The sequence below is a fragment of the Pseudoalteromonas sp. Ld19 genome (genome assembly GCF_045064135.1).
Taxonomy (GTDB): Bacteria; Pseudomonadota; Gammaproteobacteria; order Enterobacterales; family Alteromonadaceae; genus Pseudoalteromonas; species Pseudoalteromonas aliena.
In genome coordinates this window covers 1-115,343 of sequence record NZ_JBISHA010000019.1, presented here as the reverse complement: position 1 = coordinate 115,343, position 115,343 = coordinate 1, and the positions used below count along the sequence as shown (strand labels likewise).

The window sequence follows — 115,343 nt, the reverse complement described above, 5'->3', positions numbered from 1 at the left end:
AAGAGCGCGATAAATTTACAAAGCAAATTTGTTACAATCAACCGGCTGGGCATTTAGAGCTAAACGAAACTCTTGCACAAGCCGCGAGCAGAGAATTACTTGAAGAAACTGGATTAACGTTGTTGCCCCTAGGTTTATTAGGTATTTACAACTTATATGCTGATAACGGCACTCACTATTTACGATTTTGTTTTATATTTGAAATGTGCGATACCCTTAAAATACCTAAACCTATCGACCCAGATATTATCTCTGCTGATTGGCATACCCTAGAACAAATTAAGACACTCCCCCTTAGAAGCCCATTAGTTTTAAAATGCATAGAGGATAGCTTACACAAACAGCCTCTTAACCTAGATACTATCTATAATTAATTAGGCCGTGCTGATTTTTTGAGGTTGAATTTCAGACAAGGCAGCGCCTATGCTGTGTGGTTATTCCCCATAAATAGGCGATAACGCAGCATAAATGCCAGACATGCGCTGCCCGAAGGGTTCTGCCTAAGGGCCACTTACTCTTTGTTGCTCGGCTTTGACTTATTCTTACAGGGTTGTAAGCCATTAGAGTAACGCAAGAGCAGTTACCGAGCCCACTAGGATATAACCTCGCGCCGCGATTAAATCCCCCCTAGGTTGAACAATTTTCAATCCACAAAAATCAACACGCCCTAAAGTTAAAGAAGCATATTTAACCTGAACTCTGGTTAAGATATTTACTAATATATTGAATCATAATGATATTTAAATTTATTTTTCTCTAGCCAGAGATTTTCAGTGAAAACAAGGCGAATTTACGCGTCAATAGCTAGCCTATTGCAAATAAATTCAACGTAGTTAGCGCTGAAAATAGCTGCTCGAGATAGATTTATTATCCAGAGTTCAGGTTATTTACAAATTTTCAGAGCTAAGTGCAATACAATTTCGTCCCTGTCTTTTTGCATAATAAAGAGCACTGTCGGTTGCTTTTAAAAAGACAAGTTTGTCATCGTTCGTATCCGCTGTGTTAACTCCCATGCTGATTGACAAAAGTCCTGTAAAACTATCTTGGTGTGGTATTGCTAGCTCTTCTATTGCTTTTTGAATCTGCTCAGCAATGAAAAGTGCACCCTTCGTATCCGTTTGCGGCAATAACACAACAAATTCTTCACCACCATACCGCGCTACAAAGTCTTCAGGGCGACTCACCGTCGCTGCAATTTTTTGCGCGACATCACGCAAACAAATATCGCCAGTTACATGCCCGTATCGGTCATTAAATTGTTTAAAATGATCAACATCAATAAAGATCATAGATAGTTTATCGGCACTGCTTTTTAATCGCTCAAACTCATACGCAAACTGCTCATCAAAACGGCGCCTATTTGCTATCTTTGTCAACGAATCAAGAAAAGCCATATCACGTAATATATCTTGTGCTTTTAGACGTTCAGTGGCATCGTAAAATACCGCAATAAATTCATCACCATTATCAATACCCGACACTTCCATTACTAACTCGCTACCATTACTGCAACGAACACGATAGTCATTTGCAGGAATATCATTGTTATTTTCCTTCGCAAACTGCAAAGAATTTTTCCATAATGCTTTGGCTGATTTTCTATACTCGGGATCTGGAAAGGCTTTTTCCCACCAAACAGCTAAATTAGGCACTTCATCTAATGTGTAACCAAAGATATCAACAAAGCGCTGATTTACTTTTAATAGATCACCAGTTCGGTCACACACATTACAAATTGGCATTGGCAGCACCGTAAATAACTTAGCGTAATGGCTTAGCTCATGTTTGCGCATCGGATGCTGTGTACTTGATGATACAAAACACGCAGGGATATCAGTTATGTTTGATGCAAGTTTAGTGTCCATTTCTAGCGTGAAGTACCATTCAAGCCACCAACGCTCTACACATTCAAGTACTGATTTTTTTGAGTGTTCAGTGCAAGAAATTGAGCGTTTGATTAAGCTAAACACCTCATTTATAGGGTTTGGTTCTTGATAAAAAGAAGGACTTTTAAACTTAATAAGTTCGTAAAAAAGACGATAAGCCGATTGCTTAAATTGACTTGAGGGGTTATTTAGTAACTCACTAATAGACTGATTAGATTGGCAAGTGTAATATTCAACTAACGATTTAATTTTATTTATTTGTTCAACGTAGTTCATATATTCATTCCATTGATTATATTGCCCAGCACCCTAAATCGATATAACAAGGTTATATCCTCGTGCGGGCGCAGTTTATATTTACTGCCGAATATTTGAAAGAAAATAATACTAAATCACTGAAAAAATATAACAAAATTCACTCATACTCATAACATAGTTAGCAATATAAAAACCTAATTAAAACAAAAGGATTGTTTTTTATACTTTCTAAGTTTCTTTTTCTATTTGTTATATAAATAAAATAGTGACTAATTCCTTCCTTTGCCCCTTTACTCTCTTTAAGGACAAACAAAATACATGCTATAATCGCGGCCTTTCCAAGTTAACAGCAATCTGTATAAGCGAAATTATTCATGAGCGAAAATAGTCACATTAAAGTCATTGTTGGCATGTCCGGCGGTGTTGATTCTTCTGTATCTGCATATTTATTACAACAACAGGGCTACCAAGTAGAAGGCCTGTTTATGAAGAACTGGGAAGAAGACGACAATGATGAATACTGTGCTGCCGCTGATGATTTAAAAGATGCACAAGCCGTATGCGATAAATTAGGCATTGAGCTTCACACTGTTAACTTTGCAGCAGAATACTGGGACAACGTATTTGAGTACTTTTTAGCAGAGTACAAAGCCGGTCGTACACCTAACCCAGATATAATGTGTAATAAAGAAATTAAATTTAAAGCCTTTTTAGAATTTGCGGCTCAAGCTCTTGGCGCTGACTACATTGCAACCGGTCACTATGTTCGCCGTGAGCTTCGCGATGACAAATACGTCATGTGTCGCGGACTTGATAACAATAAAGATCAAAGCTACTTCTTATATACCCTAAGCCATGAACATATTGGCCAAACGTTATTCCCGGTAGGCGATATAGAAAAGCCAGAAGTACGCCGCATAGCAGAAGAACAAGACCTAATCACTCACGATAAAAAAGACAGTACAGGTATCTGCTTTATTGGTGAGCGTAAATTTAAAGACTTTTTACAAAAGTTCTTACCAGCACAACCTGGCGTTATCGAAGACACTGACGGTAACAACGTAGGCGAGCACGAAGGCTTAATGTACCACACACTTGGACAACGCAAAGGCTTGTTAATTGGTGGTATGAAAGAAGGCTCTGGTGAACCTTGGTATGTAGTTGATAAAGATCTTGAGCGAAATGTACTTATTGTGGGCCAAGGTAAAGATCACCCTCGCCTGTACAGCAACGGCCTTAACGCAAACCAATTACATTGGGTCGACCGCGTTGGTCCTAAAGGTACTACTCGTTGTACTGTTAAAACACGTTACCGCCAAGAAGATTTAAGCTGTACACTACTTGTCGGCGAAGACGGCATGGCACGCGTATTATTCGACGAGCCACAAAAAGCAGTGACTCCAGGTCAATCTGCCGTATTTTATGCAGAAGATGTGTGTTTAGGTGGTGGTATTATTGACTCGGTGATTAAGTAATGAATGAACACCAAGTCATGGCCCTTGCCGCCATGTGCCAAGTAGCTAAACAAGTTCAAAAAATTGCCCAGTACGGCAGCAATAACGAACACGATTTAGAAATATTACTAGCCAGTATTATTCAAACATCACCTGCATCGCCAGAAGATGTTTATCAAGGTACTGACAACTTACGTGATGGCTATAAAACATTAATGGCACAGCTAACAGCGGGTGCTCAAAAAGATGTTGAAATAGTCAAATACGTGGGTGGTTTAATGCAGCTTGAGCGAGCACTCAGTGCTAACGAAAAAAACTTAAACGAATTAGGTAAACGCATTGATGATATTCATCGTCGTTTAGACCACTTTGCTATTACCGACGAGAGCGTTGTTGCCGGTTTAGCAGATATATACTCGTCGGTGCTGAGCCCCCTTGGGCACCGAATACAGGTTTATGGTAAACCCGAGTTATTAAAACAGCAACTCACTCAAAATAAAATCCGTGCATTATTATTAGCCGGCATTAGAAGTGCAGTATTATGGCGACAAATGGGCGGTAAACGCCGTCACTTTTTCTTTGCAAAGAGAAAAATACTCGCTATTGCTAAAACAAAAATTTAACTATCGTTCAAACTAAAATTTAGGAGTTATTATGGAGCTTTCAGCGTTAACGGCTATCTCTCCAGTGGATGGTCGCTACGGCAGCAAAACCACTGAACTGCGCAGTATTTTCAGCGAATTTGGCTTAATCAAATACCGCGTAACCGTTGAAGTGCGTTGGTTGCAAGCGTTAGCTGCGGCAAGCGATATTAAAGAAGTACCTGCATTTAGCGAACAAGCTAATGCACTACTAAACGCCATTGTAGATAACTTCAGTGAAGCTGATGCACAGCGCGTTAAAGACATTGAACGTACTACAAATCACGATGTTAAAGCGGTTGAATACCTACTAAAAGAAAAAGTAGCCGATAACAGTGAACTTCATGCAATCAACGAATTTATTCACTTTGCTTGTACCTCAGAAGATATTAATAACCTATCTCATGGTTTAATGCTTAGCGAAGCGCGCACCAATGTTTTACTTCCCTATTGCGATGAACTTTTAAGCGCAATTAAAGAAAAAGCGATTGAGTACAAAGCAATCCCAATGATGACGCGAACGCACGGGCAACCGGCTACACCGTCAACTATGGGTAAAGAGTTTGCAAACGTATACATGCGTTTAAAACGCCAACGTGACCAAATTGCACAAGTGGAAATGCTCGGTAAAGTTAATGGCGCTGTAGGTAACTACAACGCTCACCTTAGCGCATACCCAGACTACGACTGGCATACACACGCTGATAAATTTGTATCAAGTTTAGGTTTAACACTAAACCCATTTACGACACAAATTGAACCGCACGATTATATTGCAGAGTTGTTTGATGCAATCGCTCGTTTTAACACTATATTGCTCGATTTTGATCGTGATATGTGGGGTTACATTGCCCTTAATCACTTTAAGCAAAAAACAATTGCTGGCGAAATTGGCTCATCAACAATGCCGCATAAAGTTAATCCGATTGATTTTGAAAACTCAGAAGGTAACTTAGGATTAGCAAACGCTATTTTTGCTCATCTTGCACAAAAATTACCAGTTTCTCGCTGGCAGCGCGACCTTACCGATTCGACAGTATTACGTAACTTAGGTGTAGGTATGGGTTATGCGCTTATCGCATATCAGTCAACACTTAAGGGTGTAAGCAAGCTTGAAGTAAACGAGCAACGTTTAGCCGACGAGCTTGATCAAAACTGGGAATTACTCGCTGAGCCGATTCAAACAGTTATGCGTAAATACGGCATTGAAAAGCCGTACGAAAAACTTAAAGATTTAACACGTGGCAAACGTGTAAACAAAGAAATAATGGCTGACTTCATCGATGGTTTAGACCTTCCAGAGCACGCTAAAGTAGAAATGAAAAAACTAACACCGGCTAACTATATTGGTCGTGCTGTTGAGTTTATTGATGATTTAGTTTAAAAACTAAACTGCTCTTTTAAAAAGCGAAAGGATCATCCTTTCGCTTTTTTTGTTTTAACCCATTGCACTAACTAGTAGGCATAATGTATGTATCAATTAAAAATAAATAATTTGTCTGAGCAAGAATTTTTAAGCCACTTTTGGCAAAAAAAACCGCTTTTAATCAAGCAAGGTTTTGCTAATTTTCAAGATCCGCTTGATGCTAATGAACTTGCCGGCCTAGCAATGGAAGAAAGCATAGAATCACGTATTATCACCAATCATAAAAATGACTGGCAAACACACCAAGGTCCATTTGAAGACTTTGAGCAGTTAACAGACGATCACTCTACTTTGCTCGTGCAAGCAGTTGATCACTGGCATAGCAATGCTGCACAACTGCTCGAACCATTTAGGTTTATTCCCAACTGGCGCATCGATGATTTAATGATCAGCTATTCAACGCCTAATGGTGGTGTGGGCCCACATTTAGATCAGTACGATGTATTTATTATTCAAGGCGAAGGCAAACGGCATTGGCGCGTAGGTTTACCCGATCCGACACTTAAGCAGTTTGCTCAAAACAAAAAATTACTGCAAGTAGAAGCATTTGAAGCGGTCATTGACTGCATTTTAGAGCCTGGCGACATTTTATATATTCCACCAGGGTGCCCTCACGAAGGTTACGCTGTAGAAAACGCACTAAATTATTCAGTTGGTTTTAGAGCCCCAAATCAACAAGATTTATTGTCGAGCTTTGCCGATCATATTATTGATACTGAAAGCGGCCAAAAACGCTATACCGATCACAATCTAACACTGAGAAAATCAAAAGGTGAACTCACAAACCTTGAGGTTGATAAAGTTAAAACGCTCATGGCTTCACTGCTAGAAAACGATGAGTTATTTAAACAATGGTTGGGCTCAACACTTAGCCAACCTAAACATGAAATGGATTTAGCGCCGATAGAGCCACCATTTACATCAGAGCAAATAAGTCATGATTTAAGTGATGAAGAAGCTGTGTTTGAGCGCTTAGGCGGCACGCGTGCTATTTATCAGCAACTCGATACCGAACTATTATTAAGTGTGAACGGTGAAAGTTATGCTATGCCATTAACTGACTTAGCGGCGGTAAAACTACTTACCGATAATACTGAGTTTGAAGCGACAGCATTAAATTTAACAAACCCAAGCCTAGTTTTTACGCAAACCTTTACTACACTGGTTAATGAAGGAATTTGGTTTAATATCGAACAGGGTTAATTGCTCTAATAGGAGTTTGCTATGGGCTATCAAGTTAACGAAGCAGATTGGCACAGTCAAAAAGACTTGTTACAACACATTCGAGAACGGGTCTTTGTGTACGAGTTACATATACCTAAACATATTGAGTTTGATAGCCTAGATAAATTTGCATACCATGTACTCGTTACCGACGACGGACATTTCCCAGTTGCCACAGGTAGATTATGTAGTGATGGATTGATCAGCCGGATTGCTGTACTTCCAAAGCACCGTAACCGCAAAGTATATAAATCGCTTCTCAATTTTATTGTTGAATTAGCGTCAAACCAGGGGATAGAAGAGGTAAGCATTAATTGTATTTTAAATGAGGTAGAGCGTTTTAAGCGAAATGGCTTTATTCAGCAAGGAAATGTTTTTATGGAGGCGGGAATTCCTAGGCAACGTATGCAGTGCCCTGTTTCAGCATTCAATACCACCCCTTTCACTCTTGTACATTAATTAAAATAAAAAGGGTACTAACTAATTACTACCCCACATTATTACTTAAACCAAACTGTAGCTACTTTGCTTCATTAGCCCACAGCGGTTCATTATCGTACATTTCGTACAAGCCATGTGCTCTATTTATAAGTAAGTTAGCAAAATCTACCTGTGTTTTATCACGCGCGCCTGTACTCATAATTTGATCCGCTTTTAATTGCCACTGCAAAGAAAAATAACGCATTGCATCGCGAGCATCTGTAGCTGCACTTGCTTCTACATGATCTGTAGGTAACCGCCCTGTTACTACCCAATATGTTTTACCGTTCTGGGCTTTAAATTTCCACATTGCACAAAGAGGTGCTAAAAATCGGCTGTCTACATCAACTACTGATTTTGGCATAATACCCTTTTCGGCTAAATGCTTTTGCGCGCTTTGAAAACACTCGCGTTGCCATGCAATACGTTGTTGTTCTGCTAAAGCTTGCTCTTGTGCTGTTAACGGTTTTTTTTCTTGTTTTTCCATTTTTAATAACCTTTTACTTCTTTTTCTTACACTGTAAGGGCTTAGTAAATAAGGTGCAAGTATAAAAGGGCCGTTTGCACATTGAACCTCTCTGTTTGCTGTGTTTTTAGCCAAACTATTATTTTATATTGTGATCAAACGAACCTACATCACCAGGAAAAACCACTGGCGACTCAATCCCTTGTTTATTTACAGACGCGACTCCAAAGTAATAATTATCAATCACTACGTTTTTAAGTGTGTACTTTGAAACCTTGCCAACATATTTACTAAACTGCCATTGCGGCTCGCTGGTATAGCGCCAATAAATTTTATAGCCGGCAATATTTTCATCACTGGTTTCTTGCCAAGAAAATGACGTATTCGCTGTCACGGCTCCCTTTATTTCAACCTCTTTTGGCGGTGCAGGTGCCCATGCCATTGAGGCCATAGCAACGGCATTGAGTGATGTTAACTTTGCGGTGTAATCAAAATCAACGCCTTTAATTGTATCGCCATACTCAATACCATCTTCAGTTCGCAAATCTTGATGCTGACGGTCGTAGTGTTCGTTAGTTTCCATAATACGCACCGCCGCAAACCCTGCATCGTTAAATGGACGATGATGCCCACCACGGCCAAATCTATCTAATCGATAAACGAGTATCGTGTTTAAATTTGGGATGTATTTATCGGCAATAGTATCTATGTAGCGCGCTAAATTACGACTCGCAGAATCAACTTCCCCCCCCGTAAAGCGCCGAGTATTAGCCTGCGCTTTGGTTTCTACAACGCGGGTACCTTCAGAAAATATTCGTGCGGTTGTGTTATCAATTACCCCATTAATACCGGTAATATTGCCAATCATATCGTTGTTTAAAACGCCATGAACTTGCCAGTTATGCTTTTGTGCATAAGCCGTTAATATTTTACCGCCAAACAAACCTTGCTCTTCGCCCGAAAGAGCTGCGTAAACTACCGAACCATTAAATTTGTACTTACTTAAAACACGAGCCGCTTCTATAACGCCCGCTACACCAGAAGCGTTATCGTTAGCACCAGGCGAGTCACTGGTAAAATCCATAACGTTACTAACACGTGAATCTATGTCTCCCGACATCATCACCATACGGTTTGGCTCGCTAATACCGCGTTGAATAGCGACTATGTTTACAACTTCAACAGGATTCGGAATGCGTTTTTCACCCGAAATAGTATCTTTTACTTCAATAACTTCAAGACAACCGCCACATTGTGCTGATATTTTTTTAAATTCTTTTTTTATCCAACGCCTAGCCGCACCAATCCCTCGGGTATCAGATTTAGTATCTGAAAGTGTATGGCGAGTACCAAAATCCACCAGCGTTTGAATATCATGACCAATGCGACTAGCAGATACGTTGTTTGCTATATCATGAAGCTTTTGTTGATCCTCAAATTTAAGCTCTGACGCATTTACCATCAGACTAAAAGAACATACAACAGCGAACGTGCTGTGCTGCAAAATTTTACTCGTAATTTTAATACCTGTGCTAAGCATAAATATGACTCCGAATTATTTGAGCATACACCATTACTCAAGCACGTTTGTACTTCAATACATTTGAGATAAATGTGAACATAGCTACGCTAAGGTGCAGGATTGAGAGTGTCTTAATGTATTTAGTACACTAAAAAACGATAAAGTGGTGCTGATGTAGTTACTGAGGATATGATCAAGGTAACCTGAACTTAGGATAATAAATCTGGCTAGAGAAAATAAATTTAAATATCACCATGATTCAATACGTTAGTAAATCTCTTAACCAGAGCTCAGGTTAAGTAAAAATTAAGTGAAAATCTCACCCTATTCATGGCACACTACTGAGCGAGTTTAATCTACTACATACTGTTATGCGCCAATTAAAAACCGATACCACATCAAGTAATCTAACCTATCATGTCGAAAATGAATTTGGCTTAACTTGCGTTTATCAAAATAATGAACATCTATGGCTCACGCTTAACAACAACCCACAGTCTGACGTAATTATTCAAGGTGTTATGAATAAAGTGAGCCCTGAAAAAGTATGTGTGGCTATATATCAAAGCATGCTGTTATTTTTATTAATACCGATTAATAACCTGCGTATTCTAAATTTAGGGCTAGGCACCGCTGGGTTAGAACGTACACTCAAACATATTGAGTCTAATACTCCTTACTTAAGTCCCGTTAATCTGTTTGAAAGTGTAGAAATAAACCCAGCAATAGTGAGCATTGCAAAGCAGTTTTTTCAATTACCCAAGGATCACACTGTTCATTTACAATGTGCTGAGCAGTTTATAAGTCTATGCAATCAAAAATACGACATTATCTATATTGATATTTTTAGTGGAGAGTACCACCAAACGTTTATTCAAAATCATTCATTTTGGCAATCAATTAATCGCTGTATAGATGAAAGTGGCCAAGCAGTGATTAATTTAAACCCTCAAACAGGCCAAGATTTAAAAAATATTTTAGTTTTACTACGTCAGTATTTTAAGTGCATTGCACTCATTGAATTTAATGAATACAACAATATTGTACTGATACTTAGCCACAAGTCGTTGAAGTATATTAGTATTGAAGCCATACAAACATCAAAAGTAATGCAAGCCATTGCCCCAAAACTACATAACGCAATAAATACTATATACCATATAGAAATAGAGTAACGACTAGCGACCAGGTTCAAATGTATCGTAACAAGGTAAGCTCGTTTCTAGTTGCTCCCAATTTGCCTTAGAAGTTACAAAGTTATGAGATAAAGGCTTTTCAGTAATCGCTGAATCTATTAGACCCAAACGAATTCTATATCGACTTTTGTCATCTGCATTAGCACTATAAATTGGTGAACCGCAACATTTACAAAAATAACGCGTGCGCCCTGCTTTAAAAGAATATTCGCTTAGTAAATTACTGCCTGTTGCAATGGTAAATTCGTTCGCATTTATAAAGCCATTAGTCGCAAAAGCAGTACCGCTGTTTTTTCTGCAAAGTGAGCAGTGACAATGGATAATACTCGTAATAGGGCCCGTTAGCTCTACTGTAATTTCACCACATAGACATGAACCTGTGTACATATCACCTCCTTATAATTAAGCCAATTTAAAGTAATGAATCTATCTCAGCAGCTATTTTAAATGCTAACCACGTTACTGTCTATTTCTGGGAAATAAACACGCGTTAACATTCGCCTATTTTGATCTACTATCAAATTTAATATCTTTTCGATACTCAAATAGAGTATTTACGTGCTTGCTTATATTAAGCCTTTACAAGGCTGCATTTTAAAATACTTAAATGCTATGATACCCATCATTATTTGCCATTTAAGTTTTTAAAATGTATCGATTATTTGAAAAAATGACCAAAGCATTTCCTGAGGATCAACCAACTCAGCCGCCTTCTACTTTGTTTGCTTTTTGTCGTCACTACACCAAAGGAATGGAACTATCGTTGGTGCTGATGTCAATAAGCGCCGCCATGCTCGCTATCCTAGAGGTGTCTTTATTTAGCTACATGGGGCAATTAGTTGATTGGTTAACGGCCTACACACCCGAGACTTTGTTTGTCGAACAAAAGTCAGAACTTATTAAAATGGCTGTAATGCTATTAGTTGTGCTGCCTGTCGTTGTATTTTTTCATTCCGCTATTTTGCATCAAGCCTTGTTAGGTAATTACCCTATGTCGATACGCTGGTTAGCGCATCGTTATTTACTGCGTCAAAGTGTGAGTTTTTATCAAAATGAATTTGCTGGACGAATAGCTACTAAAGTACTGCAAACCTCTTTAGCCGTTCGCGAAACAGTGACTAAACTACTCGATGTACTAATGTACATCGTGGTTTACTTTGGCTCAATGGTATTTTTAGTTGCCGAAGCTGATTGGCGCTTAATGATCCCTTTACTGGTTTGGCTGGCTTTATACATTTGTGTGCAGCTATATTTTGTTCCGCGCCTTAAAAAAATTGCCAGCTCACAAGCCGATGCTCGCTCAGAAATGACAGGGCGTATTGTTGATAGCTACACCAATATTTCTACGATCAAATTGTTTTCGTATACCCAGCGAGAAGAGCAATACGCAAAACAAAGCATGGATGTATTTTTACAGCCGGTGTACAAGCAAATGCGCTTGGTGACCAGCTTAAACTTCGTTATTCAAACCCTAAATTACCTATTAGTATTCTCAGTTGCTGCTGTATCACTTTATTTATGGTCGCTTAGCGCAATTACCGCAGGTGCAATTGCGGTTGCAGTAAGTCTAGCGCTTCGATTAAACGGCATGGCGCAATGGATCATGTGGGAAATAAGCAGTCTGTTTGAAAACATTGGCACCGTAGCCGACGGTATGAAAACACTCTCAAACCCTATCGAAGTGGCCGACAAACCAAACGCCAATACACTGAACGTAAGCCAAGGGGCAATTGAGTTTAATAACGTACACTTTAATTACGGTAAAGCCGCAAACGAGACTACTCGCAGCCCCGTTATGAACGGGCTAAATTTAACGATTAAACCTGGCGAAAAAATTGGATTGGTGGGTCGCTCTGGCGCAGGTAAATCAACGCTTGTTAACTTATTATTGCGTTTTTATGATACCGACTCTGGTAGCATAAGAATTGATGGTCAAAATATCACAGACGTAAGCCAAGAAAGTCTTCGCCGTTATATCGCCATGGTCACGCAAGACACTTCCCTGCTGCACCGTTCAGTAAAAGATAACATTTTGTATGGACGTCCCGATGCAACGCAAGCTGAGATGATAAACGCTACCAAGCAAGCTAAAGCACTCGAGTTTATAAACGACTTGGTTGATAGTAAAGGTAATAAAGGGTTTGATGCACAAGTAGGCGAACGCGGTGTCACCCTATCGGGCGGCCAACGTCAACGTATTGCTATTGCCCGCGTATTACTTAAAAACGCACCTATACTCATACTTGATGAGGCCACCAGCGCACTCGACTCAGAAGTAGAAGCGGCAATTCAAGCAAGCCTTGATGACTTAATGACAGGTAAAACAGTAATCGCTATAGCACACAGACTTTCTACCATCGCACAAATGGATAGATTAATTGTACTTGATGACGGCGGCGTAGTTGAACAAGGTACTCATGAAGAACTCATTGCTAAAGGTGGCATTTACGCAGCCCTTTGGACACACCAAACAGGCGGGTTTATAGGTATAGATTAATTATACCAATTTTATTAAAAACATGATCATTCTAGCGTATTAAATAACTCACTCACTACGTTAAAAATTATTTATATAGAACAACTATGTATCATAATTTTAGCCTTGTTATTGCGCTATTTTCTTATCGCTATAATAGCTCACTAATTTAATGCGATTGGTATTAATCTGTGAGTTACTGAATTTAACTGTAACAAAACAAGCGAAGGTGCCTTTTAAGGTCTTCGCTTGTTTTGTTGTTAATATTTTAAAAACGAAACAAAAATATCTCCTAATTATTCATTTATCAAAGTGTTAATAAAGTGGTTAATTGTACCTTTTTAAACATAAAACACGGACATTTTCTTGATTAATTTTAGTCGATTATATACCATCCCTGCCTTATAATAATTTATGGATAGTGAGCCTCTTTATGGAAAAAATACTTCCTCTACTTTTCCTTTGCGCGTCTTCACAGTGTTTTGCTGACACCGTTTATATCGGTGTAGATTACGTTTTACCTGAAATCACGATTGCCAGCGAAGATGCAAAACCCAAAGCAACCGCACTACGTTTAGGTGTTAGTAACAACAACATGGCTTTTGAAGCCCAATATTTAGCTGCTAATGACACTGATAATATTTATAGTATTGAGTTTGATATAGAGAAAAGCGCCGCGCTATTTTTTGTTATGCAATCAGATGTTGTAAATGGTTTTGGCTTAGATGTTTCTTTGGGGTATGCAATAACAGATATTGTAACTGCGGGTCCTGAAATGACAATTAGTGACAACTTTCAATATAAAGGTTTTGCGTGGGGACTGGCGGTACATCAAGATATTCCTTACATAGACAACACCCAAATCAGATTGGGTTATCAATCTTTGTACAACAAAGATGATATTAAAATTACAGCTATCTCTCTTGGTTTTACATACCAATTTTAGTCATTAATTTATTATACAAAGGTATTTTTCCAAAATGGCAAAAATAAACACTTTCCCGAAATTATCCGTTGTTGCAATTTTATTAACAAGCATTATTGGTTGTGGTGCAGATGACAAATCCGACGACCTTGTCAAAGCTGTTACCCTCGAAAAGCTTCGCAGTGAAGGAACTATTATAGAATCAGTCACTATTGAAAATGCTCAAACACGCTTAAGGGTGGGCGATAAACATCAACTTAGCGCAACAGGTATTGATAGCAAAGGTAAAAAAAGAGATGTCACTAAAGAATTAACTTGGAGCTCAAGCGATAGCGACATTGCAACCGTGAGTGATAGTGGTTTAGTGACTGCAATAGCTGATCAGGGTCTAGTTAAAATTACAGGCACTACTATTAATGATATTTCTAGTAATGGAGAGATATCGATAAGCAATGCTGCAGTTGCTAGTATCAAATTAAAGCAAGCATCCTCACAAACCGGTAATATAAACACCTGTATTGATGCAAAAATTAATGGGGATGTTAGCTACACGGATGGATATATTTCATTAAATACTATTAAAGATATGAGTTTTTCCGTTGATAATAGTACTACTGCAACCATTGACTCAGATGGAACTTTATTTACCTCAGCACCTAGTATTGAAAAAACGCTGATCACCGCAAGTATAGGCACAGTTACAGCTCAATTAAACGTCACTTCAGATCCAAAAAATCTAGAAAGCATAAATCTTTTAGTTGATGATGTTGCAACAAATACGATCACATTAAATGTGGGCGATCGCATGCAACTTAAAGCACAAGCTAATCTCAGTAATACAGATTCAACGTTTAATATAGATAATAGTATTTCTTGGTCACAGCTAAATACAGACGACTATGTAGGAATAACAACAGATAAGAATAACAAAGGTGTTATTTTTGCTTTAAAGCCAGGTTCAACCAAGCTTATTGGTCAATGTGGTGGGAAGCAAAAAATAGCAACGTTAGAAGTTAAGGGAGATGCAACTCTTAACACAATCCAAATTAATGATGGCGAAAGCACACTAACATTAGAGCCATTAAAAACAATCGACCTCGTATTAACAGCAAATTATACCACTACACCAGCAAGCCTAAATGTTACCGAATTTGCTGATTGGAACCTTAATGGTAGTAGTATAGTGGAAGGTAAGTTAATTAATGCCGGAACAAAAGAGGCTTTATATAGGCTAACGAGTAAATCAAGTACTAATAATACTGCTGTTATCTCAGTAACCTACGATGGAATAATTAGTAATGCAACTATTAACATAGAGTGAAAAAGTTTAAACATTATTATTTCTCAATCCGATGGTAAATATCTTAACCAGATTTAGGCCAAAATAGTAAACTAGCTAAAACCGTTTAAAATAAAAAAGCGAAGATGCTACATAGCTTCTTCGCTTTTTTAACGTTATAACAAATATAATTTATAGGCTCTATTTGTATAACCTAGGCAACTAATCTTAATCCTATCATTACTAACATAACCACATTTGCAATCACACCAATTAAAAAGAAGTAACTACGCGGGCTTGGGTTTTTCTCTGTTGCAATTGCGTAGTACAATACCATGTGAATTATACGCGCTATTAAATACACCCAAACACACATTGCAAAAAGTGGGCTTTGATAATTAATCACAAATGCAAATAATACGGTGCCTATAAATAGCGCACTGTTTTCGAGCGTATTATGAAATGTGCGGTGCGCTCTAAATATAAAGCTGTCGTGCGATAGATCGCCCTTTATTTTACCAGGGACAGCATGGGGCTCTTTAGCTTTACTAAATGTAGCCACCGCCCATTGCACTACGAGCATAATTAAGTAAAGGTAAAATGCCAAATAGGCAGAAAGCGTAACTTCAGTCATTCTCAAATTCCTTGTTTTAATATTACTAGAGCCTGTTAACCTTTGTGGATTAAATTTGTTCTGTATAGGGACGATTTAGTCGCGGCACGAGGTTTGTAACCTAGCGGGCTAGGTAACTGCTCACGCCCCTTCCCTACATCCATGTAGGCAACAAAGAGTTAATCGCCTCTAGGACGAACCCAAAGGCAGCGCATTTGGCACTTATGCGTCGTTATCGCCTATTTATGGGGAATACCACACAACATAGACTCTGCCTTGCCTAAAAACCAAACGCATGCTGCAAATTCAACCTCAAAAGATAAACAGGCATTAATGTTTAGCACATTTGATACCAAAAATAACTATATGATATTAAAGTAAATAAATTATTACATTATAAAAAATATGTAATACATACTCTGTTTTTATAAAGTTTACTCAGTGTTTTAAGCTTTAAGGCTCCGAGCAATTCAATACATTGCAGTGCTAGCTACATGTTTTAGATTACTTTTTATCAACCCTTTTTAACTAGTTAGGAATAAAAAACCAATACCAATACTAATTACGTATTTTAAAATATTTACTTGAGTATTTATTCTAATCGGTGTTTTATATAGGTACTGATAACTGAACGGTAGAATACATATGACATATAGAATAACAAAATACCTAGCTGCTTTGGCTTTATTAAATGTTGTATCAGCGCCCGCTTTTTCAGCGCAAGCTAATATAAATAAAATTGAAGACTTGTCTAAGTTAGCAAAATACAAAGACGTAACAACAATTAAGCGTAATTTTGCCAAAGATGTAGCACTTAACTACAACTTACTAAATTCGGATCTTAAACAAACGCTAAATCAATATAACCTTACGCTAAATGCCGACCAGCTTTCGTCTTTGGGTATGCAAAAGCAGCAGAATATTGGTGAAGCAAACAGTGCCTTACAACAACTAAAAGGCTTACCACAGAATACGGGCAGTTTATTACAAGTTCGTTTAGCAAGTGATGCTATGCTTGCTGATTGGCAACAAGGCCAAAGTCCTTTATTCGCGTTTGCACCACAAGGTGACGATAAACTGTGGACTGAAATTGAAGCGTTTGACCAATTTGGTCAGATTCATTATCTCGCTGTTGATGAACTACCAAACCAGCCTGTATTTGTGGTGGAATTAGATCAGCAAAAAGTACAAAGTGCAGGTATTGCTGTTATGCGCAGTATTCTATCTCCTGAGAAGTTAAATGATGGTGCATTTGGGCAAATAAACCAATTAAATAACGAAAAGCCAATGCAAACCAGTGTATTGAAAAAAATACATTTAGCCGATGATAAAGAACCATGGATCTCAGGCAAAGCTGAGGTGTATGCCATTGTTACAGGTATCGATCCATCTAGAGATAAGCCGATATTAGATATAGTGGATTTACCTTATCTTGATCATGACGAAACGACATACAACCCTAATCAAGTTGTAATTCATTGGCAACGTTACCGTTGGCAAGCAGTCGATATGCTTTTAATGGAGCAAGATGACAACACTAATTATAAAACGCTAGCATCAAAATTATTAGAAATCACAGAGCAAGTTATGTCCAACATTCCTGACTTGCAAGCACAGGGTTTTGCCATCATCCCTAAACTGACAAATGAGCTATTAAAAGCAATGCCAGACGAGTGGTTTACCAATAATGATGACTATGTTGACGTTTTTTATACTCTTTTTGAGAACAAAGACTATCAAGAATATAAAGGGGCAAGTAGCAATGCAACCATCACATTGTCACCTTTAGTAATTAATCCTAGACAGAACTAACCTGAATTTTGGATATTAAATTTATCTTAAGCCGCTATTTTCAGCGCTAACTAAAAAAGCCACTAATTGTATAAGTTAGTGGCTTTTTTATGCCTCACACATTCATTTATCCGATACACCGCCCACATCGCTAAACATTAATTTATACCAATCTGCTTATATATGGGGCCTATTTAACGTTAAGAAAATTACGCTAGAACTAGGCAAAATTTTTTGTATCTAGTTGTTCTAAATAAAAAATTTTTAACGATGCTATAGTGCAATTTAATTCGTTAAATTGATCAAAGATTTATGCAGTTTGGTATTAATACCAATTGCATTAAATTAACCTAAACTCTGGTTAAGAGATTTACTAATGCATTGAATCATGGTGATATTTAAATTTATTTTCTCTAGCCAGAGATTTTCAGTGGAAACAAGGCGAATTTACGCGTCAATAGCGGGTCTATTGCAAGTAAATTCAACGCAGTTGGCGAGTTATTTAATACGCTAGAATGATTATGTTTTAATAAAATTGGTATAATCACTAACCTTGCGCTACTGAGTTACGAAAACGTGTTAATGCAAATATAAAAAATACACTGCCAATTGCAAGTAAAGCTAAAAAGTAAGACCAAACTACATCCCACCCCGCCCCTCTGTATAAAATGGCTTGAGCAAATTTTACAAAATGAGTCGTCGGTGCAAGTAGCATAATGTTTTGTACTATATCTGGCATGCTTTCACGGGGCGTAACACCGCCCGATAACATTTGTAATGGCAGTAAAATCAATATCATCAATAAGCCTAATTGCGGCATGGTACGCGCCTGCGTTCCCAATAATATACCCAATGACGTGGTCGCAAATAAGTGAATGGCGGCGCCCAATAAAAACAACGCTGCTGAGCCATGAATAGGCACTTGTAAAAAACCTTCAATTACGATGAAGAGTGAAAAAGTGGTTAGTAATAAAATAACTAAACCATTGGCCCAAATTTTAGCTATGACAATTTCAAAAGGCGTTAATGGCATCACTAATAAATGCTCAAGCGTACCGTGCTCACGCTCGCGGATCACCGCAGCACCCGTTAAAATAATCGAAATCATGGTGATCACGTTCATTAATTCCATCACACTGCCAAACCATACACTGGTCATATTGGGATTAAACATTATGTGCGCCGATTGTTTAATAGGTAGCGTGTATACCGCGCGATAGCCTTGCACAAATTCATTAATTTCAGCACTGATAATTGTTTTAATATAATTATCGCCAATAAACGCTTGCGACATACGGGTGGCGTCTATATTTACTTGCAGTGTAGGCTGTTTACCATCGAGTACATCGCGCTCAAAGTGCGGCGGGATATTTAATACAAAGGTATAGCTGCCGCTATCAAGCGAAGGGTCAACTTCACTTAATGCAATCACATCAGGCGTTTTAAAGTAAGGCCCGTAAAAGGCATTAATAATACGTTTAGATAATTGCGATTGGTCGTCATCAACAACCGCAATAGGCGCATTATTTAACTCTATTGACGTTGCCGAAGACACCACATAAATCAATCCCGTAAAAGCAAAAAATACAAACAACAGCAACACTTTATCGCGCCATAAGCTACGCAGCTCTTTGATGCCTAAATGAAGAATATTACTATGGCGTTGCATGACTATTTATCCTGCTTTGGAAGTAAAAATACACTGGCTAACGTCAGTACGGGTATAAAAGCAAGTAAAGGCAAAAGTTGCGCTGATAAATCGGAAAAATTAAGTGCTTTATTAAATACACCACGACATGCTTCTAAAAAATACGTGGTTGGGAACAGTTTGCCTATTATTGCGGCCAAACCTTCTAACGATGAAACGGGGTCAATCAACCCACAAAAGTTAACCGCAATCATCAATACAACTACTGTGGATGCGGCTAACGCCGATATTTGCGTTTTAGTGAAAGCCGAAATTAATAACCCTACGCCCGTCGTTGCTGTTACATATAATAATGCAGCCACACTGAGCGCCCAAAAACTGCCTTTTAACGCAACACCAAACACAGTCACAGCAAGGGCAATTAAACCAAAAAAACTCACCATACTAACTAAAATATAAGGCAGTTGTTTGCCAATAATAAACTCAAGCCGCGTAACCGGAGTAACATACAAATTAGTGATTGAACCTAACTCTTTTTCACGTACCACACCCAGCGCCATTAATATTGCAGGTATAAACACTAACAAAAGCGGGATAACAGCAGGCACCATTGCCTCAATGCTTTTAAAATCTTGATTGTAGCGATAGCGTGATTCAATATTAGCCGGAAGCAAATTAGGCACAACTCCATACGTACGCAGTGATAGATCAGTTAAATAGTTGTAGTAAGTACCGCTCATATAACCATTAATAGTTTCAGCCCTAAACGGCATAGAGCCATCAATCCACACTACAATTTCGGGTTTACGCCCACGCTTTAATTGCTGACCAAAATTGGGCGGTATTTCAATCGCCACACTTAGCTCACCACTGCGCATCCGCTTATCCATCTGTGAAGGGCTTTTAATATCGGTTTTTTGTATAAAGTAGCGCGATCCGGTAATGTTTCGAACGTAATCGCGACTCTCCGGGGTTTGATCTTGATCCATCACTGCAAAGCTCAAATCTTCAACATCAAAGGTGATCCCATACCCTAAAATAAACATTAAAATAATTGAGCCTAACAACGCAAAGGTTAAACGAATAGGATCGCGCCATAACTCCAAAGTTTCACGATAGGCATAGCCAAATAAGCGTAAAAAGCTAAAAGCGGTATTCGCTTTTTGTTTACCAATTGGCGCAGTTTTAGGTTCACTTTCAGGTAACAGCTCTGGCTCTTCAGCCATCGTTGTTGGCAAAGCAGAGCTCGCTTGAGACTCAAGCACCGCCTCTTCTAAATAAGCAATAAAGGCATCTTCGAGCGTATCTGCACTGCGCGCTTTACAAAGTGCAGCGGGTGTATCACTGGCAAGTATTTTTCCTGCATGCATCAACGAAATTCTATCGCAGCGTGCAGCTTCGTCCATAAAGTGGGTCGAAATAAAAATAGTTACTCCCTGCTCCCGCGATAACTCTATAAGTAGTTCCCAAAAATCGTCACGCGCTATGGGGTCTACGCCCGAGGTAGGTTCATCAAGTATTAGCATTTCAGGATTGTGCACTACCGCAACCGCAAGCGATAAACGCTGGCGAATTCCTAAAGGTAAACCGGCAGGAAAATCATCACGATATTTTTTAAGGTTGAAGCGTATAATTAATTCATTAACGCGCGGTGCTATTTGCTCTGCTGGCAAATGAAATAAACGGGCATGCAACACCATATTTTGCTCAACACTCAGCTCATTATAAAGTGAAAATGCTTGTGACATAAAACCAACGCGCTTGCGGGTTTCTATATTTTTAGCATCAACAACTTGACCAAATAACTTCGCTTCGCCACTGGTGGCCGGTTGCAGGCCTGTTAGCATTTTCATGGTTGTGGTTTTACCACAACCATTTGACCCCAAAAAGCCAAAAATTTCGCCTCGTTCGATACGTAAATTTACATTATTAACCGCCGTAAAATCGCCATAAGTTTTAGTAAGGCCTGTTGCTTGGATAGCAGCTTCAGCTGTTTCTAGATTTTGCTGATGAGGAGGAACAACAAGTACATGATGATCATGACGCTTTTCTGCAGGTAATAATGATATAAACGCTTCATCAAGGGATTTTTGCCCCGTTTGTATCTTTATAGCCTCTGGACTACCCGTGCCTATAACTTTTCCATCGTCCATGGCTATCAGCCAATCAAAATCATCAGCCTCTTCCATGTAAGCGGTCGCAACAAGTACACTCATACCACTGTGCTGAGCGCGAATGCGGTTAATTAATTGCCAAAATTGACGGCGAGACAGCGGATCAACTCCCGTTGTTGGCTCATCCAAAATCAATAGTTCTGGATCATGAATTAACGCACAGCATAAACCGAGTTTTTGTTTCATTCCGCCTGAGAGTTTTTCTGCAGGGCGATCGGCAAATTCGGTGAGTCCGGTGCTTTTTAATAAGTTTTTAATTCGATGCTGACGCTCTTTTTTATCTTGACCAAAAAGGCGACCAAAAAAATTAATATTTTCAAAAACAGAGAGTGTTGGGTATAAATTTTTGCCTAAACCCTGTGGCATGTAGGCTATACGTGGTGAAACCGAAGTTCGAAAGCCATTATCACGCATGTCACCGTCCAGCACCCCCACATCACCTTCTTGAATCGCGCGAGCGCCCGAAATAAGTGCAAGTAAGCTCGATTTACCCACCCCATCGGGGCCGATAAAGCCCACCATATTGCCTGCTGGTAATTCAATATTAATGTTATCCAGTGCTAAGTTATCGCCATAGCGATGCGTAACCTGTGTCAGCTTTACCACACTCAACGATTTTTTGGTTTTAGCATTAGCCATTATTCAGGTACTCTCACCTGTAATTGCATAGGCCAATTTTTTTCCGGTGCTAATAAAACATAAGCAAGGCCGGGCACCCCTGTTTTAACTTGTTTGATATGGTCGTTTATTAATTTTGCATCAAGTTTCACTTTTACTCTAAACATCAGTTTGTCACGTTCGTTACGTGTTTCTACCGATTTAGGTGTGAACTGGGCTTGCGCTGATACAAAAGTAACCTTAGCGGGTAGCGTATATTGTGCAATAGCATCTATTACAATGCGTGCCTCCGAGCCTATTGTTACTCTGCCTGCTTGCGCTGTTGGCAAATAAATACTCATGTATACATCGGTTAAATCAAGCAGCGAAAAAACCTTGCCACCGCTGCCAAGCACTTCTCCTGGCTCTGCTAATCTATATAATATTCGGCCACTAATAGGCGCTTTAAGGGTGCTATCGGCAATATTACTTTGTAATCGCTCAATACGCGCTTGCGCTGCTTCAATTTCGGCGCTCGACTGCACCACTTTTACATTCGCCGCTTTTAAAGCCGCTTGCGCTGTTGCAGCGCTTGTTCGTTGTTGATCAACCACTTCTTTTGAGATGTGACCTTGCTTTAGCAGTGTGACTGAGCGATGTAATTCAGTTTCTGCAAAGTTAAGTTCGCTTTTGTGCTGCTCTACAATTGCCAAAGCGTACTTACGCGACTCAGTAGCAACACGTAACCCCGCATTAGCTTCACGTAATTGCGCATTTAAATCATCAGTGTCAATAACGGCCAAAGTTTGACCGGCTTCAACCATGTCACCTTCTTGTGCTAAAACCTCAATCAAGCGACCCGGCAATTTTGTTGCAATATCATATTCGGTCGCTTCAATGCGGCCATTCCCGTAGGCTACGCTCTCTGGCAATTGTTCAGATAGCAGTGCAGATTGCTGAGTTTGCCAAGCATACCAACCACCCCCACCCAATATGATCATAACAGCGATTGTACTGAGTGATTTGAGTGTCGATTTAACTGTCATGCGGTAAAACTCCATGTATATAAAAGTAGGTAAATGTAGCCAGTATTGCCCTATTCCATAAGATTAAGCTGATACTGCACTATCTTTGGTGTTAACTATCACTGTCTGGGTTAATTGTAATTTAGGGGTGACTCGACTTTGTTGTTTCACGATAGTAGATCATTTTAATGAATTTTAAATGTCGAGTTCACAACTTATAATCTATCACTATCACCACATCTAAAAGTGATGTAGATCAATAAATATCCACTGGATAATAAAGGATGGCACTGTTAAATTTTTACAGTTAAAACATGTACAAATTTTAGGCGGTTTAAAATAGTAATGCGAGTACACGATCAGCATTAACTTTAGCGATTATTTCTTTTCGAAGGTATATTTCCTGCTAGAAACCTCAACATTTGGCGGCTGCTTGTGAGTGTTAAAATAATCATAACCCTCTTTAAGGTTAAGCCAAAAAGAATACCATTGATTTGCTCTATACTTTGATAAAACCTCATCATCAAGCTTAAACGGAAATGAATGAACCCTAAAAAAAGGCTGCCCCGATTTTAGCGCTGCAGCAGCTAATGCGTAAATTTCATTTATATACTCATCAGTCATTGCATAACAGCCAATGGAAACACAGTTGCCATGCACCATCAGTGCACTGCCAGTTCGGTTGTGTGCCCGGTCATACTTATTTGGAAAGCCCAAATTAAACGATAAGTGATAACTGCTCCAAGGGTTGAGCCGGCCAGCATTAACATAATAAAACCCTTCCGGGCTTTGATTGTCGCCTTCTTTTAATTTAGGGCCAAGATCACCTGAAAAAGTACAAACTTCATAGTTTTTGAAGTGTATAAATGTGTCATCATCTGACTCTACCCAGACTTCAAGAATGCCAGGATCTTTAAATATTCGAATAAATATAGGAGCCCCGTATCTAAGCCCTTTATTAGAAAGTTGCTCTTTTAATGTGGATTCAACCATTGATATGGCTTTTTCAGACCGTGCACTGGTAGGAAATTCAGCTGCAAAAGAATTAAACATAAAAAATACCAAGAATGTAATTGTAGTTAATTTCTTCATAATAAAAATAGCCTTTACGACCTTAACTTTAGTGTGATCAACACCACACCGTGGTCGGTAGTTAAATCATCACGCTCATACTCGGGATTTATTAAATGCCTGTCATACGTACTGTAATCACTTACTTCAAAAAAGCTATCATCGTAACTGGCATCAAACTCACACGACAATAAAATGTAATCAAGTACTGAACTGCTAGCACCATAGTAATGTGTAGGCGCTCTTAACGGTGCTGGATTTGTTATTTTTGTATTTTTTTCTTGGCTTTTATCCGTTGAATCAACAATCTCGCTGTTATTGCTATTACAATCGATTTGTACATCGTTTGTTATTATTTCATCACTAAGCAGCTCACCATTGCTTAGCTGCGACTTTACAAATAAATCCCATGAATCATTTAAACAATATTTAGCAAGGTAGGTTTTAGCATCAAAAGCAGGAGCAAAGCGTAATGTCTTTGTGAGTAAATGACTTAACACGCCATCCGCAAGTTCATTATTAAAGTCCCCCATTAATAGCATGGGTTGCTGCGTAGCTTCACGGCGAGTAATCATTTGTATCATTAGCAATGTAGCTTCACTGCCACGCTGAATAGTTGAGCCCCATCCGCCCGCTACATTCGCCTTTAAAATTTCGATTATGTTCTTTTCAGGCGTTAGCTCTTTATTGTGCTCATCAACATTAATCATTGGCCGCTTAGATTTAAAGTGCACCACATAGCAATCGGTATTGCCTATGTGCGGCAACGTTATGGTTGCTCTTAGTACTTTGCGACTAAAAGTAAACTCACGATTAAGGCCAAGCATACTTGCAAGCTCACTATCGTGCTCAACCGCTGCCACTTCAACTATGGGGTATTTAGAGGCAATCGCCACTACGGGGCGTTTATAAATAAAGTCGTCAATCACCTCTGGCGTATCAACTACTGCAAAGTAATTATAACCTTGCTTGCCTACTAACTCTTTTAACGAGTCAATACTAAACACTTCCTGAAAGCCAATTACATCGGGTTGATATTGCGTTAAATAATCAACTATCCAGCGCTGCTTTTTGACCCACTGCTGCGTAGTGTAAATTTTCTCAAATTCATAGTATGTATTGGGCGGCTCAAGATAGTTAAACAGATTAAATGTGGCTATTTTAAGTTGGGTGTTAATAATTACAGATTCTTGAATATTAAAATCTGTATCTAACTGTTTTAGATCTTGATTGCTGATATCTATTGCCTAAGTAAAGTTGGAAGTCTAGCTTGCTCTATAAACTATCATTTTATTACATGTTTATATAATAGGTCAGCCAGCTTGATTAAAATTTTATACACTCTTTCATTTTTGTATTCATTATATCCCTCAATAAATAGCATTCATGCTACTAACCAGATAAAATTCGCGGCAATTAAATATGAGCGAAGTGAAGTTGTCATGAGTAGAAAGATTGAACTATTAGCCCCAGGCGGTGATGTAAACGCGGTAAAAGCCGCCATTGTAGCCGGTGCTAATGCGGTTTATTGTGGATTAGATACTTTTAATGCACGTAACCGAGCGTCTAATCTTTCGTTTGATGAGCTTAACGGCGCACTTCGCTTAGCCCATGAATACGACTGTGAAATATTTTTAACGCTAAACGTAGTGATATTAGAGCACGAAATGGGTGCGCTATTTAAGCTATTAAATCAGCTAGTAAATACAACGCTCGATGGCATTATTGTGCAAGATTTAGGATTGTTCAATATTGTTAAAAAGCACTTTCCTACTTTGCATATTCACGCATCGACTCAGTTAACTACCCATAACGAATCACAGGTTGAATTTTTAGCGCGCATTGGCGCTACGCGTGTAAACTTATCGCGCGAGCTTAACTTAACTGAAATAAAAATACTGACCGACGTAGCGCACAAATGCGATGTATTAACCGAAGTATTTGTTCACGGCGCCTTATGTATTGCGTTTTCAGGGCAATGTTATTCAAGCTCAGTAAGTGTGGGTAACTCGGGCAATCGTGGTCGTTGCTCGCAAGCGTGTCGTGATGAATACGAGCCAACGGCGATGGGTAACAAACACCCGTTAAACTTAAAAGACAATTCAGCCTATTTTGATTTACCTGAGCTGGTAGCCGCAGGTGTTGATTCGTTAAAAGTAGAAGGCCGTATTAAAGGCGCTAACTACGTACATACGGTGATTGATAGCTGGCGCAAACAAATAGATACCTTTGTACAAACCGGTAACCTCATTGAAGACGATTCAAGCTTATACAAAGTATTTAACCGTAATTTTACTAATAAGTTTTTGCAAGGTGACATGACTAAAAACATGTTTACCGATAACCCACGGGATCATAGCTTTGATCACGCTAACGAAAAAAACAACGCGATTTCGGTTGTGCAAATTTACGATGCACAACAAGAGCTCGCCGCAGAAAAAAATGACATTGATACATTGGTTAAAAAGAAGATTGAGTTTTTAGATATTTCAAAACGAGAGCTACGCTTTGAGTTTACAGGCCAATTAAACCAGCCATTTGCAGTAACACTGATAATAAACGATAAACACGACAACACTCTAGCAGATGAAAGTGCTCTGCAACCTCTACGTTTTGAAGTTCAATCGCAAATGCCTATGCACACCGCCGATAAATCGGTTGTTGATATTGCCGCTATTGATAAACGCTTTAAAACCTTTAGTAATGCCAATTTTGACATTAAAAACATGGATTACTCAAACTTAGGCGACAACTTAAGCATTCCGTTTAAAGAGCTTGCCCGTATTAAAAAGCAAGTCGCGTTTTTGTTAAACGAAGGCAAAGACGTACTCGCCCCTGTTGAACTACCTAAACTAGTTAATCACGAAAAAGTCGATAAAAACAAAACAACACTCTCTATTTTAATATCGGACATAAAAGACGTTCACCTATGTGATTTAACTGACGGCGATGTTTACTTTAAATTACCTGAAAGCTTTAAAACCGATAACGATAAATACATTAATGTATTTTTAGAGCATCCTCAGTTAATTCCGTGGTTTCCGGCGGTATTAATTGGTAAAGATTTTGAAGAAGCGGTACGTTTACTCGAAGTTGTAAAACCTAAGCTTATTATTAGTAACAATACAGGCGTGGCATTTAAAGCGGTGAAAATGGGTATTGACTGGATTGCCGGCCCATTATTAAACACCACAAACTCTTATGCGTTACTAACACTACAAGAAGATTTAAATGCACAAGGCGCGTTTATTTCAAACGAAATAAACAAACCACAAATGCGTAATATTAAACGCCCTAACAACTTTAAAATGATGTACAGCATTTATCATCCAATACTAATGATGACTAGCCGACAGTGTTTTTTCCAGCAAACCGTAGGCTGTAAAAAACCACGTATTGACGCAAGCTGTATGTTGAGCTGTAAAAAAGAAACCACCGTTACCAATGTAAAAGGCATTAGCTTTGCCATTGATAAACAAAAAGGCGGCTACCCAAGTATTTACAACCATGAGCAATTTTTAAACATGGATATAGTGAGTGACTTTGCCGACAAATTTGACGAGTTTATGATTGATTTAACCGATATTGGCTCAGGAGATAAAGAAAAGCTCGATAAAGCCGTGTTACTTGCGCACTTCCAAGACTTAGTTAACGGCCAAACACAAGCGGTTGAATACCTAAATAGCTTGATAAAAGTACAAACCCGCCAACAATATGTTGAAGGCCTAAACAGCTAAGGTAACTGACATGACATTGCCATTATTATATTCATTACAACACTGCCCATACGCAATGCGTGCACGAATGGGTATTTTAATGGCAGAGCAACAGGTTTTACTGCGTGCTATAAAAACGAAAAATAAGCCACCGCATCTTTTGCAAATATCGCCAAAAGGCACTGTGCCTGTTTTATTACTGCCGAATAATCAAGTTGTAGATGAAAGCCTCGATATTATGCTCTGGGCGCTTAAACAAAACGATCCGCATAATTTACTACAGGCTCACGATCCATTAGCACTTGCGCGCATGCTTGAGTTAATTAAGCTAAACGACACGCAATTTAAACCGGTGATCGAAAAGTACAAATTTTATGCTCGCACAAAAGACATGGCACAAATTTATTACCAAAAAGCCTGCGAAGAGTATATTAAACAGTTTGAAGCAAAACTAACCATGCATAAATACTTAATGGGCAATGAAAAAAGTCTAGCCGATTATGCCCTGCTACCGTTTATTAGACAGTTTGCCCGCGTAGATAAACACTGGTACTTACAAAGCGAATACACGCATGTACGCGCATGGTTAAACGAGTTTTTACACGCCCCCATGTTTACCAAAGTCATGGCCAAATACGATTTATGGATGGACTGCGGCGAAGAGTTTTTATACGGCGCTACAAAGAGTAATTAACATTTAGGCAGTGCAAAGTCGTAATAAAAGTCTTACTTATTTCCTCTAAACTAACACTTGTTAAGGCCAGTTTTACTAACTGTTTCCTTTATTAGCTGTGAATAAACATAACCCCCTACCGCACCCGCAAGCAGTTGCGCATAAAATCCCCAACCTCTCGCGCCCGCTATAATATGAATATTCATAATTGACTCAATGGCAACTAAAACAACAGCAAAAGCGACAATACCCGCAATAACAAATAGCTGAGTTTGTTGTTTTTTAACCTTTTTATACAGCAATCCTGCGGCGAAAAAAGCGATAACAAGTGCAATGGCAATAATAGCGCCGTAGGTGGGTAATAAGCCTAACCAATCATCAAGCGTTAAATTAACGCGATCACTAAAGTCTACCACAACACCCACATTAACTAATTGATTGACAACGTATTGACTATGAAACAAGCTAGCAAGTGTGAATGTAAGTAACCAAGAAACTAAAAATGAAGGCAATATACGTGTTAAAAACGACATGGTTATCTCAACTTAAAATAAAGCTTTTCTCTTATACCAGTCATGCTAGCAAAGGCTTGCCCAGTAAACAATGTATCTCTTTTTTTACTCTGCTTTCGCTTTTAGCATTTTCTGTTAATGCACAAGCCGCATTACCAAAAGAGCAACACCGTACAAAAACACTGGCTACGCAATTACAGTCTCCGTGGAGCATGGTTGAACTACCAAACGGCACATGGTTAATTACAGAACGTGATGGCCACGTCGTTATTATAAAAAACAATGAGCAATCAAGAGTAAAATTAAATCTAACAGGTTTATATGTTGCGGGCCAAGGGGGTTTACTCGACATTGTCTTATCGCCAGATTATAACGACTCCAAAGAAATTATTTTTACCTATGCCCAAGGTGATGCAAGCGCAAACCGACTTGTTATTGCCAAAGCCACGTTTGATGGAACTGACTTTTCAAAGCCTAACGTTATTTATAAAGTCGCGACTGATAAAAACACACCGCAACACTATGCTGGCCGTGCCCTAGTCCTACCCGACAATACCTTGCTATTTTCAAATGGTGATGGGTTTGATTTTAGAGAGCAAGCACAAGTTATTACCAGCCAGCTTGGTAAAATATTACGCATAAACTTAGATGGCAGCACTCCAACAGATAACCCATTTATTAATCACGAAAACCCAAACGCCCATGCTGTTTACTCACTTGGCCACCGTAACCCGCAAGGTTTAGTTTATGATTACGATACGCAGCAAATTGTTAGCCACGAGCACGGCCCCGCAGGCGGTGACGAGCTAAACTACTTAACCGCTGGGACTAATTACGGCTGGCCGGTAATCACCTATGGCAAAGATTACTCGCAAGCGCGTATTTCACCCTTTACCGAATATAAAGGCATGCAAAAACCAAGTGTTAATTGGACGCCATCAATAGCGCCATCAGGCATGGCGTATTACGGATCTAAACACGCAGCTTTTCCTTCATTACAAAAGCATGTACTGATCACTACTTTGGTCGATCAAAAGCTGTACAGTGTTAACCTAGCCAATGGTGAATTTACGCAATCTCACGTGTTTCCAGAGGCCGCAGGTCGATTAAGAGATGTGTTTGTTACCACTGAGGGTAATATCGCGATATTAACCGACGGTAAAGAGGCAAAGCTAATGTTGATGACATCAAATTAATTCACAAAGGGGATAAAAGCCGCTGCGCTTTTAAAGTAAGGTAGCGGCTTGAATAAACGGATTTTATTAATTTAAGTTCTGATGTACGAAGCCAAATTTTGATCTCTTTAGTTATTGCTAAAAATATCAAAATTCCTGTTTGAACAATTTGCTCATAATGCTTGCCGTAAACGGCACAATGTAGCAAGCTAAAATTTGCGACAAGGATTACAGGCTGCTGTCCTTCGTCCTTTGTTTAACGGTCTTGTTATATTTCAATTTTGCTAAGGCCTAAATATCCCGCCAACGTTCTAAAACGTTCGCGTATATTAGAGGCGTCATTTGTACCTTGTTGTGATAACCGATCGAATTCTAAAAATTCGAATGTGGATTCAGAATAATTTTCTTATGCATCTTGTCTGTTTTTAGTTAACTCAATTCTGAAATTTAATAATTTTCTTCTACTAATTTTATCTACTTCGTTCAGGAGCAATGATTGTCTGAAAATCAGATAGTACAAAACCATATTACCTTGAGATCTTAAAATTTCATCTGAATCAGAAAACACCTCTTCCATTTGTTTTACTACATTTACCACACGCTCAAATAGCACAGTCATCTCTTGCTCACTTCCTGAATTCGCGGAAGCAAACTTATCCAAATAAACTTTTTTGGTATCAATTATTTTATTATTTTCAGTTAAACTATTTTCAGTTAAACTATTTTCAGTTAATAGAATGCGACTTGATACTTCTAAATGCTGGTATCTTTTATTAGAAAATTTAACTTTCTTTGTAAATAAATCCATTGCGGCTACATTTCTAATTACTTTAACCGCCTCACCACCAAATGCATTCCTTTTTTCAGCAGCATTAAGAGGGACTGCTTCATTCAACCTTGAAAACATGTCCTCAATTAACTCTTCATCATCAGTTCGTACACCAACAATAGGTAAAACAAATGAATCAAATTGGATTCTTATTCTAAAACTGTGGCCAAAATTAGTTGACCACTACAATAGCAATCACTATTGTTACCAGCTATACAAAGAGCACTATTGAAGCTTATCTGTTTTGGATTCTGCCTATACTCGCTTTAACAAAATTTAGAGTGGATGTTTTGTTTATATTTTTTAATAACAAAAATGTACTGTAAAAGAATAAAAAACCACCCGAAAATTTAACTCAGGCGGAGTGACCATATGTGTCTGTGTTATTTCCCTAAATATCTGACCCTAGAACTTCTAAATATCACAACGAGGATTTCGTGTAATACAGTGTAATAGATAATTCAAAACAAAAAGCTATTATTTATCCGTAGCCACAGAGCAGTTCTCAGGAAAATAGAAAAACCTGAATAATACAGCGGCTACCAATTAATGCAGTGGAATTTATTAACCACTTTAAAAACAAGGTGTATTCGAAAGCTAACTAATCAAAAATTAAAAGGATTATTGTATGGAAATCACAGCAAATAATGAAGTTGAAAACATTAGTTTTAAATCCACTATAGAAGAGATGAGAAAGCACTATTTACTCCAGCTAGGCAACACGAAACGGGTAACAGGGTTTGGCTTATCTCGACTAAGAGTAGCATCTTCATCAGAAAGGTCAGAAAGCGAAAATGAAGAGTTAGTAGAAGTCATGGGAGATACTGTTTCCAATGTACAAGCCATGACAAGTGACTTTTCAGCCACAACACAAGTTAGTGTTAACGCTTCCTCAGAGGAATATATTAATAGTAATAACTCTGAAAGTGATCAGGCTAGATTCAAACAACAAATGGAAGATCGTCGTAAAAAAGCGTTAGCCGCAAGTGAAAAAGTAATCAATGCAGCATTTGATAAAGCTTCTGAACTTGGTGAAAAGCACCCAAACCTTCAAAATGGTATATTGTCAGTAACAGACACTATGACACAAGGAATCGTGAGTGCTGCAAATTTTGTAGCAGATATTGTAATTGAAGTCGTTGGCAAAGTAATAAACGCACTAAGTAAAGCTTGGAGCTGGATTACAGATCAATTTGCAACTGCTGCGAAATCGATAGGCAATTTCTTTTCAAATATTTTCTAATAATATATTAATTAAACAAGGGGAATTTCACCCCTTGTTCTTCCTTATTCTAACCTTCTACGAAGTGTCTTCCTGTAGCATTTTTGGCGCGTTCGATAGTTTCGTCACTCATACGGTACTGGTTTGGATCATGCCCATGATGTCGATAGCTAGCACAATCGTATTTGTATTTAGACAGTATTTAAACAGGACAGCTACTCTAATTGAACAGACAAAAATCTACCACTGAATTACTTTCATTTGACTCATTAAATTAATCATTGACACTCTAAAACTTAAATTACACGCATAAAAATAACTGGCGCATATTTTTGTCAAAGACCTGTAACGCGCTAAAGCACGTCCTACATATTAACTGAACTTTATTACCTTTAACCTACCACAAAAAAGCCGCCGTTCATTACAAACAGCGGCTTTCGAATTCAGATTTACAAGCTTAAAGCCTGCTTAACTTAAACTTGATTTTTATTGTTTACCAATTACTTCAAGTCCACCCATGTATGGGCGTAATACTTCTGGTACTACTACTGTGCCATCGGCTTGTTGGTAGTTTTCTAGTATGGCTACGAGTGTACGGCCAACGGCTAAGCCTGAACCATTTAGTGTATGTAGTAACTCTGGCTTTTTAACACCTTCACGGCGAAAACGTGCTTGCATTCTACGCGCCTGAAAATCAGCCATGTTTGAACATGATGAAATTTCGCGGTATGTGTCTTGTGCAGGTAACCATACTTCTAAATCGTATGTTTTAGCTGAACCAAAGCCCATGTCGCCCATACATAAAATTACTTTACGGTACGGAAGTTCAAGCGCTTGTAGTATTTGCTCTGCGTGACCTGTTAACTCTTCAAGCGTTGCCATTGAGTCTTCTGGTTTTACAAGCTGTACAAGTTCAACTTTATCAAACTGGTGCTGACGAATTAAGCCACGTGTATCGCGACCATAGCTGCCTGCTTCACTTCTAAAACATGGCGTGTGGGCAACTAAACGAATTGGTAAATCGCTTTCGTCATAAATTTCGTCGCGTGCGCTGTTTGTAAGCGGTACTTCAGCAGTAGGAATTAAGCTAAAGCCGGCTTGTTGTTCGCCATCGTCGTTCACAAGACCTAAGGTGTGGAACAAATCGCCTGCAAATTTAGGTAATTGGCTTGTGCCATAAAGGCTGGCGCTATTTACTAGGTACGGTACATACATTTCTGTGTAGCCGTTTTTGTCTGCGTGTGTATCTAACATAAATTGCGTTAGTGCACGGTGCATGCGCGCTACTTGGCCGCGCATTACGGTAAAGCGTGCGCCACTAATTTTAACGCCCATTTCAAAATCTAAGCCGTTTAAGTCTTGACCTACATCTACGTGATCTTTAACTTCAAAATCGAATTTTTTAGGTGTGCCCCACGTTAAAATTTCAACGTTGTCGTCTTCGTCTTTACCGGCAGGTACTGACTCGTCTGGCAAGTTTGGAATTGCTAAAGCAATGTCGTTAATCGCGGCTAATACTTCATCTTGCTCTGTTTTAGCGGCGTCTAGCTCACTGCCTAAGTTAGCCACTGCATCAAGGAGTGGCTGCGCGTCTTCGCCTTTTGCTTTGGCTTGACCAATTGCTTTTGCGCTTGCATTACGTTGACTTTGAAGTTCTTGCGTTTTTACTTGTAATGTTTTGCGTTTTTCTTCAAGTGCCGTTACCGTCGCTACATCGAGTTCGTAACCGCGCGCCGCTAGACGTGCTGCAGTTTGTTCGATGTCTTGACGTAAAAATTTAGAATCTAACATGTTAGTTTTTTAACCTTTTTGCATTACTAGCTGAAGGCCCAGCCAAGCCATAAAAATACACACCATCACGTTTAAGATGATATTGAGGGCCATTTTAATAAAGTGACCTTGTTGTAATAACAACAACGAGTCCATTGAGAATGTTGAAAAGGTGGTTAATGCACCTAAAAAGCCAATTCCTATAAGGGTTTTGGCGGGGCTTGCGGTGATAATTTCTTTATCTATCAAACCGTACAAAATGCCCATTAACAATGAACCCAGAATATTAACCGTCAACGTGCCAAAAGGGAATCCCCTACCGAGGAGTTTTAGCATGCTTTCGCTAATAAAAAACCGTAAACACGCACCTGAGGCTCCGCCAAGGGCGATCATCAGATAAAGTTTAATCATTTTCGTATCGTTTAAGTGGGCTTTGCGCATCGCGCTCTTTTAGGTAATCGAGTTTTTGTTTAATTTTTTGCTCAAGTCCGCGCTCGCTCGGTAAGTAATATTCTTTACCGTCCATTTCTGGTGGTAAATATTTTTCACCTGCGGCAAATGCGCCTTCTTCATTATGCGCATAGCGATACTCAGCGCCGTAACCTAAGTCTTTCATTAAGTTGGTTGGTGCATTGCGTAGGTGCTCTGGCACTGGGTAGCTTGGCTCATTTTGAGCATCAGCTTTGGCTTGATTAAACGCCATATACACTGCATTACTTTTAGGTGCACTGGCTAAATACAATGTGGCTTGTGCAATAGCGCGCTCACCTTCGCTTGGACCTACTCGCTGGAATATATCCCAGGCATTTAAGGCTACTTCCATCGCGCGAGGATCGGCGTTACCTATGTCTTCTGTAGCAATGGCAAGTAAACGCCTTGCTACATACAAAGGGTCGCCACCACCGGCTAAAATTCGGCAATACCAATACAGTGCACCATCGGGGGAGCTGCCACGTACGGATTTATGAAAGGCTGATATTAAATCATAAAACTCATCGCCGCCTTTATCGTATTTAGCTAAATGAGTAGGCAGTACTTGGCTAAGTACGTGCTCGTCTACGTTGTATTGACCGTCTTGCTCAGTTGTTAAGTCAACTGCCTGTTCAAGTAAATTAAGTACTTTGCGGGCATCGCCGCCACTTGCTTGGCAAAGTGCCTGTTTAGCGTTATCGGCAATAACTATGTTTTTTTGGTTTAACTGCTCGTCTTGTTTGAGTGCGCGCTCTATTACGGTGTATAAGTCGGTATCGGCAAGCGATTTTAAAACATACACGCGTGCACGCGACAATATAGCGTTGTTAAGGGCAAACGATGGGTTTTCGGTGGTTGCACCTACAAATATAAAGGTGCCATCTTCGATGTGCGGTAAAAAGGCATCTTGTTGGGATTTATTAAAGCGATGAACCTCGTCAACAAACATAAGGGTGCGTTGGCCACGGCTTTGTAGATTGTCCCGCGCTTGCGTTACGCTATCGCGTATATCTTTTACGCCTGCGGTTACCGCTGACATTTGAATAAGTGAGGCATCAGCATGGTTGGCAATTATTTGCGCAAGCGTTGTTTTACCAACACCAGGCGGGCCCCATAAAATTAAACTATGGCATCGCCCTGCTACAATGGCTTGATGCAGTGGTTTATCGGCACTTAATAAGTGCTGCTGACCAATGTATTCATCAAGCGTTGTAGGGCGCATACGCGCGGCAAGTGGACGTACATCGGGCCCAAAATTAAAACCTAAATTACTCACCGTTACTCTGATCGTCTATTTCAACACCTTCAGGAGGCGTAAATTCAAAAGTGCTTTTATCAAGCGGCGTATTAACTTGTGCATCGTTAAAGGTAAATGACGATAGCTGCCCTGAGTTGTCGGTAACTACTAATTTAGCAAGGCCTTGTTCGTTATCTGCAAATGTTATATCAAGTTGTTCTACTTGGCTTTCTACACCTTTATTTGGCGTTACACTAAAGCCTACACTTGTTGCAAGTACGCTGTATTTTTCCCACTGTGCTGGATCTTTTGATGTAAGCAATACAAACGGCGTTGAGTCGATTAGGCTGCTGGTTTTCATTATCGTTACTTGCTCAGCAAAGCTGTCGAAGTAATATGTTTTATCGCCGTTTGATACAAATAACGTATCGTCTGGGTTTGTTTGCTGCCAGCGGATCATCATAGGTTGTTGAAGCGCTATTGTGCCCTCGCCTTGCATAACTGCTTGGCCTTCTTTATCTGTTACTTTTTGTGCAAACTGCGCTTTAAAGCTTTTTAACGTGGCAAGTTGGTCTTGTAGTGCTTGGCTGTCGTCAGCAAAGCTTGGTGCAGTAATTACGCTGCCTAACACTAATAATAAGGCGTTAAATTTTTTCATGAATTTGCTCCATTAGGTACTAATACATCGCGAGCGCCGTTATGGCCTGGTGAACTCACGATACCCGATGTTTCCATTTGTTCTACTAAACGTGCGGCGCGATTATAACCTACACGCAATTTACGTTGCACTGACGATACCGATACTTTGCCGGTTTCAATTACAAACGACACAGCTTCGTCGTATAACGGATCTGATTCTTCATCAGCGTTTTCGCTCGCTTCGCCTGGTAATAAAATATCTTCATTGGCATCGCCATTGAGTATTTCGTCAATATAATTTGGTTTAGCACGCGCTTTCCAATCGTTTACTACAGCGTGTACTTCATGGTCGTCTACAAACGCGCCATGCACACGCTCTGGTACGCTCGTGCCTGGCGGTAAATAAAGCATGTCACCCATACCTAGTAAGTTTTCAGCACCTTGTTGATCAAGTATTGTGCGCGAATCTATTTTACTCGATACCTGAAAGGCCATACGCGTTGGTATATTTGCTTTAATTAAGCCGGTAATTACATCAACCGACGGGCGCTGCGTAGCAAGCACTAAGTGAATCCCTGCCGCACGTGCTTTTTGAGCAATACGTGCAATTAGCTCTTCTACTTTTTTACCTACAATCATCATCATGTCGGCAAATTCGTCTATTACTACCACAATGCTTGGTAACTTACCTAGCTCATCTGGGCCTTCTTTCATGCCATCGGTGTCTTTAAATAATGGGTCAAGAATTGGGTAGCCCGCTTCATTGGCTTCAAGCACTTTTTGGTTGTAGCCTTTTAGGTTCCGTACACCTAACGCCGACATTAATTTATAACGGCGTTCCATTTCACCTACACACCAACGCAGTGCGTTAGCGGCTTCTTTCATGTCGGTCACTACTTCACACAATAAATGCGGAATGCCTTCGTATACTGAAAGCTCAAGCATTTTAGGGTCAATCATGATCATACGTACATCGTCAGGACCCGATTTGTACAGCAAGCTTACTATCATCACATTAACGCCCACTGATTTACCTGAACCGGTTGTACCGGCTACTAATAAGTGTGGCATTTTACCCAGATCAGCACATACAGGCTGACCGGCAATGTCTTTACCTAACACCATAGTCAGTGGCGATGGGTTTTGCTCAAATTTAGGCGCATTTATTACTTCGGACAAACGAACTATTTCACGGTGTTTGTTAGGCAGCTCTATACCCACATAGGTTTTACCCGGAATAACTTCGACAACACGTACGCTAATTGCTGAAAGCGAACGGGCTAAATCCTTTGCTAAACCTGTAATTTTAGACACCTTGATACCTGGCGCTAAATCAAGTTCGAAACGCGTAACAACTGGGCCTGGATATACGGCTACAACCGTTGCTTGGACGTTAAAATCGAGGAGTTTTGTCTCTACCAAACGCGATACAGTATCTAGCTCTTCTTGCGATATCGGATTTTTAGCTTTATCTGGTCTGTCGAGCAAATCCAGCGACGGTAATGGCCCTGGTGGTGGCTCTTGCGTTAGTAACTGCTCAAATTTTTCTTTTGCTGTTGGTGGTGGCTGATAGGCTGCTTTTGGCTTAGGCATTGGCCTTGCTGGCGATACAACCGTTGTAACTGGCTTTTCAGGTTCTACAACTTGGCTTTGGTCAAGTGCGTTTAATGCAGCTTCCGTATCCATTGGTTCGTCATCAATGGCACTAAAGCCTATTTCTTGATCAAGTATGTCATCGAGTTCATCAAACGGCATAAAGTCGTCACTCATTGGTGGCTCACTAAATGGCGTTTGTGGTTTGTTAATTGCTTTTTGTTTATCTGCTTTATTATTTTTTTCAGGGATTTCTATTTGTTCTTCAATATCGTCATCAAACTGTGCATCCATTTGATCATTATCAATATTACCCGCAATACGCTCTCGATGCATCCAGCCTTGTGCGTAGCTAGCACTAAAACGATAAAATCGAACGATTAATTCACCTAAATAGTCTACAAAATCAACCCACGACACACCTGTTAACAAGGTAAGTCCGGCAAAAAAGAAGCACAGTAATAAAATGGATGTCCCAGTGAAATTAAATGCAGGCATCATTGCTGATTCAATCACATCACCCACTACTCCGCCCGATGAAAAGTTATAAATATCATCAAAATTAATGCTGCTAATAGCGGTGGCCGAGGTAATAAATAAAGCAAATCCTATTACACGCAGTGCTAAGGTGGTGTAGTCAAGCTGCAAAATGCGATGTGGTTGCTTAAATAACAAATAACCAAATATTTGAATTGCAGCAGGCACTAAGTAAGCCAACCAACCAAATGTGAGTAGTAATACATCCGCAATCCATGCACCCGCAGCACCCGTAATGTTTCTTACTTCACTAAAGCTTGTTTGCGACCACGCCGCATCGGCGGGATCAAAACTGATCAACGCACATAAAATAAATATTGCTGTAAAGGTACTGATTATCAGCCCTGTTTCTAATAGTCTTTGCACACCGTTTAGGCGCATAGTTTCCTATCCCTCTTTATTATTCTATCTACACTCTCTTAGCAGTCAAATACCTTAGCAGGAAATGCAATTTGTTGCACTTTATCTTAGGGCCTGTTTATCTTTCGAGGTTAAATTTGCAGCTGACTGTTTGGTATTTAGGCAAGGCAGAGCCTATGGTGTGTGGTTATTCCCCATAAATAGGCGATAACGCAGCATAAATGCCAAACATGCGCTGCCCGAAGGGTTCTACCTAGGGGCAATTAACTCTTTGTTGCTCGGTTTTTACTTAGCCCACTAGGTTACAAACCTCGCGCCGTGATTAAATCGCCCCTAGATTGAACAAATTTTAATCCACAAAGGTCAACAGGCCCTAGCCTTGATGGCCTGATTATGAACACGTTTTTATAATTTAGGTAGATAAAAGCAAATGTCAGCCTATTATAAATACTGTTAAGCAATATACGGGCGAATAATTACACCTTCTTCACCTTTTACTTCTTCCATAACTACATAAGTACGACTTTCACTTACGTTGGGTAGTTTTAATAATATGTCACCTAAAACCCCTCGATACTCTGACATATCGTTAACGCGCGTTTTAAGTAAAAAGTCGAAGTTACCCGACACCAAATGACACTCTATGATCTCTTCGTGCTTTTTAACGGCTGCACTGAACTCGTCAAATACGTCGGGAGAGGTTTTGGTAATCGTTACTTCTACATACACCGACAAACCTTGTCCAAGCTTAGCTGGATCGACCACTGCTTTGTAGCCAAGTATGTAGCCTTCTCGCTCTAGCTTTTTCACTCGCTCTAGACAGGGCGTGGCGCTTAGGCCAACTCGTCTGGCCAGTTCAACATTTGACAGGCGCCCATCATGTTGTAGTTCCATCAAAATTTTACGGTCAATTCTATCTAATAACTGATGCATAGCACTCATTAGTTTTTTATACTGTTTATTTTATTTATTTAGATAATAACACTAGATTTGACTTTAAAAAAGGTGAGACACACGGGCTTGTCATGAATATAATAGTGAAAAATGTTAATCCGTTCTTAATAAGGCAAATGTTATGATTATTGGTGTACCTAAAGAAATAAAAAACCATGAATACCGTGTAGGTATGGTCCCTGCTAGTGTTCGTGAATTAGTAAATCACGGCCACCAAGTGATTGTAGAAACTGATGCAGGTATGGGCATTGGTTTTACTAACGAAGATTACACGCAAGCCGGTGCTGAAATTTTAGCAACTGCGGCTGATGTTTTTGCTAAAGCAGACATGATTGTAAAAGTAAAAGAGCCACAAGCTGTTGAACGTGCAATGCTTCGTGAAGACCAAATTCTTTTCACTTACTTACACCTTGCGCCTGATCTTCCACAAACTGAAGACCTTGTTAAAAGCAAAGCTATTTGTATCGCATACGAAACTGTAACTGACTCTCGCGGTGGCTTACCGCTTCTTGCGCCTATGAGCGAAGTAGCTGGTCGTATGTCTATTCAAGCTGGTGCACAAGCACTAGAAAAATCTAACCACGGTCGTGGCATGCTATTAGGTGGCGTACCAGGGGTTGAAGCGGCTAAAGTTGTTATCATTGGCGGCGGCATGGTTGGTCGTAGCGCAGCTCAAATGGCTGTTGGCCTTGGTGCTGAAGTGGTCGTTCTTGATCGTAACATCGACGTATTACGTGCACTAGATGCGCAATTTGGTAATAAAGTTAAAGCAATTTACTCAACTGCTGATGCACTTGAAAAACACGTACTAGAAGCTGATTTAGTAATAGGTGGCGTACTTATCCCAGGTGCAGCTGCACCTAAACTAGTCACTGCTGCGCACATTAAAGCAATGAAACCTGGTTCTGCAATTGTTGACGTTGCAATCGACCAAGGTGGCTGTATTGCAACTTCTAAAGCAACGACGCATGCTGATCCTACTTTCATCGTTGATGAAGTTGTTCACTACTGTGTTGCTAACATGCCAGGTGCTGTTCCACGCACATCTACGTTTGCACTTAACAATGCAACATTGCCTTTCATTATTAATCTTGCAAACAAAGGTTATAAAAAAGCGCTACTAGATGACGCTCACTTCTTAAAAGGCTTAAACGTAATTAAAGGCCAAGTAACTTATAAAGAAGTAGCACAAGCGTTCAACATGGAATATGTTGATCCACGCACAGCGGTAGAAAACGCCTAATTTAGCGTTTTCTAGTTAGGCTTTAACAGCCTAACCCTAAACAATAAAAAGCAGCTATTAAGCTGCTTTTTTTTGTCTAGATTTTGAATCTTGTACAGGCTGGTTTAGATAAAACGCTTAATTATAAAATCTACTTTTACGCGCTTAGCTTGACCAAGTAGTTTTTTAACTGGTTGCGGGTAATCATCCATTGTTTCTAAATCATCTGGGCCTGTTAAACGACGGCAGTGTTGTAAAATTTCCTGCTTTTCGTTATCAATGGCCTGCATAATTGTTTGCTCTGGATCTTCTATTAAAATACCGTTTTCGATATCAAGACCCCATGCGCGTGGATTAAGGTTATGCCCACTTAGTAAATGTTTTGTTCTATCTGAACAAATACCTTTTAAATGAAACGAATTACTTTCATCTTTCCACAAATACACATTTAAATTACCGTTATCGATATGGCGCTTTTGCGTTTTTACAAATTTATGCAAAATGGTTTCGTATAAATAAGGTAATGCCCCTATTTTACTAAACGGCTCGCTTGGCGGCATATAAAAGTCGTTTGCTGTTTTATCGCCCACAATAATAGTAACCTGCTTACCTTGCTTTAATAATCGACGCAACGAACGCATCAGCGGCGCCGGAAAATTAAAGTATGGCGTATACAACACAAGTTCTTGTTCAGTGGTGTCAAATAACGCTTTTATTACACGGTTTAACTCGTTATTACGACGACCAAGCCCTAAAAATAAACGAATGCCTAATGCTTGCTTATTTTGCTGCTCTGCTACGCTGTAATTCGCAACTTTTAAATCACGCATTAATTGCTTTTGCTCTAACTTAAAGTCGTTTAAACGCTTAAGTGGGCGTGTATCTATTCGTGGCACAGCTATTGAGCTTAGTAAATTTGTTTCAATAAACGCAATTATAGAGTTGCACAGCTCTCTCTGCGTTATTAAAAAGTAGCGATCGAGTCTGTAGCGATCGTTGTACTGCAAGTACACGTTGTTTAAGCTTGCGCCGCTGTAAAGTAAGGTATCGTCAATCACAAAACCTTTTAAATGCAATACGCCAAATAACTCTTTGGCTTTTACAGGTACGCCATAAACTTGCACATTTGAATTAAATTTTTCTAAATAGTCGCAATATAAACTTGCGTTACCGTCTGATTTTTCAGCGCCAATAAGGCCACGTTGCGCACGATGAAAATCCACCAACACTTTTATTTCAAGTGCAGGGTTTGCTAATGACACACGGTGCAACGCATCTAAAATTTCGCGACCTGCTTCATCATCTTGTAAATACAACGCAGTGATGTAGATACGTTTTTTTGCATTGCTAATTAAACGTAGTAATTGCGTACGGTAATCTTGCGCATTGGTTAAGACGTTAACGTCTTTTGAAGTCAACCCGAATGCGGGTTTTTCCTGCCAAAATAACATAGTTGCCTATTCACTTGGGTCACATGATCTATCAGTGACAAATAAAATTAGGTAAAACATAACAAAAAAAATCAAAGTGGTCATGAATTAACGTTGTTTTGTTGCTTGTTAGTCTATTTATTGAGCTACTTTGCTTTATTCGTTCTCAAAGTAACAATTATCAGTACACAATATTGCACAGCTTTTCGATTTACGAAAAAAAATAATCACGGATTTTGTTTACTTCTGCCTTGTTTTTCTTAGAATCAAGCGCATTAAGAGCATATTAAATACCGTATTAAACGTTTAGGAAAAATAATGACTGAAGCAAAACATTGTAAGCTACTAATTTTAGGCTCTGGCCCAGCTGGTTATACTGCCGCAGTATACGCAGCACGTGCAAATTTAAACCCTGTTTTAATTACCGGCATTCAACAAGGCGGTCAATTAACAACCACCACTGAAGTTGAAAACTGGCCAGGTGATGCACACGGTTTAACAGGGCCTGCATTGATGGATCGCATGAAAGAACACGCTGAACGCTTTGAAACTGAAATTGTGTTTGATCACATTAATAAAGTAGATGTATCTAAGCGCCCTTTCACACTAACTGGCGACCAAGGTACTTACACATGTGATGCATTAATTATTGCAACAGGTGCGTCTGCTAAATACTTAGGCCTAGAGTCTGAGACTAACTTCCAAGGCCGTGGTGTTTCGGCGTGTGCTACCTGTGATGGCTTTTTCTATAAAGGGCAAAAAGTAGCGGTTGTTGGTGGTGGTAATACAGCGGTTGAAGAAGCGCTTTACTTATCGAACATTGCTGATGAAGTTCATGTTATTCACCGCCGCGACAGTTTCCGCAGTGAAAAAATACTTGCTGACCGTCTTGCTGAAAAAGCAAAGAACGGTAACGTAGTAATGCACTACAACCGCACGCTTGACGAAGTATTAGGCGATCAAATGGGCGTAACAGGTGTTCGTATTAAAGATGCCCACTCTGATGCAACTGAAGAGCTCGATTTAGCCGGCGTATTTATCGCGATTGGTCACAAACCAAATACTGATATGTTTGTGGGTCAACTAGAAATGAAAGATGGCTACTTAGTTGTAGAGTCTGGTCTTCACGGCAACGCAACGCAAACAAGTGTAGAAGGCGTTTTTGCTGCAGGTGATGTGTCTGACCACATTTACCGTCAAGCAATCACATCTGCGGGCACAGGCTGTATGGCAGCCCTTGATGCTGAGCGATTCTTAGATAACTTATAAGTAAATAAAATAATAATTGAGGGCTGTCATTCAGCCCTTTTTTTATGTCTAAAATATAGTTACACTTTTATGAACAATTATAAAATAAGCACTGTATGAGAAACCAGCTATACCAATTAAGCGAAACCGATATAGCATTCCCCAATCCGGAATATGCATTAACATCTCCCGACGGCTTGTTAGCAATTGGCGGAGATTTGAGTTTGCCACGCCTGAGTAACGCGTACAAAAGTGGAATATTCCCTTGGTTTAGTGAAGACGAGCCTATTATGTGGTGGTCACCCAGCGAGCGCGGTATTTTTGAGCTCGATGATTTTCATATAAGTAAAAGTCTGCGTAAGCATTTAAAAAAGCACCCTGTAAAAGTAACCATTAATAATGCCTTTGAAGAGGTGATAGAAGCATGTCGCGATCAACGCCTTGATACCGATGGCACTTGGATCACCTCTGACATGCTTGATGCGTACACCAATGCCCATAATGCGGGCATTGCTCATAGCTTAGAGGTTTGGAGCAACGGTGAGCTTGCAGGTGGCTTATACGGCATTATGCAAAATGGTGTATTTTGTGGTGAGTCAATGTTTCATCATCAAACCAATTGCTCCAAGCTTGCTATGTGGGCACTTGTAAATTGGCTTAAACGCCATAATGCACATTTTATTGACTGCCAACTAGAAAACCCTTATTTAATGACTTTAGGTGCAAAAGTAGTCCCTCGTTCAAAATTTTTGACTAAACTCAAAGCAGCACGCACCTATACTCTTAATCCAATTATGTGGCAACCACAGGAGCTTAACGCAATCTATGAATGAACAGCTTCCAGCACGCGTGGGTTTAAGCCAAGAGTTTGACTGCAGTTATTTACCCAACCGCCAAGAACAACTTCTCGTTATTCTGGATCCCAGTTGCTATAGCGCTGATAAGTTTGAGTTGTTATTGGGCCTAGGTTTTCGTCGCAGCGGTAACCAAATATACCGCCCACACTGTCCTGTGTGCAGTGAATGCAGCTCAGTACGAATATTAGCTCAAGAGTTTATGCCTTCAAAATCACAAAAACGTAAACTAAACAAAGCAAAAACGCAGTTTGAGATAAAATATTCCAGCATAGAAAAAAAAGAATACTACCCACTGTACAGTAAGTACATAAGCCTCCGTCATCAGGATGGAAGTATGTATCCGCCTGAAAAAGCGCAGTTTCAAAGTTTTTTGTTTTGCAACTGGTTAGACATAACATTTATCGAGTTATGGCATCAAGACGAACTCGTCGCTGTAGCCGTAACTGATTGTATGCAAAAGGCTATTTCTGCAATCTACACCTTTTTTGACCCTGACTTTGATCACTATAGCTTAGGCTCAGTAATGATATTACAACAGTTAAAATTTGCGAAAAAGCAAAATAAGCAATATGTATATTTAGGTTATCAAATTGATGAATGCGATAAAATGAAGTACAAAACCCAGTTTTTACCCGCGCAAAAACAGGTAAATGATGAGTGGCTGGCTATTTAATTTGCAAATATAGCCCCTGCGCCTTTACTTATTGGCGTATTTTGGGCAAAATCTGCATCGTTTAACTATTAAAGAGGTGTTACGCTAAACATGGCGAAAGAAGACGTAATCGAAATGCAAGGGACTGTCCTTGATACTTTACCAAATACAATGTTCCGAGTTGAGCTAGAAAATGGTCACGTAGTTGTGGCTCACATTTCAGGCAAAATGCGCAAAAACTATATCCGTATTTTAACCGGCGATAAAGTAACGGTAGAAATGACGCCTTACGATTTATCGAAAGGCCGTATCGTATTCCGTGCTCGCTAAGTAAGTGCGTAAACGAGATTTAGTTTTTGGCTAGTATTTAACTAGCTTTAAGCGTTTATTAAATGTAATTGATGGATACTAACCAGCAATTACATTTAATAAACAAAAAACCCAGCTTTGTGCTGGGTTTTTTGTTGCTCGTAAAAATATAGCGATAAAAAATGGCCCACTATTAATTTAGTGGGCCATTTTATTTTTGAACTAATTTTAACAGAGCAAAAAGGGTGTGACTAAGCCGGTGTTAAATTGCTTTCATAATCAAAGCGAATTTTCTTATCTTTAACCGATATTTTCACCGTACCGCCATCAACAAGTTCACCAAAGAGTATTTCGTTAGCTAATTGCTTTTTAAGCTCTTCTTGAATAACACGTGCCATTGGACGTGCACCCATTGCTTTGTCGTAGCCTTTATCTGCCAGCCATTCTCGTGCTTTAGAAGTAAGCTCAAGGTTAACCGATTTTTTATCAAGCTGCGCTTGAAGCTCCACAATAAATTTATCTACAACAAGTAAAATAACATCACGTTCAAGGTGGTTAAACCAAATAATATTATCTAAGCGATTTCTAAATTCTGGCGAGAATACTTTATTAATTTCGCCCATTGCATCGTGAGTATGATCTTGCTCACTAAAGCCAATCGACTTACGCGTGGTTTCTTGCACGCCCGCATTGGTCGTCATTACCACCACGACGTTTCTAAAGTCAGCCTTACGACCGTTATTATCGGTTAATGTACCGTGATCCATTACCTGTAGCAGGATGTTGTAAATATCAGGATGCGCTTTTTCAATCTCATCAAGAAGAACAACTGCATGCGGGTTTTTAATAACGGCTTCAGTTAATAAACCACCTTGCTCAAAACCAACGTAACCTGGTGGTGCACCAATTAAACGGCTTATTGCGTGGCGTTCAACATATTCCGACATATCAAAACGGATAAACTCAACACCCATACACTTAGCCAATTGCTTAGTGACTTCTGTTTTACCTACTCCAGTGGGCCCTGCAAATAAGAACGAACCTACGGGTTTTTCTTCACTCGATAAGCCAGAACGAGATAAACGGATAGCAGATGTAAGCGCATCAATAGATTGATCTTGACCAAACACCAGCATTTTAAGGTTACGGTCTAGATTTTTAAGCGTTTCTTTGTCTGTAGACGATACACTTTGCGGTGGAATACGTGCCATTTTAGAAATAATAAGCTCAATGTCTGCCACACCAATGGTTTTTTTGCGTTTAGAACTAGGCTGCAGCCGCTGACTGGCACCCGCTTCATCAATAACGTCAATGGCTTTATCAGGCAAATGGCGTTCATTAATGTATTTTGCGCTTAATTCAGCAGCCGCTTTTAACGCTTTTTGAGTATAACGAATACCATGGTGCTCTTCGTAACGCTCTTTTAAACCATTAAGGATTTTAGTGGTATCGGCAACACTTGGTTCAAGTACATCAATTTTTTGAAAGCGGCGTACTAACGCGCGGTCTTTCTCAAAAATATTTTTGTACTCGTTATACGTTGTCGAACCCATACAACGTAATTTACCACTAGAGAGTAGCGGTTTAAGTAAATTGGAGGCATCCATAACGCCGCCCGATGCTGCGCCTGCACCAATAATGGTATGGATTTCATCAATAAACAAAATAGAACCTGGTTGCGCTTGCAGCTCTTTTAGTAGACTTTTAAAGCGTTTTTCAAAATCGCCACGGTATTTAGTGCCCGCAAGTAATGCGCCCATATCCAATGAATACACAACAGCATCAGCAATCACTTCAGGTACTTGCTTATTGACAATGCGATACGCCAGGCCTTCAGCAATGGCTGTTTTACCAACACCGGCTTCACCAACCAGTAATGGGTTGTTCTTTTTGCGACGGCACAATACTTGTACCGTGCGCTCTACTTCGCTATCGCGCCCAATGAGTGGGTCAATATTACCATCGCGCGCTTGGGCGTTTAAGTTGGTCGTAAAGCTATCTAGCTTGCTTGCTTCTTCGTTTTGAACTTCTTGTACTTCTTCATGAATATCATCGGTGTCATCACCTAACTCATCATCCGCTTTAGAAATACCATGCGAAATAAAGTTAACAATGTCTAAACGCGATACGTCATTCTTTTTGAGTAAATAAACCGCTTGGCTTTCCTGTTCAGAAAAAATAGCAACCAGTACGTTTACGCCTGTGACTTCGTTTTTACCTGACGATTGCACATGAAATACTGCACGCTGTAGTACACGCTGAAAACCAAGCGTAGGCTGGGTTTCACGCTCTTCTTCTAAATCAGGAATGACAGGTGTTGTTTCATCGATAAATTCAAGTAATTCGGTTTTTAGCCCTGAAATATGAACACCACACGCATTTAAAGCCTCTCCCGCTGAAGGATTGTCTAATAGCGCAAGTAAAAGGTGCTCTACGGTCATAAACTCATGACGACGAGTGCGCGCTTCACGAAACGCGGCATTTAAAGTAAGTTCTAAGTCTTTGTTTAGCATTGGCAACCCCTTACTGAGATAATAATTTATACCACAACAATCGGATGATTGATCACCCTAATCGGTATTTATACCAATTGCATTAAATTAGTGGCCTGTTATAGCGCTAAGGAAATAGCTTAGTAATAAGGCAAAAATTACAAATATAATTGTTCTATATGTATAATTTTTAACGAAGTTAATAAGTTATTTAATCCGCTAAAATGGTCATGCTTTTAATAAAATTGGTATTTATTCCTGCTCACAACTACAAAGCAGTGGATGCTCGTTATCACGCGCATAGCGGTTAACTTGTTCAGCTTTGGTGTGGGCCACATCGGCGCTATAAACACCACAAATGCCTTTACCTTTTTCGTGAACTTGAAGCATCACGTCAGTTGCTCTATCGCTATCCATATTAAAAAACGTCGTTAAAACTTCTATCACAAAGTCCATCGGCGTGTAGTCGTCGTTATTTAAAACAACTTTGTATTTTCGCGGTGGCTGTAGCTTTTGCTTTTCACTATCGCGAACGGTGTCTATTACACCTGAATCTTTCATTCCACTCATAAGTAAATATAGTCTTGTCTTTGTAACTCAAGCAAACTTGAATAAAAAATAAATTAAATGTTAAATAAATAACTCAAAAAACTTGACTGACTGTCTAAATAAACTACAGTCAACCTTAGATTGATTAAACCTTAATCAGTCTAGCAAATTATACAATTTAGATTAACTAAATTAGTCAACTTATTGAAGGATGTAGAAGTATGGCTTGCGGTAAAGTTAAATGGTTTAACAACGCTAAAGGTTTTGGTTTCATCGTAGAAGACGGCTGTGAGAATGATATTTTCGCCCATTATTCAACAATTGTAATGGACGGTTATAAAACACTTAAAGCTGGTCAAGATGTAACTTTCGAATTAGAACAAGGCCCTAAGGGCTTACACGCTACCAATATTGCCCCTGATGGCGACATTATTGTGTAACTGTAATTCTTTCGACTAAAGCGAGTGACCTATTTAAGATCCTCGCTTAATTCCCTTACCCACACTCATCTCATTTCTTCTACCTCTATTAATTGCCTCATTCTGTGTAAATTCAACCCTTTTACTTGAATTTATTTTATATACCCCAATGTTCTAACTGAGATCTGTTTATATACATACTCGCAGTTTCAAGACCTAGCCCTTTTTATTCAAGCTTGTTACACTCTTGGGGCTCAAAACAACATATAAACATAACAATTAAGCAGGCCATTTAGTACAAAGCGCAGCTTATGCTAAAGGCTAATTTGTTTTTATTGCTTTTTTAGCTATAAATATCGTATCAGTTGGTCAGGTGTGACTATTCGCTTTATAAAAAAGCAATTATGAGTACCAACACCTAACAAACTATTCATTACTTAAATGCCCTTTTTATTAGACGTTTAATAATTGTGGTATTGAAAAAGTAATGACTTTCTTTGCATTGTTGAATAAGGCCTTTAAGGTCTACTATCTAGGAATGATGATGACATCAAAAATTATCTATACAAAAACGGACGAAGCGCCGGCACTAGCAACCTATTCGTTGCTACCTATCATCCAAGCATATACAAATGCGGCGGGTGTTGAAGTTGAAACTCGCGACATTTCATTAGCAGGTCGTGTAATTGCTAGCTTCCCTGATTATTTAACACAAGAACAACGTATTGGTGATGCACTTGCTGAACTTGGCGAGCTTGCTAAAACACCACAAGCGAACATCATCAAATTACCAAATATCAGTGCATCTGTACCACAGCTTCGCGCCGTAATTAAAGAGCTTCAAGCAAAAGGTTACGCGCTTCCAGAATACCCTGTTGAACCTAAAAATGATGAAGAAAAAGCAATTCAAGCTGCTTACGACAAAATTAAAGGCAGTGCAGTAAACCCAGTATTACGTGAAGGTAACTCAGATCGTCGCGCGCCAGGTTCTGTAAAAGAATATGCACGTAACAACCCACATTCAATGGGTGCGTGGAGCAAAGATTCTCAGTCTTACGTTGCAAGCATGAGCGACGGTGACTTTTTTGGTTCTGAGCAATCAGTGACTGTTGATGCTGCAACAGATGTGCGTATTGAACATATTGCAACGAACGGCGACGTTACTGTACTTAAACAAAGCACACCTCTTTTAGCTGGCGAAGTTATTGATGCATCAAGTATCAGTGCTTCTAAGCTTCAAGCTTTTTTAGCGGCTGAAATTGATGCTGCTAAAGAAAAAGGTGTTTTATTCTCGCTTCATATGAAAGCGACAATGATGAAAGTATCTGATCCAATCATCTTTGGTCACGCTGTTAAAGTATTCTACAAAGATGTATTTGCTAAACACGGTGAGCTTTTTGAAGAGCTTGGTGTTGATGTAAATAATGGTTTAGGCGATGTATATTCTAAAATTCAAACATTAGATGATGCTAAGCGTGAAGAAATTGAAGCAGACATTCAAGCTGTTTACGCTAACCGCCCTGCTATTGCTATGGTTGACTCCGATCGTGGTATTACAAACCTACACGTACCAAGTGACGTGATCATTGATGCCTCTATGCCTGCTGCAATCCGTTCAAGCGGTCAAATGTGGAATAACGATGGTAAATTACAAGACACCAGCTTTGTAATTCCAGATCGTTGTTACTCTAGTGTTTACCAAGCAACTATTGATTTTTGTAAAGAAAATGGCGCGTTTGACCCAACTACAATGGGTAGCGTGCCAAACGTTGGCCTGATGGCTCAAAAAGCGGAAGAATACGGTTCACACGATAAAACGTTTGAAGCTAAAGCAAACGGTTCTATCCGTGTTGTTGATGCAAATAGCAATACATTACTTGAACACAGTGTTGAGCAAGGCGATATCTGGCGTATGTGTCAGGTTAAAGACGCACCAATTCAAGATTGGGTTAAGCTTGCAGTAAATCGTGCACGCGCAACAGGCGTTCCAGCTATTTTTTGGTTAGACGAAAATCGTTCGCACGATGCTGAGCTAATCAAAAAAGTAAATAAATACCTAGCAGATCACGATACATCTGGCCTAGAGATTCAAATTTTAGCACCGCTTGAAGCAACATTGTTCTCATTAGCGCGTATTAAAGAAGGTAAAGACACCATTTCTGTAACAGGTAACGTGTTACGCGATTACCTTACCGATTTATTCCCAATTTTAGAGTTGGGTACGAGTGCTAAAATGCTTTCAATTGTTCCACTTATGAACGGCGGTGGCTTATTTGAAACTGGCGCAGGTGGTTCTGCACCTAAGCATGTTCAACAATTCGAAAAAGAAAACCACTTACGTTGGGATTCTTTAGGTGAATTTTTAGCACTTGCTGCATCACTTGAGCACCTAAGCGTAACTACGGGTAACAACAAGGCACAAGTGCTTGCTGATACACTAGATAAAGCAACAGGTACTTTCTTAGCAGAAAACAAGTCTCCTTCACGTAAAGTGAAAGAAATTGATAACCGTGGTTCTCATTTCTTCCTATCTTTGTTCTGGGCACAAGAACTTGCTAAGCAAAATGATGATAGTGAACTTAAAGCACAGTTTACGCAAATTGCTAGCGACCTTGAGTCTAACAAAGAGCAAATAGTAAGTGAGCTTAACGATGCGCAAGGCCCTGCAGTTGATTTAGGTGGTTACTTCCAGCCTAACGATGATGCGGCCTTTAAAGCAATGCGTCCAAGCACTACATTTAACGATATTCTTGCTAAATTAGTATAAATATTGGTTTAAACTTAAAAGCCGCTTACTTGTAAAAGTAAGCGGCTTTTTTGTCTAAATTTTACAAACAAAAAGGCCGCTATTTATAAAATAGCGGCCTTTCAATAGTTAAGATATATTAGTTATTTAGTGTATGCACGTGGCATTTTAGAATCAGTCGTATAACGGTCGCGCAGTTTATCTTGGCGAGATTGTGTAGAGATCTCTTCACCATTAATAAACATTTTGCTCACGTGGCTACTCAGTTCAAACGGGTCGTTACTCCACATAACTACATCAGCGGCTTTACCTACTTCAAGGCTACCTGCATTTATACCAAACACATCAGCAACGTTTGATGTAACCGCTTTTAACGCACCTTGCTGGCTCATACCGTACGATACGGCATTGCCCGCATCAAAACGTAATTGATACATGTTGTGACTTGCATCGCCACCTACTGTTAATAATACTTTAACGCCTGCTTTTTCAAGTATGCCTGCATTATATAAACTAGCATGAAGTGAATCAAAACTTGCTGGTAAGCTATCCATTGCGCTAATAATTACTGGAATATTTGCTTTTGCAACACGCTCTTTAACAACAACCGCATCTTGTGCGCCATTAAGGACTAGATTAATACCAAATTGCTCTTTTACTTTAATAAGCTCAACAATATCTGCTGCACGAGAAACGCCTACAACTAATGGCATTTTGCCGCTAAGGACTTTAGCCATTACTTTATCTTCCGTACTTGGCTTATCGTCGTCTTTTTTAGCTTTTTTGCTTGCCTTGGTTTTGTGTTCATCAAGCTTATTAATAAGTGTTTGCAAAGTAAAAGCACGAGAGCCTTTACTTCGTTCACCTAAGTACACAATTAAAGCAGCCTGTTTTTGCATGTTGCTATCAAAACTGCCACTTAAATCAACCACACTTGCAAGACCTGCAAAAATGCTATCACCACCATGCGGAGTAATAACATCGCGTGTAATACCGCCTTTGCGTGCATAAGGAATTAAGCTCGAATGTGGATTGAAAGCAAGGCTCACATCAAAGTCAATATCAGCTTTGTCATCGCCAGCATCGCGCGAACCGGCAACAGCGCCAACTTCCACAAGCCCTAGCTGATTTGCACTTGCAATAAAGCCTGGCGTTACAATTTGACCTTTTGCGTCAATAATTGTGTCAGCGTTAATTTCGCTTGGATTAATCGCGGTGATTTTGCCATCCGTCATAACAATGCTTGCCGACTTTAGTACACCTTGCTCGGTAGACGTGTGCAATGTTGCGTTAATAATTGCTAACGATTGTGCGCTTATAGCACCTGATGCCAGTAATCCGGCAGCAACCAGAGAAAGCGAAAACGAACGTGATAAATTTTTCATTCTGGGAGCTCCTTATTGTTGACCTAACATAAAATCACTTGTTGCTTGAAAAGCGCTGTCGTTTCTATCGTAAACTTTTGCACCATCAACAAACACTTGTTCAGCTTTAGCATAAACACTAAACGGGCTTTGATTCCATATAACAACATCGCCTTGCTTACCCGCTTCAAGCGATCCTGTTTTGTCATCTATACCTAGTGACTTAGCAGCGTTAGCCGTGATCCATTTAATCGCGTGTTGCTCAGAAATATCAAAACCGTTTTCGTTAGCACGGAACATAACTTTGCCGGCCTCTTGGTTTAAGCGCTGGATCGTTGTGTCAGAATCTGAATGGACAACTGCACACGAGTTCTTAACCGCATCAACAATGGCAACATTCTCTTGAACCATGTCGTAGGCTTCCATTTTAAAGCCCCACCAGTCTGGCCAAAGTGCAGCACACGAGCCATTTTGGGCAAGTAAGTCAGCAATTTTATATGCTTCAATACCGTGATGAAAAGTGCCTGCGTGATAATTAAACTCTTTTGATAGGTCAATCATCATTGCCATTTCTTCAGCTTTATAACAATGGTTGTGAATACGTACTTCACCTTCAAGCACGCCGCGCAGGGTATCGTGTTTAATATCACGCATTGGAGCGTCTGGATTTAAACCGGCTTCATAATCGGCATCGTATTTATCCCATGCGCGCTTATACTCACTCGCTTCAGCCCACGCCATGCGATAGCCAGCCATGTTACCCATACGCGTTGAAGGTAATACGCCTTGACGACCATAAACACGTTTTGGATTTTCGCCACACGCCATTTTTAAACCATATGGCGCATCAGGAAATTTCATACCTTGCATAGTATGCGATGGTACGTTTTTAAGTGTAACCCCTCGTCCACCAAATAAATTAGCTGAGCCAGGTAAAATTTGCAGTGATGTAATACCGCCTTCGCGTGCACGATTAAAACCTGGATCTTGTGGCCAAACAGAATGCTCAACCCACACTTCAGCAGTGTTAGGACTGGTCATTTCATTACCATCTTGATGCGACTCAACCGACGGGCTTGGGTATGCACCTAAGTGTGAATGTACATCAATAATACCTGGTGTTACCCACTTGCCTTGCGCATCAATTGTAATATCAGCAGTGGCAGTTAAATCTTTACCTACTTGTTGTACTTTACCGCCAACAAGCAATACATCAGCATCATCTAAACGCTCACCAGTACCTGTTAGTACGGTTGCATTGGTAATTAATGTGCTTGATGTAGCAACTGGCTGATAAGTACTTGGATAAGGGTTTTTATTGATTGTTATTTTATCGTCTTGCGGGCCGTTTTCTTGGCAACCTACAAGTGCAGCGGCTAAGCCAACTGCTAATAAAGAGGGAGCAAATTTTTGCATGTTGTTTGATTCTCCTGTTTTTTTGCTACTTTAACGAAAGCTAAACCATAAAGCCAAAAAAACAGGTGAAAACGCAGTTAATTAAGGTGAATTTCTGTGATTATTTTTTTATATAATTGTTATACAGCTTTTCAAGCGCTCCTTCGGTTGTAAGCGACGGATCTTTAGCAATAAAATGCTTAACCGTACGTGTTACAAAATCAGAATTTTGCTTGTGCAATTTAGAAAAGTCTTTAATAAGTGTATTACCATCTTTAGCTGCCGTGACTTTGTCATGGCGATGACGATACTGGCTCAGTGCTTTATTAAAATCGCCTTGGTAGTCTTCAACCAAGATCTTATAAAAATCACTTTTCTGTACGTTTAAATCATTGATGCAGTAATTTAACGCTTCTTTAAAGTCGGTAAATATCATACCTTCTACATCAAACTCTTTTGTTTTTTCTCGTACTGCCACCTTGGCATCTTCTGTCGCATAGCTAAAACCAGTAAAAGCCAAACGCTCTGCCGCTTCTTTGCCTAATTTCATACCAGCTTGAATACTATGGGCAAACTCATCGCTCATGTCGCCAAGCTCGCTTTCCTCCCACATATTATAAACACGCAGTGGTTTAGCGTATTTAGTGGCAAGCTTTTTTTTCATTTTAGTAAAGCGCTCGTCGATGGTCATTAACCTTTCGTTATGTAAAAGTGCATGACACTCATAACAGGCAGGAATGGATATAAAATCAGCCTCCTCGCCTAAATCAACAATGCTTTGCAGCATATGCAAAGGCGGACAATGATCGCGCTCTGTTGCTTCACAGCCACAATAAAAACACTGGTTAAAATGTTGCTGATCACAGGCATACGCTTGTTGATAATAGCTGGCTAACGTTTTACTCACCGTTACTCCTAAAAAACACGACTAAATTATGGGGGCGATAATAACAGCCTGAAAAAATAAGTTATACCAATTGCATTAAATTAGTGATCTATTATTGCGCTAAGAAAATAGCGCAATAATAAGGCGAGAATTATGACGTGCAGTTATTCTACACGAATAATTTTTAACGCAGTGAGGGCGCTATTTAATGCGATAGAATGATGATGTTTTTAACAAAATTGGTATTTGTAGCTATAAAATACTTTTAATAGCATTATTTGATAGCTCAGCCTGTGCTTAAATCACGGCCGCGATTAAACCAAATAACCCACCAAACACACCGCCCCACACGACAAGCCAGCCTAGGTGCTCGCGGATCATGGTTTGAATAATCTCTTTAACCATTTTAGGGGTTAGCTCATCTAATCGCTCATCCACTAATTTAAGCACTGTATTGTGTAAACCTTCTGCGCTATTACCTTGCGAAATCGTTTGGGTAACAAGGGCTTTAAAGTTGTCAGTTTGAGATATTTCACCAAGCGATAGTTGCATTTTTTCAATGAACTTCTCACGCATTGGTTCTATTGCAGCAGTACCGCCAAACATGCTAAGCATGCTCCCAAACTGAGATTGCTCTATTACCTCTAACAAATTGTCGAATGCCGGATTTAAATCAACATGACTGATTATGGGTTCAAAGTCGATATTTGGCTGTGCTTTATTTAGTAGATTATTAATTTTTTGCTCTGAAAAAAACTCCGTTAATATTAAGTTTCTTATGGCACTTTTAAAGCTTTCAAACTTAAGCGCGATTACGCCGGATCCATATAAAAAAGGGACTTTTTCAAACAACATATGAATAGCTAATAAATTAGTTACCGCGCCCGAAAGTGCAAATAAACCAACAGATAACACAATTGCTTGATCGAGTATAAAACCCGCAACAACAAATAAACCCGCTAGCAAATTGGTTATTAAACTTTTGTTCATTTTTACTCCATTTAATTAAGTGCAATTTTTATGCAGTTAGCTATTAATTTTACAACGTTTAGATTGTTAAATTAATCCCTTTTTGCCATAGTTTAAGTATCTGTTCAAAAGACGAGCGATTGTTATGTGGAAAACAGTCAACGAGCACATCAGTATTGCCATTAATGATGACTTCAAACACACCTATAAGCGCCAATTACAAAGCACCAATACAGACAAACTATTTCATCTTACCAACGATACGCATAATTTTTTAGTGAAAATAGCGCTAAAAAGTGAACTTGACCGATTAGAAAGTGAATCTATTGGTTTAAAGCTTCTCGCGCAAAATAGCCATTTTATAATTCCTGACTGTATTGTAACGGGTGCAAACATAGAGTTCTCGTTTATTGTTACGCAATGGCAAAAGCTTGATCAACAGCCCCACTCAACATGGAATGATATGGGGAAAAACCTCGCTTATATGCACCAAAAACACGATCAAGCAATGTTCGGTTTTGATGTTGATAATTACTTAGCAACCACAGTACAACCCAATAGATGGCATAAAAAATGGGATGTGTTTTATGCCGAAGAACGTATTGGCTGGCAACTGCAGCTACTCGCTGAAAAAGGTATTCGTTTTATTGAACCCGAGCGCTTAATAAATACTGTAAAAGAGCAGCTTCATAGTCATCGTGTAACACCATCGCTACTGCATGGTGACTTTTGGCGAGGTAATATGGGCTTTGTAAGCACAATGCCCAGCCTATTTAATCCTGCATGTTATTATGGTGATCGGGAAGTCGATATTGCAATGAGTGAGCTATTTGCTCCACTACCTGACGATTTTTATGCCGCCTATGATCAGCAATACCCTCTTTCAAAAAATTATCATAAACGTAAATTAGTTTACCAGTTGTATCCAATTTTAAATCACGCCAATATTTTTGCTGGTCACTATCTTACTGAAGCTAAACAACATATAGAAAAGCTTATGCAATAGGTGTAAATAAACTGTCATAACACGCCAAACAGACTATATTTAAAGGGTTCTAAGGAGTTCAGTTTTACGTCATTAAGCCATGGTTAGAATAAAATAAATTTCAAACTCTGCTTAAGCTATCTGTAATTGGAGTGATTATGAAAAACTTTTTATCACAACGAATCGCTTGTCCACACTGTGGACACCACATTCATTTAGATCTAGACGCAAGCATGGGCGATCAGGACTACATTGAAGATTGCGCTGCCTGCTGTAACCCAATTCATTTAAATATGCATATAGATCATGCTAACAATAAATTAGAGTTACATGTAGACAGCGACGACGAACAAATATTTTAGTATAAATCTAACTCTGATGGCGTAAGTAGTTTTCTACCGTGTTTACAATAGTGTAAGTTTGCTGATCAACTTCAATATTTAGCTTATTACCCACTTGCGCTGCACCAATATTAGTAATAGCGAGTGTTTCAGGTATTAGGTGTAACCAAAAGCCTTGTTCGTCAACCTCACCCACCGTTAAACTTGCGCCATTTATAGATACAAAGCCTTTATACAACACATATTTTTGCCACTCTTTTGGCAAACTCAGTTGAATTTTACAGTTGTTCTCAAGCTTAACTATTTGAGATATATTTGACGTACAATGAATATGCCCAGACACAATATGCCCACCAAGCTCAGTACCAAACGTTACTGAGCGTTCGAAGTTAACTAAACTCCCCAGCTCAAGCAAGCCTAGGTTGGTTAACTTGAGCGTTTCGTCAATAACATCAAAATGTACTTGCGCGACCACGTCATGATTACCTAGCTCAACTTGCACAACAGTTAAGCAACAGCCATTTATAGCAATGCTTGCGCCTAAATCTAGATGCTTAACGTATTCATCGCTTACCGATATAACTAACCGTAAAACGCCGTCGGTTTGCGTTTTAGAAACCACTGTTGCTTGTGTTTGCACTATTCCTGTAAACATAAAATCACTTTAAATTATTACAAAGTGATAGTTTAACGTATCAACTTATAAAATCATTCACTACTGTGATTTTTATTTGAAACACAATAGATTACAATTGCGGCCTGTTTTACTTAATAGCTGTTTTTATGACCTTTTGTAATTGGGAAGCCAAGCGCTTACTCTCTCTTGCTCTTCCTGTTTTTTTAGCTCAAGTTACCCTTGTTTTAATGTCGGTGGTCGACACAATTATGGCCGGCCAAGTAAGTCCTACAGATTTAGCGGCGCTGTCTATCGCCACAGGTATTTGGAATCCTTTATTGCTTGCATTACAAGGCATTTTATTAGCGCTCACCGGTATCATTGCCCAGTGTGCAGGCGCGAATGACAAAAAAGGTATTAGCCATTATTTTCAACAAGCCCTTTACTTAACCCTACTATTAAGTGCTGCGGGGTTCGGTATCACTTATTTAGCCGACATGATTATATTAAGGCTCGATACCAGCCCTGCAATTGCAAGCCTTGCTTTTGACTACATTCATTTTGTTAAATGGGGTGTGTTCGGCTTTTTAATTTTTACCACTTACAGAAACATGACCGAAGGCATGGGTATGACCAAACCCGCTTTTTACATAAGCTTGCTGGGTTTAACGGTAAATATTCCGGTAAATTATATTTTTATAAATGGGTTATTTGGCTTACCTGCCTACGGCGGCGCGGGTTGTGGTATTGCAACAGCCATTGTTTTAACGGTTATGGCTATAGCACAAGTCACTTACTGCCAACTAAGTAAAAAAGTAGATGCTAAAAGCCTGCTTACTCCATTTGAAAAACCAAATTTAACCACCATTGCTACTATTACAAAATTAGGTATTCCAATTTCATTAGCTACCTTTTTTGAAGTAACCTTGTTTGCTTGTATCCCTCTATTTATAGCGCATTTAGGCGCTGTAGCTGTATCTGGTCATCAAATAGCAGCCAGTGTAACTACATTATTGTTTATGATGCCGCTAAGCCTTTCTATCGCTATTAGTATTCGTATTGGTAATTTATATGGTCAAAATCATTTAAAGCAATTAAGAGTCGCCGTGTCGACCAGCTATATTTTAGCAATTGTTATCGCACTGTTTTTAGCACTTATTACATTTACAGGTCGTGATTTAATTAGCCAGTTGTACACAGATAGTCCCGAAGTAATTGCCCTTGCTACCTCTATCATGATTTTAGCCTGTGTTTATCAACTACCTGATGCTCTGCAAGTAGCCGCAAACGGTATATTACGTGGTTTAAAATACACAGCGCCTATTTCGTATATCACTTTTATATCGTATTGGTTAATCGGCTTTAGCTTAGGTTACGTATTGGCAAGAACAGATATAATAGTGCCAGCAATGGGGCCACACGGTTTTTGGGTCGGAATAATAGTCGGACTAACCGTTGCCGCTGTATTGTTGATGCTCACAGTAAATAAGCGCTTTAAACGTGAACCATTCATTACTGAGTAAATTAACAATTAAACACTCACTACCAGCCGTTATGTTGCTGCTAGTGAGTGCTTTTGTACTTGTAAATTGCAGCAAAGCACCGAGTTCAATAAATAATACCTACACGGCGCGCTTAAGCAGTACCCTTAACACCTCCTCGATTACAGCAACACCGCTTGAACAACTTAAACTCATAAAACCGACGACCGTTAGCGAGGATAAAATTACCGTAAGCATTGTTGAACTTGCAGGACTTACCCACTGCGAACTTAATGTGCTTATAAGCGAGCACAATAATCAACTTGGAAAAACAGCCACGGCGGCGAGCCAATTAAAGTATCAAATAAATTTTATTCAAAGCGCTGATAATTGCTTAAATACGCTTGATGATAATACCTCCACTTATAAAAAAATAAATGATGCTAAAAATCAAAAACAAACACATCTAATCCATTACTTTAATAGCATGTTATTTAAAGAACCTGAGCTCAATCGGACTTGGTTACTTACATCTAATGAGCTTTCAACACACCCAGCAGGATTTAGCGACACCGTTGAGGCGCTTACACAGCTTGTTGCTATAAAAAAACGCATCAAATCTCAACAATTTAGTGAAATTAAAACTGATAGTTTATTTAATGCATTAGAGCAACTTAACAAATACAGATTTAATCAAGCACTTATTCAATCCGCTAGGCAACAAATAGTACTTAATAACAGCGCAACTCAGTTTATAAAAACAATAAGCTTCGACCACATTTGCCCAACAGGTAAAAATAAAAAAGAAGCTAAAATAATGAGCAATGTATTTCAAAAATATTACTTAACACACATTCAACCCTACCAAGCACAACTCACCGGATACCTTGAGGTATTACAACCGCTTTACAACCAGCTTTGGTTTGAAGAAACCGTAACCAGTAAGCAAATTAATAATTTACTTAAAGATGATTCACCTAATAATTTATTAAATCAATTAAAAAACTCCGCAGTAGATCACGCGGTTTGGTGGCAAAAATTTTATAAAACGTGTGAAATCAGTCCAATATGAATAAAAAAACGGCAAATAAACGTAAAAACGATAAACTTGCTTGATTCACCATCCGCCACGCTATATATTAGCGCCGTTGTTAAGTAATTAGCAACTTACTTAAATAGTAATACGACTGTAGCTCAGTTGGTTAGAGCACTACCTTGACATGGTAGGGGTCGGTGGTTCGAATCCACTCAGTCGTACCAACATTTAAGTTAAATAAAAGTACATCTGAAGGAAAAAGCACTACCTACTCTTGATCACCCGCTCCAAGAGTCAGTGGTTCGAATCCACTCAGTCGTACCAACATTTAAGAATCCTAAAAAAATTGTACGACCGTAGCTCAGCTGGTTAGAGCGCTACCTTGACATGGTAGAGGTCGGTGGTTCGAATCCACTCGGTCGTACCAATTCAAAATAATAAAAATCAAAGAAAAGCACTACCCACTCTTGATCACCCAGTCCAAGGGTCAGTGATTAAAACCCACTCAGTCGTACCAATTTAAAGTAATAATAAATCCAAAGAAAAAGCACTACCTACTCTTTATTGCCCGTTCCAATGGTCAGTGATTGCCGCCGGATTACTGAAATTTAGCTCGTGAAGAATAGCTTTCATTAATTCGTTTCTAAATCAGTTATTACTCTCAATAGATACAATCGTTGATCCGACCATTTTCAATGATTCTTGAACTAATTGAGCAACTTTTTGCAGATGAGCACACATAAGAACAATCCAAGATTAAACGCGCGGCTTCTATAAAACTCCTTAGGACTTCGTTTAAAGCGCTCTAAAATAGCTCAGATATTATACAGAGAATATTGCAGGCTCCTTTGAATATATCAATTTTTAGTTTATCCTCTTGGATAGACACCAGATAGTGCCTCTTGTAACGCTTGAAATTTAATTGGCTTTGTTAATACTTTATTCATACCTACTTTAAAACAAGACGCTTTATTATCTTTCTCTGCATTTGCTGTTAAGGCATAAATTGGTATGTCGCTAATCAATTCATCTCGAATATATTCTGCAGCAGATAAACCATCCATGATAGGCATCATTATATCCATTAACACAAGGTCAAACTTTTTACGTTTGAATAACTCAATTGCTTCGCGTCCCTCATTAGCAAGCGTTACTTTATGGTTTAGTTTTTCTAAATAGGCTTTAATTAGTACTTGATTAGTTTTATTGTCTTCGGCAACTAAAATCGATAACGACGCTTGTTTTTGTATTACGCTATGTGTGTTTTCGCTGTCTTTAGCCTCTTTAAACGGGATGCTAATAGTAAATTTACTTCCCAGCCCAAGTTGAGTCTCAAGGGTTATTTCACCGCCCATCAGTTCAAGTAAGTTTTTTGAAATACTTAAGCCTAAGCCCACACCTTCGCTCTTTCGGTTAATACTGTCGTTTACTTGACTAAAGGGTTGAAATATTAGTTCTAGATTTTTTTTTGCAATACCAATACCTGAATCTTTGACGTCAAAAATTAGTTGCTCATTAAAAAGATTAACATTCAAAGTAATCTGGCCATGCTTAGTAAACTTAAATGCATTGCCAATCACGTTAAAAAGTATTTGCCCTAACCTGTATTCATCACCCACAACATATTTAGGAATATTCTCATCAATGTTAGTTGTAAAAAGGATATCATCCGACTTTTCAATAATATTAAGCTGACCCACTATATTTTCACTTAAGAGCTTAATATTAAATGGTTTACTAATAAATGACACGGTGCCAGATTCTATCTTAGAAAAATCGAGCACATCAGTAATTAAACCATAGAGTATTTCGGTACTTGAGTTTGCATAGTTAACTAGCTGTTGTTGCTCTGGAGTGAGCTTAGTATCAAGTAGTAGCTCTATCATGCCCATTACAGCGTGAATAGGTGTTCTTATCTCATGGGACATCACACTCAAAAATTTTGATTTAGTTTTACTCGCGTCTTCAGCTTTTAATTTTTCAGTTTGAAGAGCAGCTTCTCTCTCCTTCGACACTGTTATGTTTTTAGCAAGCCCCAAATAACCTGCAAAATATCCTTGTTCATCAAATTGAGGTTTCCCACTAAAAGATACCCAAAAGTCTTGGACTGAGGTCACCTCAAATTCAAAATTATAAAAATCCTCTTGGTTTTCGATTATTTGATTGAAATCACGCCATTTATCAACATTAAGTTGTTCACTTTTAGTAATCAAACTCTCGATGCTGTTACCAACAAACTTTTCAGTATAAATATTACCAACTGTTTCAATATTATTAACGCTTTTAAACAACATTGAAGTGTCTGAACGCCAAAACCACTCGGTCCCTAGCTCTTTAAAAAGGGTCGATAACGTAGTGAACTTATTGATCATTGACAGTGATTTAAGTGTTTGTTTTTGTAATTTAACTTGATTAATAAACGTAAAATAGACTTGCTGTAGTAGTATTTTCATTGTGGCGGTATTTAAAATATTATGACAATTTGAAATGCCCACATTAGTGAATATAAATAAGCCCTGCCCTCCTACAGAATCAATACTTATTACCAGCGAATTTTTAAGGCTCACCTTATCAATACAGTTTAAAAGCGCGAATTCTAGTTCTTGAAGTGGACATTTAGAAAGAACACACCCTTTTTCGAGTGCTTCTGAAAATAACTGGCATTCAGGCCATGACTCAGCATGAAATACAGCATTTGTCGCTGCAATTGTCTCGTAGTAACGATCTTTATATCTATTTAAAACAATACAGTCTTCAAATTCCAGCTTGTCTTGTAATAAAGAGGCCAATAGTTGGAATACATCACTCTCGTCTTCACAATGTGCTAAATCCATTAAGTACGTTTGTAACTCAGACATAGAGAGCTGCTCGGTATGTCCCATAACTGTTTTCCTCATCAAAATGCATCGCGTTTTGCAAAAAGCGAGCTTAATATTTCTGTACTTGATTTAATATAGGATAAAAATCACTATAAATCATTACGTTAATCAACTTATCTTTTTGGAATGTTTCATGCTTACTAAAAGGCAGACTAAATAAAACACAAAGGCATAATAATGAAAATAGTGTGCATAGGTGGTGGCCATGGATTAGCGCAAGTTTTAAGCGCTATTAAACCAATGTGTAGTAGTTTAACTGCAATCGTTGCAACAACAGATAATGGTGGAAGTACAGGAAAGATAAGGGCATCTCAAGACTGTATCGCGCTTGGTGATATTAGACGATGTTGCTTACAACTTGCAGGAGAAGATTCTGCTTTTAACTCAATTTACGAGCATCGTTTCACTCAGGGCCCATTAGATGGACATTGCTTAGGCAATTTAACCCTACTTGGCTTAACAGAGATCACAAAGTCACCCACACAGGCTATTGCTTACTTTAATGCGATGTTAGGTAATTCTGAAACCATTTTGCCAATGACCGAAGTCCCCACCGATCTCGTTGCTAAGCTTAATAATAGCGAAGAAGTGTTTGGAGAATGTGCAATAGATGCACTCAATACTTTACCTAAAGAAGTCTATTTATCTAAAAATGTGCCTGCAGCGCCTGGATGCGTTGATGCTATTTTAGCGGCAGATTTAATAATAATTGGTCCTGGCAGTATTATTACAAGCGTTATGCCCGCTTTTTTAGTAAACGAAATATTAATCGCTATTGAACAAACATCTGCGTGTCGTATTTTTATCGAAAATACACAAACAGAAAATAGCGTCATGAAACATACACGCACAGCAGGAATAGACTGGTTACAAGCACAGCTAGGGGTAAAAATTTACGATTTAAGTATCCCCCCTAGCGCAATTGAGGAAATTTTACATGACGGTAAACAGATAATGCAATCCAAAGAACATTTGCATGATATTAATGAGCTGGAAAATGTTTTTTCGGCATTACTTAAAATGCCAATTCAGCTTAATACTCAAATTTGAATGTTTTCAATAATCGTTGCTAGTTTTTTGAAGGTAACTTTACTTTGCTCATCGGCTGTTTTTAATAAGGTGTTTAGATCTTTTTGAGAATGTTCTACTTTAACTAGCGCTTCAATCTGTTTACACGTATCACCTAAATCTGATGCACCAAAACTGTAACAGCTGCTTTTAAGACTATGAGCACTCATTTCTATTTCACTACGCTCATTTTCGCTAATTAGGGTAGCCACTGTTTTTTTTGATTCGTTGACAAACGTTTTTAATAGCTCAACGGCTAATTCGTTGCCAACATCCTTTTTTAGCTGTTCGATTATTGCTTTATCAATCATATCTTTCTTTTGGAGTTAATTATGAATTATAACGTTGTTTTACTTGTTGACTCTTCTATGATTGGCGGTATTGAAACCCATCTAGTTGAATTGTCAAAATTACTAAGCAGAAACCACATCAAGTGTTCTATTTTGTTTTATAAACATCACTGTAATCAAGGCTTTTACGATATGCTAGACAAAGAAAACATATCGTATGATTTTTTGCAAGGAAATATTAACAGCCTGCTCAAAAAATTATCCGGTTTTAACAACCAAACCGTTATTCATACCCACGGCTATAAAGCGGGAATATTGGGCCGTATAGCCTGCAAAGTTACAAATAAACGCTGCATTAGCACATTTCATGCTGGTGAGGCCGGCACTGGTAAAGTAAAACTTTATAATAAATTAGACCGATGGCTTTGTGCTCTTTCTACAAACTTTGCGGTCTCAAATAAAATAAAAGATACACTTCGAAACGCACACCTAATGGAAAATTTTATTTCTTTACAGCACACTAAATACATTCCCCCTAATAACTTAAATAAACCAATGAGGATTGGCTTTGTTGGTCGGCTATCATTTGAAAAAGGCCCTGATATATTCTTTCAATTAGCGAAAAACATGCAGCAAAATAAAGGCGTTGAATTTCATGTATTTGGACAAGGTCCTTTGCAAAGTGACATACCCGTTTTAAATAATCTTCTTTACCATGGACTCACTGATCGTGGCGCTATCTGGGAGAAAATAGATGTGTTGCTTATTTGCTCTAGAGAAGAAGGTTTACCCATGACATTACTTGAGGCTATGTCCCAGAGAAAATTTATTATAAGCAGCTCTGTCGGTGCTATACCAAGTATCATCGAGGACAGTAAAACGGGCTTTTTAATGCCAGAAGGAAATGCTAATGACTGCCAAAAACGCATCGAACAATTGCTACTTTTACCTAACGTTCAAAAATTAAAGATGCTAGATAATGCTTATAACATGCTCGATGAACGATTTTCTGGAAAGAAACAATTTTTATTACTTCAACAAGCCTATACAGGTCAAGATGTTACTGAATTTCTTCCCAACTTTTAATTTTTCGATAAAGTGTGGAGGGGCTAACATCGAGTAATGATGCCGCTTTTGGTATATTTGATGAACATATTTTTATAACATGCTCGATGTATTCTTTTTCAGCAAGCCACAATGCTTTTATATTATTTTGTGTATTAGGCAAATCAAAGGTCGTATCCGCCATTAGCTGCGTAGTTGAATTAATCGTTTCTCGCTCTGGCGTTTTTTTTGTGTTTTCTGGTAATGCAGGGATCATATCAATATCTATGTATTGCTCAGGATTAAGCACTAATACATTACGTATCACATTTTCCAATTGCCTTACATTACCAGGCCAACTGTATTGTATTAATAGCTGTTTTACATCCTCTGATATTTCTTTGTATGGATGGCTTTCATCTTTTGCTATTTTAACAAATAAAGCCTCGGCTATTTCTATTATATCTTTACCACGCTCTCTTAGTGGCGGTAATTCAATAGGTATAACATGTAATCTGTAGTATAAATCTTCTCTAAATCGACCGTTTTCTACTTCAACAAGCGGATCTCTATTGGTTGCACAAACAAACCGGACATCCACTTTGACTACTTTTTCGCTGCCAACTTGCTGATAACTCCCTGTCTGTATAAAGCGAAGCAGTTTACTTTGTAAATTTATATCCATTTCACAAAGTTCGTCTAAAAATAATGTACCGCCATTAGCCTGCCCCGCAGCCCCTACCCGATTAGCAATTGCTCCCGTGAAAGCACCTTTTAAGTGTCCAAAAATTTCACTCTCAATTAAATCTTTAGGAATAGCGGCACAGTTTAGAGCTACAAAAGGTTGATTAGCGCGGTTAGATGCTTGGTGAACAGCACGAGCACATAGCTCTTTGCCTGTGCCGCTTTCACCTGTAATAAATACTGTCGCTTTACTCACAGAAGCAGAACTTATGATCTGATAAACAGATTGCATTTGTTTTGAACTACCAATCAAATCAAAATATTTACCATTTTCGTATTTGTTTTTATATTGAGTAACCGTTTGCTTAAGGTTTTTAATCTTAAGTGCATTATTAACGGTGATTCTAAAACGATCGGCTTCAATTGGTTTTTCTAAAAAGTCGCTTGCCCCTAATTTTATTGCTTGGATCGCCATTTCTTTAGTGGCGTGACCAGTTAACACAACAACTTGAGGACAGTTGTCGGGTTCTAATGTAGCTAAAATATCAAGCCCATTCATGTCTGGTAACATAACATCAAGCACAATTAAATCGGGGTGCACTTTATTAATAATATCTATAGCCGTAGCACCATCATTTGCCACAAGTGTGTTTACACCCGTTGGTAATAGGTAAGATTGATAAAGCATTGCAAGAGATTGAGTATCTTCAACAATTAATACAGTTGGTGGCATTGTTCATTCCCTGTTAGCAAGTCGACGATGTTTAGAACACAAATTTATATTACTAATGATTTAACTATAGAATGTTAATTAAAGCAAATTCAATTAATTACAATCAGTGACGCATCATCAATTTCTTTTGAAAGCGTCACTTGTGAGTTTTGCCATAATGTATGAGCAAACTCATCTTTGGACTGATACTCATTCGGTATTATTTTGTTCAACTCACTTATCTCATCTTTATCGGTAAAGCGATTTTCAGTCCAACCATCGGTATAAAGTAAAATATGCTCTACATCATCCAGCGCCGTTTCATAAAGGGTATAGTTATGATCTTTAGCAAGGCCTAATAATGGCCCTGTTCCTGTGAGTTGGCAGAGCTCTCCTGTTTTACGGACAACAACGGGGGGCGGATGTCCCGCATTTAACCAAAACATTTTATTATTATTTATAAAACAAATTGCGAGTGTCACTAAGCTAGATTTGCAAAGCTGTTGCTTATAGAGCGCGTTATTGAGTGCTGCTAGCATATTTTGATAAGGGAGCCCTGTGGCTAAAAAGCCACTTATGAACCCTTTAATAGCAAAACTTTCTTTGAGTGCCTGCAGCCCATGTCCCATCATATCACCGAGTACAAATGCACTGCATTCATCGTTAATAGGCATAAAGAAGTCACCTCCATTGCCTAAACTAATAGAACCAAAAATATGAGCGGTTTTATCGTTTTGTAGATGGATTTTAGATGGCGTTGACTCAAACGTTGTTTGATAAGATAAATAGGCAAAGCGATGCGTTACACGCTCAATACTCTGCAGCAGTTTATTTTTTTTAACCGGTTTAATTAGGTAGTCATCAACACCTAATCGGTTGATTTTATGAATAACTTCTTCGCTATCATCACCTGTTAGCATCACCACAGAGAGCTGCGACTTTAAATTAGATTTATTGAGTTTTTCTAAAAGAGGCTCACACGTGCCATTTTTTAATTTATGATCGAGTAATAAAATTCTCGCATCGGCAGTTAAAATAGCTTGCCATCCGGCTTCAATACTTTCACAAGCAATCACTTGAAATTGCTCTTTCAAGTACGCACTCATTAAGGCAAGCTGCGTTACATCATCATCAACATAAATAACCGTAGGGCGTCTGTCTATGTGTTTTAATGGAAAGGAAAAAAAGTTTTTACCTTCTTTAGTTACATAGTCTGCATCTTTAAAATAATGACGAATGAGTTCAACGCCCATGCCCCCTTCTACTAACGCACCTGAGTCTATTGTCCAAGATGAATTGTTATTTTTAAAGAGATTATAAGGGGTTAGTTCATCTATAAAGGTGAGCCTATAACTCTCTTTACTAGACTGACTAATGCGCAGTAAAATATGATGCTCAGAGCCTTGGTTGTGTCTAATTAAATTAGTTAAATACTCTGTTGCCACCAATCCTGCTGCATCGACCTCATCTTTTTTTACATTAAGGGCTCTTAAAACATGTTTGAGCACTAGGCGTATTTCGCTCAATGTTGGCCATAGTAATTCAAAACGTCTTTCAAATAATATATCCATAACATCCTCAATGATGCCCAAATAGCCATCGTTGTTTAATAATTTTTGCCTTAATACGTGAAGATAACTTAGGCCATTTAACGGCATGCTTTTCTAAAAGTTTGACTATACGCTCACCCAGTGGCGCAAAATTGTGCTGGCTTATTAAAATTTTAATATTGCCATGCCCTGCTTGTTTTAATTCACGAACCCCTTTACACAGGGACTCTTCATCATTAATACCCAGCGCAACTGTAACAAATGTTAATTCGCTACAAATACTTAATGAGTGCAGCGGCACATTATTTCTATTACGCTTTAATGCGGGTGACATATCAATTAAAATATAGTCATATTCTTGCTTTAACCGTGCTACGGCATCGTTTAATACATGCTTATTTTTTGCGGGCTCGATGGCTGCAAGGTTTTGTATTGCCAATAAACTGATCCCTTCGTAATTAGTTACCCCTAGCTGACATGAAATATCATCAAATCGCCATGGATTGCACGCTGTAGGTAGTTTATCGTCTAAACAAAATGTATTGATAGGATTTAAATCGATAATTAACACAGACTTGTGTTGGCTTTGTAATCGTTTGGCTACGCTTACACAAACACTAGACGACCCCTCCGAGCCAGATAGCGATATAAAAGTAATGCAACGCGCATTGTGATCAATCATGGTATTACATATTACTTCTAGTTCATGATATTGCTTTGGTATTAATTTCATAAGCCCACCACTAATGCAAGTATGGTAATAACATCTAAGAAATTATCTTTAAATTGGCTTAATAAATCCTGGCCTTTTTCTGGTATGTATAGCGTGTCGCCAGCTCTTAATACTGGAATATTTGCTGAATTTGGAGATTTAATAAACGCTTCTAAATCAAATACTCGAGACTGTTCTTTACAACATGAATGGTTAACCACAACTATCTTATCAATTAATGCCGAATTAGAAGGCCCGCCAGCTTCTGCTAGTACATCTAAAATAGACATAGTATCGTCAAAATTATATCTACCCGGTTTTTGCACAGCGCCCATAATACGTACTACTCGCTCTTTAGGTGTGCGCAGCCAGTCTTTGTTTTTTTCAGGTACAAAAATGGTATCGCCAGGTAAAACATTAGGGAACAAGGTTTCGTCGCCTGTTTCGAAATACATGGCCAAGTCTAATTTACTCACTTTAGCGCGATTACCATTACGATGAGTTATTCGAATGTTACGAATATCAGCCGCGCCTGTTGGCCCATCTGCTGCGGCTAAAATATCAATAAAATGCATATTTTCGTTAAACGAATAACGCCCTGGAGCACCGACCTGCCCCATGATATAAATAGATTTACTCGATTCTTGACGTATCCACTGAGATTTATTATCCGACGGATCGACGGGTAGTTCTTCGACGATTACCGTATCACCAGCAACTAAATTTGGTAACGCCGTATCTCCATCAGTAATCGTATATTTTTCAAGGTCAAAGCGCTGTGTAACGTCGCCATTGCGCAATATTTTTATATCGTTAATATTGGCACCTTTTGTTGGTCCACCGGCATGAGCAAGTAAGTCAGTAAAGTCCATTTCGTCACTCCACTCATAACGACCAGGAGACTGGATTGCACCTATAATTTTTATAGCGCGTTTAGTGGGGATTTTAAGCCAACTTTTTTCATTGACGTCTGTTTTCTCTGGCACAAAAATAACATCGCCTGGGTTTAAATCTGGAACTTTGGTTGTAACGGTGCCTTCACTGTAACCTTGCAAATCAAATACAATACTTTCGCCTTCTGGAGTTAATATTTTTATATGGCGTGTTTCTGCAAAACGTGTAGGGCCACCCGCATTAGCTAAAATATCTAAAAAATTAGTGCTGTCGGCTGCTTCATACGCGCCTGGTTTTTGAACTTCACCCATAATATATACGGTGCGAGAAGTTGTATTTACATCATCTACCATAATAGGCACATACACGGTAGAGCCTGGTTGCAGTAGCTGCATATTGCTATTTGCTGGTTTATCTAAGTAAGCTTTTAGATCAAAAATAACCGGGGACTTATCTATAATGACTCTAATTTTAGTCACATCAGCATAGCGAGTAACGCCTTCTGCGCGCATAAGTGCATCTAAGATGGTCATTTCTGCTTTGAATGAAAAACTGCCAGGGTTATGCACTTCACCTAAAATGGTGACCGCATTACTGTCGCTGGCATCACCCGTTGCACTGAGCGTTTGTGCATCAAAATCAATTTGAACATTGCCCAGCAAAGGTGATACAGGCACAAACACCGTATCTTTACTTCTCAGTAAAGGTAATAGCCCAATATTACCGGAATCTAAGTACGCTTTATAATCAAATTCAATAACTTCATCACCGCGTCTTATTTGCATTCTGTCTAATTGCGCACCCGGTTTTAAACCGTCCGCCTTAGCAATCACCATTTGAATATTGCCATCATCTGGAATACTAACTTGCGAAGGAGTATTTACGTAACCCAGCACATTAATAAGAATATCTCTGCTGCGTATTTCTATATAAAAATCATCCATCGCAACAAATAGCGCTGCAAGTACTGGCGTCAATTCTAATTCAATTTGCGAAGTGGTTTTGTCAGCCACATTAAATTGGCCTATTTCGGGAAGATTAATTTGGCCTTTTTTATCGACTTCAAAGGCGGTATTAAATTCAGCTTCACCTGGAATATACAAAAACAATTTGTTTCCCACCTGCACTACTGAGTCAGTATTATCATTGGTAGCGTAGGCACTCAATGAAAAAAGTAATAAAGCAACCGTCAATAAATATTTCATAACTTACTCCTGTTTGCTTTTAATAATTTTGGTCCAACTAACAAGCGCTTTCGCTTTGTTGTCTTGCAAATTCTTATTGTTAGCGTCGAGTACGATTGCCTCTACACGTCTATCTGAGTGGCGTACACTGTTGGTTTGAGTCTGCTCACTGTAAGGCTTTAAGCTGCCTTGTGTCAGTGTTGTAATGCTTTGCATAGGGACACCATATACCACCAGCCAATGCTTAACGGTTTCCGCTCTTTTTAAAGCAAGTTCGTAGTTACTATTCATCTCGCCAACAGAATCAGTATGACCCACAAGCAAAATCGAAATACTATTTAATTGCTTTGTTAAATCAGCAGCTTGTGCAAGTCTTACTGCGTATTTAGGCGTAATTTCGAACTCTTTAAAAGCAAATTGATTGTCACTGTTTAGCAAATCAGACACCTGTTTTTTAACGCTAAACAAGGTGGGTTTTGACGTTGCTGAAACTGCACAATTAGTGAGTTTTTGCACTGTATCAAAGTGATTTGTTAATTGATTAAGACCATGATAATGAATAAGTAAATCATGCTCTGCATCTTCCCACATGTTCGCCGTAATAAGCCTACGAATACGGTTTTCGTAAATTTGCGCCTTTAAAAGTTGAGCAGGCATGCATGCCTTAATATCTTGTGATTTTAGAAGCTCTAATTTTAAAACTAGATGTTCAAATTCACTTCGTACTACATCTTGCGGTTGTGCAAAGTTGTTATCACTTTGCTCATCACTTAATGGATAATTTTGGTATTTTTCAGCCCAACCTCCTTGTCCTTCATCAGGCCAAGAAGCACACCCACTTAAAAATAAAGTTATGATGATAAAAATGTGTGCTTTCATATTCCTCTCCTTCAAACCGTTAAATTGAATCAATAAATGGAATCGTTTTGTCTACTCGAAGTAAGTTCATTAGTTTAAACGGCTGACCTGTAACGTTAAGCAAAGATAACTTGTGGCTCTTTTTCTCTATTCTCTTATATAGAAAAACAATAGCACCTATACCTGAAGAGTCTATAAATTCAGTTTTTGAAAAATCTAAGACAATAAAATCAGTACCCATATCAACGAGATCTTCGAATTCATCTTTAAACCCATCTACGGTAAAACCTGAAAAGTCATTTGGGATTGATACAATTTTATGTTCTTTTGCATTGGCTAAATTTGTCATGGCAGTTACCTATTAAATTGTTAAATTCAATATAACTACTACAAGAAACGAACCAACTTTAAGTAATTGATAATTAGTACATTTAAACTAAAGAAAGAGAAAAAAGAGGAAAGCAAAGCATAATGCAATTGAGTATTGGGAGTGCGATTGCATTATGCAAAAATAATTATTGTCCTTTACCAGTAAATATAACAACCAGTGTTTTAAACAAGATGGTTAACTCCATATAACACCAACTACGTGGTGATGAGGTGCTGAGCATATAGGCATAATCCCACCCTATTTTGTTCCTAGCATCATCAATACTCTCATCGTAGCCATTCATCACTTGAGCCAGCCCAGATATACCGGGCTTAATACCGTAAGTACGCTGAGAGAAATAAGGAATGTCTTTTTCAAGCTTAGAATAAAACACTGGACGTTCTGGTCGAGGCCCAATCAGCGACATATCGCCGACCAATACATTCCATAATTGTGGTAACTCATCTAAACGTGTTTTACGGATGAATCGGCCTATGGGGGTTATTCTTGGGTCATTTTTGCTTGCCCAAACAGCACCGCTTTGCGCCTCTGCATCAACCACCATTGAACGAAATTTAAGAACATCAAAAAGAGCAACAAAATCATCATTACTTTCCCCCACTCTTAGTTGATTGAATAAAACAGGGCCCCGTGAGGTGAGTTTTATCATAGCGGCAACGCTTAGCATAACCGGAGACAACAAAAGTAAACCTGTCACTGAGCCAACGATGTCAATTGCCCGTTTAATCACTTTAATGGTTACATTTTGCTGCGTATTACTACGATGTACTCTGCGCCAATGCTGTTTATAATCACCGCGTTCAAATTTAATAATGCCCCATAATGCTAAGAAGTAGGCATTGAGAATGTAATTTATTTTATCAACAATTGGGAGTTTCATTTTGATTTTAAATACCTTTTTAGTAAGTTCAATACCGTGTATAGACGTAATAATGCCGCATAATAATTTAGGCAGTAGTAACGTGGAAAAAATCGCTATTGAGAACAGTAAAATATAAATTAAAGCAAGCACAATTGGCATAACACCACGCAACACTTTATGTGAAAAAAAGTTAAAACTTACCCAACCCAATTGAGGGTTTAATAGTTTATAGAGTATTTTAATTTGCTGCCAATTACCGGCGCCTAGTCTCACTCGTCTTGCATAATCATGACTTTGCTCATCACATTCTCTTTCTAAAATATTAATTTCGCTATTAACAACGGCTTTTCCGCCATTTTTTAACGCATTCATGGAAAGAATAAAATCATCATTGATTATGCTTTGCTCTAATACATCAGTATATTTAGAGCGAATGGCAAACATAGCACCTGGCACACCAATCACAGCACCGAGTGCTGACTCCATACTCCTGATACTATTTTGATACTGCCAATAATGTTTTTGCTCTGTCGTTGCGTGTTCATCTAAAATATAAACACCCGTAATGACATTAAGCCGCGTATCTTTAAAATCAGCATCAAGGTTCATTAATACATCAATACTCAGTAATGCGCTTACGTCAGTAAACACCAGCACATCGTAATTAGGTTTTGTTAGTTTAATTAACTCGTTAATAGCGTGCGCTTTACCTTGGTTTTGCTTGTTGAAATGTAAATGACACACTACATCTTGCTTAGCTAACTGTGCTTGAGCCAACATAGCCTCTTCATACGTATTATCAGTACAACCATCTAAATAAACGTGAATTGCGAACATTTTCGTGTTGTAAAGCATCGCGCCTAAGTTATACAATTTTTCTTTAATATAGGCTTGTTCGTTGTACGCACAAATTAAAATACCAAAGCTTGCGGTTGCTTTCGTATTTTTAGCAAACACAAGGCGTTTGTTATTATCTCGACTGAATAATTTTAAAAGTGCCACATAACCAATATGGTGGTATAAAACAAGCGCAATTAACACCGCGAGTGTGATCAGTAAATAAGTCATTATTTTCTCCTTACGATGATAAGCCATTATAAAAATGGTCGTACTCTGCACTCATTTTATTCGCATTAGCAATTGAAAAAACATGCTCTCTTATACAATCACCTTGTTTCATATTAATTGCTTTTACAATTGCAGTTTTAAGTCCCATTTCATTTCCAGGTTTGATCAAGATACCTTGCTTATCTGTTAAGACTTCGCGAATACCACCCACGTCAGTTGCGACAATCGCTTTACCACATGCCATTGATTCTAAAATAGATAACGGAAGGCCTTCTCTTTGTGAGTAAAGACACATAACGTTAATAGCAGAGTAAAATAATTGCATGCTTTGTACATTACCTAAAAAGTGAACCCGATCTAAAATTCCTAATGTGCTCGCATAATCAACCAGTTTACTGTGCAAACTACCAGTGCCCGCAAATACCAGTTCGGTATATATTGGCAATGATGATAAGATCCTTAACAACGCAAAGTGCCCTTTCCCTAGCTCTAGTCGTGCTGAACATCCAACTAAATTAACATCTTGAGGTAAATTCAGCTGCTGACGAGCATCAGATTCGTTAATACCTATAAACTGATTAAAATCGATACCATTTAGTATCGTTTTATCTGTTTTAATGGCCGTTTCATTAAAAAAGTCTTTAGCCACAACTTGTGCATCGGCCACCCAGTGTATTTTTGTCAATCTATTTAATGCTTTAGTTATTAAGCGTTGCTTAAAGCTCTTTAAATACCACGCATCATGAATAGTTGAAACATGCCTAACTAGGCGGTTTTTAATACAAGCCATGCTCGCATAAAGCATCGGCCCTATGTGGTGACTATGTATAACGTCTATATTGTATTGTTTAATGATCTCAGAGAGCTTTTTAACTATATTTAAATCAAACTTTTCAGCTTTATTTAAACACATCAATCTGTGTCCAAACGATGTCAGTTGTGGCCAATCTTTAATCGCTTCGCTTAAAGTCCCTTCTAGCGATACAACCACGCTAGAATCAGCAAATTGGCTTTTTTGCATGAGTGTTACGGCCATTTTTTCAAGCCCACCTATTTTAAAATGTTGAACCAAATGCAATACGTTCATGTTATTTCCCCTGTTCAATAGAGTTCATTGATGAATTAAAAACCAAGTCCACCGGTGCATCCTTCACAATGGGTAAAATAGTAACGACCTCAAGAGCAGACAATTTTTCTATGGTTTGAATATCTTTTAGATGGCTATCGAATAAAGTCGCAACAAACACAATCGTGCTACTTGTAAATAGGCCTAAAATGATGCCGACAATAATTGATATAGCGAGTGATGTGTTGATTGGCTGCGTTGGGCTGTAGGCACGCTCTATGGTTTTGACTTTATCTGGCCCTTCGTACTTAACCAACTTTCCAGTTACCTTGGCCATTTCATAACGACTCAGCATGTCTTTATATAAAGACTGTTTAACGTCATAATCGCGCTCTAATTTTCTGAGTTGTTTTTCAATGTCACTGGTTACTAAAAGTCGGTCACTTACGGTACTAACCTGCTGTTCAAGCATGTCAAACTCTTGCTGATGCTGTGTAACAGCGTTTTTTGCATCTTCAAGATTAAGAATTTGCGACACCAATACGCTGCTCTCACCATCACCGCCACTGGGCAAGGTATTAGCCATTTGCCATAGCTGCTCAATATTTGTTGGATCAAGCTCTTTGCCATTTTCAATTAATAACTGTTGACGGTTTCTAATGCTTTGTAGCTCGCGTTTTTTAGAGATGACTTTACTGTGCTTTTCGGTATAGCGTGTTTTTAAAAAGCTCAGTTCTGATTCGGCAGTAATTATTTTTTCTTCAATCCGACCTAAAATTGGATTCGCTTGACCCATCTTTGTTGTAAGCGCTTTGAGCTTGGCTTGCGCACCGGATAAGATAATAGACTTTTGCTGTTGATCACTTAGCAATTTATCAAATGTTTGGCGATTACTATGTAAAACAGCTGGTAAGGTATTGCTATTTTTAGCTTTGAATATTGCTAACGACTCTTCCGATAACTCTAACTCATCACGAAGGCTTACCAATTGCTGATAGAAAAACTGCTCTGATGTATCCAATGAGGTCCTTGTTGGTGCTAATAAACGCTCAATGAACTTTTCGACAACTTTTTCGAGCACTAGCTTCATTTTTGTTTGGTCGTGCCATGTAAAGTTAATGCGAACAAGCTCGTCCCCAACTAATGAAAGAGAGAGTGCTTGAGAAAGTTTTTGATGGATCTTTTCTATCTCTGCAGGGGATGCATTGCCCGGTACTAATTGCGTTTCTTTAGCGACGGCTATAAGCACTTTTCGACTTATAACCAAGGTACGAAGCGCCGCTATGCGATTTGATAAATCAAAAGAAAAAGATAAATCATCCAAATATGGATTAAGCAGTGCTGACTCTTCAATTAAAATAGTGGCGTGATTTGTATATTGCTTTTGCGACGTAGCTGCTAATAAAATAACCACAAAAGGAACAATCAAAAGCGGTAAAACAAATAGCTTTGCTCTTGTATACACCGCATACAAGGTTAAATAAAGTAATCGTTTAATTTGCTCTCTTACTAACATAAACCCTACCTATACATTTGCATATTGCTATGCGAAATTTAGCGACTATTTGCAAAATAAGAATTTTAGCTACAAATAGCGACGTCTAATAAGGTAGTTGCACAGGCTGCGCCAATATTATGCTAAAGAACCTGAACTCTGAATAATAAATCTATCTCAAGCAGCTATTCTCAGCGCTAACGACGTTGAATTTACTTACAATAGGCCTGCTATTGTTGCTCTAAATGAGAAACTTTTAACGTAGCTAACGTCAGGTTTGGCACCTTCAAATGATTAATACCATTGCATTAAATTAGTGATCTATTATAGCGATAAGAAAATAGCGCAATAACAAGGCTAAAATTATGATACATAGTTGTTCTATATAAATAATTTTTAACGTCGTTAGTGAGTTATTTAATACGCTAGAATGATCATGTTTTTAATAAAATTGGTATAAGTATTATTGCGAATTGGTATACGTTAAATTTGTAGCAGACTGTTTGGTTTTTAAGCAAGACAGAATCTAGGGCGTGATAATTTCCAACAGATAGGGAGCTCTCAGAATAAATACCAAACACGCGCTACAGTTCACACCAATTCGCTTAATTAAATAATCTAGTTAGCGCCAGATTTAATCCCTAAAATCGATTGCAAATTGGTATCACTCCCTTGAGGATCACAAGTTTAATCCTTAAGACTCAACAACCATTAATTATAACCCGTGGTTTAAAGTAGAGATATCGTGCTCAACAGCAAGCGCTTTTGATTGCCAACTATGGTCTTGAGCTATATGGCGTTGCGCTAATTTAAGTGTATTTAATTGCGTTTTATCAAGTGAGAGTACTTCATCTACTTTACTAATAAATTCAGCTTGGGTTTTTGCGATATAAATTTCTGACTCGTAACGCATCACAGCGGGAAATTGCGTTGCGACTATAGGTGTTCCTACCGCTAAATATTCTTTTAATTTAAGCGGATCACATGCTCTAATTTGCGCATTATTTACAAACGGTAAAATAGATACATCCCAATGCGCTGAAAAAGTGACTAAACGCTGATGATCCACCGCAGGAACATGCGTTACGTTTTTAAACTGTAGCAGTTGAGAGGTACAGGCAACAATATCACCCACCAATACCAGTTGGTAGTAAGGCCTTTGTGCAGCGAGGGCTGTTAACAATGTCATATCTAACCATGCGTTAATACTGCCGTAAAAACCAACAATAGGACCGTTCAACGCGTTTATTTCTGGGGCGATATCTGTATGAGATGTAAAGAGGTCATAACTAACTCCATGACTAAGCATTTTAGTTTTGTAGTGTGGCATCTTATTCATCAAAAATTGACTAATGACATAAATTAAATCGGCTTTATTAATTAAACTTTTTTCAAATGGCGCAACCAAATGCGCATCAACGCCGGCAAGCGCGTTAAAATCATCGCCGCAGTAATAAATGAGTTTATCGTGCGCTTTTTTTGTAAATAAGTACTGTGCTGTAGGGACACTCAACCAATATATAATGGGTTCATTATTTTGAATACCTTTAAAATATCGGGAAAAAATCCAGCTATTATAGCGCTTTACTAATGTATTATCGTGCCACGGGAACACTGGTAGTTTGTATACCTGCATAGTGCTAGGTGTTTTGATTGCGGTGTGATTTGATTGACTAAAAAGCTGCTTAAACTTACTCCATACGCGCTCTAAATCGTTGCGTTTGAAACGGGGTTTGCGCATACCAATTGAATTTATCCAGTGTATTTCATGATTTTTAGCCAACTCTGAAAATAAATGCTGAGTACTGCTTGGATGGCTTGCCCAATCTTCACCAAAAACAATAAATTTCATATTAGGACTCCTTTATATGCTTCACTACTTTGGCTGGGTTTCCTGCAGCAATAGTAAAAGCAGGAATATTTTTTGTCACCACACTGCCTGCTCCTATAATTGCTCCCTCACCAATCGTGACGCCTGCAAGTACCGTTACGCCAGTGCCTAACCATGCACCGCGTTTAATGATAATATCGCCAATTTGAGACTCGTCGTCACTGTCGCCTTGTGCTCTTCGTTCACAGTCAATGGGATGACCTGGAAACCCAGCTAAAAAAACGCGCCCAGCTAACCTTACATCGTCTTCTAATGTGATTTTTTGGCCAACCGAAAAGGCATTTTGCCAGCCAATATCCACGTTGTTACCAATAATGAGTGTTGGCGTAGTTAAGTTACCCACTCGCCCACAAAATGTGCTAATACCAGACATTCTAACGTTATCGCTGCACTCAATATTAAGCTGTCCAAGTACTTGTGGCATACCTGAGTACAAAAAGAGCTGCTTTTTACTGCCTTTTATTTGGCTTTTAAACAGTGGCGTGTAATAAATAATTCTTAACAGTTCGTGACACAACTCTTTTACAAATTGATGCAGGTGATAAAGCGTCGAATGAAGAAGAGGAATAACCATCATTTGTGGATTGCGAAGGTTTTTTGCAAAATGAAAAAGTGATTTTGCAAAAGGATGTGGACTATTTTTTAACCAACGTTTGACGTGTACCATCATACTGTTATTCCTTATTGCTTTGAATAGTGAGCTTCTCGAGCGCAATAGTGAGGGCCAAAATAATATACAGCGGCCAAGTAAATGCTTGCGTTAAAAATGTGCCTGCAACCATAAACCCTATAATACCGGCCTTTAACGCATTCGCATTAACTGCCACTTGATCATTGTAGTTAAGTGCATTGATGCAATAAACTCTCGAAAGGCTTCGGTAAATGCTGGCAATTAAAAGTAAAAATATGCATATTCCTACAAAGCCTGTTTCACCTAACACCTGAAACCATGTGCTATGTACTGCATGATTCTTGCCATCCCAGTGTGGGCTGTAAAAGTAATAATTTACAAAAAAATTATCAACGCCAACACCCGTAAGAGGATTTGAAATAGCCATATTTATTGCCGCTTGCCATGCGTATAGTCGGCCCATTGCTGATTCATCAACTCCACTTTCAACAGCTCCACCACTTTGTCTATCGCTAATACCAGCAAAAACCATCATTGCTAACATGCCAACACCTGCAAACATAGCAACAACAACAGGGTTTTTTACTTTTTGATATAAAAAGAAACTTAAAATAGCTGCAATTCCTAATAAGCCACCTCGGCTCTGCGTAGCGATAACGCCAGAAATAGTTAACATCAAGCCGATCGCAGCAAAGAGCCGGCGATATTTATTGGCTGTAGAGTCAAATAGTTCAGCGGCCAAAAAAGAAACAGGAAACATGAGCACTAAAGACAAATCGTTTGGATCACCTAATTGCGATCGATACTCTCGAGAAATAGTCACCCGCGTCCCTTCTACAAGACCTACGCCATTGATTTTATTATTTAAGGCAACTAATGCTACCGCCACACCAGAGATCATAATCCCCAAGCGAACAAAGCTAAAGTGAGAGAACCGTGTTAACCACCAGCTAATAGCAAACACCATGATAAATACCTTAACTAGTACACCTATCCAGTATTCTATTGCTAAGCCTTTGTTTGTTGCGCTAAACACACAAACCGTTAGCCACGCAAACCAAATAACAAAAATTAAATGTGTTGAGCTCCAATGAGGCTTCAGTGTTTTTGATATAAATAAATGCCATGCAATCCCTAGCAATGACGCCAATGCCAGCATTTTCGGGATTTTGAGAGGCATTAAAAAGACAAAGGCCTCGTGTAATCTAAAATAGCTAAATAAAATAAAAAAAATAATGAACACGGTGCTAATTTTTACCGCTAAAAAGCCTGCAAACGGCAGTAGTAATAATGCAAACGCAGCAATAGGGCCAAATAGCGTATACAATACAAGTGTTAATGCCGTAATAAATAAGCCATTTATGATTAAACAATGCTGCTTGTACCAACTAATCATGCGCTCTGATCCTTAAAAATGGCTTAATCGCATTACTTATTAGCGGTTTATATTTGTAAAAAAGGACAATTAAAAAGCCAACAAACGTCACTAATTGCCATAAAACGTACTGTGCTAAATCAATAATACTCAGGATATAAATAAGTAAAAAACACACCCAACTTGGCACAAAGCTTTTTACCTTAAATGCTAAATATTCAAGCTTTTGGCTTATCGCCACAAACAGACCCGTTTTAACTAACTGGGCACACGCCAAAGCGCTTACAGCTCCCGACAAACCAAACTTTGGTACCAAAAAACCTAATAATAACAGTGCGATTAAAGCACTTATTGCGTTAATCACAGTGACAAAAAGCCCGTTGAACTGCGTGTAACATCCAATATTTAATAGGTCACTGTGGTGCCTTAGTACAACAACAACAATAAGGCTCGGTAACAGCCAAGTATTTAATTGATAGTTATGAGGTAATACAATACTAAAAATATGAGGTGTGACGATAATCATTAGCGCACACAATAAAATACCAATGTCTAAACTGAGTTTGCATAAAAAAATATACTTGGTACGATTTTGTGTTAATTCATTAAAGCGGCGTGAAAACCACCACATTCTAATTGGCTCAAAAGTAAACGATGTCATTAACGCAAACTGTAATACAACATAATATTGAGCTAACTTTTCTTTACCCACGCTTGCTGCTATAAACCAATTTTCTGCGCCATTGTTTGCATATACAAACAATGAGGAGACAATAATGCTTAGCAGAAATAAACAATTCTTAGGCGTTATGTTCCATGCAATGTATTTAAAACTAATACCCAATTGATTAATCACCAGAGATAACGCAATAAGTAACACTAGAGTGCTCGATATCACACCCGACACCATAACTCCCGTCACCCCGTAGCCTAAATAGAGTAAAATAAGCGTACATAATGTTTGGCCAGCGCCTTGAAGTATGGCTAGAACACAAAATTGCTTAGCCATCTCATAGTATCTAAAGTAACAAAATAAAACACTAAGTACAGATGACAGCGCCAAGTTAACCGCTAACAGCTTTATATCAATTGTATTTAAAGGCACTGGCAGCAATGCACTAAAGGGCTCGATAAAATAAAATAATATAAAAACAAATACACAACTTAAAAACCCGCATAAAATAAGGGCGTCTCTAAATAGTGATCTTTTTCTTTGAGGGTCACTGATGTGTTGCTTAAATAATAACTCAGGTAATCCTAAACACAGAAGCAGCGACATAACAGCGGATATTGATACTAAAAAATTGAGTTCGCCAAATTCAGCTTGGCTTAGTATGCGTGTAGAAATAGGTAATAAAGCAAACCCTAACACTTTAAGAAATAAAGTAGATAAACCAAAATATGCGATTTGCTTCATTCCATTCATAATAACTCCTACAGGTTTTGTACCCAGTTAGATAGTTTTTTAGCTTGCGTATTAGCATTAAAATCTTTAGCAACCACTTCTTTTGCATTTAACCCTTTTTCATGTCTTTCATACGGGGTAAGTTCACAAAATTTGGCTAATATCTTTTCTAGCCCTTCAATACTTGAAGGCTCGCATTTAAACCCAACGGCATCGTTAACAATTTCTTTTGCTCCCATTAATTCGGTGGTCAATACAGGGATACCGCTGGCCATAGCTTCTTTTAATACAACGGGTCCCGTATCGCGGTCACCATTTTCAGAGATACAAAATGGCGCAACTAAAGCAGAATAATGGCTGGTATTTTTTGATAGCCATACAGGGCTTTTTGATCCTAAAAACCTGACATCGTTATCTATCCTAAGTTGTTCGCACATATATTTGAGATCGTTCATTAAAGGTCCGTCTCCGACAACATCAAGCGATATAGAGTATTTTTTTGTCAATTTTTTTATTGCTGGTAATAAAAATTGCAGACCCTTTTTTTCAATTAATCGGCCAACAAACAAAAGCTTAACTGACTCACTCAAACGGCTTGGTTTATTATTAAACACACTCAAGTCGATTCCACAATGAAGTAATTGAATTTTACCTGCGCTGTATTTACGCAGTTTTATTGCCATGTCTTCACATACCGCAACAGAGAAATCACACAACGACAGTTTAAGCTTTAAATCAGAATCGTTTACGTATACATCGTGGCCATGACCAATTGAAGAAACACTCACCCCAGCAAGCTTGCTGGCAATAATTGAGTAGGCCAATGGCGCATGCATAAAATGACAATGAATGTGAGAGATTTGATGCTTGAGAATAATCTCAGCAATATTCAATCCATAACCCATCAACGATAAAACAGAAATAGACGTGAACCTTCTCGCTACAAGACTGCTTTTCAAGGCTATTAAAGGTCTTTGCAGTGCAGCGTTAATGGCCGATTGAGTCGATTTTTTTATAACAATAATTCGCACACTACAATTTAAATTTATACATTTATTTAAATTTTCAAACGTGAGTACACTTACCTTATGCCCTGCATTAACGAGGGCATTAATTTCAGTCACAACAAACGTTTCTGATGGAATGTGGAAGCTAGGAACAACGATGCCAATATGTTTCATTTTAAAAACTCCAGATAGACTTATCTGTTACTTCGCAAGAACTATGCCCAGCATAAAACAACGCAAATACGCATTTAAAATTCAATTTGCGAAGATATATCGCAATATGCAAACCATTAAACAAAAAACAGCCCCGCAGGGCGCTTAAATCATTGGCTCTTATCTTGCGTAACCCTAGTTATCTTGAAAAGTATAAGGTTATTAAAATGAATATTGAGGTCAGTGTTATTATCCCTAATTACAACTGTAAGCCCTATTTAGCAAAGGCGATATCAAGTGTTGTTAGGCAAAAAAATATTAACTGTGAAATACTCGTTATCGACGATGGTTCGACCGATGGCAGTGTAGAATGGCTCGATAATGCAAAAAAAACATTGTCTAATATTCGAGTTATTAAACAAAAAAATACAGGAGTGGTCGGTGTTAGAAATAAAGCTATAGCAGAAGCTAAAGGTGAATATATCGCTTTTTTAGATGCTGATGATTATTGGACTGACGATAAATTATTTGATCAAATTAGTTATATGAAAAATAATTCTAGCTGTGTTTTAAGTTTTACTAATTACATGCATGTCGATGAAGAATATGCATCTATTATTGACTGTTTTTCCTATTGGCCCGAATTTTCAAAGTTTATTGATAGCGATCATATCGGTTATCAAAACCTCCAATCACCAATGGATTTACTTATATTTGCCAATGTAATAGGTACTTCTTCTGTTGTCGTAAAAAAATCAGCCATTAACTACGTTGGAAAATTTGATAACTCACTTAACAGCGCAAGTGATTGGGACTGCTGGTTAAAACTAGCGAGGATTGGGGACGTTGCTTTTTCTCAACAAATATCAATGGGGTATTTAATGAGAGCAGGTTCAATCACCGCGAATAGACAAAACAGACTAAATGCAATGAAAGAAATAATCTCTCGCTGTAAAAATGATATTGGTATTAAAACGCGGCTCAAAGCCCAAGCAAGAATATTTGAGTGTTACGGTGAATACTACCGAGAAATCGGACTTAAATTTAAAGCGTTCTCCTTAACAGCTGCTGCTTTTATGTTATTTCCTCATAAACGTAACTTTCAACATTTACTACACGACATCAAACAGTCTATCAAATCACCTTGATAAGCTGTTTAATGTGCGAAAACTATCCATCAGTAATAAAAAGGCTCTATGTGAAACCTCAGAGTCTTTTTATACCAATTGCATAAATTAGTGATCTATTATAGCGATAAGAAAATAGCGCAATAACAAGGCTAAAATCATGATACATTGTTGTTCTATATAAATAATTTTTAACGTAGTTAGTGAGTTATTTAATACGCTAGAATGATCATATTTTTAATAAAATTGGTATTATTAATACTTAGATCATAACTTAACATTCTATGATCGCTACCTTTAAACTCACTGACGACGACTCCATGCAAGCTAATTTGCTCACTTATAATACAATGATCAATAGGCAATCCGATCAGCCTAAATCGACCTCGCTCAAAAGGCATAAAACTCACATAGCTACGTTCTCCAAAACAGGTTCTATCGTTGTCCCAATCGAAATATTGAGACCAAGGCACAACATTTAAATCTCCAGCTATTATCCACGGGCCTTCTTCATTTTGCGCCGCTTCGTTTAGCGCTGCGAGTAAGGTATTTCTATTTTGCCATAGTTGTTTCGATCGCGGTGAAGGAGGATGTGCTACGAAAACCGTTATAATGTGATCAACAAATAGAAACTTTAATTTAATATAGCCTAATTTATCAGCATCTAATTTGATCTGCTGTTTATACACCATAGGTATACGTGATAGAACAACAATACCGTAAGGAATGCCTTCAATTTCTTCATAACCAAACATATCGGTTGTGCTTAAGAATCGACTCAACAAATCACGGTTATTGTCACTGAATTCTTGTAAAATCAGCACATCCCATTTTTGTTGCAGTAGGGTTGATAAATGAGCGTCTATGTATTCATTATTATAATTTAAGTTTATTTGCTTAAACGTCAGGAGCCGCTCATTACTGGATGTTTGATAAGATAAGCTAGGAAACATTGGACTAAGGCCTAGCATACATATAAATAGTAGCCCCACTGCAACTTTATATAATCTAAGCGTAATCAAAAATAAAACACATATAAGTGCTGCTGCTAATAATTGAATACGTAGGGAAACAAGTACCTCTGCGTAAAAATAATTTAATGGATTAAACGCAAGTGCAATAAAAAACAGTGCGGCTAATAAAAAAATAATCCGAAAAAAAATAATTTGCGAATTATTGAGCGTGAAGACTCTAAACATAAATTTATCGACCTAATTAATTTTTCAGGGTCTGTTAATCTTTGCGGATTAAAATTTGTGCTATCTAGGACAAATCCAAAGGGCAGCAAATGTTTGGTATTTATGCTGTATTATCGCCTATTTATAGAAAATAACCGCACCACATAAATAGACGTTACCCTGCCTAAATAACATAAACTCTGGATAATAAATCTATCTCGAGCAGTTATTTTCAGCGCTAACTGCGTTGAATTTACTTGCAATAGGCCAGCTATTGACGCGTAAATACGCCTTGTTTTCACTGAAAATCTCTGGCTAGAGAAAATAAATTTAAATATCACCATGATTCAATACGTTAGTAAATTTCTTAACCAGAGCTCAGGTTAAATACCAAACCTACTGCTGTAGATTCAATCTCGAATGATCAACAGGACTTGATAGATTACCTCATCGTAAATAACTGTTGTTCTTTGTTTGGTTCATATTGCCACGTATATGAAAGGGGCTCTGTCGAGCTATCATAAAACCAAACCTCAGCGACTAAATCAATATCTTGCCTGCTCAAGATAAGCTGTGTTTCAAGCGCACTATTTGCAAGTGGGCCTCTATAAATACAATTATTATAATCTGCTCGCTGTGCCGATGCTTTCTTTTGACATACATTTAAATATGCTCTTACATCACCAAACCCAAGCGCAACATCCAAATTTAGTGAATATTTAGTGGAGAGATTAAACTGCTCATCAATTTTTAAAGCATTTATACCGGTTGGTTTAGTGGCTTCTGTTGAAGAAGGAGCAGGTGCCGAGACGGTTGCAGGGGCTTTTGTCTCCTCAGAACCACCTCCTCCACATGCAGTTAAAGTCATTGATAGTGTTAAAATTATGATAGATTTTTTCATTATTGTTCCCCTTTTAAAACAACATTACTGATACTATAATCGTTAAACCATTGTGATTTTTGTTTGCCAGAAGATTCAGCAAATTCAGCAAAACTCTCATAAGCGTCTGTGATATCAACCCCCTCTAACGGATGTAGCCATTGCATACCTACTTCCATTGCCCAAGGTAAACCGCTCTGGCTAAGAAAATACAAACCCCGAGCTTGATCGCTCACATCGTCAGAGCCAGCAAAATTATATAGTGAGGAGTCGAATGCTTCAGTTGGCGCCTGGTTTTTTACATGCACTTCCCAGCTTCTAGCTTCTTTATCTATTAAAAAATCACCATGATAAAAGCCCTCTGATGCAAAAATAAAGGGATCAAGAAGTGAACCTGGCGAAGCCGCTTTTGCTTTTGGAGCTTTTAATGGAATAGTCATACTAAATGTTACTTTAACATTCGTGTCACAGTTATCTTCTGTTCTAAAGTAGCTACAGCCAGTTTGTTTAGATACATGAGTCCATGTATCTTGCATGAAAATTAATATCGCATCATTACGATTTGCTTCTAAATAACTTTCACTTTGAAGTTGACCATCTATAACAAACACAATGGCATCTTCATCAACTTCACTACTTAAAATAGAACGTGATTCTCCATTTATTGTTTCTTTTAACCTCACCGCAAAACCATTATGATAAGTAGCACCTATGCCTATAAGTTGACCATCAATTTTGTAGCCAACCACATTACTGCCCTCTATTAGCTGGGTCGTTCTGTAATTAATAACTACATCATTAAAATCATAATCACCTGCATACGGCCATTTATCCTCATAGGCAAGTGTTACCCAATCGTTCTCACCAGGATAAACTGCGCTTGCAAATGTTGTGATTTCGTAATCTTCAACTTCTCCGCCTAGTACGCCACCCGTGGCTGTAATGAGTGATGCTTCTGTGCCATCTGTAACTCTAAAACGCGCCCATGTTTGGCCTGATTTTGTGTTGCTAGGGACACTGATTAAAATGCTGTTATCACCTTGATTCACGGCTAATTTGGTAACCACTCTTTCGTCTTCGCTAAAAGTGCCATTTTGGTCCCAGTCAAACCATGCATATAAAAAGCTCGATGCTGACGCGTTAACAATAATTTGGCTGCTTTGCCCTGCTGATATTGCTGTTACAAAGCTTACGCCATCATCAGAGGCATCAATTGGGGTATTAATTAAATCAGCATCCGTATTTATATTTTCACCATCAACCGAATCACCTAAATAAATTAAATCACTGCCAGTACTGTTAGGATCAAATAAATGCCTTGCACCACTTTGCTCCAAACTTGTGTTGTAAGGTGCTGGTGCATCACCAAAATCAATTGAGCTGTCTGTCACTTTTACTTCTGCAATGGCGCAGCGTGCACCATCATTTTGGCTTGATTTAGGACCTGACGTAAATACATTTGCTATCGGTGTGTAGCCCACAACCGGACTAACGTTTAAATCAACCTTATGAATTTTACCACTTTTATTATTACTAAAATAAAACTGTCCGTTAATATCAAAATAGGCAGCACCAAATGCCCCCGTATCGTCGCCAATATCTACTTGCGTGATAAACTTGCTTGTATTTGCTGCAATATTTATTTCGTGTAAGTCTCCGTTAGACTCAACGGCATAGAGCAAGTTACTTGTAGGATGAAATGCAAAATCAAATATACTTAACTTCCAATTATTAGTGTTAGGTAGAAGTTCGGCTGTGATAGCGCCATCTAAATCCCCATTTAAGTCAATAGAGTAAAGCCCATAATTAGGGTGGTACACAAAATACGATGCGCGTTGGCTGCTTCCATCTCCTGTTACTTGAATATCGCCAACGTAAAAGTTAGTTGCTGGAAGGCCATTAACATCCAAGCGTTTCATTTCAAAATCATCACCTATTTGCACAATACTACTAGGTGATTGCTTGCTAAAACCATATAGATACTGATCTTTATAGTTAAAACCAATTGCGTTAACACTTTCATTATTGACTTCATTTGCAAAGGTTAATTGTGAAGATAAAACAGTCGGTTTGGCTGAAACTAAATCTATACCATAAAGTTGCGCTTTAGAGTCTTGCATCAAAAAAGCCTGACTAGGGCATGTATCAAATGATTGACTAAAAACAACGCAGGGAATTAAAGACAAGCATGCTGTGGTAAGTTGGGTTAATTTCATAATAAGTTCGCCCTTATTTATTAAGTGAAAATATTAATGCAAGCCTCACTCCAGATTATAATTACATGAATTTTAAAGCAAAAAAAATATAGCTAAATTATTTTGTGCATGTTGCAATCATTTTATTTTCATTATGCAAACTAGGGCTGTTTATCTTTCGAGGTTAAATTTGCAGCAGACTGTTTGGTATTTAGGCAAGGCAGAGCTTATGTAGTGTGTGCTTTTCTCCCATAAACAGGTAATAACGATATATAAATGCCAAATACGGGTTGCCCTTTTGGTTTAGGTAACTGCTCTCGCTCCTCATCTATACCTTAGTCGCCAACAAAGAGTTAATCACTCCTAGGGATAACCACATAGGGGCTACCCAGCCTAAAAAACAAACATTCCTGAGTTAAATTTTTAATTTTATTGCACAAAAGTACCAATTCGTGACTAGACTTTAAAAAGTAAGCACCTTTTTACAGCGGGTTTCGGAGGTTATTATGACTATTTTTGAGCATTACCAAGCACGATACGAAGCGGCACAAGAAGAAGAGTACAGTATCGCTGAATTCCTTGAGATTTGTAAAACCGATAAGTCTGCCTATGCAAGCGCCCCAGAGCGTCTGCTTATGGCAATTGGCGAACCAAATATGGTGGACACCGCAACGGATGCACGACTAAGCCGATTATTTTCTAATAGAGTGGTTGCACGTTACCCAGCATTTGCCGATTTTTACGGTATGGAAGACGCTATTGAGCAAATAGTGTCTTATTTAAAGCATGCAGCCCAAGGGTTAGAAGAATGCAAACAAGTGCTTTATTTACTTGGCCCCGTGGGCGGTGGTAAATCATCGATTGCTGAAAAACTAAAATATTTGATGCAACAAGTGCCTATCTATTCAATTAAAGGATCTCCGGTAAACGATCACCCTCTTTCATTGTTTGATCCAATCGAAGACGCAGAGCTGTTTAAGCGAGAATATGGGATCAAACCGCGCTATTTAAAAACAATCATGTCGCCTTGGGCAGGTAAACGCTTACAAGAATTTAACGGGGATATCAGTCAATTTAAAGTCATTAAACGCTACCCTTCGATTTTAAACCAAATAGGAATCGCTAAAACAGAGCCTGGAGATGAAAACAATCAAGATATTTCTGCACTCGTAGGCAAGGTAGATATTCGCCAGCTTGAGCATTTTGCCCAAAATGATCCCGATGCATACGCCTACTCTGGCTCTTTATGCCTTGCAAACCAAGGCTTAATGGAGTTTGTAGAAATGTTTAAAGCACCGATTAAAGTGCTACATCCATTACTTACCGCTACACAAGAGGGTAACTACAATGGAACAGAGGGTATTAGTGCACTGCCATTTAGCGGCATGATACTCGCCCACTCTAATGAATCTGAATGGCAAACCTTTAAAAACAATAAAAATAACGAAGCATTTTTAGACCGTGTTTATATTGTTAAAGTGCCTTATTGCTTACGTGTAACTGAAGAAATTAAAATTTACGACAAGTTACTTGAGCACAGTGAGCTATACAATGTGCCGTGTGCCCCTGGTACACTTAAAACGCTGGCACAATTTACAACACTCTCTCGCTTAAAAGAGCCTGAAAATTCCAGTATCTATTCAAAAATGCGCGTATACGATGGTGAAACATTAAAAGATACCGATCCTAAAGCAAAATCCTATCAAGAATACCGTGACTATGCCGGCGTTGATGAAGGTATGACAGGACTATCTACCCGTTTTGCATTTAAAATTTTATCTCGTGTATTTAATTTTGATACCACCGAGGTCGCCGCAAATCCAGTGCACTTATTTTACGTACTAGAACAGCAAATAGAGCGTGAGCAATTTTCAGCTGAAGTTGAAGAACGTTATTTAAGCTTTTTAAAAGGCTATTTAATTCCGCAATACGTAGAGTTTATAGGGAAAGAACTACAAACCGCCTATTTAGAATCGTACTCTGAATACGGCCAAAATATTTTTGACCGCTATGTTATTTATGCAGATTTTTGGATTCAAGATCAAGAGTATCGAGACCCTGATACAGGTCAATTATTCGACCGTTCGGCATTAAACGCTGAACTTGAAAAAATAGAAAAACCAGCAGGCATTTCTAACCCGAAAGATTTTCGTAATGAGATAGTTAATTTTGTGCTGCGTGCCCGTGCCCATAATAATGGCAAGAATCCGCTATGGACCAGCTACGAAAAACTACGTACGGTAATTGAGAAAAAAATGTTTTCTAATACCGAAGATTTACTCCCTGTTATTTCGTTTAACGCCAAAACATCAGCTGAGGATCAGCAAAAACACGAAGACTTTGTTAATCGCATGGTCGAAAAAGGCTACACACAGAAACAAGTACGCTTGCTATCTGAGTGGTATTTACGGGTTAGAAAGTCGCAATAGCCTTCATAGTCGTAGTTTTTAGGAGGTCATTATGGCGCACTTTATAGATAGGCGTTTAAACGGCAAAAATAAAAGCACGCTTAATCGTCAGCGCTTTATTAGGCGCTATAAAAAGCAAATTAAAGAAGCTGTATCGGATGCTATAAACAAACGCAGCGTTACTGATTCTAGCTCTGGTGAGAGTATTTCTATTCCACAGCGAGATATCAGCGAGCCCACATTTCATCAGGGAAAAGGAGGAAATAGAGAGCAGATTCACCCTGGTAACGATCAGTTTTCTACGGGTGATAAAATTGAACGCCCTAAAGGCGGACAAGGTGGCGGCGCTGGAGAAGGCGAAGCAAGTGATACAGGCGAAGGGCAAGACGAGTTTGTGTTCTCTATATCAAAAGATGAATACCTTGACTTACTATTTGAAGACCTAGAATTACCTAACTTGCAAGAAAATCAACTCGATAAATTAGTGCAAATGAAAACCCATCGCGCTGGATTTTGTAGCGATGGAATGCCAAGTAATATCGATATAGTTCGTTCACTACAAGGCTCACTTGCACGTCGTGTTGCCATGAGTGCGGGTAAAAAACGTCGCTTAGTTGAGCTTGAAGCGCAACTAGCTATGCTTCTTGTTGAGTCTCACAGCGATAAAGCTGCAATCGCCTTACTAAAAAAAGAAATTGAGACATTAAAAGTACAAATTAAATCAGTCCCGTTTATTGATAATTACGATTTACGCTTTCGTAATTATGAAAAACGCCCTCACCCCACCAGCAAAGCAGTGATGTTTTGTATTATGGATGTGTCTGGCTCAATGGATCAGGCGACAAAAGATATGGCAAAACGCTTTTACATCTTGCTTTATCAATTTTTAACACGAAGTTACAAAGACATTGAAGTGGTTTATATTCGCCATCACACACAAGCAAAAGAAGTAGATGAGCAGGAGTTTTTCTACTCTCAAGAAACGGGCGGTACGATTGTTTCAAGCGCCCTTAAGTTAATGGACGAAATAATTAAAAAGCGCTACCACGCGGATGAGTGGAATGTATACGCAGCGCAGGCCTCTGATGGCGATAATTGGGCTGACGATACGCCGCAATGTGGGCAGATTTTACGTAATAAGCTTTTAAATGCAGTACGGTATTTTGCTTATATAGAAATTACCACACGTGCCCATCAAAGCTTATGGCGCGAATATGAAGACATAACACACAGCCATAGCAATTTCGCTATACAGCATATTAAAGAAGTAGAAGACATTTATCCTATATTTAGAAAGCTATTCAAAAAAGGTCGTCAACAGCAAGGCCCTGCATAGCCTAAAGCGAGGTGCACTATGAACGACAAACGAATGAGTGATGGCCCAGATTGGACCTTTGATTTATTAAATGAGTACCAAGGTGAGATAGCTCGCGTTGCAGCCCACTACAAATTAGATACTTACCCTAATCAAATTGAAGTGATCACAGCCGAGCAAATGATGGATGCTTACTCGAGCGTTGGCATGCCTATAGGATATAGCCACTGGTCGTATGGTAAAAAATTCATACAAACAGAGCAAAACTATAAGCGCGGACAAATGGGTCTCGCTTACGAAATAGTGATCAATTCAGACCCTTGTATTGCGTACTTAATGGAAGAAAATACGCTTCCTATGCAAGCGCTTGTAATGGCGCATGCCTGTTATGGGCATAATTCATTTTTCAAAGGTAATTATTTATTTAAAACATGGACTGATGCAAGCTCAATAATAGACTATCTTTTATTCGCTAAAAATTACATAAGTCGCTGCGAGGAAAAACACGGTATAACTCAAGTAGAAACCTTATTGGACTCTTGCCATGCACTCATGAATTATGGTGTTGATCGCTATAAGCGCCCACAACAAATATCGCTATTTGAAGAACAAAAACGTCAACATGAACGAGAAGAATACCTACAATCGCAGGTAAACGAGTTATGGCGAACCATTCCTGAACAACAACAAGAAACAAAAAAGAAAACACGCCACTTTCCAGAAGAACCACAAGAAAATATTTTATATTTTATTGAAAAAAACGCCCCATTACTCGATTCTTGGCAACGTGAAATTATACGTATTGTACGTAAAATTTCGCAATACTTTTATCCGCAAAAACAAACTCAGGTTATGAACGAAGGTTGGGCTACATTTTGGCACTATACTATCCTTAATCATTTATATGATGAGGGTAAGCTGACTGACTCATTCATGTTAGAGTTTTTACAAAGCCATACTAATGTAGTGTACCAGCCCCCTTATAACAGCAAGTATTATTCAGGCATTAACCCATATGCTTTGGGTTTTAATATGATGGTTGATATTCGCAGAATATGTGAACACCCAACTGAAGAAGATAAACGCTGGTTTCCTGAGTATGCAGGTAGTAACTGGCTAGATACCCTGCACTTTGCAATGGAAAACTTTAAGGATGAGAGTTTTATTAGCCAATTCCTATCGCCCAAATTAATACGCGATTTTAAATTATTTACTATCGTCGATCATGCAAATAACCCACACTTAGAAGTTGGTGCAATACATAACGACAATGGCTATCAAGTCGTTAGAGAAGCACTCTCAGCGCAGTATAATTTGAGTAATCATGAACCTAACATTCAAGTGTATGATGTTGATATTAGAGGCGATAGATCGCTTACGTTACGCTACATCCCACATAACAGCGTCCCTTTAGCAAGCTCACACGAGGAGGTACTAAAACACCTTTACAGACTATGGGGCTTTAAAGTAAAACTCGAACAGGAGTCATACTCTGGTGAAGTATCAACTATTAGTCAATGCCCAATAGATGACTCTCGTCACACAACAGAGTGAATATAATGGATCATAAAAAACTCCTCGTACTGACCAGCTCAATAGAATAGGCAAAATTTATGGCAACACAGCAAAAAATAAGGCGTTTACTAAAAATTGACTTACTTATTTTAGCACCTCATTAAAACAACGATTAATTGATATAAAAAATGACACTTAGAGGTCATTTTTTATATCATCGAAAGAAGTTACTCTATTACGGCCACCTTCTTTTGAAGAATAAAGTGCTTTATCTGCCGCCTCAATCCAACGTTCATGATCCTTAAATTCATGATTAAAACATGCCAAACCAATACTTACCGTCATCCTAATCTCGAGATTTTTATGTAAAGCAGGAGATGATTCAATCAATTGCCTTAAACGTTCAGCAAATACAACTGAGCCTTCTTTATCTGTATCAAGCAAGGTTACTACAAACTCTTCACCACCGTAGCGCCCTGCTATATCCGTTTCACGCAGTGCTGAGCGCAATAGCTTAGCAATATGGCGCAAAGCCTCATCCCCACCACTGTGTCCATATTTGTCATTCACTTTTTTAAAGTGATCAATATCAAACATCAATAAAGCGCTACAGCCTTCGTTGCGTTTTGTACGCAGGTATTCTTGCTTTAACAAATCCTCCCAATGACCTCGGTTTGTTAGCTGTGTTAAATTATCAACTTGACTCATTTGCTCAAGCTTTTTGTTCAAATCTTCTAATTCTTTTTTATTTACTGCAATATCCGTAACATCATAAAGAATAATACAAATGTGACTCACCTCTGCTCTTATATTGGTCAGCGGTATAAATGTCGCATTTTGATACATGTATTCAGCTTTGCCTGTTATTGGGCGATAATTTTTAAAGCGAAATATATAAGGCTGCTGCTCCCAAATAGTAAATGAGCGATTTTTTAATACAAATACTGATTCTGACTTACTTCTAAACCATTTTTCGTCAATTGCTGGAAATAAATCAAATAAATCTTTGTGCTTTACCGCACTTGGTAACAATCCTGAATGGTTTTCCATAAAACCATTCCATACGCATACCTTATAATCTCTATCGAGCACCACAAGGCCTACATCAACGGTGTTAAACATATCCATTAACCAATGGATCTCATTCATATCTAAATCAGCGGCCATAACTTAGTCTTCTAATAGGTAAGCAACTTTGAACTTCAAAGTTTTAAGTGAATCTTCAGTAAATAGCAGCATAAGATCACAATTTATATCGTGATTTTCTATGCCGTAGCTAATCTCAATAGCAAGTGTGCGCTGCCAGCGTGACTTATTAGCTTTTACCAACTCAGAGACATCTCGGTGCTGACCAAGAACTATAGGGTGCCCTTGGCTAAATGACATATCGAGTTGTTTTGAAAGGCCTGTTAAAATTGCCCCAATGAGAATATTACTTATATCCATAAGTAACTCAAGCTCAACTTTGTCGTTAAGTTCACCATCGTAATTCATTAAAGAGGCGATTTCTTTAAAGCTAGAGTCATTTAATAACAATAATGCTTCACCGGATACGCCACCACCTATAAACCCTTGGCAAACACCCGAAGTAGAGGCATTGTTGTCAATAGAGCGCAGCGCCATATCTAACTCGCTTACCTCTAATATATTAACGTTGGGAATAGGCAACTTAACGAATACATTGAGAAGACGTGCAAGTAAATCACCCGCTTGACCCATTGCAACATTAGTTAGCTCTTGATATATATCACGAACATCAGGGTCTACTTGTTCTCCTAATGAATGAGAAAGGCGTTCGCGCATGGCTTTATCTTTAATGCCATGATGCTCTATAATCTCGGCTAGCTTTTCTGCCGAGCAAGGCTTTTGAATGAAATCAATTGCACCAAGCTCAATCACTCGTTGGTGCGCGCTTGGCTGAATATCGCCAGACACGACAACGGTTAATATATTAAGCCCTTGTTCTTTCATGGCTATTAAAACTTCATAGCCATCCATTTCTGGCATATTTAAATCGAGAAAAAGGATTTCAGGTTGAATTAATTCTATTTGCTTAATGCAGTCAACACCATTAATCGCAAACTCAACTTTGATATCCCAATCATCTGGCAAAGATCGTGCTAATTGACGCCTTGCTAATTTTGAATCATCACATATTAGTACCGATGTTGACATATAATCTCTCTATTTCTTAACTGCTAAATTTATATCCAATTCTTTTTCTACTAATTATACCAATCAGCTTATATATTGGGTCTATTTAACGTTAAGAAAATCACGCTAAAACTAGTCAAAAATTTTTGTATCTAATTGTTCTAAATAAAAAATTTTTAACGACGTTATAGTGCAATTTAATTCGTTAAATTGATCAAAGAGTTATGCAGTTTGGTATTACCTTGCAATTAAAACATTTTAATTTTATTTCAGTTTAAATGTTTTACCAGTATATAATTCCTTGGTTAGCAATTAGCAGTATAATACACTGTAGTTTATTTGGTTAATTTAAAAGAGAATTACCTATGTTTCGTGCATTATTTTTGATCCTTAGTATTTTTAGCTCCTTCACAAATGCAACCCCTATATTAGAAAACAAACTAGATGCGGGAAAGGTATCTGCCCAAGGTAAACCTGTCACATTACTTGGTAAAGGTGTATCTGTTGGCGACACAGCACCTAATTTTAAAGTAGTGGATGGAAATTTCACCCCTGTAACACTCGACGATTATAAAGACCAGGCTATTTTAATTAGTGTGGTGCCAAGCCTTGATACCGGCATTTGTAGCCTGCAAACAAAACATTTTAACGAAAAAGTAGCCGCGCAATTTCCAGCCGTTGCTATGTTAACTATTAGTGCAGATTTACCTTTTGCGCAAAAGCGATTTTGTAAAACAGAAAACATAGATAAAATAATAGCACTATCTGATTCTGTTTGGCGCGATTTCGGCCAAAAATACGGATTGATTATCAAAGATATGGGGTTATTAACACGCTCTGTACTTATTTTAGATAGAAGTCATAACATCATTTATAAACAATTGGTTAGCAGTCTTTCAACTGAACCTGAGTACAATAGCGTACTCGAAAAACTTAAAACGCTGTAATGCCGATTAAGCAATGCTAAATAGCTTTAAAACAAAAAACCGCCAATTGGCGGTTTTTTATTATGCTTTTAAATCTAACTTAAAAGCTCACCAAGTTGTGAACTAACCGCTTCAACAGCTTGTGTACCATCTAGTTTATGGTATTGAGTGTTACCAGCAGCCGCTTCTGCTTGGTAATAATCAACTAATGGCATCGTTTGTTCGTGGTAAATACCTAAACGTTTACGTACTGTTTCTTCAGTATCGTCAGCACGAACAATTAAGTCATCCCCAGTTTCGTTGTCTTTACCTCCCACTTTTGGTGGATTATAAACAATGTGGTAAACACGACCAGAACCAGGGTGAACACGACGTCCGCCCATACGTTCAACAATCACTTCATCAGCTACGTCAAATTCAATAACGTGATCAACCACTACGCCATTTTCTTTCATTGCATCGGCTTGAGGAATTGTGCGTGGGAAGCCATCAAGTAAAAAGCCTTTCTCACAATCAGCTTTAGTAATACGCTCTTTTACTAAACCAATAATAATATCGTCAGAAATTAGTTGACCAGCATCCATCACTTTTTTTGCTTCTAAGCCTAATGGTGTGCCTTCTTTAATTGCTGCACGTAACATATCGCCAGTAGAGATTTGTGGAATACCGTATTTGTCCATTAAAAACTGAGCTTGAGTACCTTTACCTGCACCCGGCGCGCCCAAAAGAATAATGCGCATATTATTGTCCCCTAGTATGGATATTTATTTTAAAGCCTGAATTCTTCCACAAGCGCCGCCGATACTCAAGTAACTTATACTAATTGATGAGTTGTTGATGCATTTACAGCGCATTAAAAAAGGGAACACACATTCCCTTTTATTTAAAGTATATAATTTATACTTTTATTAACTAAATAAATAGTTAACTGATTACTTGCTTAGTTCTAGCATCAGTTTGTTTAAGCGAGTAACAAATCCGGTTGGATCTTTAAGTGTACCGCGCTCTGCAAGTAATGCTTGGTCTAATAAAACATGTGACCACTGTGCAAACTTATCTTCGTCTTGCTCGTCATTTAAATGCTTAACAAGTTGGTGATCTGGATTTAGCTCAAACACAGGTTTTGCTTCTGGTGCTGCTTGGCCCACAGACTCCATTAGCTTTTGCATTTGTGAGCTCATGTCGTTGTCGTCGCTTACAACACATGCTGGAGAATCTGTTAGACGGTGCGTAAAGCGCACTTCTTTAACGTCGTCACCGAGTGCTGTTTTAATGCGTTCAACAAGCCCAGCCATCTCTTTTTCAGACTCTTCTTGTGCTTTTTTAGTTTCTTCGTCGTCAAGCTTACCTAAATCTAGATCACCACGTGTGATTGACTGTAATTGCTTATCAGCAAATTCAGTTAAGTGGCTCATCATCCACTCGTCAACACGGTCACTTAGTAACAATACTTCAATGCCTTTTTTGCGGAAAATCTCTAAATGAGGAGAATTTTTCGCAGAAGTAAATGTATCAGCTACTACATAGTAAATTTTGTCTTGGCCTTCGTTCATGCGCTCAACGTATTGCTCAAGCGACACATCTTGCGTTTCTGAATCAGTATGCGTAGACGAAAAACGTAGTAGCTTACATACGGCTTCTTTATTTGCCGCATCTTCAGCTGGGCCTTCTTTCATTACTTGGCCAAACTCATTCCAAAATACTTGGTAATCGTCAGCTTTGTTTTTAGCCATACGCTCAAGCATTTTAATAATGCGCGATGTACACCCTTTACGAATAGCTTGCGTTACTTTGTTGTCTTGTAGAATTTCACGCGATACGTTTAGCGGTAAATCATTTGAATCTAGTAAACCTTTTACAAAGCGAAGGTAGCTTGGCATAAACTGCTCAGCATCATCCATTACAAATACACGTTGTACGTAAAGCTTTAAGCCACTTTGACGTTCACGGTTCCATAAATCGAAAGGTGCTTTTTTAGGGATGTATAAAAGGCTGGTGTATTCCGTTTTACCTTCAACCTTATTATGTGCCCAGCTAAGTGGATCTTCCCAGTCGTGGCTTACGTGCTTGTAAAACTCTTTGTATTCTTCATCAGAAAGCTCTGACTTATCACGCGTCCACAATGCAGTTGCACGGTTAATGCTTTCCCACTCACCTGGTACTGCTGGAATTTTTTCGCCGTCTTCGCCTTCAGACTCTGGTACTTCTGCTTTAAACATTTGTACAGGTGTTGAAATATGGTCTGAGTATTTAGTAACAATGCCACGCAGTCGGTAATCGTCAGAAAATTCTTTTTCTTCATCACGAAGATGTAAAATAATGTCAGTACCACGGCCTTCTTTTTCAATTTCTTGCAGTGTGTATTCGCCTTCACCTTGAGATTCCCACTCGTAAGCTGTTGTTTCACCCGCTTTACGCGTACGAACAGTTACTAAATCGGCAACAATAAATGCTGAGTAAAAACCAACACCAAATTGACCAATCAGCTGTGAATCTTTACTTTGATCACCCGTTAAGTTTTTGAAAAACTCAGCAGTACCCGACTTTGCAATTGTACCCAATGAGCTAATTACTTCATCACGCGTCATACCAATACCATTATCAGAAATGGTAATTGTATTTGCTTCTTTATCAGCACTAATACGCACACGTAAATCAGCATCTCCTTGGTAAAGATCGCCTTGAGATAGTGCTAAAAAGCGTAACTTGTCTGCCGCATCTGATGCGTTTGACACAAGTTCACGTAAAAAGATTTCTTTATTAGAATAAAGAGAATGAATCATTAAGTTTAATAATTGTTTTACTTCTGTTTGAAAGCCTAATGTTTCTTTTTGAGCTGTAGTCATTTATATATCTCCAATTTGCAAAGTGTCTGCGTTATGCACTTAATATGGGGTGAGGTGTTAGAACTTCAAGGGAAAAATTTAAAAAAGGTAAAACGAAAACAAAGAACAGTAAAATTATTTAAAACGGATGCGGACAATTAATGTGTATTTTTTCACCGCTTGTTGGGTGCTCAAAATATAAATCGCTGGCATGTAATTGTAAGCGCCCTGCCATGTGTTCACTTTGCTCACTTTTATATAAATCACAGCCTAAAATAGGATGACCTATAAACTGGCTGTGTATTCTCAATTGATGGGTACGTCCAGTAACAGGCGTAAATTGCACTAAGGTTCTGCACGAGTGCTTTAGTCTCTCAAGCACTTTATATTCACTTATTGCTGTTTTACCTGTTGCTTGGCAAATTTTAACTCGCGGAAAGAGCAGCCTATCTTTTGCTATTGGCGCAGTTATTTGTCCCTCACTAACAGCCAAGCTACCCTCTAGCATCGCTACATAACGCTTTTGAATAGTGCGTGCCTGAAACTGTTTATTAAGATGCTTTGATGCTTCGGCGTTTAATCCAACAATCATAATGCCCGATGTACCCAAATCTAACCGATGCGGTAACTTAGCCTCAGCAAAAGCGGCTGTTAACCCTTTTTGGCCATTCACTAAACGATAATGCACTGAATCCCAATTAAGCGGATTTTTGCCCGACAGACTCAATAACCCACTGGGTTTATTGATCAGTAAAATATCGTCATCTTGATATAATATTTCAATAAACCCAGCGCATTTAGGCGCTACAAAATCATCAACAATAATATGTGGTTCTGAAGGTGTATCTAATATTGGGCTAGTCATTAAATTAATCAATACCTTTAGAGTGAAGCGCTTTCAAAGCTAAAACATGCTCACGTAAATCGTCTGCTACTACTTTGTCAGCTGCAATCGGGCCACCCACTGCAACCGACACCAAAGACCATTTTAATCGCGGTAATTGCCTCTTAGCTTTACGGCTAAACATACTCCCCCACAAGCCCCCTAAATGCACAGGGACAACGGGCACAGGAGAGCGTGCAATAATACGCTCTATTCCACGACGGAAAATATCGATTGAGCCGTCACTAGTCAGCTTCCCTTCGGGGAAAATACCAACAAGCTCGCCTTTTTCAAGCGCAAAAGCCACTTCATCAAACGCTTTTTTAAACGCCTCTGGATTGGTTTTTTCACTATCAATGGGAATAGCTTTAGCCATTTTAAATAACCAATGTAGCGCTGGCGAATAATAAATAGGCGCAAATACCATAAACCGAATAGGCCTTGGTGACGCTGCCAAAATAAACATCCAATCAACAAAACTAACGTGGTTGCACACAATAACAGCGGCACCTTCATTGGGAATATTACTCTCACCTTTTGTGCGCACTCGGTACATACAAATGGCCAAAATATAAATAACAAAGCGTAAAAAGAATTCAGGTACTTTGGTATAAATATAAACAGAAATAAGTAAATTTAGCCCCGCAAGTAACAGCAATAGCTCTGAAATACTCCACTGAAAAACAGACAACGTGACAATACTTAAAGCAGCACTACCGACCATAAACAAGGCATTTAATACATTGTTAGCCGCTATAACTCGTGATCGACTCGCTTCTTCAGTCCGTTGTTGAATAAGCGCATATAGCGGTACAGTGTAAAAACCGGCGCCAATGCCTATGCCTGCCATCCATATGAAATGCCACACCATATCGCCTGTTTTTAATACCTGTGCGAGCGTTAATAATTCAGTATGTTGAGGAGTATAGGTACTGATAGCATGCTCTTGGCTCAGTAAATATAAAAACAAGGTAATTAAAATAGCGCCAAAGGGCACAATGCCTAGCTCAATACGAGAGCGAGATAACTTTTCACACAGTAATGAACCAATAGCAATACTCAATGAAAACACAACCAGTGCACTGGTTACCACCAATTCATCGCCGCCCATTACATGTGTTACATAATTTGGTAGGGACGTTAAAACGATGGCGCCAATTAACCAAAACCAACTGATCCCAAGCACTGACTTACCAACCGACTCTGTTTGCGAATTAAGGGCTGTAAATACGTTTTTTGTGGATGAAAATATATTATAGGTAAATTTTAAGTTTGGCTCGTTCGCCTCACTAACGGGTATAAAACGACTGCTTACATAACCCATAACAGCCAGCACTAATACCGCAATACTTATAGCCGTAGGACCTAGCGATTGAGTAATGTAGTAGGTGCCAAAAATTGTACCGATCAGTATTGCTACAAACGTGCCCGACTCAACCAAGGCATTCGCTTTTGTTAATTCGCTAGGTGCAACGTGCTGAGGTAAAATAGAGTATTTTAATGGCCCAAAAAACGTACTTTGCACACCCATTAAAAATACTGTGGCTAACATAAGCCACACGTATTGCGTTAAAATTGAGACAGCACCTACAATCATAATAGGAATTTCAAACAACTTTACGATTCTAATGAGCTTAGACTTTTCTGTTTTTTCTGCGAGCTGTCCTGCCATCCCTGAAAATAAAAAGAAAGGTAGAATAAATAGCCCCGCAGCAATATTTGAATACAATGCCCCATCTGCAAGCGTTGCGGCCTGAAATATCAATAAAATAAGCACCGATTGCTTATACACATTATCGTTTATCGCTGAGAAAAACTGCGTAATAAAAAGCGGTAAAAAACGCTTACCACTCAGTAATCCGCTTTGATAGGATTGATTATTCTTCATTGTATTCCTTACTAATTAGAGACATAGCCCAAAAATATATTATACCAATTCGTTTAATTAAGTGACCTGTTTTGAGGGCGGAAAAACGTGTTGATAGCTAGGCAAAAAATTCGCTATTTAGTTGTTCTAAATGAGAATTTTTTAACGCAGGTAACGACACGTTTAGCCCCGCAAAATGATTAAGTATTATTGCGGATTGGTATTAGACTGCTTCTAAGCTTACCTTAAAAACAAAAAAGCCTACATAATTTAATCATGTAGGCTTTTATAATATGTTTCAAATAGTAACTTTGAGTTAGTCTTGAGTAACAGCACGCCTGCCGCTAAAAGCATGCATAAGCGTTCTGCCGTCCACTAAATCAAGCTCACCTCCCACAGGAATGCCATGAGCAATGCGCGAAGCACCTACTTTATACTTATGACAAAGCTGCGCAATGTAATGCGCTGTAGTTTCACCTTCAACGGTAGGATTAGTCGCTAAAATCACCTCATTAATACCGCCCTGAGCAAGTTTTTGCTCTAAAACGTCTAAGCCAATTTCTTTAGGACCTATGCCATCTATAGGCGATAAATGACCCATGAGTACAAAGTACAAACCTAAATATTGGCCAGTTTGCTCGATGGCAAGCACATCCGTAGGCGATTCAACAACGCATAATATCCCGCTATCTTGACGCTTTGTGCTTAAACAAATATCGCATTGAGCTTGTTCGCAAAAAGTACGACAAGACTGACAATGCCCTACGGCTGTCATTGCTTTAGTCAATGCATTACCAAGCTGAGTGCCCCCTTTTCGGTCGCGCTCTAGCAAGTGAAAAGCAATACGTTGCGCTGACTTTGGGCCAATGCCTGGTTGGCAGCGCAATGCCTCAATAAGCTGATTTAAACTATCTGAAAGTTGCATTATTTACTTAAAACGGCATTTTCATACCTGGTGGTAATTGCATACCGCCAGTTACTTTACCCATGCGCTCTTGTGTTTCTTCTGCAACACGGCGGACAGCATCGTTACACGCAGCAGCAAGTAAGTCTTCAATCATGTCTTTGTCGTCTTCCATTAAGCTCTCGTCAAGCTGAACACGACGAACATTGTGATTACCAAGCATAGTCACTTTAACTAGACCAGCACCTGCTTCACCAACAACTTCTAGTGTGGCAATTTCTTCTTGGGCTTTTTGCATGCGATCTTGCATTTGCTGCGCCTGCTTCATCATGTTGCCCATTCCACCTTTAAACATAGCTTTCTCTCTTTCTTTTAATACATTAATTAACATGAACATAAGGGCAATTGTAAGTAATTACAATGCCTGAATACTATTTTCATCAATTTCGGCGCTAAATACCTGCTGAAATTGTACTATGTTTTCGTCAGATGTGATCACATCGATTGCTTGTTGATGACGACCTGCATCAATTTTTTGCTGGATAAGATAAGGAGAGTCGATCACCCCTTTAGCAAAATTAATACTTAATGACACGTTATGCTCATAAATACTCGACAGTGCCGCATCTAGTCGTTGGCGAAGCATAGGTGTATCTAAATGCTTTTGTGATTCATCAACGTCTATATGTAAACTATTACCTTGCTTGGTAAAGATTGAATGCAATGCAAATTGGCGCATTCGACCGCCCAATCCCATACGTTTTATTAGATAGGCCCACTCATCTTGTTGATGCGCAAATCTAATTTCACTAATTGGGCTATGAAAATCGTCAGGTACTGGAATACTTACTTCTTCTGCTGCAACTTCAGGTGCCTTTTGAGGGTTTATTTGCTCAAGCAGCTCTGGCGCTAAATTTTCAGTAATTGTTTGATGCTTAGTTTTGAAATCTATCTTTTCAGGCTTTGCAACACTTTGATTATCAGCCGGTATGTGGCTCCCTGTTACTAGGAGCTGTGACTTTTTTTCATTCTCACCTGCTGTATCAGTAGCCCAAGGCGGCGGATTGTCTGACTGTGCAGATACTAAATCAGTCGTTATTGATACCGCGTTATTTAACTGCTCATTTGTCTGAGCCACTGTATTTTTATCTTTTGATGCTTCACCAACATTATGATTACTGCTAGTAACAGTGCTGTTAGTAACAGTGCTGTTAGATACGTTTGATGAACTTGCCTTTGCCGTATTTAAGTTTGTTCCAGAAAGCTTTCCTGAGCCTGATATATTACGATCACGCAATATGCGCGCAATAGCCGATTGCGCTTTTGCCTCACGTTCAACAATCGAAGCATTCTCAGCTTGTTGCTGCTGGTTTTGTAAGTCTGATTGCGGCTCAGGATTGTTTTGCTCAATATCTGTTGAGTGCTCTGGCAAATGACTATGTTGATTATCAGGGATCGTGTTTTGTGGATTAAACCCTTGATCAACCGCACTGCTCATTACATCATCAAACTGCGCCGCTAACGTTTGCTCTACATCACTGTGTTGCATGTACGCTTCATCTTCACTTTGACGTTGTGTTTGAACGTCAGTGATTACTTCAGCCGAATGGCCCGGCACTTGTTGATCTACGTGTTCACTATGTATTGAATCAGTTTGAAGTGGCGCTGACTTATTCGGATCTGAGACTCGTATCTGGTTATCAACTACATTACCAGTAGCCAGTTTGATGTTCGCTTGTGGCTGTTTTTCAGGTTCAACCGTTTTATGTTGTTCGGTATTACTGACTAGGGCTGTATTTTGATCTTGCAAAACAGGCTGTGTATTACTTTGCGCTGGTTTATTTTTATTTAATATATCGCGTAACGCATTCGCTTTACTTGGTTTGTTTTGTACTGGGTCAGCCGTTGGCGCTTGATTGTTTGCAGCAACTGGCTCAAATGCAAGCAACCTCAGCATAAGCATTTCAAAACCTAAACGAGGTTCTGGTGCCCATTGTAAATCTTTTTTACCATTTAAAAGTAATTGGTAAAAAATTTGTATTTGTTGTGGACTTGTGTGCTGCGCAACATGCGTTATGTAATCAGCATTCGTTTCATCAAGCTCTGCTGCCTGTGGCACTAATTGAGTGAGTTGAGTTAAATGTGTGAGCGCAATTAAATCATCAAGTAAGGCAATATAATTTGGATTTCTGCTCGCGACATGTGCAATTTCGCTCATTAAAGCTGTGCCATCTTGGGCAAGTAATGCAGCTAATAAGCTTTGGCTGTAATGTGTATCCATCAAACCAAGCATTGTTTGTACTGCTTGATTATTAATATCACCATTTGTTTGCGCAATCGCTTGATCGGTTAAGCTCAGTGCATCACGCATACTGCCGTCAGCGGCTTTTGCAATAATACTAAGTGCATCATTATCATAGCTGAGCTGTTCTTGAGTAAGTACGTGTTCAAGCTGTGCTTTAATTTCACTTTGCGATAACGCATTTAAGTTAAATTGCAAACAGCGAGATAAAATAGTGACAGGTAATTTTTGTGGATCGGTCGTCGCTAATAAAAATTTCACATGCTCTGGTGGCTCTTCAAGCGTTTTTAAAAGCGCATTAAAGCTGTGCTTTGAGAGCATGTGAACTTCATCGATCAGGTATACTTTATAACGTCCACGCGTTGGCGCATATTGAACGTTATCAAGTATTTCGCGGGTGTCTTCTACTTTGGTACGAGAAGCTGCATCTATTTCGAGTAAGTCAATGTAACGCCCTGCTTCTATATCTAAGCAGCTGCTACATTGGCCACATGGATTTGCAGATATACCTTCATCGCAATTTAAGCTTTTCGCAAAAATACGTGCAATGGTGGTTTTACCTACACCGCGGGTTCCAGTGAATAAATAAGCGTGATGCAGTCTATTTTGTGTAAGCGCATTTACAAGCGCTTGCTTAACATGAGACTGCCCAACCAATTCATGAAAGGTTTGAGGACGCCATTTTCTCGCTAGAACCTGATAACTCATCGATTACTCGCCTTCGAATTCAACCAATTTTAGGATTTTAATACCCATTTTTTTGATGCGTTGCTCGCCACCCAGTTCTGGTAGTGATACAACAAATGCAGCATCTGTCGCTTCGCCACCTAGTTTTTGAACTAATTTAGCTGTGGCTTCGATTGTGCCACCTGTTGCTAACAAGTCATCCACTAATAATACTTTATCGCCAGGTACAATCGCATCGACATGGAGCTCTAACGTATCTTCACCGTATTCTAGCAAGTAATCTTGACGAATAACTTCACGTGGTAATTTACCTGGTTTACGTACAGGAATAAAAGGAATACCTAGCGCGTAAGATAACGGTGCACCAAAAATAAAGCCTCGTGATTCTGTGCCAATTATTTTCGTAAAACCTTGATCTTTATATTCAGCGATAAAAGCGTCAATAGTGGCTTTAAAAGCTTCTGGATTAGCCATTAAAGTGGTTACATCGCGAAACATAATGCCCGCTTTTGGATAATCAGCAATTGTAGTAATGCTGTTTTTGATAATTGCTGGTGTTACTTGAGTCATAATTTTAACTGCTCAATGGTTTATATTACAAAGCAGGTGATTATAACCTTAACTAACCTTTAATTGCGAGTTTGGCGTTATTATAAAAGAGATTTTAAGAGTTTAGAGGGAAAGATTAATAAAAGTGGTTCAAGGCTGCAGTAAATAACAGCCTTAATTAACGCTATGTATTTTAAGTTAAGCTAGTGATCCAACCTAAAATTGCATTTAAACAACCAATCCCTGCAAATACAGCTAAAAATGCTAGAAAATAAGTAGCATTGAACGGATCTTTAAAGTCTTTATCATCTGACATTGGTACAACCTTTTATTAAGCACGGCAAATAAGGCCGCCATAATAAACGATGTAAAATTATCAATAAAGACCTTAATCTTGATTTTTTGTCACAATGACACCGCGTTCAACCATTGCATTGAGGGTAACTAATGCACCTTGAGCAATTTGTTCTGCATTAAATTGTGGTGCGTGAGCTAATACCTGTTGGCAAACGTCGTTAAATGTCGCGCCATCACTTGCCTCTATAATTGACAGTAACAAAGCCGTCATCGCATTTGTTGCTAAAAATTGTACATCATCATCTTCATCTCTATATACAACAAAATAATTAGGCTGCGCTGATGGCGCTTCTGGTTTAAAGTGATTGCTGATATTTTGAACTGGAAATTGATAACTTAAATTCCTTGCCAGCCCCGATAAATATAAAGCAGAGGAGGTTATTGCTGTTTTTTGTAATTTTAGCGCTTGCTCATCTTCGTGTGCGATAGATACATCAAGCTCTACCCATTCATAATGTGCAAGTTCTAGCATAAACACGGGGTCGTGTTTTTTCATTTTATAATCACTTGATAAGTAATTTATAAACTCCCCTGCTATATCTAAAAAGTACGGCGAGTGACAATCATACTCACTAAAAAACTGGCGTACGAGGGCCTGCCATTGTGTATCGGTATATAAGGTTTTTAATACTGGAAAACCTGATGAAACAAAGCCTTCAATATTATTAAAAAACAGGTCGCGATAAATAGCCATGCGTCTATCTTCAATATCACTGGGCTTGTTATTTTTTTTAGGTTCGCGAATATGCGCCATAAATTCGTTTTGTACTTCAATAAAGCTCATAGTCAGGCACTCTTTTCAATATTTATAAAGGCTTATATTAAGCTCGTTGTTTTGAAACAGTTAAATTAAGGTATTTAGCTTGCAGCTTATGAATTATATCTAACTCTTTAACCAACACATTCATAGTAGGAATATTAAAATCACGTTCAAGCAAGGTTGGAAACACGCCATGTACTTCGTACGCTTTATCAAGTAATTCCCAAACAGGATCAACCACATCTGCGCCATGTGTATCAACGATTAAGTCATCGGCCTCATTGTAATGCCCTGCAACGTGTCCGTAAGCAATACGTTCAGAAGGTAAGCCCGTTAAAAACGCTTGTGCGTTATAGCCATGATTAATCGAATTCACATAAATATTGTTTACGTCGAGTAAAAGCTTACAGTCAGCTTGTTCTAGAATGGTATTCGTAAATTCAAGCTCTGATAATTGCTGCCCAGGAGCGCCATAGTAAGAAACATTTTCTATCGCAATTTGTTGCTCAAGTATATCTTGTACTTGTTTTATACGAGGGACAACATGTGCTATTGCATCTTGTGTAAACGGAATAGGCATTAAATCATACATATGACCCGTTCCAGAGCAGTAACTTAAATGCTCACTAAAAATTTTTATATTGTGCTCTTTAAAAAAAACTTTTAAAGATTTAACAAATTCAACATCCAGTGGCTCGGGTGAGCCAATAGACAGTGACAATCCATGACATACGAAATTATTTGCATCAGTTAATGTTTTAAATTGTTTTTTAAAGCGCCCGCCTAGTTTTAGCCAATTCTCTGGCGCAACTTCTAAAAAATTGACTTGCTTAGGTACGTGTTCAAGCAGTTCATCAAGCATTTCTCGTCGAAGGCCAAGCCCCACCATTCCAAGTGCTGTATTTTTAGTTTGTGTCATAACTACCTCTAACTTAACAAAAAAGGGCCTTAAGGCCCTTTTAGGATAACTTATTTAGAATAAGATATTAACGGCCACCACACTTACCTTCGCCGCATTTGCCTTCTTTTTTACCTTTTGCGTCGCCGCCACATTTACCTTCGCCGCACTTGCCTTCTTTTTTACCTTTTGCGTCGCCACCACATTTACCTTCGCCGCACTTACCTTCTTTTTTAGCTTTTTTAGCGTCGCCACCGCATTTACCTTCGCCGCATTTGCCTTCTTTTTTACCTTTTGCGTCGCCGCCACATTTACCTTCACCGCACTTACCTTCAGCAGCATCTAGTTGGTAGCCTGTCACCAGTTGTTGAAACTCAAATGGGTTAGCTTGTACATCAGCAGATACAAAACTTGCAGAGCCAACAACTACTGCACCTAAAGTTAACGCGATTGTATTTTTTTTAACTGTATTCATTTTATGACTCTCTTTAATCAAGGATTGTAAATCTCAGCAATAAAAATGTATTTTTAAATTGCTTGTATGCTTAAGTAGACCCGCACAAGAATAAAAACTTTCATTTCTTTTCAAAAATTTTTACTTTTGCAATCACCACATTAAATATGGTTGGTAATTACAGATTTATCAATGTGTGATTTACAGGTAAACTATGCGTCCGGTTTTTCTCAAAATTAATCACCTTATGAAACTTGTTTTAGCGCCTATGGAAGGTGTTGTTGATTTTAAAATGCGTCAATTACTCACTGACATTGGCGGATTCGATTTGTGTGTTACCGAGTTTGTAAGAGTGGTTGAAACCTGCTTACCTGACAAAGTTTTTCACCGCTATTGTCCTGAACTACATAATAATGGTTTTACCCGAGCTGGAACACCTGTTCGTATTCAATTACTTGGCCAAGAAGCAAACCCTCTAGCCGAAAATGCGGTGAAGGCAATTACTTTAGGGTCTCATGGCGTCGATCTTAACTTTGGTTGCCCTGCAAAAACAGTTAATCGTAGTCGAGGCGGTGCTGTGCTACTCAAAGATCCCGACCATATGTACACCATTATTAAAGCGGTCCGAGATGCAGTAGATGATGAGCATGAAGTCAGTGCAAAAATTCGCTTAGGATTTGATGACGACAGCAACAGCCAAGAAATTGTTGATGCAGTCGTGAGTGCCGGAGCAAACAGCATTGCGATACATGCTCGTACTAAACGCGATGGTTACAATCCGCCTGCTTATTGGGAAAAAATTCCACCAATAATCAATGATAAAAATATTGCCGTTGTTGCCAATGGTGAAATTTGGCAGGTTGAAGACGCAATGCTTTGCCAAAAGCGAAGTGGTTGTAGCGATCTGATGCTTGGCCGCGGCGCCCTTTCGCACCCAGATTTGGCAAGAAAAATTAAAGCACATGTAAATAACGAACAATACGATGGCCTTCAGTGGGAACATATTATTTATCATTTGATCCACTCTGCTATTCATCAAGACCCTGCAAAAGATGAAAAATATTTCGCATCTCGTACCAAACAATGGCTTGGTTACCTAAAACGCCAATACCCACAAGCCATCGATCTATTTGATGAAATCAGGCGTTTAAAAAGTAAAGAGGATGTGGCAAGCGTATTAAATAAATACGCCAAAGCACCGCAACTTGATTCAAATCAAAACGCTTAGGTAAACCTATTCGATAATATCAGTATTACGTAAAGCTAATTTAAAAGGTTGTACTGATAATGCATCATCAAAAAATGCTAAACAATGAAATAGCGCAAGTAAAATCCAACATACTAGCTATGCTTGCTAAATCAACCTATCCCGTACATAAAAATTTAATGCTTGTTTTAAATAAAACAGCTAGTAATGAATGGCTTGACTGTGCAGCAGAAAAACTAGGGCCTGAGTACGCGCTTTTAATTAGTCGCATGACTAAACTTGAAGCGGCAGTAAGTCAAATAGAGATTGGTCAATATGGGTACTGTTGCGACTGCGAAGAAAAAATTAACAGCGAAAGTTTGTTAATCGACCCTGCGATTCAACGCTGCCATAGTTGTGCTAAGAAGTAAGGACTTTTTATATGATTATACTACCCACTCGCTTGTCAATTTAGAGCAAGAAGCCGATCCGAATCAATATCAACTTAAGTGTTTACAAATATCTGGCTTTTAGTTACTTTAAATAAAAAGGACTTTAACTTAAGGCTACTTATGTCTAATAATATTTTTATTATTCCTATTCGCATTGCATCTCCGAAACTTCGTATTTTTTGTTTCCCTTTTGCCGGAGGCTCTTCAACGACTTATATGCCTTGGCTTAAGCATTTTAGCGACGAAATAGAATTAGTTTTTGTTCAACCTCCAGGTCGAGGTTCTAGAATGGGAGAAACCCCTCATGATAATATGAGCGATCTCATTGATGAATTAATGCTGCAAAGTTCATATATAACTAGTACCCGTTATATTTTATTTGGTCATAGTCTGGGGAGTAGAGTTGCTTATGAACTGACATGTCAATTAAAGTCTGCCAGATTACCTTTACCAGAACATTTTATTGCATCAGGCAGTAGAGCTCCTCATTTACCTTGTGATAAAAATCAGATTTATGATCTTCCTCAAGATGAATTTATTAAAGAACTAGAAAAGCTTAATGGTACACCAACTGAAATATTGAAAAATCTAGAGCTTATGAATTTGTTAACACCTTTACTGAGGGCTGATTTCAAAATTGCTGATAACTATCGAGCAAATAGAAATCTTATGCCATTCCCGATATCAATATTACATGGAAAAAACGATTTTGGTATAGAGCTTAAACAAGCTGCCGCTTGGGATGAACTATCTGAGCAGAAGTCAGAACTAATTCAGTTATCCGGAGATCACTTCTTTATCAATCAAAACCTTCCTGATATTCTTGAATATGTTTCACTTGTAGCTAATACAATCATAGATTCGGAAAATATATCTATTTCAAATAGCAAGACAGACGATAAATATACTTCCACTGCAATATAAATTAAAACCATATTCAGACTTTAACAACTATTTTATAGTGTAGTGACAACTGGTAATGTCGGTGCGTGAATTAGCGAGTCGTCTAACCGATAAGTTGGGTGGTGATAAAGGGTATTTAGTAAACCCTTAGAAGCTGGTTTACTCGATAAAGGGGTAAAGCTCATTACGACGGTTCGCAAAATATGAAGGCAAAAGCGATGTCATTATGAGGTTGAGCAATGCTTTTAAAGCGCTTTACAATCGAGACACACCGGAATATGAACTGTTTTATGTTGAATATAGCGGCTGGATTGATGGCTTATTGTTTGAAAGAAAATAAGCCACATCTTAATTTAACTAACATAGATATCAACGTATTAGTTACCGCCTAGGTTAAATTAGTGTCAGGTGATAATGACATTGCCCAACCAACTACCTCACGCGCAAATAAATCAATATAGAACCTGTAAATATTTATTTTATTACAACAGTCCTGTCATGATGGTAACTGAACTGTTGTTATCGGTCAGTAACTAAAAAATTAGCTACTGTAATTTAATTATTTTAGAGAGTTATTCTTCAGCCATAACCAATTTTCCGTTAGCATCAACAACCAGTAAATAAGATGCACCGAAATCCCCCGAACACAAATCAATTGCTTTGTCTGCGACTTTAAGCCCTTCTGCACAATCGCTTATTTTTAGGTATTCGGTTACTTTTCCTTTTTCAGTGGTCAATACATTACTATTAGCTACTGAAACGTTATAATTACCATTAGCAAACAAACGAACATTAAATACATCCGCGTTATTACTCTTCTTTTTACTAATAACAGAAAGTGTACTGTCATTCGAATCTTTCCACGCAATAACCCATAGATTATCCCCGTTACTCAAGGTAGTGGTTATCCGCTCTTCATTATTACCATTTATGCTGTCTCTAACACCTAAATTAATCATATTATTAATTACTTTGTAGCTATAGCCGTAAGTAATTCCAACTTCATTAAATGGTACGTCACGAGATACTGCATTATCATTATCAAATAGACCACTATAACCTGTGCTTATACTCCTCTTATCAAGATAGAAATCAGCCATATAATTCAGTGAATTAATAAATGTTATTTTTGCATTATGTGTTAATTTGTCATCAAGCTCATCAGAAGTTTCACCACATCCACTTAATGCGGCTGCTAGGGCTATCACTATACCAATTTTTTTATTACTTTTACTCATCACAATCTCCTTACTAATTCCATTGTTCATAATAAACTCCATTGATTTCCATTTTAATCTTAACTATTTGAATACGAATATAAAAATATAATAATAACCTTTAAAAACTTCCGTCTTAACTGAATATATACAAAAATATTAGCATAGCTTTGTTAGACAAAAAAGTTTGTAATTGTTAAAAATTGTACCCACTTATTTCAATCCAGTTAATTCAATATCAAGTAGTAGTAAAAATAAATTTTCTTAAATAAGACCACTATAAAATTAACTTCAACACTGAATGATATCCTTGTACTAAAGAAACCTTGTTATATTAGATTGAATTTTTTTAAACAAATAAGTTACATAAAAGTGAGTCAAATTTCAGTGAATAACTCACGATCAAGCCTATACAAAATGAAATTTGTCTTTAATAACAATATTTCGGCAGCACATGCTTGATCTTTATGTCTTTATATACCTACCTATAGGAATTAACCATATAACAGGCACTATTTTATTTGAAAATAAAACATACAGCTGAAAGTTTATCTTCAAAAACCTCTAGTTAACTTCTTAACCGGATTAGTTATATAAAGGCTACTTTTAGCCACTTTAAATTTCTATGACTTCTTCACTATCTTCCACGTCAGTAGTATCAAACGCCTCTAATAACTTTGTTTTTAAAAGCAATAGTTCTGCAAGTTCAGATAAATATTGACAGTCAAACATTTCACTAATATTCAATTGAACATGCCATTTATCTTTTATCTCACTTAGCAACCTCATAAGCATTAATGAATGACCACCTAAATCAAAAAAATTGTCCGACATGCTTATTTTTTCAAAAGGCAAACCAACCAATCGCGCGACAATTTCGACAAGAGCACATTCAATCTCACTATTTGGAGCAAGGTAGTCGTTTTTTACATTATTCAAACTAGGTATTGGTAATGCCTTTTTATCCACCTTACCATTGACTGTTAAAGGCCATTGGCAGACAAAAACAAATGTTACGGGAACCATATAGCTAGGAAGTTTAGCCGATAAAGCAGAACTTAAACTCAATGCTTTCGTATGCTCATCTTTTTCATCAACACTTTCTTTTAACTCAACATAAGCGATCAACTTCTTACCAAGCTCTTCCTGTGACGTCACTATAACTAAAGAGCGTGCAACGCCATCTAAAATCTCTAGCTGTCGCTGTACTTCTCCAGGTTCAACTCTAAATCCACGGATTTTTATTTGATCGTCAACACGCCCAACATACTCTATTAACCCATCCTTGCCATAACGCACCAAATCGCCTGTCTTATACACCTTTCCTTTGCAACCTAAATCGTCA

The 115,343-nt window shown here is 38.5% G+C and carries 97 protein-coding genes and 2 tRNA genes (1 of these 99 running past the window's edge); 38 read left to right on the top strand and 61 right to left on the bottom strand.

What is annotated here, in order from left to right:
* Positions 1 to 374, top strand: partial view of an NUDIX domain-containing protein gene (locus tag ACJJVZ_RS10340; protein ID WP_405600215.1) — the 3' portion only. The gene continues 64 nt to the left of window position 1, outside the view; the window shows 374 of its 438 coding nt (coding positions 65-438); its start codon lies beyond the left edge, outside the window; the stop codon is at positions 372 to 374.
* Between the two features lie 513 nt (positions 375 to 887).
* On the opposite strand, the gene ACJJVZ_RS10335 is transcribed toward ACJJVZ_RS10340, so the two are convergent.
* A complete protein-coding gene (locus ACJJVZ_RS10335) occupies positions 888 to 2,162 on the bottom strand; it encodes a diguanylate cyclase (RefSeq protein WP_405600213.1) in 1,275 nt (424 codons plus the stop codon).
* Between the two features lie 356 nt (positions 2,163 to 2,518).
* Here ACJJVZ_RS10335 and mnmA point away from each other — a divergent pair, with 356 nt between their 5' ends.
* The 5 genes from mnmA (at position 2,519) to ACJJVZ_RS10310 (ending at position 7,348) form a co-directional block, all read left to right on the top strand.
* Entirely contained in the window at positions 2,519 to 3,619 is a 1,101-nt protein-coding gene (gene mnmA / locus ACJJVZ_RS10330; protein WP_138585472.1) for a tRNA 2-thiouridine(34) synthase MnmA, read from the top strand.
* A complete protein-coding gene (hflD, locus tag ACJJVZ_RS10325; protein WP_405600211.1) occupies positions 3,619 to 4,221 on the top strand; it encodes a high frequency lysogenization protein HflD in 603 nt (200 codons plus the stop codon). The genes mnmA and hflD overlap by 1 nt, the downstream gene beginning before the upstream one ends.
* 31 nt (positions 4,222 to 4,252) lie before the next feature.
* Entirely contained in the window at positions 4,253 to 5,623 is a 1,371-nt protein-coding gene (gene purB / locus ACJJVZ_RS10320) for an adenylosuccinate lyase (protein ID WP_405600209.1), read from the top strand.
* A gap of 87 nt (positions 5,624 to 5,710) precedes the next feature.
* Positions 5,711 to 6,868: a JmjC domain-containing protein gene (locus ACJJVZ_RS10315; RefSeq protein WP_405600207.1), complete on the top strand. Its 1,158-nt coding sequence runs from the start codon at positions 5,711 to 5,713 to the stop codon at positions 6,866 to 6,868.
* 21 nt (positions 6,869 to 6,889) lie between these two features.
* On the top strand, positions 6,890 to 7,348 hold the full coding sequence (locus ACJJVZ_RS10310; RefSeq protein ID WP_405600206.1) for a GNAT family N-acetyltransferase: 459 nt from the start codon (positions 6,890 to 6,892) through the stop codon (positions 7,346 to 7,348).
* A gap of 61 nt (positions 7,349 to 7,409) precedes the next feature.
* Here the strand turns inward: ACJJVZ_RS10310 and ACJJVZ_RS10305 are convergent, their stop codons facing one another.
* Both ACJJVZ_RS10305 and ACJJVZ_RS10300 read right to left on the bottom strand, forming a co-directional pair.
* Positions 7,410 to 7,856 carry a DUF4826 family protein gene (locus tag ACJJVZ_RS10305; RefSeq protein WP_405600204.1) on the bottom strand — a complete coding sequence of 149 codons (447 nt, stop codon included), beginning with the start codon at positions 7,854 to 7,856 and terminating at the stop codon, positions 7,410 to 7,412.
* Between the two features lie 118 nt (positions 7,857 to 7,974).
* Positions 7,975 to 9,297: a M28 family peptidase gene (locus ACJJVZ_RS10300; RefSeq protein WP_405600476.1), complete on the bottom strand. Its 1,323-nt coding sequence runs from the start codon at positions 9,295 to 9,297 to the stop codon at positions 7,975 to 7,977.
* Positions 9,298 to 9,728: 431 nt separating this feature from the next.
* On the opposite strand from ACJJVZ_RS10300, the gene ACJJVZ_RS10295 reads away from it, so the two are divergent.
* Positions 9,729 to 10,532 (top strand): hypothetical protein, encoded by an 804-nt coding sequence (locus tag ACJJVZ_RS10295; RefSeq protein ID WP_182702762.1) that lies wholly within the window; start codon positions 9,729 to 9,731, stop codon positions 10,530 to 10,532.
* Between the two features lie 3 nt (positions 10,533 to 10,535).
* Here ACJJVZ_RS10295 and ACJJVZ_RS10290 read toward each other — a convergent pair whose 3' ends face one another.
* Entirely contained in the window at positions 10,536 to 10,940 is a 405-nt protein-coding gene (locus ACJJVZ_RS10290) for a GFA family protein (protein ID WP_182702742.1), read from the bottom strand.
* A gap of 262 nt (positions 10,941 to 11,202) precedes the next feature.
* Here ACJJVZ_RS10290 and ACJJVZ_RS10285 point away from each other — a divergent pair, with 262 nt between their 5' ends.
* The 3 genes from ACJJVZ_RS10285 (at position 11,203) to ACJJVZ_RS10275 (ending at position 15,275) form a co-directional block, all read left to right on the top strand.
* Positions 11,203 to 13,050, top strand: coding sequence for an ABC transporter ATP-binding protein (locus tag ACJJVZ_RS10285; protein ID WP_405600201.1), 1,848 nt, complete (start codon positions 11,203 to 11,205; stop codon positions 13,048 to 13,050).
* A 412-nt stretch (positions 13,051 to 13,462) separates the two neighbouring features.
* Entirely contained in the window at positions 13,463 to 13,975 is a 513-nt protein-coding gene (locus tag ACJJVZ_RS10280) for an outer membrane beta-barrel protein (protein ID WP_182702744.1), read from the top strand.
* Positions 13,976 to 14,009: 34 nt separating this feature from the next.
* Positions 14,010 to 15,275, top strand: a complete 1,266-nt coding sequence (locus tag ACJJVZ_RS10275) for an Ig-like domain-containing protein (protein ID WP_405600199.1) — start codon at positions 14,010 to 14,012, stop codon at positions 15,273 to 15,275.
* 172 nt (positions 15,276 to 15,447) lie between these two features.
* Here the strand turns inward: ACJJVZ_RS10275 and ACJJVZ_RS10270 are convergent, their stop codons facing one another.
* Positions 15,448 to 15,867 (bottom strand): MAPEG family protein, encoded by a 420-nt coding sequence (locus ACJJVZ_RS10270; protein ID WP_273049719.1) that lies wholly within the window; start codon positions 15,865 to 15,867, stop codon positions 15,448 to 15,450.
* A 624-nt stretch (positions 15,868 to 16,491) separates the two neighbouring features.
* Here ACJJVZ_RS10270 and ACJJVZ_RS10265 point away from each other — a divergent pair.
* Positions 16,492 to 17,658, top strand: coding sequence for a DUF3103 family protein (locus ACJJVZ_RS10265; RefSeq protein WP_405600197.1), 1,167 nt, complete (start codon positions 16,492 to 16,494; stop codon positions 17,656 to 17,658).
* 526 nt (positions 17,659 to 18,184) lie between these two features.
* Here ACJJVZ_RS10265 and ACJJVZ_RS10260 read toward each other — a convergent pair.
* The 5 genes from ACJJVZ_RS10260 to ACJJVZ_RS10240 form a co-directional block, all read right to left on the bottom strand.
* Positions 18,185 to 19,306 carry an ABC transporter permease gene (locus tag ACJJVZ_RS10260; RefSeq protein WP_405600195.1) on the bottom strand — a complete coding sequence of 374 codons (1,122 nt, stop codon included), beginning with the start codon at positions 19,304 to 19,306 and terminating at the stop codon, positions 18,185 to 18,187.
* Between the two features lie 2 nt (positions 19,307 to 19,308).
* Positions 19,309 to 22,098, bottom strand: coding sequence for a ribosome-associated ATPase/putative transporter RbbA (rbbA, locus tag ACJJVZ_RS10255; protein ID WP_405600193.1), 2,790 nt, complete (start codon positions 22,096 to 22,098; stop codon positions 19,309 to 19,311).
* Complete coding sequence (locus tag ACJJVZ_RS10250) at positions 22,098 to 23,102, bottom strand: HlyD family secretion protein (RefSeq protein WP_405600191.1); 1,005 nt, start codon at positions 23,100 to 23,102, stop codon at positions 22,098 to 22,100. The genes rbbA and ACJJVZ_RS10250 overlap by 1 nt, the downstream gene beginning before the upstream one ends.
* A gap of 357 nt (positions 23,103 to 23,459) precedes the next feature.
* On the bottom strand, positions 23,460 to 24,173 hold the full coding sequence (locus ACJJVZ_RS10245; protein ID WP_193155240.1) for a murein L,D-transpeptidase family protein: 714 nt from the start codon (positions 24,171 to 24,173) through the stop codon (positions 23,460 to 23,462).
* A 14-nt stretch (positions 24,174 to 24,187) separates the two neighbouring features.
* Positions 24,188 to 25,297 carry an endonuclease/exonuclease/phosphatase family protein gene (locus ACJJVZ_RS10240; protein WP_405600474.1) on the bottom strand — a complete coding sequence of 370 codons (1,110 nt, stop codon included), beginning with the start codon at positions 25,295 to 25,297 and terminating at the stop codon, positions 24,188 to 24,190.
* A 297-nt stretch (positions 25,298 to 25,594) separates the two neighbouring features.
* On the opposite strand from ACJJVZ_RS10240, the gene ACJJVZ_RS10235 reads away from it, so the two are divergent.
* Complete coding sequence (locus tag ACJJVZ_RS10235; RefSeq protein ID WP_405600189.1) at positions 25,595 to 27,889, top strand: peptidase U32 family protein; 2,295 nt, start codon at positions 25,595 to 25,597, stop codon at positions 27,887 to 27,889.
* Positions 27,890 to 27,899: 10 nt separating this feature from the next.
* The gene (locus ACJJVZ_RS10230) at positions 27,900 to 28,562 is read left to right on the top strand and encodes a glutathione S-transferase (protein WP_405600187.1); all 663 of its coding nucleotides are present in this window, start codon (positions 27,900 to 27,902) and stop codon (positions 28,560 to 28,562) included.
* A 50-nt stretch (positions 28,563 to 28,612) separates the two neighbouring features.
* Here ACJJVZ_RS10230 and ACJJVZ_RS10225 read toward each other — a convergent pair whose 3' ends face one another.
* Entirely contained in the window at positions 28,613 to 29,074 is a 462-nt protein-coding gene (locus tag ACJJVZ_RS10225; RefSeq protein ID WP_077537746.1) for a hypothetical protein, read from the bottom strand.
* Between ACJJVZ_RS10225 and ACJJVZ_RS10220 the strand changes: the two genes are divergently transcribed.
* A complete protein-coding gene (locus tag ACJJVZ_RS10220) occupies positions 29,059 to 30,249 on the top strand; it encodes a PQQ-dependent sugar dehydrogenase (RefSeq protein ID WP_405600185.1) in 1,191 nt (396 codons plus the stop codon). The genes ACJJVZ_RS10225 and ACJJVZ_RS10220 overlap by 16 nt on opposite strands.
* A 385-nt stretch (positions 30,250 to 30,634) precedes the next feature.
* Here the strand turns inward: ACJJVZ_RS10220 and ACJJVZ_RS10215 are convergent, their stop codons facing one another.
* The gene (locus ACJJVZ_RS10215) at positions 30,635 to 31,123 is read right to left on the bottom strand and encodes a hypothetical protein (protein ID WP_405600183.1); all 489 of its coding nucleotides are present in this window, start codon (positions 31,121 to 31,123) and stop codon (positions 30,635 to 30,637) included.
* Between the two features lie 562 nt (positions 31,124 to 31,685).
* Between ACJJVZ_RS10215 and ACJJVZ_RS10210 the strand changes: the two genes are divergently transcribed.
* Positions 31,686 to 32,300 carry a hypothetical protein gene (locus tag ACJJVZ_RS10210; RefSeq protein ID WP_405600180.1) on the top strand — a complete coding sequence of 205 codons (615 nt, stop codon included), beginning with the start codon at positions 31,686 to 31,688 and terminating at the stop codon, positions 32,298 to 32,300.
* A 465-nt stretch (positions 32,301 to 32,765) separates the two neighbouring features.
* Here ACJJVZ_RS10210 and serS read toward each other — a convergent pair whose 3' ends face one another.
* The 6 genes from serS to lrp form a co-directional block, all read right to left on the bottom strand.
* Positions 32,766 to 34,070: a serine--tRNA ligase gene (gene serS / locus ACJJVZ_RS10205; protein ID WP_002962971.1), complete on the bottom strand. Its 1,305-nt coding sequence runs from the start codon at positions 34,068 to 34,070 to the stop codon at positions 32,766 to 32,768.
* Between the two features lie 9 nt (positions 34,071 to 34,079).
* The gene (gene crcB, locus ACJJVZ_RS10200) at positions 34,080 to 34,460 is read right to left on the bottom strand and encodes a fluoride efflux transporter CrcB (protein WP_138584440.1); all 381 of its coding nucleotides are present in this window, start codon (positions 34,458 to 34,460) and stop codon (positions 34,080 to 34,082) included.
* Positions 34,453 to 35,796 (bottom strand): replication-associated recombination protein A, encoded by a 1,344-nt coding sequence (locus ACJJVZ_RS10195; RefSeq protein WP_405600176.1) that lies wholly within the window; start codon positions 35,794 to 35,796, stop codon positions 34,453 to 34,455. The genes crcB and ACJJVZ_RS10195 overlap by 8 nt, the downstream gene beginning before the upstream one ends.
* Positions 35,789 to 36,415: an outer membrane lipoprotein chaperone LolA gene (gene lolA / locus ACJJVZ_RS10190; protein WP_405600174.1), complete on the bottom strand. Its 627-nt coding sequence runs from the start codon at positions 36,413 to 36,415 to the stop codon at positions 35,789 to 35,791. The genes ACJJVZ_RS10195 and lolA overlap by 8 nt, the downstream gene beginning before the upstream one ends.
* Positions 36,412 to 38,907, bottom strand: a complete 2,496-nt coding sequence (locus ACJJVZ_RS10185) for a DNA translocase FtsK 4TM domain-containing protein (RefSeq protein WP_405600172.1) — start codon at positions 38,905 to 38,907, stop codon at positions 36,412 to 36,414. The genes lolA and ACJJVZ_RS10185 overlap by 4 nt, the downstream gene beginning before the upstream one ends.
* A 432-nt stretch (positions 38,908 to 39,339) precedes the next feature.
* Positions 39,340 to 39,819, bottom strand: coding sequence for a leucine-responsive transcriptional regulator Lrp (lrp, locus tag ACJJVZ_RS10180; protein ID WP_033014887.1), 480 nt, complete (start codon positions 39,817 to 39,819; stop codon positions 39,340 to 39,342).
* 142 nt (positions 39,820 to 39,961) lie between these two features.
* Here lrp and ald point away from each other — a divergent pair, with 142 nt between their 5' ends.
* Complete coding sequence (gene ald, locus ACJJVZ_RS10175; RefSeq protein WP_077537734.1) at positions 39,962 to 41,083, top strand: alanine dehydrogenase; 1,122 nt, start codon at positions 39,962 to 39,964, stop codon at positions 41,081 to 41,083.
* A 104-nt stretch (positions 41,084 to 41,187) separates the two neighbouring features.
* Here ald and pssA read toward each other — a convergent pair whose 3' ends face one another.
* The gene (gene pssA, locus ACJJVZ_RS10170; protein ID WP_405600168.1) at positions 41,188 to 42,513 is read right to left on the bottom strand and encodes a CDP-diacylglycerol--serine O-phosphatidyltransferase; all 1,326 of its coding nucleotides are present in this window, start codon (positions 42,511 to 42,513) and stop codon (positions 41,188 to 41,190) included.
* A 297-nt stretch (positions 42,514 to 42,810) separates the two neighbouring features.
* Between pssA and trxB the strand changes: the two genes are divergently transcribed.
* The 4 genes from trxB (at position 42,811) to infA (ending at position 45,579) form a co-directional block, all read left to right on the top strand.
* The gene (gene trxB / locus ACJJVZ_RS10165; RefSeq protein ID WP_077537732.1) at positions 42,811 to 43,761 is read left to right on the top strand and encodes a thioredoxin-disulfide reductase; all 951 of its coding nucleotides are present in this window, start codon (positions 42,811 to 42,813) and stop codon (positions 43,759 to 43,761) included.
* A 95-nt stretch (positions 43,762 to 43,856) separates the two neighbouring features.
* Positions 43,857 to 44,573: a leucyl/phenylalanyl-tRNA--protein transferase gene (gene aat, locus ACJJVZ_RS10160; protein ID WP_138584587.1), complete on the top strand. Its 717-nt coding sequence runs from the start codon at positions 43,857 to 43,859 to the stop codon at positions 44,571 to 44,573.
* A complete protein-coding gene (locus tag ACJJVZ_RS10155; RefSeq protein WP_182702560.1) occupies positions 44,566 to 45,270 on the top strand; it encodes an arginyltransferase in 705 nt (234 codons plus the stop codon). The genes aat and ACJJVZ_RS10155 overlap by 8 nt, the downstream gene beginning before the upstream one ends.
* Positions 45,271 to 45,360: 90 nt before the next feature.
* On the top strand, positions 45,361 to 45,579 hold the full coding sequence (gene infA, locus ACJJVZ_RS10150; RefSeq protein WP_002962494.1) for a translation initiation factor IF-1: 219 nt from the start codon (positions 45,361 to 45,363) through the stop codon (positions 45,577 to 45,579).
* 230 nt (positions 45,580 to 45,809) lie between these two features.
* On the opposite strand, the gene clpA is transcribed toward infA, so the two are convergent.
* A complete protein-coding gene (clpA, locus tag ACJJVZ_RS10145) occupies positions 45,810 to 48,071 on the bottom strand; it encodes an ATP-dependent Clp protease ATP-binding subunit ClpA (protein WP_077537729.1) in 2,262 nt (753 codons plus the stop codon).
* Positions 48,072 to 48,302: 231 nt separating this feature from the next.
* Complete coding sequence (gene clpS, locus ACJJVZ_RS10140; protein WP_007585109.1) at positions 48,303 to 48,611, bottom strand: ATP-dependent Clp protease adapter ClpS; 309 nt, start codon at positions 48,609 to 48,611, stop codon at positions 48,303 to 48,305.
* Between the two features lie 209 nt (positions 48,612 to 48,820).
* Here clpS and cspD point away from each other — a divergent pair, with 209 nt between their 5' ends.
* Positions 48,821 to 49,039, top strand: a complete 219-nt coding sequence (gene cspD / locus ACJJVZ_RS10135; protein WP_077537728.1) for a cold shock domain-containing protein CspD — start codon at positions 48,821 to 48,823, stop codon at positions 49,037 to 49,039.
* A 523-nt stretch (positions 49,040 to 49,562) separates the two neighbouring features.
* The gene (locus ACJJVZ_RS10130) at positions 49,563 to 51,785 is read left to right on the top strand and encodes an NADP-dependent isocitrate dehydrogenase (RefSeq protein ID WP_405600161.1); all 2,223 of its coding nucleotides are present in this window, start codon (positions 49,563 to 49,565) and stop codon (positions 51,783 to 51,785) included.
* Between the two features lie 122 nt (positions 51,786 to 51,907).
* On the opposite strand, the gene ACJJVZ_RS10125 is transcribed toward ACJJVZ_RS10130, so the two are convergent.
* From ACJJVZ_RS10125 to ACJJVZ_RS10110, 4 genes are all read right to left on the bottom strand, one after another.
* Positions 51,908 to 53,149 (bottom strand): amidohydrolase family protein, encoded by a 1,242-nt coding sequence (locus ACJJVZ_RS10125; protein ID WP_405600158.1) that lies wholly within the window; start codon positions 53,147 to 53,149, stop codon positions 51,908 to 51,910.
* A 12-nt stretch (positions 53,150 to 53,161) separates the two neighbouring features.
* The gene (locus ACJJVZ_RS10120; RefSeq protein ID WP_077537725.1) at positions 53,162 to 54,544 is read right to left on the bottom strand and encodes an amidohydrolase; all 1,383 of its coding nucleotides are present in this window, start codon (positions 54,542 to 54,544) and stop codon (positions 53,162 to 53,164) included.
* A 100-nt stretch (positions 54,545 to 54,644) separates the two neighbouring features.
* Positions 54,645 to 55,430, bottom strand: coding sequence for a hypothetical protein (locus tag ACJJVZ_RS10115; RefSeq protein WP_193155229.1), 786 nt, complete (start codon positions 55,428 to 55,430; stop codon positions 54,645 to 54,647).
* Positions 55,431 to 55,706: 276 nt separating this feature from the next.
* Positions 55,707 to 56,399 (bottom strand): DUF445 domain-containing protein, encoded by a 693-nt coding sequence (locus ACJJVZ_RS10110; RefSeq protein WP_405600154.1) that lies wholly within the window; start codon positions 56,397 to 56,399, stop codon positions 55,707 to 55,709.
* 124 nt (positions 56,400 to 56,523) lie between these two features.
* Here ACJJVZ_RS10110 and ACJJVZ_RS10105 point away from each other — a divergent pair, with 124 nt between their 5' ends.
* Together ACJJVZ_RS10105 and ACJJVZ_RS10100 are read left to right on the top strand one after the other, a co-directional pair.
* Positions 56,524 to 57,384, top strand: a complete 861-nt coding sequence (locus ACJJVZ_RS10105) for a fructosamine kinase family protein (protein WP_273047083.1) — start codon at positions 56,524 to 56,526, stop codon at positions 57,382 to 57,384.
* A gap of 137 nt (positions 57,385 to 57,521) precedes the next feature.
* Positions 57,522 to 57,725 carry a CPXCG motif-containing cysteine-rich protein gene (locus ACJJVZ_RS10100; RefSeq protein ID WP_077537721.1) on the top strand — a complete coding sequence of 68 codons (204 nt, stop codon included), beginning with the start codon at positions 57,522 to 57,524 and terminating at the stop codon, positions 57,723 to 57,725.
* 7 nt (positions 57,726 to 57,732) lie between these two features.
* On the opposite strand, the gene ACJJVZ_RS10095 is transcribed toward ACJJVZ_RS10100, so the two are convergent.
* On the bottom strand, positions 57,733 to 58,359 hold the full coding sequence (locus tag ACJJVZ_RS10095) for a riboflavin synthase subunit alpha (protein ID WP_405600151.1): 627 nt from the start codon (positions 58,357 to 58,359) through the stop codon (positions 57,733 to 57,735).
* 128 nt (positions 58,360 to 58,487) lie between these two features.
* Between ACJJVZ_RS10095 and ACJJVZ_RS10090 the strand changes: the two genes are divergently transcribed.
* The 4 genes from ACJJVZ_RS10090 (at position 58,488) to ACJJVZ_RS10075 (ending at position 61,264) form a co-directional block, all read left to right on the top strand.
* On the top strand, positions 58,488 to 59,843 hold the full coding sequence (locus tag ACJJVZ_RS10090; protein ID WP_193155225.1) for an MATE family efflux transporter: 1,356 nt from the start codon (positions 58,488 to 58,490) through the stop codon (positions 59,841 to 59,843).
* On the top strand, positions 59,821 to 60,873 hold the full coding sequence (locus ACJJVZ_RS10085) for a DUF3080 family protein (protein WP_405600147.1): 1,053 nt from the start codon (positions 59,821 to 59,823) through the stop codon (positions 60,871 to 60,873). The genes ACJJVZ_RS10090 and ACJJVZ_RS10085 overlap by 23 nt, the downstream gene beginning before the upstream one ends.
* A gap of 111 nt (positions 60,874 to 60,984) precedes the next feature.
* Positions 60,985 to 61,061: transfer RNA gene (locus tag ACJJVZ_RS10080), tRNA-Val, on the top strand.
* 126 nt (positions 61,062 to 61,187) lie between these two features.
* A tRNA-Val gene (locus ACJJVZ_RS10075) sits at positions 61,188 to 61,264 on the top strand.
* Between the two features lie 442 nt (positions 61,265 to 61,706).
* On the opposite strand, the gene ACJJVZ_RS10070 is transcribed toward ACJJVZ_RS10075, so the two are convergent.
* Positions 61,707 to 63,719 (bottom strand): ATP-binding protein, encoded by a 2,013-nt coding sequence (locus tag ACJJVZ_RS10070; protein WP_405600145.1) that lies wholly within the window; start codon positions 63,717 to 63,719, stop codon positions 61,707 to 61,709.
* Between the two features lie 174 nt (positions 63,720 to 63,893).
* Between ACJJVZ_RS10070 and yvcK the strand changes: the two genes are divergently transcribed.
* A complete protein-coding gene (gene yvcK, locus ACJJVZ_RS10065) occupies positions 63,894 to 64,766 on the top strand; it encodes a uridine diphosphate-N-acetylglucosamine-binding protein YvcK (RefSeq protein ID WP_405600142.1) in 873 nt (290 codons plus the stop codon).
* Here yvcK and ACJJVZ_RS10060 read toward each other — a convergent pair.
* Positions 64,757 to 65,095: an Hpt domain-containing protein gene (locus ACJJVZ_RS10060; RefSeq protein WP_405600139.1), complete on the bottom strand. Its 339-nt coding sequence runs from the start codon at positions 65,093 to 65,095 to the stop codon at positions 64,757 to 64,759. The two genes, yvcK and ACJJVZ_RS10060, sit on opposite strands and share 10 nt — an antisense overlap.
* A gap of 21 nt (positions 65,096 to 65,116) precedes the next feature.
* On the opposite strand from ACJJVZ_RS10060, the gene ACJJVZ_RS10055 reads away from it, so the two are divergent.
* On the top strand, positions 65,117 to 66,160 hold the full coding sequence (locus tag ACJJVZ_RS10055; RefSeq protein ID WP_405600137.1) for a glycosyltransferase family 4 protein: 1,044 nt from the start codon (positions 65,117 to 65,119) through the stop codon (positions 66,158 to 66,160).
* On the opposite strand, the gene ACJJVZ_RS10050 is transcribed toward ACJJVZ_RS10055, so the two are convergent.
* The 14 genes from ACJJVZ_RS10050 to ACJJVZ_RS09985 all read right to left on the bottom strand — a co-directional run bounded on the left by ACJJVZ_RS10050 (position 66,135) and on the right by ACJJVZ_RS09985 (position 84,077).
* The gene (locus ACJJVZ_RS10050; protein ID WP_405600135.1) at positions 66,135 to 67,535 is read right to left on the bottom strand and encodes a sigma-54-dependent transcriptional regulator; all 1,401 of its coding nucleotides are present in this window, start codon (positions 67,533 to 67,535) and stop codon (positions 66,135 to 66,137) included. The genes ACJJVZ_RS10055 and ACJJVZ_RS10050 overlap by 26 nt on opposite strands.
* Positions 67,536 to 67,624: 89 nt before the next feature.
* Positions 67,625 to 69,085: a SpoIIE family protein phosphatase gene (locus ACJJVZ_RS10045; RefSeq protein ID WP_273047066.1), complete on the bottom strand. Its 1,461-nt coding sequence runs from the start codon at positions 69,083 to 69,085 to the stop codon at positions 67,625 to 67,627.
* A 7-nt stretch (positions 69,086 to 69,092) separates the two neighbouring features.
* Positions 69,093 to 69,797, bottom strand: coding sequence for a ParA family protein (locus ACJJVZ_RS10040; RefSeq protein ID WP_405600132.1), 705 nt, complete (start codon positions 69,795 to 69,797; stop codon positions 69,093 to 69,095).
* Positions 69,794 to 71,875, bottom strand: a complete 2,082-nt coding sequence (locus tag ACJJVZ_RS10035) for an SLBB domain-containing protein (protein ID WP_405600130.1) — start codon at positions 71,873 to 71,875, stop codon at positions 69,794 to 69,796. The genes ACJJVZ_RS10040 and ACJJVZ_RS10035 overlap by 4 nt, the downstream gene beginning before the upstream one ends.
* Positions 71,876 to 71,878: 3 nt before the next feature.
* Entirely contained in the window at positions 71,879 to 72,733 is an 855-nt protein-coding gene (locus ACJJVZ_RS10030; RefSeq protein WP_405600127.1) for an OmpA family protein, read from the bottom strand.
* Between the two features lie 19 nt (positions 72,734 to 72,752).
* The gene (locus ACJJVZ_RS10025) at positions 72,753 to 73,061 is read right to left on the bottom strand and encodes an STAS domain-containing protein (protein ID WP_077537708.1); all 309 of its coding nucleotides are present in this window, start codon (positions 73,059 to 73,061) and stop codon (positions 72,753 to 72,755) included.
* 166 nt (positions 73,062 to 73,227) lie between these two features.
* On the bottom strand, positions 73,228 to 75,033 hold the full coding sequence (locus ACJJVZ_RS10020; RefSeq protein ID WP_405600124.1) for a sugar transferase: 1,806 nt from the start codon (positions 75,031 to 75,033) through the stop codon (positions 73,228 to 73,230).
* Positions 75,034 to 75,043: 10 nt separating this feature from the next.
* Positions 75,044 to 76,120: a glycosyltransferase gene (locus ACJJVZ_RS10015; protein ID WP_405600122.1), complete on the bottom strand. Its 1,077-nt coding sequence runs from the start codon at positions 76,118 to 76,120 to the stop codon at positions 75,044 to 75,046.
* A gap of 1 nt (position 76,121) precedes the next feature.
* Positions 76,122 to 77,615 carry a GumC family protein gene (locus ACJJVZ_RS10010; protein ID WP_405600120.1) on the bottom strand — a complete coding sequence of 498 codons (1,494 nt, stop codon included), beginning with the start codon at positions 77,613 to 77,615 and terminating at the stop codon, positions 76,122 to 76,124.
* Positions 77,616 to 78,309: 694 nt separating this feature from the next.
* Positions 78,310 to 79,446: a glycosyltransferase gene (locus ACJJVZ_RS10005; protein WP_405600117.1), complete on the bottom strand. Its 1,137-nt coding sequence runs from the start codon at positions 79,444 to 79,446 to the stop codon at positions 78,310 to 78,312.
* A gap of 1 nt (position 79,447) precedes the next feature.
* Positions 79,448 to 80,155 (bottom strand): acyltransferase, encoded by a 708-nt coding sequence (locus ACJJVZ_RS10000; protein WP_273047053.1) that lies wholly within the window; start codon positions 80,153 to 80,155, stop codon positions 79,448 to 79,450.
* A 4-nt stretch (positions 80,156 to 80,159) separates the two neighbouring features.
* Positions 80,160 to 81,512, bottom strand: coding sequence for an O-antigen ligase (locus tag ACJJVZ_RS09995; RefSeq protein WP_182702157.1), 1,353 nt, complete (start codon positions 81,510 to 81,512; stop codon positions 80,160 to 80,162).
* Positions 81,505 to 82,917, bottom strand: coding sequence for a lipopolysaccharide biosynthesis protein (locus ACJJVZ_RS09990; RefSeq protein ID WP_405600115.1), 1,413 nt, complete (start codon positions 82,915 to 82,917; stop codon positions 81,505 to 81,507). The genes ACJJVZ_RS09995 and ACJJVZ_RS09990 overlap by 8 nt, the downstream gene beginning before the upstream one ends.
* 8 nt (positions 82,918 to 82,925) lie before the next feature.
* Positions 82,926 to 84,077, bottom strand: a complete 1,152-nt coding sequence (locus ACJJVZ_RS09985) for a glycosyltransferase (RefSeq protein WP_273047050.1) — start codon at positions 84,075 to 84,077, stop codon at positions 82,926 to 82,928.
* Positions 84,078 to 84,283: 206 nt separating this feature from the next.
* Between ACJJVZ_RS09985 and ACJJVZ_RS09980 the strand changes: the two genes are divergently transcribed.
* Complete coding sequence (locus ACJJVZ_RS09980; RefSeq protein WP_182702154.1) at positions 84,284 to 85,204, top strand: glycosyltransferase family 2 protein; 921 nt, start codon at positions 84,284 to 84,286, stop codon at positions 85,202 to 85,204.
* 191 nt (positions 85,205 to 85,395) lie between these two features.
* On the opposite strand, the gene ACJJVZ_RS09975 is transcribed toward ACJJVZ_RS09980, so the two are convergent.
* The 3 genes from ACJJVZ_RS09975 to ACJJVZ_RS09965 form a co-directional block, all read right to left on the bottom strand.
* Positions 85,396 to 86,382, bottom strand: coding sequence for an endonuclease/exonuclease/phosphatase family protein (locus ACJJVZ_RS09975; protein WP_405600112.1), 987 nt, complete (start codon positions 86,380 to 86,382; stop codon positions 85,396 to 85,398).
* A gap of 421 nt (positions 86,383 to 86,803) precedes the next feature.
* Positions 86,804 to 87,262, bottom strand: coding sequence for a hypothetical protein (locus tag ACJJVZ_RS09970; RefSeq protein WP_405600110.1), 459 nt, complete (start codon positions 87,260 to 87,262; stop codon positions 86,804 to 86,806).
* Positions 87,262 to 89,457, bottom strand: a complete 2,196-nt coding sequence (locus tag ACJJVZ_RS09965; RefSeq protein ID WP_273050379.1) for an LruC domain-containing protein — start codon at positions 89,455 to 89,457, stop codon at positions 87,262 to 87,264. Before ACJJVZ_RS09965 ends, ACJJVZ_RS09970 begins: the two co-directional genes overlap by 1 nt.
* Before the next feature lie 485 nt (positions 89,458 to 89,942).
* Between ACJJVZ_RS09965 and ACJJVZ_RS09960 the strand changes: the two genes are divergently transcribed.
* From ACJJVZ_RS09960 to ACJJVZ_RS09950, 3 genes are read left to right on the top strand one after another with little or no spacing between them, the layout of a single operon-like run.
* Positions 89,943 to 91,865 (top strand): PrkA family serine protein kinase, encoded by a 1,923-nt coding sequence (locus ACJJVZ_RS09960; protein ID WP_077537694.1) that lies wholly within the window; start codon positions 89,943 to 89,945, stop codon positions 91,863 to 91,865.
* A 31-nt stretch (positions 91,866 to 91,896) separates the two neighbouring features.
* Positions 91,897 to 93,180: a YeaH/YhbH family protein gene (locus tag ACJJVZ_RS09955; RefSeq protein WP_405600106.1), complete on the top strand. Its 1,284-nt coding sequence runs from the start codon at positions 91,897 to 91,899 to the stop codon at positions 93,178 to 93,180.
* An 18-nt stretch (positions 93,181 to 93,198) separates the two neighbouring features.
* Positions 93,199 to 94,713 (top strand): SpoVR family protein, encoded by a 1,515-nt coding sequence (locus ACJJVZ_RS09950; RefSeq protein ID WP_405600104.1) that lies wholly within the window; start codon positions 93,199 to 93,201, stop codon positions 94,711 to 94,713.
* Positions 94,714 to 94,869: 156 nt separating this feature from the next.
* Here ACJJVZ_RS09950 and ACJJVZ_RS09945 read toward each other — a convergent pair whose 3' ends face one another.
* Positions 94,870 to 95,841: a diguanylate cyclase gene (locus ACJJVZ_RS09945; RefSeq protein WP_138584175.1), complete on the bottom strand. Its 972-nt coding sequence runs from the start codon at positions 95,839 to 95,841 to the stop codon at positions 94,870 to 94,872.
* 3 nt (positions 95,842 to 95,844) lie between these two features.
* Complete coding sequence (locus ACJJVZ_RS09940; RefSeq protein ID WP_077537690.1) at positions 95,845 to 96,849, bottom strand: response regulator; 1,005 nt, start codon at positions 96,847 to 96,849, stop codon at positions 95,845 to 95,847.
* Between the two features lie 344 nt (positions 96,850 to 97,193).
* On the opposite strand from ACJJVZ_RS09940, the gene tpx reads away from it, so the two are divergent.
* On the top strand, positions 97,194 to 97,775 hold the full coding sequence (tpx, locus tag ACJJVZ_RS09935) for a thiol peroxidase (protein ID WP_405600101.1): 582 nt from the start codon (positions 97,194 to 97,196) through the stop codon (positions 97,773 to 97,775).
* Between the two features lie 74 nt (positions 97,776 to 97,849).
* Here the strand turns inward: tpx and adk are convergent, their stop codons facing one another.
* The 12 genes from adk to ACJJVZ_RS09875 all read right to left on the bottom strand — a co-directional run bounded on the left by adk (position 97,850) and on the right by ACJJVZ_RS09875 (position 110,261).
* Complete coding sequence (gene adk / locus ACJJVZ_RS09930; RefSeq protein ID WP_405600099.1) at positions 97,850 to 98,494, bottom strand: adenylate kinase; 645 nt, start codon at positions 98,492 to 98,494, stop codon at positions 97,850 to 97,852.
* A gap of 192 nt (positions 98,495 to 98,686) precedes the next feature.
* The gene (gene htpG, locus ACJJVZ_RS09925) at positions 98,687 to 100,600 is read right to left on the bottom strand and encodes a molecular chaperone HtpG (protein WP_405600096.1); all 1,914 of its coding nucleotides are present in this window, start codon (positions 100,598 to 100,600) and stop codon (positions 98,687 to 98,689) included.
* Between the two features lie 118 nt (positions 100,601 to 100,718).
* Positions 100,719 to 101,444 carry an RluA family pseudouridine synthase gene (locus ACJJVZ_RS09920; RefSeq protein ID WP_405600094.1) on the bottom strand — a complete coding sequence of 242 codons (726 nt, stop codon included), beginning with the start codon at positions 101,442 to 101,444 and terminating at the stop codon, positions 100,719 to 100,721.
* A 4-nt stretch (positions 101,445 to 101,448) separates the two neighbouring features.
* Positions 101,449 to 103,350 (bottom strand): MFS transporter, encoded by a 1,902-nt coding sequence (locus ACJJVZ_RS09915; RefSeq protein ID WP_405600091.1) that lies wholly within the window; start codon positions 103,348 to 103,350, stop codon positions 101,449 to 101,451.
* A 295-nt stretch (positions 103,351 to 103,645) separates the two neighbouring features.
* The gene (gene recR / locus ACJJVZ_RS09910) at positions 103,646 to 104,254 is read right to left on the bottom strand and encodes a recombination mediator RecR (protein WP_182702143.1); all 609 of its coding nucleotides are present in this window, start codon (positions 104,252 to 104,254) and stop codon (positions 103,646 to 103,648) included.
* 7 nt (positions 104,255 to 104,261) lie between these two features.
* A complete protein-coding gene (locus tag ACJJVZ_RS09905; protein WP_077539006.1) occupies positions 104,262 to 104,588 on the bottom strand; it encodes a YbaB/EbfC family nucleoid-associated protein in 327 nt (108 codons plus the stop codon).
* Positions 104,589 to 104,648: 60 nt separating this feature from the next.
* Positions 104,649 to 107,243: a DNA polymerase III subunit gamma/tau gene (gene dnaX, locus ACJJVZ_RS09900; protein WP_405600088.1), complete on the bottom strand. Its 2,595-nt coding sequence runs from the start codon at positions 107,241 to 107,243 to the stop codon at positions 104,649 to 104,651.
* 3 nt (positions 107,244 to 107,246) lie between these two features.
* Entirely contained in the window at positions 107,247 to 107,792 is a 546-nt protein-coding gene (gene apt, locus ACJJVZ_RS09895) for an adenine phosphoribosyltransferase (RefSeq protein ID WP_077537678.1), read from the bottom strand.
* 172 nt (positions 107,793 to 107,964) lie between these two features.
* Positions 107,965 to 108,087, bottom strand: coding sequence for a hypothetical protein (locus ACJJVZ_RS09890; RefSeq protein WP_002962301.1), 123 nt, complete (start codon positions 108,085 to 108,087; stop codon positions 107,965 to 107,967).
* Between the two features lie 72 nt (positions 108,088 to 108,159).
* On the bottom strand, positions 108,160 to 108,912 hold the full coding sequence (locus ACJJVZ_RS09885) for a DUF2063 domain-containing protein (protein ID WP_182702141.1): 753 nt from the start codon (positions 108,910 to 108,912) through the stop codon (positions 108,160 to 108,162).
* A gap of 37 nt (positions 108,913 to 108,949) precedes the next feature.
* Positions 108,950 to 109,777: a DUF692 domain-containing protein gene (locus tag ACJJVZ_RS09880; protein WP_182702171.1), complete on the bottom strand. Its 828-nt coding sequence runs from the start codon at positions 109,775 to 109,777 to the stop codon at positions 108,950 to 108,952.
* Between the two features lie 97 nt (positions 109,778 to 109,874).
* Entirely contained in the window at positions 109,875 to 110,261 is a 387-nt protein-coding gene (locus ACJJVZ_RS09875) for a hypothetical protein (protein ID WP_405600084.1), read from the bottom strand.
* Between the two features lie 226 nt (positions 110,262 to 110,487).
* On the opposite strand from ACJJVZ_RS09875, the gene ACJJVZ_RS09870 reads away from it, so the two are divergent.
* From ACJJVZ_RS09870 to ACJJVZ_RS09860, 3 genes are all read left to right on the top strand, one after another.
* Complete coding sequence (locus tag ACJJVZ_RS09870; protein ID WP_138584808.1) at positions 110,488 to 111,468, top strand: tRNA-dihydrouridine synthase; 981 nt, start codon at positions 110,488 to 110,490, stop codon at positions 111,466 to 111,468.
* A 59-nt stretch (positions 111,469 to 111,527) separates the two neighbouring features.
* Positions 111,528 to 111,857, top strand: a complete 330-nt coding sequence (locus ACJJVZ_RS09865) for a TraR/DksA C4-type zinc finger protein (RefSeq protein ID WP_077537674.1) — start codon at positions 111,528 to 111,530, stop codon at positions 111,855 to 111,857.
* 141 nt (positions 111,858 to 111,998) lie between these two features.
* Entirely contained in the window at positions 111,999 to 112,802 is an 804-nt protein-coding gene (locus ACJJVZ_RS09860; RefSeq protein WP_405600082.1) for a thioesterase II family protein, read from the top strand.
* Between the two features lie 551 nt (positions 112,803 to 113,353).
* Here ACJJVZ_RS09860 and ACJJVZ_RS09855 read toward each other — a convergent pair.
* Together ACJJVZ_RS09855 and ACJJVZ_RS09850 are read right to left on the bottom strand one after the other, a co-directional pair.
* Positions 113,354 to 114,019 (bottom strand): hypothetical protein, encoded by a 666-nt coding sequence (locus ACJJVZ_RS09855; protein ID WP_077537672.1) that lies wholly within the window; start codon positions 114,017 to 114,019, stop codon positions 113,354 to 113,356.
* 594 nt (positions 114,020 to 114,613) lie between these two features.
* A partial coding sequence (locus ACJJVZ_RS09850; RefSeq protein ID WP_405621632.1) for a phosphopantetheine-binding protein occupies positions 114,614 to 115,343 on the bottom strand: 730 nt, incomplete at its 5' end.

Excerpts from the sequence above, each read along its gene's own strand:
- ACJJVZ_RS10335 (WP_405600213.1), bottom strand. The coding sequence starts at position 2,162 with ATGAACTACGTTGAACAAATAAATAAAATTAAATCGTTAGTTGAATAT.
- mnmA (WP_138585472.1), top strand. The coding sequence starts at position 2,519 with ATGAGCGAAAATAGTCACATTAAAGTCATTGTTGGCATGTCCGGCGGT.
- hflD (WP_405600211.1), top strand. The coding sequence starts at position 3,619 with ATGAATGAACACCAAGTCATGGCCCTTGCCGCCATGTGCCAAGTAGCT.
- purB (WP_405600209.1), top strand. The coding sequence starts at position 4,253 with ATGGAGCTTTCAGCGTTAACGGCTATCTCTCCAGTGGATGGTCGCTAC.
- ACJJVZ_RS10315 (WP_405600207.1), top strand. The coding sequence starts at position 5,711 with ATGTATCAATTAAAAATAAATAATTTGTCTGAGCAAGAATTTTTAAGC.
- ACJJVZ_RS10310 (WP_405600206.1), top strand. The coding sequence starts at position 6,890 with ATGGGCTATCAAGTTAACGAAGCAGATTGGCACAGTCAAAAAGACTTG.
- ACJJVZ_RS10305 (WP_405600204.1), bottom strand. The coding sequence starts at position 7,856 with ATGGAAAAACAAGAAAAAAAACCGTTAACAGCACAAGAGCAAGCTTTA.
- ACJJVZ_RS10300 (WP_405600476.1), bottom strand. The coding sequence starts at position 9,297 with ATGGTAAATGCGTCAGAGCTTAAATTTGAGGATCAACAAAAGCTTCAT.
- ACJJVZ_RS10295 (WP_182702762.1), top strand. The coding sequence starts at position 9,729 with ATGCGCCAATTAAAAACCGATACCACATCAAGTAATCTAACCTATCAT.
- ACJJVZ_RS10290 (WP_182702742.1), bottom strand. The coding sequence starts at position 10,940 with ATGTACACAGGTTCATGTCTATGTGGTGAAATTACAGTAGAGCTAACG.
- ACJJVZ_RS10285 (WP_405600201.1), top strand. The coding sequence starts at position 11,203 with ATGTATCGATTATTTGAAAAAATGACCAAAGCATTTCCTGAGGATCAA.
- ACJJVZ_RS10280 (WP_182702744.1), top strand. The coding sequence starts at position 13,463 with ATGGAAAAAATACTTCCTCTACTTTTCCTTTGCGCGTCTTCACAGTGT.
- ACJJVZ_RS10275 (WP_405600199.1), top strand. The coding sequence starts at position 14,010 with ATGGCAAAAATAAACACTTTCCCGAAATTATCCGTTGTTGCAATTTTA.
- ACJJVZ_RS10270 (WP_273049719.1), bottom strand. The coding sequence starts at position 15,867 with ATGACTGAAGTTACGCTTTCTGCCTATTTGGCATTTTACCTTTACTTA.
- ACJJVZ_RS10265 (WP_405600197.1), top strand. The coding sequence starts at position 16,492 with ATGACATATAGAATAACAAAATACCTAGCTGCTTTGGCTTTATTAAAT.
- ACJJVZ_RS10260 (WP_405600195.1), bottom strand. The coding sequence starts at position 19,306 with ATGCAACGCCATAGTAATATTCTTCATTTAGGCATCAAAGAGCTGCGT.
- rbbA (WP_405600193.1), bottom strand. The coding sequence starts at position 22,098 with ATGGCTAATGCTAAAACCAAAAAATCGTTGAGTGTGGTAAAGCTGACA.
- ACJJVZ_RS10250 (WP_405600191.1), bottom strand. The coding sequence starts at position 23,102 with ATGACAGTTAAATCGACACTCAAATCACTCAGTACAATCGCTGTTATG.
- ACJJVZ_RS10245 (WP_193155240.1), bottom strand. The coding sequence starts at position 24,173 with ATGAAGAAATTAACTACAATTACATTCTTGGTATTTTTTATGTTTAAT.
- ACJJVZ_RS10235 (WP_405600189.1), top strand. The coding sequence starts at position 25,595 with ATGAGTAGAAAGATTGAACTATTAGCCCCAGGCGGTGATGTAAACGCG.
- ACJJVZ_RS10230 (WP_405600187.1), top strand. The coding sequence starts at position 27,900 with ATGACATTGCCATTATTATATTCATTACAACACTGCCCATACGCAATG.
- ACJJVZ_RS10225 (WP_077537746.1), bottom strand. The coding sequence starts at position 29,074 with ATGTCGTTTTTAACACGTATATTGCCTTCATTTTTAGTTTCTTGGTTA.
- ACJJVZ_RS10210 (WP_405600180.1), top strand. The coding sequence starts at position 31,686 with ATGGAAATCACAGCAAATAATGAAGTTGAAAACATTAGTTTTAAATCC.
- serS (WP_002962971.1), bottom strand. The coding sequence starts at position 34,070 with ATGTTAGATTCTAAATTTTTACGTCAAGACATCGAACAAACTGCAGCA.
- crcB (WP_138584440.1), bottom strand. The coding sequence starts at position 34,460 with ATGATTAAACTTTATCTGATGATCGCCCTTGGCGGAGCCTCAGGTGCG.
- lolA (WP_405600174.1), bottom strand. The coding sequence starts at position 36,415 with ATGAAAAAATTTAACGCCTTATTATTAGTGTTAGGCAGCGTAATTACT.
- ACJJVZ_RS10185 (WP_405600172.1), bottom strand. The coding sequence starts at position 38,907 with ATGCGCCTAAACGGTGTGCAAAGACTATTAGAAACAGGGCTGATAATC.
- lrp (WP_033014887.1), bottom strand. The coding sequence starts at position 39,819 with ATGCATCAGTTATTAGATAGAATTGACCGTAAAATTTTGATGGAACTA.
- ald (WP_077537734.1), top strand. The coding sequence starts at position 39,962 with ATGATTATTGGTGTACCTAAAGAAATAAAAAACCATGAATACCGTGTA.
- pssA (WP_405600168.1), bottom strand. The coding sequence starts at position 42,513 with ATGTTATTTTGGCAGGAAAAACCCGCATTCGGGTTGACTTCAAAAGAC.
- trxB (WP_077537732.1), top strand. The coding sequence starts at position 42,811 with ATGACTGAAGCAAAACATTGTAAGCTACTAATTTTAGGCTCTGGCCCA.
- aat (WP_138584587.1), top strand. The coding sequence starts at position 43,857 with ATGAGAAACCAGCTATACCAATTAAGCGAAACCGATATAGCATTCCCC.
- ACJJVZ_RS10155 (WP_182702560.1), top strand. The coding sequence starts at position 44,566 with ATGAATGAACAGCTTCCAGCACGCGTGGGTTTAAGCCAAGAGTTTGAC.
- infA (WP_002962494.1), top strand. The coding sequence starts at position 45,361 with ATGGCGAAAGAAGACGTAATCGAAATGCAAGGGACTGTCCTTGATACT.
- clpA (WP_077537729.1), bottom strand. The coding sequence starts at position 48,071 with ATGCTAAACAAAGACTTAGAACTTACTTTAAATGCCGCGTTTCGTGAA.
- clpS (WP_007585109.1), bottom strand. The coding sequence starts at position 48,611 with ATGAAAGATTCAGGTGTAATAGACACCGTTCGCGATAGTGAAAAGCAA.
- cspD (WP_077537728.1), top strand. The coding sequence starts at position 48,821 with ATGGCTTGCGGTAAAGTTAAATGGTTTAACAACGCTAAAGGTTTTGGT.
- ACJJVZ_RS10130 (WP_405600161.1), top strand. The coding sequence starts at position 49,563 with ATGACATCAAAAATTATCTATACAAAAACGGACGAAGCGCCGGCACTA.
- ACJJVZ_RS10125 (WP_405600158.1), bottom strand. The coding sequence starts at position 53,149 with ATGAAAAATTTATCACGTTCGTTTTCGCTTTCTCTGGTTGCTGCCGGA.
- ACJJVZ_RS10120 (WP_077537725.1), bottom strand. The coding sequence starts at position 54,544 with ATGCAAAAATTTGCTCCCTCTTTATTAGCAGTTGGCTTAGCCGCTGCA.
- ACJJVZ_RS10110 (WP_405600154.1), bottom strand. The coding sequence starts at position 56,399 with ATGAACAAAAGTTTAATAACCAATTTGCTAGCGGGTTTATTTGTTGTT.
- ACJJVZ_RS10105 (WP_273047083.1), top strand. The coding sequence starts at position 56,524 with ATGTGGAAAACAGTCAACGAGCACATCAGTATTGCCATTAATGATGAC.
- ACJJVZ_RS10100 (WP_077537721.1), top strand. The coding sequence starts at position 57,522 with ATGAAAAACTTTTTATCACAACGAATCGCTTGTCCACACTGTGGACAC.
- ACJJVZ_RS10095 (WP_405600151.1), bottom strand. The coding sequence starts at position 58,359 with ATGTTTACAGGAATAGTGCAAACACAAGCAACAGTGGTTTCTAAAACG.
- ACJJVZ_RS10090 (WP_193155225.1), top strand. The coding sequence starts at position 58,488 with ATGACCTTTTGTAATTGGGAAGCCAAGCGCTTACTCTCTCTTGCTCTT.
- ACJJVZ_RS10070 (WP_405600145.1), bottom strand. The coding sequence starts at position 63,719 with ATGGGACATACCGAGCAGCTCTCTATGTCTGAGTTACAAACGTACTTA.
- yvcK (WP_405600142.1), top strand. The coding sequence starts at position 63,894 with ATGAAAATAGTGTGCATAGGTGGTGGCCATGGATTAGCGCAAGTTTTA.
- ACJJVZ_RS10060 (WP_405600139.1), bottom strand. The coding sequence starts at position 65,095 with ATGATTGATAAAGCAATAATCGAACAGCTAAAAAAGGATGTTGGCAAC.
- ACJJVZ_RS10055 (WP_405600137.1), top strand. The coding sequence starts at position 65,117 with ATGAATTATAACGTTGTTTTACTTGTTGACTCTTCTATGATTGGCGGT.
- ACJJVZ_RS10050 (WP_405600135.1), bottom strand. The coding sequence starts at position 67,535 with ATGCCACCAACTGTATTAATTGTTGAAGATACTCAATCTCTTGCAATG.
- ACJJVZ_RS10045 (WP_273047066.1), bottom strand. The coding sequence starts at position 69,085 with ATGGATATATTATTTGAAAGACGTTTTGAATTACTATGGCCAACATTG.
- ACJJVZ_RS10040 (WP_405600132.1), bottom strand. The coding sequence starts at position 69,797 with ATGAAATTAATACCAAAGCAATATCATGAACTAGAAGTAATATGTAAT.
- ACJJVZ_RS10035 (WP_405600130.1), bottom strand. The coding sequence starts at position 71,875 with ATGAAATATTTATTGACGGTTGCTTTATTACTTTTTTCATTGAGTGCC.
- ACJJVZ_RS10030 (WP_405600127.1), bottom strand. The coding sequence starts at position 72,733 with ATGAAAGCACACATTTTTATCATCATAACTTTATTTTTAAGTGGGTGT.
- ACJJVZ_RS10025 (WP_077537708.1), bottom strand. The coding sequence starts at position 73,061 with ATGACAAATTTAGCCAATGCAAAAGAACATAAAATTGTATCAATCCCA.
- ACJJVZ_RS10020 (WP_405600124.1), bottom strand. The coding sequence starts at position 75,033 with ATGACTTATTTACTGATCACACTCGCGGTGTTAATTGCGCTTGTTTTA.
- ACJJVZ_RS10015 (WP_405600122.1), bottom strand. The coding sequence starts at position 76,120 with ATGAACGTATTGCATTTGGTTCAACATTTTAAAATAGGTGGGCTTGAA.
- ACJJVZ_RS10010 (WP_405600120.1), bottom strand. The coding sequence starts at position 77,615 with ATGTTAGTAAGAGAGCAAATTAAACGATTACTTTATTTAACCTTGTAT.
- ACJJVZ_RS10005 (WP_405600117.1), bottom strand. The coding sequence starts at position 79,446 with ATGAAATTTATTGTTTTTGGTGAAGATTGGGCAAGCCATCCAAGCAGT.
- ACJJVZ_RS10000 (WP_273047053.1), bottom strand. The coding sequence starts at position 80,155 with ATGATGGTACACGTCAAACGTTGGTTAAAAAATAGTCCACATCCTTTT.
- ACJJVZ_RS09995 (WP_182702157.1), bottom strand. The coding sequence starts at position 81,512 with ATGATTAGTTGGTACAAGCAGCATTGTTTAATCATAAATGGCTTATTT.
- ACJJVZ_RS09990 (WP_405600115.1), bottom strand. The coding sequence starts at position 82,917 with ATGAATGGAATGAAGCAAATCGCATATTTTGGTTTATCTACTTTATTT.
- ACJJVZ_RS09985 (WP_273047050.1), bottom strand. The coding sequence starts at position 84,077 with ATGAAACATATTGGCATCGTTGTTCCTAGCTTCCACATTCCATCAGAA.
- ACJJVZ_RS09980 (WP_182702154.1), top strand. The coding sequence starts at position 84,284 with ATGAATATTGAGGTCAGTGTTATTATCCCTAATTACAACTGTAAGCCC.
- ACJJVZ_RS09975 (WP_405600112.1), bottom strand. The coding sequence starts at position 86,382 with ATGTTTAGAGTCTTCACGCTCAATAATTCGCAAATTATTTTTTTTCGG.
- ACJJVZ_RS09970 (WP_405600110.1), bottom strand. The coding sequence starts at position 87,262 with ATGAAAAAATCTATCATAATTTTAACACTATCAATGACTTTAACTGCA.
- ACJJVZ_RS09965 (WP_273050379.1), bottom strand. The coding sequence starts at position 89,457 with ATGAAATTAACCCAACTTACCACAGCATGCTTGTCTTTAATTCCCTGC.
- ACJJVZ_RS09960 (WP_077537694.1), top strand. The coding sequence starts at position 89,943 with ATGACTATTTTTGAGCATTACCAAGCACGATACGAAGCGGCACAAGAA.
- ACJJVZ_RS09955 (WP_405600106.1), top strand. The coding sequence starts at position 91,897 with ATGGCGCACTTTATAGATAGGCGTTTAAACGGCAAAAATAAAAGCACG.
- ACJJVZ_RS09950 (WP_405600104.1), top strand. The coding sequence starts at position 93,199 with ATGAACGACAAACGAATGAGTGATGGCCCAGATTGGACCTTTGATTTA.
- ACJJVZ_RS09945 (WP_138584175.1), bottom strand. The coding sequence starts at position 95,841 with ATGGCCGCTGATTTAGATATGAATGAGATCCATTGGTTAATGGATATG.
- ACJJVZ_RS09940 (WP_077537690.1), bottom strand. The coding sequence starts at position 96,849 with ATGTCAACATCGGTACTAATATGTGATGATTCAAAATTAGCAAGGCGT.
- tpx (WP_405600101.1), top strand. The coding sequence starts at position 97,194 with ATGTTTCGTGCATTATTTTTGATCCTTAGTATTTTTAGCTCCTTCACA.
- adk (WP_405600099.1), bottom strand. The coding sequence starts at position 98,494 with ATGCGCATTATTCTTTTGGGCGCGCCGGGTGCAGGTAAAGGTACTCAA.
- htpG (WP_405600096.1), bottom strand. The coding sequence starts at position 100,600 with ATGACTACAGCTCAAAAAGAAACATTAGGCTTTCAAACAGAAGTAAAA.
- ACJJVZ_RS09920 (WP_405600094.1), bottom strand. The coding sequence starts at position 101,444 with ATGACTAGCCCAATATTAGATACACCTTCAGAACCACATATTATTGTT.
- ACJJVZ_RS09915 (WP_405600091.1), bottom strand. The coding sequence starts at position 103,350 with ATGAAGAATAATCAATCCTATCAAAGCGGATTACTGAGTGGTAAGCGT.
- recR (WP_182702143.1), bottom strand. The coding sequence starts at position 104,254 with ATGCAACTTTCAGATAGTTTAAATCAGCTTATTGAGGCATTGCGCTGC.
- ACJJVZ_RS09905 (WP_077539006.1), bottom strand. The coding sequence starts at position 104,588 with ATGTTTAAAGGTGGAATGGGCAACATGATGAAGCAGGCGCAGCAAATG.
- dnaX (WP_405600088.1), bottom strand. The coding sequence starts at position 107,243 with ATGAGTTATCAGGTTCTAGCGAGAAAATGGCGTCCTCAAACCTTTCAT.
- apt (WP_077537678.1), bottom strand. The coding sequence starts at position 107,792 with ATGACTCAAGTAACACCAGCAATTATCAAAAACAGCATTACTACAATT.
- ACJJVZ_RS09890 (WP_002962301.1), bottom strand. The coding sequence starts at position 108,087 with ATGTCAGATGATAAAGACTTTAAAGATCCGTTCAATGCTACTTATTTT.
- ACJJVZ_RS09885 (WP_182702141.1), bottom strand. The coding sequence starts at position 108,912 with ATGAGCTTTATTGAAGTACAAAACGAATTTATGGCGCATATTCGCGAA.
- ACJJVZ_RS09880 (WP_182702171.1), bottom strand. The coding sequence starts at position 109,777 with ATGGTGGGGCTTGGCCTTCGACGAGAAATGCTTGATGAACTGCTTGAA.
- ACJJVZ_RS09875 (WP_405600084.1), bottom strand. The coding sequence starts at position 110,261 with ATGAATACAGTTAAAAAAAATACAATCGCGTTAACTTTAGGTGCAGTA.
- ACJJVZ_RS09870 (WP_138584808.1), top strand. The coding sequence starts at position 110,488 with ATGAAACTTGTTTTAGCGCCTATGGAAGGTGTTGTTGATTTTAAAATG.
- ACJJVZ_RS09865 (WP_077537674.1), top strand. The coding sequence starts at position 111,528 with ATGCATCATCAAAAAATGCTAAACAATGAAATAGCGCAAGTAAAATCC.
- ACJJVZ_RS09860 (WP_405600082.1), top strand. The coding sequence starts at position 111,999 with ATGTCTAATAATATTTTTATTATTCCTATTCGCATTGCATCTCCGAAA.
- ACJJVZ_RS09855 (WP_077537672.1), bottom strand. The coding sequence starts at position 114,019 with ATGAGTAAAAGTAATAAAAAAATTGGTATAGTGATAGCCCTAGCAGCC.